The sequence below is a fragment of the Pseudomonas sp. SWRI22 genome (assembly GCF_014268395.2).
Lineage (GTDB): Bacteria > Pseudomonadota > Gammaproteobacteria > Pseudomonadales > Pseudomonadaceae > Aquipseudomonas > Aquipseudomonas paracarnis.
This window is the reverse complement of sequence record NZ_JABWQK020000001.1, coordinates 2,518,695-2,634,037: the sequence shown is the minus strand read 5'-3', so window position 1 is coordinate 2,634,037 and position 115,343 is coordinate 2,518,695. Positions and strand designations below refer to the sequence as shown.

100 protein-coding genes and 2 pseudogenes (2 of these 102 cut by a window edge) are annotated in these 115,343 nt (G+C 61.1%); 55 read left to right on the top strand and 47 right to left on the bottom strand.

The window, feature by feature from the left end; genetic code table 11:
* Nucleotides 1-387, bottom strand: the beginning of a protein-coding gene (gene mutY / locus HU730_RS11585) for an A/G-specific adenine glycosylase (RefSeq protein ID WP_034125531.1). It extends 681 nt beyond the left edge of the window; the window shows 387 of its 1,068 coding nt (coding positions 1-387); the start codon lies at nucleotides 385-387; its stop codon lies beyond the left edge, outside the window.
* Entirely contained in the window at nucleotides 384-2,600 is a 2,217-nt protein-coding gene (locus HU730_RS11580; protein ID WP_186526743.1) for an AsmA family protein, read from the bottom strand. Before HU730_RS11580 ends, mutY begins: the two co-directional genes overlap by 4 nt.
* 326 nt (nucleotides 2,601-2,926) lie before the next feature.
* Here HU730_RS11580 and HU730_RS11575 point away from each other — a divergent pair, with 326 nt between their 5' ends.
* The 7 genes from HU730_RS11575 to HU730_RS11545 all read left to right on the top strand — a co-directional run bounded on the left by HU730_RS11575 (nucleotide 2,927) and on the right by HU730_RS11545 (nucleotide 8,736).
* The gene (locus tag HU730_RS11575; RefSeq protein ID WP_019819976.1) at nucleotides 2,927-4,588 is read left to right on the top strand and encodes an OFA family MFS transporter; all 1,662 of its coding nucleotides are present in this window, start codon (nucleotides 2,927-2,929) and stop codon (nucleotides 4,586-4,588) included.
* A gap of 276 nt (nucleotides 4,589-4,864) precedes the next feature.
* Complete coding sequence (gene hisB / locus HU730_RS11570; protein ID WP_003187781.1) at nucleotides 4,865-5,461, top strand: imidazoleglycerol-phosphate dehydratase HisB; 597 nt, start codon at nucleotides 4,865-4,867, stop codon at nucleotides 5,459-5,461.
* The gene (gene hisH, locus HU730_RS11565; RefSeq protein WP_054897551.1) at nucleotides 5,461-6,099 is read left to right on the top strand and encodes an imidazole glycerol phosphate synthase subunit HisH; all 639 of its coding nucleotides are present in this window, start codon (nucleotides 5,461-5,463) and stop codon (nucleotides 6,097-6,099) included. Before hisB ends, hisH begins: the two co-directional genes overlap by 1 nt.
* On the top strand, nucleotides 6,100-6,357 hold the full coding sequence (locus HU730_RS11560; RefSeq protein ID WP_032894032.1) for a DUF2164 domain-containing protein: 258 nt from the start codon (nucleotides 6,100-6,102) through the stop codon (nucleotides 6,355-6,357). It begins immediately after the preceding gene.
* A gap of 39 nt (nucleotides 6,358-6,396) precedes the next feature.
* Nucleotides 6,397-7,134, top strand: a complete 738-nt coding sequence (gene hisA / locus HU730_RS11555) for a 1-(5-phosphoribosyl)-5-[(5-phosphoribosylamino)methylideneamino]imidazole-4-carboxamide isomerase (protein WP_032894030.1) — start codon at nucleotides 6,397-6,399, stop codon at nucleotides 7,132-7,134.
* A 9-nt stretch (nucleotides 7,135-7,143) separates the two neighbouring features.
* Nucleotides 7,144-7,914 (top strand): imidazole glycerol phosphate synthase subunit HisF, encoded by a 771-nt coding sequence (gene hisF / locus HU730_RS11550; protein ID WP_003187786.1) that lies wholly within the window; start codon nucleotides 7,144-7,146, stop codon nucleotides 7,912-7,914.
* Nucleotides 7,915-7,980: 66 nt separating this feature from the next.
* A complete protein-coding gene (locus HU730_RS11545; RefSeq protein ID WP_054897549.1) occupies nucleotides 7,981-8,736 on the top strand; it encodes an ABC transporter substrate-binding protein in 756 nt (251 codons plus the stop codon).
* 110 nt (nucleotides 8,737-8,846) lie between these two features.
* Here the strand turns inward: HU730_RS11545 and HU730_RS11540 are convergent, their stop codons facing one another.
* The 4 genes from HU730_RS11540 to gpmI all read right to left on the bottom strand — a co-directional run bounded on the left by HU730_RS11540 (nucleotide 8,847) and on the right by gpmI (nucleotide 14,047).
* Nucleotides 8,847-9,620 (bottom strand): divergent polysaccharide deacetylase family protein, encoded by a 774-nt coding sequence (locus tag HU730_RS11540; RefSeq protein ID WP_186526744.1) that lies wholly within the window; start codon nucleotides 9,618-9,620, stop codon nucleotides 8,847-8,849.
* 2 nt (nucleotides 9,621-9,622) lie between these two features.
* The gene (locus HU730_RS11535) at nucleotides 9,623-10,936 is read right to left on the bottom strand and encodes a S41 family peptidase (protein ID WP_034125537.1); all 1,314 of its coding nucleotides are present in this window, start codon (nucleotides 10,934-10,936) and stop codon (nucleotides 9,623-9,625) included.
* 30 nt (nucleotides 10,937-10,966) lie between these two features.
* A complete protein-coding gene (locus tag HU730_RS11530; protein WP_186526745.1) occupies nucleotides 10,967-12,262 on the bottom strand; it encodes a murein hydrolase activator EnvC in 1,296 nt (431 codons plus the stop codon).
* Between the two features lie 258 nt (nucleotides 12,263-12,520).
* A complete protein-coding gene (gene gpmI, locus HU730_RS11525) occupies nucleotides 12,521-14,047 on the bottom strand; it encodes a 2,3-bisphosphoglycerate-independent phosphoglycerate mutase (protein ID WP_186526746.1) in 1,527 nt (508 codons plus the stop codon).
* Between the two features lie 151 nt (nucleotides 14,048-14,198).
* Between gpmI and HU730_RS11520 the strand changes: the two genes are divergently transcribed.
* From HU730_RS11520 to secB, 3 genes are read left to right on the top strand one after another with little or no spacing between them, the layout of a single operon-like run.
* Nucleotides 14,199-14,612, top strand: a complete 414-nt coding sequence (locus HU730_RS11520; protein ID WP_032901811.1) for a rhodanese-like domain-containing protein — start codon at nucleotides 14,199-14,201, stop codon at nucleotides 14,610-14,612.
* A 1-nt stretch (nucleotide 14,613) separates the two neighbouring features.
* Entirely contained in the window at nucleotides 14,614-14,868 is a 255-nt protein-coding gene (gene grxC, locus HU730_RS11515) for a glutaredoxin 3 (protein WP_003171118.1), read from the top strand.
* A gap of 41 nt (nucleotides 14,869-14,909) precedes the next feature.
* Complete coding sequence (secB, locus tag HU730_RS11510) at nucleotides 14,910-15,389, top strand: protein-export chaperone SecB (RefSeq protein ID WP_032894017.1); 480 nt, start codon at nucleotides 14,910-14,912, stop codon at nucleotides 15,387-15,389.
* Nucleotides 15,390-15,548: 159 nt separating this feature from the next.
* Here the strand turns inward: secB and HU730_RS11505 are convergent, their stop codons facing one another.
* Nucleotides 15,549-16,004, bottom strand: a complete 456-nt coding sequence (locus HU730_RS11505) for a tRNA (cytidine(34)-2'-O)-methyltransferase (protein ID WP_003171120.1) — start codon at nucleotides 16,002-16,004, stop codon at nucleotides 15,549-15,551.
* On the opposite strand from HU730_RS11505, the gene HU730_RS11500 reads away from it, so the two are divergent.
* A complete protein-coding gene (locus HU730_RS11500; RefSeq protein WP_060764866.1) occupies nucleotides 16,003-16,443 on the top strand; it encodes a hypothetical protein in 441 nt (146 codons plus the stop codon). The genes HU730_RS11505 and HU730_RS11500 overlap by 2 nt on opposite strands.
* 445 nt (nucleotides 16,444-16,888) lie before the next feature.
* Here the strand turns inward: HU730_RS11500 and ntrC are convergent, their stop codons facing one another.
* The 4 genes from ntrC to glnA form a co-directional block, all read right to left on the bottom strand.
* Nucleotides 16,889-18,325: a nitrogen regulation protein NR(I) gene (gene ntrC / locus HU730_RS11495; protein WP_003187806.1), complete on the bottom strand. Its 1,437-nt coding sequence runs from the start codon at nucleotides 18,323-18,325 to the stop codon at nucleotides 16,889-16,891.
* Nucleotides 18,322-19,407 carry a nitrogen regulation protein NR(II) gene (gene glnL, locus HU730_RS11490; RefSeq protein WP_014716523.1) on the bottom strand — a complete coding sequence of 362 codons (1,086 nt, stop codon included), beginning with the start codon at nucleotides 19,405-19,407 and terminating at the stop codon, nucleotides 18,322-18,324. Before glnL ends, ntrC begins: the two co-directional genes overlap by 4 nt.
* A gap of 358 nt (nucleotides 19,408-19,765) precedes the next feature.
* Nucleotides 19,766-20,305, bottom strand: coding sequence for a chorismate mutase (locus HU730_RS11485; protein WP_186526747.1), 540 nt, complete (start codon nucleotides 20,303-20,305; stop codon nucleotides 19,766-19,768).
* Nucleotides 20,306-20,503: 198 nt separating this feature from the next.
* On the bottom strand, nucleotides 20,504-21,910 hold the full coding sequence (gene glnA, locus HU730_RS11480) for a type I glutamate--ammonia ligase (protein WP_003187811.1): 1,407 nt from the start codon (nucleotides 21,908-21,910) through the stop codon (nucleotides 20,504-20,506).
* A gap of 334 nt (nucleotides 21,911-22,244) precedes the next feature.
* Between glnA and thiI the strand changes: the two genes are divergently transcribed.
* Entirely contained in the window at nucleotides 22,245-23,699 is a 1,455-nt protein-coding gene (gene thiI / locus HU730_RS11475) for a tRNA uracil 4-sulfurtransferase ThiI (RefSeq protein ID WP_161904196.1), read from the top strand.
* A gap of 139 nt (nucleotides 23,700-23,838) precedes the next feature.
* Nucleotides 23,839-25,659 (top strand): translational GTPase TypA, encoded by a 1,821-nt coding sequence (gene typA, locus HU730_RS11470; protein ID WP_014716526.1) that lies wholly within the window; start codon nucleotides 23,839-23,841, stop codon nucleotides 25,657-25,659.
* Between the two features lie 115 nt (nucleotides 25,660-25,774).
* Here typA and HU730_RS11465 read toward each other — a convergent pair whose 3' ends face one another.
* Nucleotides 25,775-26,209 carry a YkgJ family cysteine cluster protein gene (locus tag HU730_RS11465; protein WP_003187815.1) on the bottom strand — a complete coding sequence of 145 codons (435 nt, stop codon included), beginning with the start codon at nucleotides 26,207-26,209 and terminating at the stop codon, nucleotides 25,775-25,777.
* Between the two features lie 237 nt (nucleotides 26,210-26,446).
* On the opposite strand from HU730_RS11465, the gene HU730_RS11460 reads away from it, so the two are divergent.
* The 4 genes from HU730_RS11460 (at nucleotide 26,447) to HU730_RS11445 (ending at nucleotide 31,168) form a co-directional block, all read left to right on the top strand.
* The gene (locus HU730_RS11460; protein WP_034125542.1) at nucleotides 26,447-28,897 is read left to right on the top strand and encodes a glycogen/starch/alpha-glucan phosphorylase; all 2,451 of its coding nucleotides are present in this window, start codon (nucleotides 26,447-26,449) and stop codon (nucleotides 28,895-28,897) included.
* Between the two features lie 229 nt (nucleotides 28,898-29,126).
* Nucleotides 29,127-30,137, top strand: coding sequence for a class 1 fructose-bisphosphatase (locus tag HU730_RS11455; RefSeq protein ID WP_003187818.1), 1,011 nt, complete (start codon nucleotides 29,127-29,129; stop codon nucleotides 30,135-30,137).
* Nucleotides 30,138-30,313: 176 nt separating this feature from the next.
* Nucleotides 30,314-30,568 carry a hypothetical protein gene (locus HU730_RS11450; protein WP_003187823.1) on the top strand — a complete coding sequence of 85 codons (255 nt, stop codon included), beginning with the start codon at nucleotides 30,314-30,316 and terminating at the stop codon, nucleotides 30,566-30,568.
* Between the two features lie 30 nt (nucleotides 30,569-30,598).
* Nucleotides 30,599-31,168, top strand: coding sequence for a lipocalin family protein (locus HU730_RS11445; protein ID WP_034117302.1), 570 nt, complete (start codon nucleotides 30,599-30,601; stop codon nucleotides 31,166-31,168).
* 125 nt (nucleotides 31,169-31,293) lie between these two features.
* On the opposite strand, the gene HU730_RS11440 is transcribed toward HU730_RS11445, so the two are convergent.
* Complete coding sequence (locus HU730_RS11440; RefSeq protein ID WP_186526748.1) at nucleotides 31,294-32,658, bottom strand: formimidoylglutamate deiminase; 1,365 nt, start codon at nucleotides 32,656-32,658, stop codon at nucleotides 31,294-31,296.
* Nucleotides 32,659-32,805: 147 nt separating this feature from the next.
* Here HU730_RS11440 and hutC point away from each other — a divergent pair, with 147 nt between their 5' ends.
* The 21 genes and pseudogenes from hutC to HU730_RS11340 all read left to right on the top strand — a co-directional run bounded on the left by hutC (nucleotide 32,806) and on the right by HU730_RS11340 (nucleotide 57,521).
* A complete protein-coding gene (gene hutC, locus HU730_RS11435; protein WP_230182974.1) occupies nucleotides 32,806-33,516 on the top strand; it encodes a histidine utilization repressor in 711 nt (236 codons plus the stop codon).
* Nucleotides 33,513-34,073, top strand: coding sequence for a HutD family protein (locus HU730_RS11430; RefSeq protein ID WP_057975381.1), 561 nt, complete (start codon nucleotides 33,513-33,515; stop codon nucleotides 34,071-34,073). The genes hutC and HU730_RS11430 overlap by 4 nt, the downstream gene beginning before the upstream one ends.
* A gap of 389 nt (nucleotides 34,074-34,462) precedes the next feature.
* Nucleotides 34,463-36,133 carry a urocanate hydratase gene (gene hutU, locus HU730_RS11425; protein WP_034125546.1) on the top strand — a complete coding sequence of 557 codons (1,671 nt, stop codon included), beginning with the start codon at nucleotides 34,463-34,465 and terminating at the stop codon, nucleotides 36,131-36,133.
* A 177-nt stretch (nucleotides 36,134-36,310) separates the two neighbouring features.
* The gene (locus tag HU730_RS11420; RefSeq protein ID WP_186526749.1) at nucleotides 36,311-37,756 is read left to right on the top strand and encodes a cytosine permease; all 1,446 of its coding nucleotides are present in this window, start codon (nucleotides 36,311-36,313) and stop codon (nucleotides 37,754-37,756) included.
* Nucleotides 37,757-37,825: 69 nt separating this feature from the next.
* Nucleotides 37,826-38,791, top strand: a complete 966-nt coding sequence (locus HU730_RS11415; protein ID WP_098949793.1) for an ABC transporter substrate-binding protein — start codon at nucleotides 37,826-37,828, stop codon at nucleotides 38,789-38,791.
* A gap of 71 nt (nucleotides 38,792-38,862) precedes the next feature.
* The gene (locus tag HU730_RS11410) at nucleotides 38,863-39,714 is read left to right on the top strand and encodes a proline/glycine betaine ABC transporter permease (RefSeq protein WP_003187838.1); all 852 of its coding nucleotides are present in this window, start codon (nucleotides 38,863-38,865) and stop codon (nucleotides 39,712-39,714) included.
* Nucleotides 39,711-40,535, top strand: a complete 825-nt coding sequence (locus HU730_RS11405; protein ID WP_186526750.1) for a glycine betaine/L-proline ABC transporter ATP-binding protein — start codon at nucleotides 39,711-39,713, stop codon at nucleotides 40,533-40,535. Before HU730_RS11410 ends, HU730_RS11405 begins: the two co-directional genes overlap by 4 nt.
* A 148-nt stretch (nucleotides 40,536-40,683) precedes the next feature.
* On the top strand, nucleotides 40,684-42,192 hold the full coding sequence (hutH, locus tag HU730_RS11400) for a histidine ammonia-lyase (RefSeq protein WP_186526751.1): 1,509 nt from the start codon (nucleotides 40,684-40,686) through the stop codon (nucleotides 42,190-42,192).
* A gap of 26 nt (nucleotides 42,193-42,218) precedes the next feature.
* Complete coding sequence (hutH, locus tag HU730_RS11395) at nucleotides 42,219-43,757, top strand: histidine ammonia-lyase (RefSeq protein WP_089042090.1); 1,539 nt, start codon at nucleotides 42,219-42,221, stop codon at nucleotides 43,755-43,757.
* Between the two features lie 164 nt (nucleotides 43,758-43,921).
* On the top strand, nucleotides 43,922-45,331 hold the full coding sequence (locus HU730_RS11390) for an amino acid permease (RefSeq protein WP_054919479.1): 1,410 nt from the start codon (nucleotides 43,922-43,924) through the stop codon (nucleotides 45,329-45,331).
* 15 nt (nucleotides 45,332-45,346) lie between these two features.
* Nucleotides 45,347-46,552 carry an imidazolonepropionase gene (gene hutI, locus HU730_RS11385; RefSeq protein ID WP_186526752.1) on the top strand — a complete coding sequence of 402 codons (1,206 nt, stop codon included), beginning with the start codon at nucleotides 45,347-45,349 and terminating at the stop codon, nucleotides 46,550-46,552.
* Nucleotides 46,553-46,564: 12 nt separating this feature from the next.
* On the top strand, nucleotides 46,565-47,365 hold the full coding sequence (gene hutG / locus HU730_RS11380) for an N-formylglutamate deformylase (protein WP_186526753.1): 801 nt from the start codon (nucleotides 46,565-46,567) through the stop codon (nucleotides 47,363-47,365).
* A 138-nt stretch (nucleotides 47,366-47,503) separates the two neighbouring features.
* Nucleotides 47,504-47,623 (top strand): annotated as a pseudogene (locus HU730_RS26685) (alpha/beta hydrolase); the annotation flags it as partial.
* 103 nt (nucleotides 47,624-47,726) lie between these two features.
* Nucleotides 47,727-48,698: a prolyl aminopeptidase gene (gene pip, locus HU730_RS11375; protein ID WP_034125552.1), complete on the top strand. Its 972-nt coding sequence runs from the start codon at nucleotides 47,727-47,729 to the stop codon at nucleotides 48,696-48,698.
* On the top strand, nucleotides 48,695-49,132 hold the full coding sequence (gene dtd, locus HU730_RS11370) for a D-aminoacyl-tRNA deacylase (protein ID WP_034125553.1): 438 nt from the start codon (nucleotides 48,695-48,697) through the stop codon (nucleotides 49,130-49,132). The genes pip and dtd overlap by 4 nt, the downstream gene beginning before the upstream one ends.
* A gap of 267 nt (nucleotides 49,133-49,399) precedes the next feature.
* Nucleotides 49,400-51,136: a glucan biosynthesis protein G gene (locus HU730_RS11365; RefSeq protein WP_034125862.1), complete on the top strand. Its 1,737-nt coding sequence runs from the start codon at nucleotides 49,400-49,402 to the stop codon at nucleotides 51,134-51,136.
* Nucleotides 51,129-53,707 (top strand): annotated as a pseudogene (gene mdoH, locus HU730_RS11360) (glucans biosynthesis glucosyltransferase MdoH); the annotation flags it as partial. The gene HU730_RS11365 and the pseudogene mdoH, both read left to right, overlap by 8 nt.
* A 179-nt stretch (nucleotides 53,708-53,886) precedes the next feature.
* On the top strand, nucleotides 53,887-54,687 hold the full coding sequence (locus HU730_RS11355) for a transporter substrate-binding domain-containing protein (protein ID WP_034125555.1): 801 nt from the start codon (nucleotides 53,887-53,889) through the stop codon (nucleotides 54,685-54,687).
* 219 nt (nucleotides 54,688-54,906) lie between these two features.
* Complete coding sequence (locus HU730_RS11350) at nucleotides 54,907-55,704, top strand: transporter substrate-binding domain-containing protein (RefSeq protein WP_032901820.1); 798 nt, start codon at nucleotides 54,907-54,909, stop codon at nucleotides 55,702-55,704.
* A gap of 130 nt (nucleotides 55,705-55,834) precedes the next feature.
* Nucleotides 55,835-56,794, top strand: coding sequence for an amino acid ABC transporter permease (locus HU730_RS11345; protein ID WP_032893984.1), 960 nt, complete (start codon nucleotides 55,835-55,837; stop codon nucleotides 56,792-56,794).
* Entirely contained in the window at nucleotides 56,787-57,521 is a 735-nt protein-coding gene (locus HU730_RS11340; RefSeq protein WP_034125863.1) for an amino acid ABC transporter ATP-binding protein, read from the top strand. Before HU730_RS11345 ends, HU730_RS11340 begins: the two co-directional genes overlap by 8 nt.
* Nucleotides 57,522-57,629: 108 nt before the next feature.
* On the opposite strand, the gene HU730_RS11335 is transcribed toward HU730_RS11340, so the two are convergent.
* The 11 genes from HU730_RS11335 to ubiE all read right to left on the bottom strand — a co-directional run bounded on the left by HU730_RS11335 (nucleotide 57,630) and on the right by ubiE (nucleotide 67,812).
* The gene (locus HU730_RS11335; RefSeq protein ID WP_186526754.1) at nucleotides 57,630-59,537 is read right to left on the bottom strand and encodes a methyl-accepting chemotaxis protein; all 1,908 of its coding nucleotides are present in this window, start codon (nucleotides 59,535-59,537) and stop codon (nucleotides 57,630-57,632) included.
* Between the two features lie 135 nt (nucleotides 59,538-59,672).
* Nucleotides 59,673-61,589: a methyl-accepting chemotaxis protein gene (locus HU730_RS11330; RefSeq protein WP_034125557.1), complete on the bottom strand. Its 1,917-nt coding sequence runs from the start codon at nucleotides 61,587-61,589 to the stop codon at nucleotides 59,673-59,675.
* Between the two features lie 244 nt (nucleotides 61,590-61,833).
* Entirely contained in the window at nucleotides 61,834-62,541 is a 708-nt protein-coding gene (locus HU730_RS11325) for a 16S rRNA (uracil(1498)-N(3))-methyltransferase (RefSeq protein WP_034125558.1), read from the bottom strand.
* Entirely contained in the window at nucleotides 62,538-63,329 is a 792-nt protein-coding gene (tatC, locus tag HU730_RS11320; RefSeq protein WP_034125559.1) for a twin-arginine translocase subunit TatC, read from the bottom strand. The genes HU730_RS11325 and tatC overlap by 4 nt, the downstream gene beginning before the upstream one ends.
* Nucleotides 63,326-63,733 (bottom strand): Sec-independent protein translocase protein TatB, encoded by a 408-nt coding sequence (gene tatB, locus HU730_RS11315; protein WP_034125560.1) that lies wholly within the window; start codon nucleotides 63,731-63,733, stop codon nucleotides 63,326-63,328. The genes tatC and tatB overlap by 4 nt, the downstream gene beginning before the upstream one ends.
* Before the next feature lie 10 nt (nucleotides 63,734-63,743).
* Nucleotides 63,744-64,022 carry a twin-arginine translocase TatA/TatE family subunit gene (locus tag HU730_RS11310; RefSeq protein WP_003187877.1) on the bottom strand — a complete coding sequence of 93 codons (279 nt, stop codon included), beginning with the start codon at nucleotides 64,020-64,022 and terminating at the stop codon, nucleotides 63,744-63,746.
* A gap of 26 nt (nucleotides 64,023-64,048) precedes the next feature.
* On the bottom strand, nucleotides 64,049-64,381 hold the full coding sequence (locus HU730_RS11305; RefSeq protein WP_003187881.1) for a phosphoribosyl-ATP diphosphatase: 333 nt from the start codon (nucleotides 64,379-64,381) through the stop codon (nucleotides 64,049-64,051).
* Nucleotides 64,382-64,383: 2 nt separating this feature from the next.
* The gene (gene hisI / locus HU730_RS11300; protein WP_003187884.1) at nucleotides 64,384-64,776 is read right to left on the bottom strand and encodes a phosphoribosyl-AMP cyclohydrolase; all 393 of its coding nucleotides are present in this window, start codon (nucleotides 64,774-64,776) and stop codon (nucleotides 64,384-64,386) included.
* Between the two features lie 41 nt (nucleotides 64,777-64,817).
* Nucleotides 64,818-66,422 (bottom strand): ubiquinone biosynthesis regulatory protein kinase UbiB, encoded by a 1,605-nt coding sequence (gene ubiB, locus HU730_RS11295; protein WP_019820016.1) that lies wholly within the window; start codon nucleotides 66,420-66,422, stop codon nucleotides 64,818-64,820.
* Entirely contained in the window at nucleotides 66,419-67,042 is a 624-nt protein-coding gene (locus HU730_RS11290; protein ID WP_034125561.1) for an SCP2 domain-containing protein, read from the bottom strand. Before HU730_RS11290 ends, ubiB begins: the two co-directional genes overlap by 4 nt.
* Nucleotides 67,042-67,812 (bottom strand): bifunctional demethylmenaquinone methyltransferase/2-methoxy-6-polyprenyl-1,4-benzoquinol methylase UbiE, encoded by a 771-nt coding sequence (gene ubiE, locus HU730_RS11285; RefSeq protein WP_003171186.1) that lies wholly within the window; start codon nucleotides 67,810-67,812, stop codon nucleotides 67,042-67,044. Before ubiE ends, HU730_RS11290 begins: the two co-directional genes overlap by 1 nt.
* Nucleotides 67,813-67,957: 145 nt before the next feature.
* On the opposite strand from ubiE, the gene HU730_RS11280 reads away from it, so the two are divergent.
* From HU730_RS11280 to HU730_RS11270, 3 genes are all read left to right on the top strand, one after another.
* Nucleotides 67,958-68,233, top strand: coding sequence for a polyhydroxyalkanoic acid system family protein (locus HU730_RS11280; protein ID WP_034125562.1), 276 nt, complete (start codon nucleotides 67,958-67,960; stop codon nucleotides 68,231-68,233).
* A 104-nt stretch (nucleotides 68,234-68,337) separates the two neighbouring features.
* Complete coding sequence (locus tag HU730_RS11275) at nucleotides 68,338-68,760, top strand: phasin family protein (protein WP_034125563.1); 423 nt, start codon at nucleotides 68,338-68,340, stop codon at nucleotides 68,758-68,760.
* 12 nt (nucleotides 68,761-68,772) lie between these two features.
* Entirely contained in the window at nucleotides 68,773-69,690 is a 918-nt protein-coding gene (locus tag HU730_RS11270) for a phasin family protein (RefSeq protein WP_034125564.1), read from the top strand.
* A 186-nt stretch (nucleotides 69,691-69,876) separates the two neighbouring features.
* Here HU730_RS11270 and HU730_RS11265 read toward each other — a convergent pair whose 3' ends face one another.
* From HU730_RS11265 to HU730_RS11220, 10 genes are all read right to left on the bottom strand, one after another.
* On the bottom strand, nucleotides 69,877-70,497 hold the full coding sequence (locus HU730_RS11265) for a TetR/AcrR family transcriptional regulator (RefSeq protein WP_034125565.1): 621 nt from the start codon (nucleotides 70,495-70,497) through the stop codon (nucleotides 69,877-69,879).
* 28 nt (nucleotides 70,498-70,525) lie between these two features.
* Nucleotides 70,526-72,208: a class II poly(R)-hydroxyalkanoic acid synthase gene (gene phaC, locus HU730_RS11260; RefSeq protein WP_034125566.1), complete on the bottom strand. Its 1,683-nt coding sequence runs from the start codon at nucleotides 72,206-72,208 to the stop codon at nucleotides 70,526-70,528.
* Between the two features lie 90 nt (nucleotides 72,209-72,298).
* Nucleotides 72,299-73,144 (bottom strand): poly(3-hydroxyalkanoate) depolymerase, encoded by an 846-nt coding sequence (gene phaZ, locus HU730_RS11255; protein WP_019820034.1) that lies wholly within the window; start codon nucleotides 73,142-73,144, stop codon nucleotides 72,299-72,301.
* A gap of 165 nt (nucleotides 73,145-73,309) precedes the next feature.
* Nucleotides 73,310-74,989 carry a class II poly(R)-hydroxyalkanoic acid synthase gene (gene phaC, locus HU730_RS11250; protein ID WP_054896198.1) on the bottom strand — a complete coding sequence of 560 codons (1,680 nt, stop codon included), beginning with the start codon at nucleotides 74,987-74,989 and terminating at the stop codon, nucleotides 73,310-73,312.
* Between the two features lie 249 nt (nucleotides 74,990-75,238).
* Nucleotides 75,239-75,616 carry a DUF971 domain-containing protein gene (locus HU730_RS11245; RefSeq protein WP_034125568.1) on the bottom strand — a complete coding sequence of 126 codons (378 nt, stop codon included), beginning with the start codon at nucleotides 75,614-75,616 and terminating at the stop codon, nucleotides 75,239-75,241.
* A gap of 160 nt (nucleotides 75,617-75,776) precedes the next feature.
* Nucleotides 75,777-77,114, bottom strand: a complete 1,338-nt coding sequence (gene hslU / locus HU730_RS11240; protein WP_034125569.1) for an ATP-dependent protease ATPase subunit HslU — start codon at nucleotides 77,112-77,114, stop codon at nucleotides 75,777-75,779.
* A gap of 37 nt (nucleotides 77,115-77,151) precedes the next feature.
* Nucleotides 77,152-77,682 carry an ATP-dependent protease subunit HslV gene (gene hslV, locus HU730_RS11235; protein ID WP_003171209.1) on the bottom strand — a complete coding sequence of 177 codons (531 nt, stop codon included), beginning with the start codon at nucleotides 77,680-77,682 and terminating at the stop codon, nucleotides 77,152-77,154.
* Between the two features lie 219 nt (nucleotides 77,683-77,901).
* A complete protein-coding gene (locus tag HU730_RS11230) occupies nucleotides 77,902-78,603 on the bottom strand; it encodes an SPOR domain-containing protein (protein ID WP_003187899.1) in 702 nt (233 codons plus the stop codon).
* A 1-nt stretch (nucleotide 78,604) separates the two neighbouring features.
* The gene (gene argS / locus HU730_RS11225) at nucleotides 78,605-80,341 is read right to left on the bottom strand and encodes an arginine--tRNA ligase (protein ID WP_186526755.1); all 1,737 of its coding nucleotides are present in this window, start codon (nucleotides 80,339-80,341) and stop codon (nucleotides 78,605-78,607) included.
* 203 nt (nucleotides 80,342-80,544) lie between these two features.
* On the bottom strand, nucleotides 80,545-82,764 hold the full coding sequence (locus HU730_RS11220; protein ID WP_127880492.1) for a primosomal protein N': 2,220 nt from the start codon (nucleotides 82,762-82,764) through the stop codon (nucleotides 80,545-80,547).
* A gap of 338 nt (nucleotides 82,765-83,102) precedes the next feature.
* Between HU730_RS11220 and rpmE the strand changes: the two genes are divergently transcribed.
* The 3 genes from rpmE to HU730_RS11205 all read left to right on the top strand — a co-directional run bounded on the left by rpmE (nucleotide 83,103) and on the right by HU730_RS11205 (nucleotide 85,668).
* Entirely contained in the window at nucleotides 83,103-83,336 is a 234-nt protein-coding gene (rpmE, locus tag HU730_RS11215) for a 50S ribosomal protein L31 (protein ID WP_005784030.1), read from the top strand.
* 14 nt (nucleotides 83,337-83,350) lie between these two features.
* Complete coding sequence (locus HU730_RS11210) at nucleotides 83,351-84,217, top strand: thermonuclease family protein (RefSeq protein ID WP_186526756.1); 867 nt, start codon at nucleotides 83,351-83,353, stop codon at nucleotides 84,215-84,217.
* A gap of 182 nt (nucleotides 84,218-84,399) precedes the next feature.
* The gene (locus HU730_RS11205) at nucleotides 84,400-85,668 is read left to right on the top strand and encodes a malic enzyme-like NAD(P)-binding protein (RefSeq protein ID WP_005784034.1); all 1,269 of its coding nucleotides are present in this window, start codon (nucleotides 84,400-84,402) and stop codon (nucleotides 85,666-85,668) included.
* A gap of 212 nt (nucleotides 85,669-85,880) precedes the next feature.
* On the opposite strand, the gene HU730_RS11200 is transcribed toward HU730_RS11205, so the two are convergent.
* The gene (locus HU730_RS11200; protein ID WP_034125573.1) at nucleotides 85,881-88,346 is read right to left on the bottom strand and encodes a penicillin-binding protein 1A; all 2,466 of its coding nucleotides are present in this window, start codon (nucleotides 88,344-88,346) and stop codon (nucleotides 85,881-85,883) included.
* A gap of 229 nt (nucleotides 88,347-88,575) precedes the next feature.
* Between HU730_RS11200 and pilM the strand changes: the two genes are divergently transcribed.
* From pilM to hemE, 10 genes are all read left to right on the top strand, one after another.
* The gene (gene pilM / locus HU730_RS11195) at nucleotides 88,576-89,232 is read left to right on the top strand and encodes a type IV pilus assembly protein PilM (RefSeq protein WP_034125864.1); all 657 of its coding nucleotides are present in this window, start codon (nucleotides 88,576-88,578) and stop codon (nucleotides 89,230-89,232) included.
* On the top strand, nucleotides 89,229-89,780 hold the full coding sequence (locus tag HU730_RS11190) for a PilN domain-containing protein (RefSeq protein ID WP_186526757.1): 552 nt from the start codon (nucleotides 89,229-89,231) through the stop codon (nucleotides 89,778-89,780). The genes pilM and HU730_RS11190 overlap by 4 nt, the downstream gene beginning before the upstream one ends.
* Complete coding sequence (locus HU730_RS11185; protein WP_186526758.1) at nucleotides 89,777-90,748, top strand: pilus assembly protein PilP; 972 nt, start codon at nucleotides 89,777-89,779, stop codon at nucleotides 90,746-90,748. Before HU730_RS11190 ends, HU730_RS11185 begins: the two co-directional genes overlap by 4 nt.
* A 69-nt stretch (nucleotides 90,749-90,817) precedes the next feature.
* Nucleotides 90,818-92,143: a type IV pilus secretin PilQ family protein gene (locus HU730_RS11180; RefSeq protein WP_060764880.1), complete on the top strand. Its 1,326-nt coding sequence runs from the start codon at nucleotides 90,818-90,820 to the stop codon at nucleotides 92,141-92,143.
* A 4-nt stretch (nucleotides 92,144-92,147) separates the two neighbouring features.
* A complete protein-coding gene (aroK, locus tag HU730_RS11175; protein WP_003187914.1) occupies nucleotides 92,148-92,666 on the top strand; it encodes a shikimate kinase AroK in 519 nt (172 codons plus the stop codon).
* A gap of 126 nt (nucleotides 92,667-92,792) precedes the next feature.
* Nucleotides 92,793-93,893, top strand: coding sequence for a 3-dehydroquinate synthase (aroB, locus tag HU730_RS11170; protein ID WP_072445815.1), 1,101 nt, complete (start codon nucleotides 92,793-92,795; stop codon nucleotides 93,891-93,893).
* Nucleotides 93,894-93,902: 9 nt separating this feature from the next.
* The gene (locus HU730_RS11165) at nucleotides 93,903-95,480 is read left to right on the top strand and encodes an AAA family ATPase (protein ID WP_186526759.1); all 1,578 of its coding nucleotides are present in this window, start codon (nucleotides 93,903-93,905) and stop codon (nucleotides 95,478-95,480) included.
* 351 nt (nucleotides 95,481-95,831) lie between these two features.
* The gene (gene gltB / locus HU730_RS11160; protein ID WP_186526760.1) at nucleotides 95,832-100,277 is read left to right on the top strand and encodes a glutamate synthase large subunit; all 4,446 of its coding nucleotides are present in this window, start codon (nucleotides 95,832-95,834) and stop codon (nucleotides 100,275-100,277) included.
* Nucleotides 100,278-100,309: 32 nt separating this feature from the next.
* Nucleotides 100,310-101,728, top strand: a complete 1,419-nt coding sequence (locus HU730_RS11155) for an FAD-dependent oxidoreductase (protein WP_046070563.1) — start codon at nucleotides 100,310-100,312, stop codon at nucleotides 101,726-101,728.
* A 196-nt stretch (nucleotides 101,729-101,924) separates the two neighbouring features.
* Nucleotides 101,925-102,992, top strand: coding sequence for a uroporphyrinogen decarboxylase (hemE, locus tag HU730_RS11150; protein WP_034125581.1), 1,068 nt, complete (start codon nucleotides 101,925-101,927; stop codon nucleotides 102,990-102,992).
* Nucleotides 102,993-103,107: 115 nt separating this feature from the next.
* On the opposite strand, the gene HU730_RS11145 is transcribed toward hemE, so the two are convergent.
* The gene (locus HU730_RS11145; protein ID WP_186526761.1) at nucleotides 103,108-104,382 is read right to left on the bottom strand and encodes an MFS transporter; all 1,275 of its coding nucleotides are present in this window, start codon (nucleotides 104,380-104,382) and stop codon (nucleotides 103,108-103,110) included.
* A 124-nt stretch (nucleotides 104,383-104,506) separates the two neighbouring features.
* Here HU730_RS11145 and HU730_RS11140 point away from each other — a divergent pair, with 124 nt between their 5' ends.
* Complete coding sequence (locus HU730_RS11140; protein ID WP_034125583.1) at nucleotides 104,507-105,400, top strand: LysR family transcriptional regulator; 894 nt, start codon at nucleotides 104,507-104,509, stop codon at nucleotides 105,398-105,400.
* Nucleotides 105,401-105,502: 102 nt separating this feature from the next.
* Here the strand turns inward: HU730_RS11140 and HU730_RS11135 are convergent, their stop codons facing one another.
* The 11 genes in view from HU730_RS11135 to HU730_RS11085 are tightly spaced (at most 33 nt apart) and all read right to left on the bottom strand, a layout consistent with a single transcriptional unit that may run on beyond the window.
* A complete protein-coding gene (locus tag HU730_RS11135) occupies nucleotides 105,503-105,922 on the bottom strand; it encodes a hypothetical protein (protein ID WP_003187927.1) in 420 nt (139 codons plus the stop codon).
* Between the two features lie 26 nt (nucleotides 105,923-105,948).
* Entirely contained in the window at nucleotides 105,949-107,175 is a 1,227-nt protein-coding gene (locus tag HU730_RS11130) for a beta-ketoacyl-ACP synthase (RefSeq protein WP_032893933.1), read from the bottom strand.
* Complete coding sequence (gene fabG / locus HU730_RS11125) at nucleotides 107,175-107,903, bottom strand: 3-oxoacyl-ACP reductase FabG (RefSeq protein WP_014716589.1); 729 nt, start codon at nucleotides 107,901-107,903, stop codon at nucleotides 107,175-107,177. Before fabG ends, HU730_RS11130 begins: the two co-directional genes overlap by 1 nt.
* Nucleotides 107,900-108,361, bottom strand: coding sequence for a hotdog family protein (locus tag HU730_RS11120; protein WP_034125584.1), 462 nt, complete (start codon nucleotides 108,359-108,361; stop codon nucleotides 107,900-107,902). Before HU730_RS11120 ends, fabG begins: the two co-directional genes overlap by 4 nt.
* Entirely contained in the window at nucleotides 108,358-109,524 is a 1,167-nt protein-coding gene (locus HU730_RS11115; RefSeq protein WP_186526762.1) for a beta-ketoacyl-[acyl-carrier-protein] synthase family protein, read from the bottom strand. The genes HU730_RS11120 and HU730_RS11115 overlap by 4 nt, the downstream gene beginning before the upstream one ends.
* Complete coding sequence (locus HU730_RS11110) at nucleotides 109,521-110,003, bottom strand: hypothetical protein (protein ID WP_186526763.1); 483 nt, start codon at nucleotides 110,001-110,003, stop codon at nucleotides 109,521-109,523. Before HU730_RS11110 ends, HU730_RS11115 begins: the two co-directional genes overlap by 4 nt.
* Nucleotides 110,000-110,749, bottom strand: coding sequence for a class I SAM-dependent methyltransferase (locus HU730_RS11105; RefSeq protein WP_186526764.1), 750 nt, complete (start codon nucleotides 110,747-110,749; stop codon nucleotides 110,000-110,002). Before HU730_RS11105 ends, HU730_RS11110 begins: the two co-directional genes overlap by 4 nt.
* Complete coding sequence (locus tag HU730_RS11100) at nucleotides 110,746-111,993, bottom strand: NAD(P)/FAD-dependent oxidoreductase (RefSeq protein WP_186526765.1); 1,248 nt, start codon at nucleotides 111,991-111,993, stop codon at nucleotides 110,746-110,748. The genes HU730_RS11105 and HU730_RS11100 overlap by 4 nt, the downstream gene beginning before the upstream one ends.
* 33 nt (nucleotides 111,994-112,026) lie before the next feature.
* On the bottom strand, nucleotides 112,027-114,357 hold the full coding sequence (locus HU730_RS11095) for an MMPL family transporter (RefSeq protein WP_186526766.1): 2,331 nt from the start codon (nucleotides 114,355-114,357) through the stop codon (nucleotides 112,027-112,029).
* Entirely contained in the window at nucleotides 114,329-115,012 is a 684-nt protein-coding gene (locus HU730_RS11090; protein WP_052199929.1) for an outer membrane lipoprotein carrier protein LolA, read from the bottom strand. The genes HU730_RS11095 and HU730_RS11090 overlap by 29 nt, the downstream gene beginning before the upstream one ends.
* Nucleotides 115,009-115,343: the 3' portion of an acyl-CoA thioesterase gene (locus HU730_RS11085; protein ID WP_034125591.1), read on the bottom strand. Its footprint extends 91 nt past the window's final position; the window shows 335 of its 426 coding nt (coding positions 92-426); its start codon lies beyond the right edge, outside the window; the stop codon is at nucleotides 115,009-115,011. The genes HU730_RS11090 and HU730_RS11085 overlap by 4 nt, the downstream gene beginning before the upstream one ends.

The window sequence follows — 115,343 nt, the reverse complement described above, 5'->3', positions numbered from 1 at the left end:
GCTCAGGCTGGCAATCGCACCCGCGGTGGACAGGCCGATGCCCGGCAGCTCGGTGAGCTTTTCCACGTCGCGGGGGAATTCGCCGCCGTGTTCGGCCACCACGATCCTGGCGGTCTTCTGCAGGTTGCGCGCCCGTGTGTAGTAGCCCAGACCCGTCCACAGGTGCAGCACTTCATCTTCCGGCGCGGCGGCCAGGGCTTCGACCGTCGGCAGGGACGCCATGAACCGGTCGAAGTAGTTGAGCACGGTGCTGACCTGGGTCTGTTGCAGCATGATCTCCGACACCCACACCCGGTAAGGGGTGATGTCCTGTTGCCAAGGCAGGTCGTGGCGGCCATGGCGGTCGTACCAGTCCAGCACCGCTTGTGAAAACTGCTCGTTTCTCATCGGTTGAACAGGCCTTTCAATGCGTCTTTGAGCTTGGGGTTAACCTTGTCGAGTTTCTCTTCCAGCTTCTCGTTGAGGCGGTTGCCGGCAGCCTTGAGGGCGACCTGGCCCAGGCCGTCCTTGTCCAGGCGGCAGGCCTTGGCGCCAAGCTCAAGCGGGCCTCGGCAGCGCAGTGGCACCTCAATGCCCTGGAAGTTGGCGCCGACCTGGCAGGCCGGGTCCGGCACGTCGCGCTTGTCGCCTTCGACGATGATGCCGACGCGGTAGTCCATGCCCAGCACGCGTAAATCCACATCACCGTTGCCGTTGAGCGTCAGGCCAGGAATGCGTACTTTCAGGTCGGGGTTGCTGGCCACGCCGTTACGGAACGTGAGGTTGCCGCGCAGTTCCTGGAAGGGCGTGTCCTTGCCGCCTGGTGTGGCGCTCAGGGTCTTGCGGTTGAGCAGGGCGATGCCGGTGCACAGTTGCTGCTCGATGTTGGCATTGAGCAGCACACCGTTGTTGATCACGATGCTGGTGGTGCCGTTGAGGCTGTCGATCAAGGCCTTCTGGCTATTGCCACGGCCGTTGAGGTTACTGTCGAGGGTGAGCTGGCCTTTGACCGGCGGGTTTTTCCCTTGGGCCTGCAGGATGCGCTCAACGGGCACCTGCTTGATGTGGCTTTGCAGGGCCAGCACTGGCGTGTCCTGGCGTACGTCGAGTGTGCCGTTGGCCTGGAACGTGCCGTTGTAGAGACCGCCGCTAAGGGTGTCGAGCTTGAGTTGCCCGTCAATGCCAGAGGCTTTGAGCACCGCGTTCTGAATGGGCAACTGGCTCAGGGTCAGTTCGCCAAAGGCCAGGTCTGCATTCACGTCCAGGCTGCGCAGGCGCGTCAGCGGTAGCAGTTTGTCGTTGCTCCAGGCACCTTTGGTCGGCGCCTCCGGCAATGGCGTGTTGCCGCCTGCGGCCATGGCGCCGGCTTCGCTGCTCTGTACTTCGGCCTGGCGTGCAGCGGTTGCACCTTTGGCCGCTTCGGATTTGGCCGGCAAGTAGTTGTCGGCATTGAAGGTATCGGCCTTGAGCTGTACCCGCAGTGACTGCTTGGCGAAGTCCTCGACAGCGACACGGCCGCTGAAGGTGCTTGCATCGAGTTTCAGGTTCAGGTTTTCCAGGGCCACACTGGTGGGCGTGCCCTTGAGGCGGCTGACCAGCTCGACCTTGCTCAGGCTGCCCGGGGCCATCGCAGGCAATGGGTGGCCGACGCTCTCAAGAAACTTGGCCAAGTCAAACTGGGCGACCGACAGCGCGCCGCTGATCTGCGGGGTTTTGTCCAGGTCATTGGCCTTCAGTTCGCCCAAGGCGCGCAACTGGTTGGCCGCCAGTTTCAGGTTGGTCCACTCGGCGACGTTGGCGGCGAGGTCCACCAGCAATTGGCCCTGGGTGGAGAAGCTCACCGTCTTGCCTTGCAACGGCTCGCCGGTGGCCTCGCCACTCAAGCGCATGTCTTCGAACTGATAACGCTTGAGCGCGCGCTGGATGCGCAAGTTGCCGTTCAGTTCGGTCTTGACCCGCATCAGCGGTTGGTTGCTGCCCAGGAATGCCGTGAGTTTCAGCGGGATGCTGGCGCCTTCGTGGATGGCACCGGCACTCAACTGGATACTTTCGGCACTCAATTGCTTGCCGGTCTGTTCATCGGTGTATTCGACGCGGGCGTTGTTGATGGTCAGGCTGTCGATGTCCAGGCGGATCGGCTGCGGCGGTTTTTCCGGCTTGGTTTCAGCCACCGGTTCGACCGGCGCGGGAGCGGGGGCACCGGCGGTTTCGTCGGGCAGGTTCTTTCCGATGTCTTCCCAGTTGCCGTGGCCTTGCTTATCGCGGTTCAGGCGCAGGTTCAGGCCCTCGACACGCACATCGCTCATCTGCACTTCGCGGCGCAGCAGCGGCAGTACGCGCACCGACAGGCCGAGCATCTGCAAGTCGGCAAACGGTTGAGTCGGTGCGGTCAGGGTTGCGACGCTGGCTTCATGAAGCTCCAGGCCCAGCCAGGGGAACAGGCTCCAGCCGATATCGCCATTGAGCGTCAGCTCGATGTGGGCCTTGTCGCGGGCTATCTGGCGAATTTCTTCTTTGTAGTCGTTGGGATCGAAAAGGTGGGTCAGGGCAAAGCCGAGCGCCACAATGATCAGCAACAGCCCGAGAAGTACCAGACCCAGGATTTTGCCGAACGCTTTCATGGGCGAGTCCTTGTATGTCGATTTCAAAATTTAGCCGCAGAGTATAACGCCCGAAGGCCGGCGTCAGTTCACGGATCGTTACATTGTATCCACCGGTGCGGAAATGGGATTTTGACGTCAAGAAAATACAGATAATCGAAAAAAGGTAGTGGCAGTTTGATTTTTCCGTCATCCACTGGTGCTAATCTCTGCACGTTCGTCCGCCTTCTGCGACTTAACGTCGCGCCTAAAAGGGAGCTTCACTCAACAAAACGGCCACGCTTTGCGTGCAAGGCCGAGGGAGAGAGCGCCTGACGGACGCATACCAATAACTGGGGGAAACACCAATGAGCACTAGCACTGTGGCCGGCAATGCCGCCGCACAGCCTGCGTTCCTGTCCAAGGAGCGCATCATCGCCAAGCCGGGCTTCAACCGCTGGCTGGTTCCACCGGCCGCACTGGCCATCCACTTGTGCATCGGCATGGCCTACGGCTTCTCGGTGTTCTGGCTGCCCTTGTCCAAGGCGCTGGGTATCACCGCGCCGGTGGCCTGCGCGCCGGACATGAGCTTTATCGCCCAAGTCTTTTCGTCCCAATGCGACTGGCCCATCTCCATGCTGGGCTGGATCTACACCCTGTTCTTCATCTTCCTGGGCTGCTCCGCAGCGATCTGGGGCGGTTGGCTGGAACACGCCGGGCCGCGTAAGGCTGGTGTTGTCTCGGCGCTGTGCTGGTGTGGTGGCCTGCTGATCTCGGCCTTGGGTATCTATACCCACCAGATCTGGCTGATGTGGATCGGCTCCGGGGTCATTGGCGGTATTGGCCTGGGCCTGGGCTATATCTCTCCCGTCTCGACCTTGATCAAGTGGTTCCCGGACAAGCGCGGCATGGCGACCGGCATGGCGATCATGGGCTTTGGCGGCGGCGCGATGGTGGGTGCACCTTTGGCCGCGGCGCTGATGGGCCATTTCTCTTCACCGACCAGCGTCGGTGTATGGCAGAGCTTTGTAGTCATGGCGGCGATTTACTTCGTGTTCATGATCGGTGGTGCACTGCTGTATCGCGTGCCGCCAACCGGCTGGAAGCCTGAGGGTTGGACTGCTCCGGCGAAAAAAGCCAGCAATGCGATGATCACTCACCGCCATGTGCATGTGAATGTCGCGTGGAAAACCCCGCAGTTCCGCCTGGTATGGCTGGTGCTGTGCCTGAACGTGTCGGCCGGTATCGGCATCCTGGGCATGGCTTCGCCACTGCTGCAGGAAGTGTTCGGCGGCAAGTTGCTGGGTGTTGATGTGCCATTTGGTCAATTGGATGCGGGCCAGTTGGCCTCCATTGCAGCCATTGCCGCTGGTTTTACCGGCCTGTTGAGCCTGTTCAACATCGGTGGCCGGTTCTTCTGGGCGTCGTTCTCCGACTACCTGGGGCGTAAAAACACCTATTTTGTGTTCTTCGCCCTGGGCTTTGCCCTGTACGCGCTGATCCCGAACCTGGGGCACCTGGGTAACGTGGCGCTGTTCGTGGCCGCGTTCTGCATCATTCTGTCGATGTACGGCGGTGGTTTTGCCACGGTTCCGGCCTACCTGGCGGACTTGTTCGGCACTCAGATGGTTGGCGCGATTCACGGTCGCCTGTTGACCGCCTGGGCCGCTGCGGGCGTATTGGGCCCGGTGCTGGTGAACTACCTGCGTGAATACCAGTTGAGCATCGGCGTTGAACGCGCCGCGGCCTACGACATCACCTTGTACATCCTCGCCGGCCTGCTGGTGCTGGGCTTCATCTGCAACCTGCTGGTGCGCCCGGTGGCCGACAAGTACTTCATGACTGATGCAGAACTTGCCGCCGAACAGGCGCTGGGCCATGACAAAGGTGCCGATGCCACCACCGTGCTGGAGTGGAAGGCCTCCGCCGCCAGCAAGCCGCTGGCGATTGCTGCGTGGCTGGTAGTGGGTATTCCGCTGGCGTGGGGTGTGTGGGTGACCCTGCAGAAGACGGCGGTACTGTTCCACTGACACCGCAATAAGGGTGGGCCCGGCTCCTGTGGGGCCGGGCTTGTGTGGGAGCTGGCTTGCCTGCGATAGCATCACTGCGGTGTAACTGATACCCCGAGGTGTCTGCATCGCAGGCAAGCCAGCTCCCACATAAGCCCATGCTCACATGTATGCACATGTCTATCCCCGACATTCCTCGCTCCAACTCGTCAGTCTTATCCCCTTCGTTGTTTCTGTTTAGCGCCTGCGCCCCTATAATGGCTGCCTTTTTCGCCCAATGATTTTGCGGAGCTGGTGATGGCCGAACGTAAGGCATCTGTCGAGCGCGACACTCTGGAAACCCAGATCAAAGCCTCGATCAACCTGGATGGCACCGGAAAGGCCCGATTTGATATCGGTGTACCTTTTCTTGAGCACATGCTGGACCAGATCGCCCGTCACGGGCTGATCGACCTGGATATCGTCGGCAAAGGCGACCTGCATATCGACGACCACCACATGGTGGAAGACGTGGGCATCACCCTCGGCCAGGCGTTTGCCAAGGCCATCGGCGACAAAAAAGGCATCCGTCGCTACGGCCATGCTTATGTCCCGTTGGATGAAGCGCTGTCCCGTGTGGTCATCGACTTCTCCGGTCGCCCGGGTTTGCAGATGCACGTGCCGTACACCCGCGCTAACGTGGGCCGTGGCTTTGACGTCGACCTGTTCCAGGAATTCTTCCAGGGCTTTGTCAACCACGCACTGGTCAGCCTGCACATCGACAACCTGCGCGGCACCAACACTCACCACCAGATCGAAACCGTGTTCAAGGCTTTCGGCCGCGCACTGCGCATGGCCGTGGAAGTCGATGAGCGCATGGGCGGGCAAATGCCGTCGACCAAGGGCGTCCTGTAATGCAGACGGTCGCGGTTATCGATTACGGCATGGGTAACCTGCACTCGGTGGCCAAGGCCCTTGAGCATGTAGGCGCTGGCAAGGTGCTGATCACCAGCGATGCCAACGTGATTCGCGAAGCCGACCGTGTGGTGTTCCCCGGCGTCGGCGCGATTCGCGATTGCATGGCCGAGATCCGTCGCCTGGGCTTTGATAGCCTGGTGCGCGAAGTCAGCCAGGACCGCCCCTTCCTCGGTATCTGCGTGGGCATGCAAGCCTTGCTCGACAGCAGTGAAGAGAACGGCGGTGTCGACTGCATTGGCCTGTTTCCAGGGCAGGTGAAGTTCTTCGGCAAAGACCTGCATGAAGATGGCGAGCACCTCAAAGTCCCGCACATGGGCTGGAACGAAGTGCGCCGCACCGTCGATCACCCGCTGTGGCACGACATCCCGGACATGGCGCGTTTCTACTTCGTGCACAGCTACTACATCGCCGCCGGTAACCCGCGCCAGGTGGTGGGTGGCGGGCATTACGGCGTCGATTTTGCCGCCGCACTGGCCGATGGTTCGCGCTTTGCCGTGCAGTTTCACCCGGAGAAAAGCCATACCCATGGCCTGCAATTGCTGCAGAACTTCGCCGCGTGGGATGGTCGCTGGTAAATGGCCAGGAAGCCGAAGCCGCCGATCTTGAACCTCGCGCCCGAGCAGGAGCGTGAGGCTACCGACAAGATCAAGCGGTTCATGGAAGACCGCTTCGAGCTCAAGCTGGGCTCGTTCGAGGTCGCCGAAATTCTGGAGCTGTTCACCACCGAAGTGGCTCCGCATTATTACAACAGGGCGATTTTCGACACGCAGACGCTCCTTAAAGAAAGGTTCGAAAGCATCGAAAGCGACTTGTGGTCGCTTGAGAAACCCTGATTTCCCAAGCATTGCTGAATATCGAATAAGGTTTGCCAGATGCTGATTATCCCCGCTATCGATCTCAAGGACGGCGCTTGTGTCCGCCTGCGCCAAGGCCGCATGGAAGATTCCACCGTGTTCTCCGATGACCCGGTGAGCATGGCTGCCAAATGGGTAGAAGGGGGCTGCCGTCGTCTGCATCTGGTGGACCTGAACGGCGCCTTCGAAGGCCAGCCGGTCAATGGCGAGGTGGTCACCGCCATCGCCAAGCGCTACCCGACCCTGCCGATCCAGATCGGCGGCGGTATCCGCTCCCTGGAGACCATCGAGCACTACGTGAAAGCGGGCGTGAGCTACGTGATCATCGGCACCAAGGCTGTGAAAGACCCAGCCTTCGTCGCCGAAGCCTGCCGCGCGTTCCCGGGCAAGGTGATCGTCGGCCTGGATGCCAAGGACGGCTTCGTCGCCACCGACGGCTGGGCTGAAATCAGCACCGTGCAAGTGATCGACCTGGCCAAGCAGTTCGAAGCCGACGGCGTGTCCGCCATCGTTTATACCGACATCGCCAAAGACGGCATGATGCAGGGCTGCAACGTACCTTTCACCGCAGCCCTGGCAGCGGCCACCAAGATTCCGGTGATCGCTTCCGGCGGCATCCACAACCTGGGCGACATCAAGTCGCTGCTGGACGCCAAGGCGCCTGGGATCATCGGCGCCATCACCGGCCGTGCGATCTATGAAGGCACTCTGGACGTCGCCGAAGCCCAGGCTTACTGCGACGCCTACAACGGCTGAGGACTGACCATGGCGCTGGCCAAACGCATCATCCCTTGCCTGGACGTCGACAACGGTCGCGTGGTCAAGGGCGTCAAGTTCGAGAACATCCGTGACGCCGGCGACCCGGTGGAAATTGCCCGTCGCTACGATGAGCAAGGTGCCGACGAGATTACCTTTCTCGACATCACCGCCAGCGTCGATGGCCGCGATACCACGCTGCATACCGTCGAGCGCATGGCCAGCCAGGTGTTTATCCCGCTGACCGTGGGTGGCGGCGTGCGCACAGTGCAAGACATCCGCAACCTGCTCAATGCCGGTGCGGACAAGGTCTCGATCAACACCGCCGCGGTGTTCAACCCCGAGTTTGTCGGCGAAGCCGCGCAGCACTTCGGTTCGCAATGCATCGTGGTGGCTATCGACGCCAAGAAGGTCTCCGGCCCGGGCGAAACCCCGCGCTGGGAGATCTTCACCCACGGCGGGCGCAAGCCTACCGGGCTGGACGCGGTGGAGTGGGCGATGAAGATGGAAGGCCTGGGCGCCGGTGAGATCCTGCTGACCAGCATGGACCAGGACGGCATGAAAAACGGTTTCGACCTGGGTGTCACCCGCGCCATCAGCGATGCACTGGGCATCCCGGTGATCGCGTCGGGCGGCGTCGGCAACCTGCAACACCTGGCCGATGGCGTGCTTGAAGGCCATGCCAGCGCGGTGCTGGCGGCGAGTATTTTCCACTTTGGCGAATACACCGTGCCCGAGGCCAAGGCCTACATGGCAGCGCGCGGTATCGTCGTGCGCTAAACGCTGCTGGACACCATGGCAGGCTCGCGGCACTCTCTGCGCTTGCCATGGATTCCGGTAGCCTTCATGTTCAAACACCTGCTGCTCGCCCTCGCCAGTTCCTCCATGTTCATGGTGGCTACGGCACACGCCGAACAACCGTCTGACGCCTCCCTGGTGTTGCTGACGGAAAATTTCCCGCCCTACAACATGGCGAAAAACGGCAAGAACTTCGCCAAGGACGAGAACATCGAAGGCATTGCCGTGGACATCGTGCGCGAAACCTTCAAGCGCGCTGGCATTTCCTACAACCTCACTCTGCGTTTTCCTTGGGAGCGAATCTACAAGCTCGCCCTGGAACAGCCAGGTTACGGCGTGTTTGTAATGGCGCGGTTGCCAGATCGTGAAGCCTTGTTCAAATGGGTCGGCCCTATCGGCCCGGACGATTGGGTGTTGCTGGCCAAGGCAGACAGCAAGATCGAGTTGGAAAATCTGGAGCAAGCGCGCCGCTACAAGATTGGCGCCTACAAAGGCGATGCCATTGCCGAAAGCCTGGACAAGCAGGGGCTCAAGCCGATAGTCGCCCTGCGTGACCAGGATAATGCGCAAAAGCTTATGGAAGGCCAGATCGACCTCTGGGCCACAGGCGACCCTGCTGGGCGTTACCTGGCGCGGCAGGTGGGAGTGAACGGGCTCAAGACGGTATTGCGCTTCAACAGTGCGCAGCTTTACCTGGCGTTGAACAAAGACGTGCCGGATGAGCTGGTGGCCAGGCTCCAGGCCGCATTGGATGAGTTACGCAACAGCGGCCGTATAGACGAAATCATGGCGCAATATCTGTAAGTGAGCTGTTGTGGCGAGGGAGCTTGCTCCCGCTGGGCTGCATAGCGGCCCTGAAATCGTGGGAGCGCTTCGCACTCCAGCGGGAGCAAGCTCCCTCGCCACAGTGATTGTCAGCGATAGATGCCGTTTTTGCCGTGGGCACTCATCGCCCGATTACTGCGCACGCTGATCATCAACTTGATATCGATCCACTCCACGCCCTGCGCCTTGAGCTTGGGCAACTCGCGCTCCAGCACCGCCAGCGTCTGTGGGTAAGGATGCCCGATCATGACTGCCGAACCCTGTTTATGCGCCAGTTTGATCGCGGTCTGCAGTTGCGTGGTAATCGCCGCCTCGATGCGTTCGTCATCGAGAAATACATCCCGCGACACATGGGCCAAACCGATCTTCTGCGCCTCGGCGGCGGCGACGGTTTGCGCACTGGTGCGGCTGTCGACGAAGAACTTGTGACGCCGTTGCAACTCACCCATCAGCCAGGCCATCGCTGCCGGTTGTGCGGTCATGCGGCTGCCCATGTGGTTGTTGATGCCGGCGGTGTAGGGCACGGCTTCAAATGCCGCGTCCAGGCGTTTGCCCAGTTCTTCGATGGACAGCTCCGGGTGCCAGGCGAATGGGCCGGTGGCCGGGTCCATGGGCATGTGCAGGATCACGATCTTGCCAGCCTTGTGGGCCTCACGGGCAAATTCGGCGGCGTGGGGCGTGTCCGGCATGATGGCGGCGGTCACCGGGCCGGGTAGCGCAAGCACGCGACGATCCCGAGGCAGGTTTTGCCCCAGGTCGTCGATGATAAGCGTCAGGTAGGCTTTGTGCGGTTCGCTGGCAGTGGCCGCTTGAGCGACCCCTGCCAGGCTGCACAGCACAGCGAAGATCAGGGCAAGACGCATGATCAACGGCTGCGGGTGATGCTCAAGCCCTTGAGCAGGCTGAGCGCCTGGGCCAGTTGGTAGTCATCGTCCTGCGGCATCGGCTTGGCCTTGGCGCGGCTGCCGGTTGGCTGGTCGGCACCGCCGTTGCCATTGCCCAGGTGGCCTTGCAGGTCGGCCTCTTTGTAGTATTCGCCATCGATCTCGTTGGTGATCTTGGCGCGGCGTACTTCGATGTCCGGCACGATGCCCTGGGCCTGGATCGAGCGGCCGTTCGGCGTGTAATACAGCGCCGTGGTGATCTTCAGTGCACGGTCGTTGTTCAGCGGCAATACGGTCTGCACCGAGCCTTTGCCGAAGCTGGTGGTGCCCATCAGCACGCCGCGCTTGAGGTCTTGCAGGGCGCCGGCGACGATTTCCGAGGCCGAGGCGCTGCCGCCGTTGATCAATACCGCCAGTGGCACGTTCTCGCTGAGGTCGTTGCCGGTGGCCGAGAAGCGCAACTCGGAGTTGGCGATACGGCCCTTGGTGTAGACGATCAGGCCCTTGGTGACGAAGTGGTCGACCACCTCGACCGCCGACTGCAACACGCCGCCTGGGTTGTTGCGCAGGTCAAGCACGATGCCGTTGAGCTTCTTGCCGTTGTCCTTGCGCAGCTTGGCCAGGGCCTTGGCCACTTCGTCGCCGGTCTTGACCTGGAACTGGGTGATACGGATGTAGCCGTAGCCCGACTCCAGCAACTGGCTTTTCACGCTCTTGACCGTGATGGTTGCACGGGCCAGGGTCACGTCAAACGGGTTGCCGCCGTCGCGTACCAGGGTCAGGGTGATCTTCTGGCCGAGCTTGCCGCGCATCTTGTCGACGGCTTCGGTCATGGTCTGGCCACGGGTCGGCTGGCCGTTGATCTTCACGATCAGGTCGCCGGCCTGGATGCCGGCCTTGGACGCCGGGGTGTCGTCGATAGGCGAGACCACTTTTATCTGGCCGTCTTCGGAGCCCACTTCGATGCCCAGGCCGCCGAACTCACCGCTGGTGCTTTCCTGCAGCTCGGCGAAATCTTCCGGGCCCAGGTAGGCGGAGTGCGGGTCGAGGTTGCTGAGCATGCCCTTGATGGCATTTTCCAGCAGGGCCTTGTCGTCTACGGGTTCGACATACGCTGCCTTGATCCGGTCCATGACCTCGGCAAAGGTGCGCAGCTCGTCCAGCGGCAATGGCGCCTTGGTCGTCGCAGCCATGGCAGGTGCAGCCGGTGCGGCCTGGTCGGCAAAAGCCAGAGGCGCGCCGATCACCAGGGCGATCGTCAGGGCCAGCGAAGTGAGGCGGGACAAATGCAGCATGTCGAACGAACTCCTAATGTAGATGCGACCCTATCCTTGGGACCGGCACCATTGTGCAGGGTCGCTCGGGCGGCCCTGCTGACGAATAGCGAAGTACAGCGCCGGGGTATCCTGGCCGCCACTGTTACCGACAGTGGAGATGGATTCACCGGCTTTTACAACATCACCTGCCGACTTGAGTAATGTCTGATTGTGGCCGTAAAGGCTCAAATAGCCATTACCGTGGTCAAGAATCACCAGCAAGCCGGCGCCCCGCAACCAATCGGCGAACACCACGCGCCCACCGTGCACCGCGTGGACCTGGCTGCCGGCAGAGGCGCTGATCATCACGCCATCCCACTTGGCGCGGGTGTCATCGCCACGGGTTTCCCCAAAGCGTGCCAGTAATCGACCATCAACCGGCCATGGAAGTTTGCCTCGTGCTGAAGCAAAAGGGCCACCGAACGACTCGCCGCTGCTGGAAACCAGCGGGCCAGGGGCTGCACGCGCCGGTTTGCGCGGCGCCGGAGCGTCGGTGGTGGCAGCCAGTTCGGCCTCACGCTGACGCTTTTTTTCGGCTTCCTGCTGGGCGATCAGCGCTTTTTGCCGCGCTTCTTCGGCCTCGCGTGCCTGGCGGGCCAGGGTTTCTTCAATGGTCTTGAGGACTTTGGCCAGGTCGGCCTGATCTTGCTCGCGGGCCTGCAACTTGGCGTCGCGGACTTTTACGTCGCTGTTGAGCTTGGCCAGGGCCTGCTGGCGTTCCTTGCGTACTTTATCGAGCTGGTCGCGCTGGGTGTCGAGGGCAGTTTTCTGGTCGAGAAGCTGCGATTGCTGGTCGGCGATTTCCTGTTCGACATTGGCCAATTGGCGCAGGGTTTCGTTAAACCCCTTCAATTGCGCCAGGCGCGCCTGGCTCAGGTAGTCGTAATAGGTGAGGGTACGGGCGAATTTTTCCGGGTTCTGCTGGTTGAGCAGCAGCTTGAGGTATTCCTGGCGGCCGCTCTGGTACGCGGCACGGGCCTGGATCGCGATCAGGCGTTGCTGTTCAACGCGTGCGCTCTGGAGTTTTTTTTTCTCAGCGTCGAGTCGCTCCAGTTCCGACTCGCTCTTCTTTAGTTCTTTTTGCAGCTCCTGGACCTGCTTCTCCAGCTTGCCCATTTCGGTTTCCGTGCCGCGCAGGTCTTTCTGCACCCCGGATTTTTCTTCCTGGAGCTTGCCGAGCAGCTTTTTCAGCTCGGTAATGTCCTGACGCGTAGCGTCCAACTGTTGTTGGGTTTGTGCGCGCTCATCGGCAAACGCCGGTTGGAGCAGGCAGACAAGAGCAAGGGTTATCAAGGCGCGAAGCATAGAGGCGGGCGACACCAGGGGAAAAGGACGGCCTAGTATGCCCGCCAAGCGCTGCAAAAAAAACGCCCAATTGGGGCTGGTGGGCAAGATAGGTGCCGAGTGGTGCTGGTATGGCAAAAAGATATCTCTCAAAGCGCCGCAAACCAATGTGGGAGCGGGCTTGCCCGCGATTGCGGTGGGTCAGCGACATAGATGTCGACTGATTAGCCGCTATCGCGGGCAAGCCCGCTCCCACACTGTTTTGTGGCGTACTTTGGATCAGACCAGGATCGGGGTCCCGGTCATCTCCTTCGGCTGCTCCAGCCCCATCAGCTTGAGCATGGTCGGCGCCACATCCGCCAGCACGCCACCTTCACGCACTTTCAGGTCACGTTTGCCGACATAGACGAACGGTACCGGTTCGGTGGTGTGCGCGGTGTGCGCCTGGCCGGTGGATTCGTCGGACATCTGTTCGCAGTTGCCGTGGTCGGCGGTGATCAGCGCTTCGCCGCCGACTTTTTCCAGCGCGTCGACGATGCGGCCAACACATTTATCCAGGCATTCCACGGCCTTGACCGCCGCTTCCAGGTTGCCGCTGTGGCCAACCATGTCGCCGTTGGCGTAGTTGACGACGATCACGTCATAACGCTGGTGATCAATGGCGTCGACGATCTTGTCGGTGACTTCCGGTGCGCTCATTTCCGGCTGCAAGTCGTAGGTAGCGACTTTTGGCGACGGGATCAGGATGCGCTCTTCGCCGGGGAACGGCTCCTCGCGGCCACCGGAGAAGAAGAACGTCACGTGGGCGTATTTCTCGGTTTCGGCGATGCGCAGTTGGGTCTTGCCGTTCTTGGCCAGGTAGTCGCCCAGCACGTTCTCCAGGCTGCCCGGGGCGAACGCCGACGGGGCCGGGATGTTGGCGGCGTATTGGGTGAGCATGACGAACTCGACCTTCGGCTGGCGCGCGCGTTCGAAGTCCTTGAAGCCTTCATCGACGAACACATGGCTCAGTTCACGGGCGCGGTCGGCGCGGAAGTTCATGAACACCACGGCGTCGCCGTCTTCGACTTTCACCGGCTCGCCGATGGTGGTGGCTTTGACGAATTCATCGCTTTCACCGCGGGCGTAGGCCGCTTCCAGACCTTCCTGGGCGGTGGCCGCGTTGAATTCGGCCTGGCCGTCGACGATCAGGTTGTAGGCCTGGGCGACACGGTCCCAGCGGTTGTCGCGGTCCATGGCGAAGTAACGGCCCACCAGGCTGGCGATACGGCCCTTGCCCAGGGCGGCGAAGGTGGTATCCAGCAGTTCGATGGAGGATTGCGCGCTTTTAGGTGGCGTGTCGCGGCCGTCGAGGAAGGCGTGCAGATAGATTTTGTCAGCGCCGCGCTTGAACGCCAGTTCGGCCATGGCGACCAAGTGATCCTGATGGCTGTGTACGCCGCCGTCCGACAACAGGCCCATGAAGTGCACGGCCTTGCCGGCGGCAACGGCTTTATCGACCGCCGCGCAGATGGTCGGGTTCTCGAAGAACTCGCCATCGCGGATCGCCTTGGTGACACGAGTGAAGTCCTGGTACACCACTCGTCCGGCACCTAGGTTCATGTGGCCGACTTCCGAGTTGCCCATCTGGCCGTCCGGCAGGCCCACGTCCATGCCGGAACCTGAGATCAGGCCGTTGGGCACGGTGGCGGTCAGGCGGTCCAGTACCGGCTTGTTGGCCGAGTACACCGCGTTGTCGTGGTGGCTTTCACTGTGTCCGAAGCCATCGAGAATTATCAGGACCAAAGGTTTAGGCGTGGTAGTCATAGATCCTCTCGCGGCGCTAATAAAGGAAGACAATTGAAAAGGGAGTGGCAGTTTAAAGCGAAGTTCCAACCACGTCACCGCTTTACGGGGGTTGGCCCCCCCTGGCGGCTGTGTATACTTACCGCCATTTTAACGCCCTGGAACCTCCTTGATGGTTGATCACCTGATTGCATTTGCCACTGCCCACTACCTGCTTGTGGGCGCCTTCGTCATCCTGCTGGCGCTGCTGATCGCTCACGAACTGAGCCGCGGTGGTCGCAGCCTGAGCACGTCGGAGCTGACCGCGCTGGTCAACAAGGATGAGGCCGTCGTCGTCGATATTCGCCCGGCCAAGGATTATGCCGCCGGCCATATCGTTGGCGCCCTGAACATTCCCCAGGACAAGCTGATTGCGCGTCTGGGCGAACTGGAAAAGCACAAGGCCAAGACCATCATCCTGGTCGATGCCCAGGGCCAGCACTCCGGCACCCACGCCCGTGAGATGCTCAAGTCCGGCTTCACCGCCGCCAAGCTGTCGGGTGGTATCAGCAGCTGGCGTGGCGATAACCTGCCGTTGGTGAAGTGATATGAGCCAGGTTGTCGTGTATTCCAGCGATTGGTGCCCTTACTGCATGCGGGCCAAGGCCTTGCTTGAGAAAAAGGGTGTTGCCTTTGAAGAGATCAAGGTCGATGGCAAGCCCCAGGTGCGCGCCGAAATGGCCCAGAAGGCTGGCCGCACGTCGGTCCCGCAGATCTGGATCGGCACCCGGCATATCGGTGGTTGCGACGACCTGTTCGCTCTGGAGCGCGCCGGTAAACTTGATGCGCTGCTGTCCGCCTGACGCCTAAACCCTCAAGAACCCAAGATAAAGAAGGATCTGCGATGACTGATCAACAGAACACCGAAGCAGCAGAAGCTCAAGGCCCACAGTTCTCGCTGCAGCGGATCTACGTGCGTGACCTGTCGTTCGAAGCGCCAAAAAGCCCGGCCATCTTCCGTCAGGAGTGGACCCCAAGCGTTGCGCTGGACCTGAACACCCGTCAGAAATCCCTGGAAGGTGACTTCCACGAAGTCGTGCTGACCCTGTCGGTCACCGTCAAGAATGGTGAAGAAGTCGCTTTTATCGCTGAAGTGCAACAGGCCGGTATCTTCCTGATCCAGGGCCTGGACGAAGCGTCCATGAGCCACACCCTGGGTGCGTTCTGCCCGAACATCCTGTTCCCGTATGCCCGTGAGACCCTGGACAGCCTGGTCACCCGTGGTTCGTTCCCGGCCCTGATGCTGGCCCCGGTGAACTTCGATGCCCTGTACGCCCAAGAGCTGCAGCGCATGCAACAGGAAGGCGCGCCAACCGTTCAGTAATTTGCTGAGCGATGCCGTTCTAAAATGTGGGAGCGGGCTTGTGTGGGAGCTGGCTTACCTGCGATAGCATCACTGCGGTGTGACTGACACACCGAGGTGCCTGCATCGCGGGCAAGCCCGGCTCCCACACAAGCCCGCTCCCACATTTGTTATGCGGTGTTATTTAAAGCCCAGTTGGCGCCAGCCTTCATAGACGGCAACGGCTACGGTGTTCGACAGGTTCAGGCTGCGGCAGCCTTCACGCATCGGCAAGCGCAGGCGATGGCCATCGGGCAATGCGTCAAGCACCTCGGCCGGCAGGCCTCGGCTCTCCGGGCCGAACAGGAACGCGTCGCCCTCGGCAAAGCTGGCATCATGAAACGGCCGCGAGCCCTTGGTGGTGAACGCGAACAGCCGAGGGTGGCCCAGGCTCTCCAGGCAACTGGCCAGGTCGGCATGGCGCTTGAGGGTGGCGTACTCGTGGTAGTCCAGCCCGGCACGGCGCAGGCGCTTGTCGTCCATGTCAAAGCCCAACGGCTCGATCAAATGCAGGTGGCAGCCACTGTTGGCGCACAGCCTGATAACGTTGCCGGTATTCGGCGGAATTTCTGGTTGAAAAAGGATGACGTGAAACATGCACGGCTCCGAAGGCAAAGATGCGCTGCATTCTACCCCCGAAGACGACCCGAGACCGAAGCTATTGCCGAGGGTGTTGGGCTCATTGGCGATTGTCGGCTTGATGATTGGCTTGATGATCGGTCGCTTGACCACCCCCGAGCCGCTTGAGCTGCAACAGGTAGAACCTGCGGCGGATGGTTTGGTGGTGTGGTTCAACGACGAACCCAAGCTGCACGGCGAGCATATCGACGGCACCGTGGCGTTGCTGTTTGACGCCCAGGGCAAGGCTGCCAGCGGGCAGCTCAAGGTCAACGGCAAGGACGTAAATTGGCGCATACGCAAGACCGACGCTGGCCTGCTGCTCAACCTGGTGGCGGCTCGGCCGTTGCGTGGGGAATGGAGCGGTGCAGAGGTCGATGGCCGCTGGCGGCTGGAGATCCATCTCCAAGAGCAATAAAAGAGGGAGTTCCCGGCCTGCCTGTACCAGGGCTCCCAAAACGGGGTGAAGCCTGAGGCTTCGGTGTTAAAGAGGGGATTCTCGGCCTGCCTGTACCAAGGTCCCCGAAACTGGGTAGTACTGGGGCTATTGCAGGGGGCGTGCCAAAACTTGCATTTGCCGTTGGAAAAAAATGCCAAAAAGCGCAAAGCCCCGGAATACGGGGCTTTGTCTATTTCTACTGCCAAGAAATTTGTAGCGAAAGCGATATGCGAGTTTTCTGGTCTGTGCTCAATGCCGGTTCATCGTGCATTGAAGCGGTGCACAGTCTGCAGGCATTGCACAAAACCAATGTGGGAGCTGGCTTGCCTGCGATGACGGCGTGTCAGCCCTATACAGGGTGGCTGACACACCGTCATCGCGGGCAAGCCCGGCTCCCACACTGGGCCTTCAGCGGTCTTGGGGTTCAGGCCTCATCACCTTCATCATCATCCCCACCATCCACCTTCATCCCCAATTCCTTGATCTTGCGCGTCAGGGTATTGCGCCCCCAGCCCAGCAGCACGGCCGCATCGCGACGACGGCCTGCAGTGTGCTTCAGGGCAGTCTCGATCATGATCCGCTCGAACGCCGGCACCGCGCTGTCCAGCAGGTTCGACTGGCCGCGTGCCAAGGCCTGGTCCGCCCATTGGCGCAGCGCCTGTTCCCAGTTGGTCACGGGAGCCGAGTCCTGCGGCAGGCTCAGCAGCTCCGGCGGCAGGTCGCTGATGTGCACTTCACGCCCGGACGCCATCACGGTGATCCAGCGGCAGGTGTTCTCCAGCTGGCGCACGTTGCCGGGCCACGGCAGGTTCTTTAGGTATTCCTCGGTCTCGCTTTTGAGCAGCTTGGGCTCCACCGCCAGCTCCAGGGCGGCGCGGCTGAGGAAGTGGCGGGCGAGGGTGGGGATATCTTCGCGACGGTCCGACATGCGCGGGATGTGGATGCGGATCACATTGAGGCGGTGGAACAAGTCCTCACGGAATTTACCCGCATGCACCAGGGTTTCCAGGTTCTGGTGGGTGGCCGCGATGATGCGCACATCCACCTTCACCGGCGTATGCCCGCCCACACGGTAGAACTCGCCGTCAGCCAGCACGCGCAGCAAGCGAGTCTGGGTATCGGCCGGCATGTCGCCGATTTCGTCGAGGAACAGCGTGCCGCCGTCCGCCTGTTCAAAGCGTCCGCGACGCAGGTTGGCCGCGCCCGTGAAGGCGCCTTTCTCATGGCCGAACAACTCGGACTCCATCAGGTCCTTGGGGATCGCCGCCATGTTCAGCGCGATAAACGGCGAGGCCGCCCGTGGGCTGTGGCGGTGCAGGGCGTGGGCCACCAGTTCTTTACCGGTCCCCGATTCGCCGTTGATCAGCACAGTGATGTTGGAGTGGCTCAAGCGCCCGATGGCGCGAAACACTTCCTGCATCGCCGGCGCTTCCCCGATGATTTCCGGGGTGCGGGTCAGGGTCGGCGGCGCTTCCTGGTTCTGTTGTTCCTGGGCGTGCTGGTTGGCGCGCTTGACCAGCGCCACCGCTTCATCCACATCGAATGGTTTGGGCAGGTATTCAAAGGCGCCGCCCTGATAGGACGCGACAGCGCTGTCCAGGTCCGAGTGGGCGGTCATGATGATCACCGGCAGGCGCGGGTGCTGCTCGCGAATGCGCGCCAGCAAGTCCAGGCCACTGGCGCCAGGCATGCGGATATCGGAAATGATCACGTCCGGCTGCTGACGTGCCAGGCGGCTCATCACCCCATCGGCGCTGTCGAAGCTCTGGGTGGTCATGCCTTCTTGTTGCAAGGCTTTCTCGAGGACCCAGCGGATAGAACGGTCGTCATCGACGATCCAGACAGTTTCACTACGGCTCATGTCGTGGGGGCTCCTTGTTCCAATGGCAGGAAGATCGAGAACGTGGTGTGGCCAGGGTGGCTCTCACATTCGATCAGGCCCTGGTGCTGGCTGATGATGTTCTGGGTGATGGCCAGGCCCAGCCCGGTACCGTCCGGGCGGCCGCTGACCATGGGAAAGAAGATGGTTTCCTGCAGCTCCGCAGGAATGCCGGGGCCGTTGTCGATGATCTCGACCTTGGTCACCAGGCGGTGGCGCACATGGCCGATGGTGAACTGGCGCAGGGCGCGGGTGCGCAGGCTGATGCGGCCCAGGCGTAGCTCATTCTGGCTGCTGATGGCCTGCATGGCGTTGCGCACGATGTTGAGCACCGCCTGGATCATCTGTTCGCGGTCGATCAACACGTCGGGAATACTTGGGTCGTAGTCGCGCACCAAGGTGATGCAGCCTTGGCTTTCGGCCTCGACCAATTGGCAGACCCGCTCCAGCACCTCATGCACGTTGGTCATCGCCAGGGACGGCAGCTTGTTGGAGCCGAGCATGCGGTCTACCAGGTTACGCAGACGGTCGGCTTCTTCGATGATGACGTTGGTGTAGTCCTTGAGGTGCTCGTCCGGCAGCTCACGGGACAACAACTGTGCCGCGCCGCGAATGCCGCCCAACGGGTTCTTGATCTCGTGGGCGAGGCCACGCACCAGCATCTTGCTGGTTTCCTGCTTGGACAGCTGTGCTTCCTCCTTGGTGATGCGCAGCAGGCGGTCGCGAGGGTGGACTTCGAGTAGCAGCAGGGTCGCGCCATTGCTCAGGATCGGGGTCACGGCGTAGTCGACGGTCAACGTTTGTCCGGTGAGCGCGGTGAGCATCGCTTCGCGCTTGGTGAACGGATGTGCCTGCTCCACGGCCTGGCGCAACGAACTCAAGGCTTCGGCCGACTCAGTGAACAATTCGCTGATGAACTGCCCATGGCTGCGCTGGCCGCTGATCGCCAGGAGCATCTCCGCCGCCGGGTTCATGTACTCAAGGCGCAGGTCGGCATTGAGCAGGATGGTCGCGGTGGTCAGGTTGTCGAGTAACAAACGGTGCAGTGCATCGCTGATGGTCATCGGGACCTCTTTTGGAGCAAGGCGTGGGCTTGAGGCACACGCTGATACAAGGAAAATGCAAAAACCAAACCAAGGCTCCGAAAAGAAGCGCTAATGCCCTGAAATAAGGGTTTCAGGCGCGAAACTGTGGCGTTCTGCCAGCCTCAACGGGAAGTTTCGAACCAAAATGGGCTGGGCAATTGAGAAGGGTGCAGGCTATCGCACCAATATAGTGCGGTTTTGTGAAGGTTGTTCAGCAACTGAAGATTTAAGGCGAATCGCAGTCAGTGTGGGAGCTGGCTTGCCTGCGATAGCGGTGGTGCATTCAACAACGCTATCGCAGGCAAGCCAGCTCCCACATGTTTGAATGGGGTTGCAGTCACTCGCCTTTGTAGATGCACAGCTCGGCGGTGGCGCGGATCATCGCCAGTTGGCGCAGCGGATCATTCAGCGGTTCGTGCACGGCCTCGGCCAGCCATTGGGGGCATTTGGGGTCTGTGCGCAGGGGGGTGAAGTCGGCCAACTGCTGCAGCAGCCTTTTTTGCAGATCGTCCAGTTGCGGGCGGATCTGCTGGACCAGGTCCGGGCGCGGGTCGTCGGGCGCTTTGCCCTGGAACTGCCAATCGGACAGATGGGTGTATTGCACCAGTTTGTTGGCTTCGATCTGGGCGGCGAAGAACTGCTCGGCAGCGGCCGGGTCCAGCTTGTAGCGCGGCGCCTGGGCAGTGACGCTGGCGATCACCTCTTGCTCGCGCTTCTTGTCCTCCACGGGTTTGTGGCTGTCCCATTTGCTCAGTGCTACCTGGTCGGCAATCTCCAGGCGTTCGGCGATGCTGTTGAGCAGGGGTTCCAGCGTAGGCGGCGCTGCGCTCGCACTGGCACTGATGAACAGCAGGGCAAATACAAGTCGATATTTCAAGGGCGATCCTCTGTAGGAGCGAGCTTGCTCGCGAAGGTCGCTAACGATAACGCGCCAATGTTGAAAAAATGCGGTGTCTTTGCGTTTTTCGCGAGCAAGCTCGCTCCTACAGGAGGGGGACGTAAATAATCTCAGGCAAAAAAAAGACCTCCCGAAGGAGGTCTTTCTCATCACGCTACCTCAAGCAGCGCTACCGGATTAGCAGCTGTAGTACAGCTCGTATTCCAGTGGGTGTACGAAGGTGCGTACTTTGATTTCTTCTTCGCTTTTCAGGGCGATGTAAGCGTCGATGAAGTCGTCGCTGAAAACGCCGCCCTTGGTCAGGAACGCACGGCCCTTGTCCAGCTCTTCCAGGGCTTCTTTCAGGCTGCCGCACACTTGTGGGATCTCTTTGGCCTCTTCAGGCGGCAGGTCGTACAAGTTTTTGTCGGCGGCGTCGCCAGGGTGGATCTTGTTCTGGATACCGTCCAGGCCGGCCATCATCAGGGCGGCGAAGGCCAGGTAAGGGTTGGCAGCCGGGTCTGGGAAGCGCGCTTCGATACGACGGCCTTTAGGGCTGTTGACGTAAGGAATACGGATCGAAGCGGAGCGGTTGCGTGCCGAGTAGGCCAGCATCACCGGCGCTTCAAAACCTGGGACCAGACGCTTGTAGGAGTTGGTCGACGGGTTGGTGAAGCCGTTCAGGGCCTTGCCGTGCTTGATGATGCCGCCGATGAAGTACAGAGCGGTGTCGGACAGGCCGGCATAGCCTTCGCCGGCGAAGGTGTTCTTGCCGTCTTTGGAAATCGATACGTGAACGTGCATGCCCGAGCCGTTATCGCCGTACAGCGGCTTAGGCATGAAGGTAGCGGTGCGGCCATAGGCATCGGCAACGTTGTGCACGCAGTATTTCAGGGTTTGAACTTCGTCAGCCTTCTTCACCAGCGTGTTGAATTTCACGCCGATTTCGTTCTGGCCGGCAGTCGCCACTTCGTGGTGGTGAACTTCAACGGTCTGGCCCATTTCTTCCAGTGCGTTGCACATGGAAGTACGGATTTCATGGTCGAAGTCGAACGGTGGTACTGGGAAGTAGCCGCCTTTCACGCCTGGACGGTGGCCTTTGTTGCCGCCTTCCACGTCCTGGTCGGACATCCACGAGCCTTGCTCGGAGAAAATCTTGAACATGGAGCCGGAGATGTCGGATTTGAACTTCACCGAGTCGAAGATGAAGAACTCTGGCTCAGGGCCGAAGAATGCGGTGTCGCCGATACCGGTGGACTTCAGGTATTCCTCGGCACGGTGGGCGATGGCGCGTGGGTCGCGGTCATAGCCTTGCATGGTCGAAGGTTCGATGATGTCGCACACCAGGATCAGGGTCGGCTCTTCGGTGAATGGGTCGAGTACGGCGGTGCTGTCGTCTGGCAGCAGGATCATGTCGGAGGCTTCGATGCCTTTCCAGCCGGCGATGGAGGAACCGTCGAACATCTTGCCGACTTCGAAGAAGTCATCTTCCAGCGCATCGCGAGCCGGCATGGTCACGTGGTGCTGAGTGCCTTTTGTGTCCGTGAAGCGCAGATCAATCCATTTAACGTCATGATCTTTGATGAGTTGAACCGACTTCGACATGGTGTCCTCCGGGTGGCTTCGGGCTTGGGTAGTGGAGTTAGCCCTTAGAATTTGGGTGATGCCGGCGCGGATACTCCGCCAAGGCAACCTGCCTCACAAGAGAGCAAATTGCATGCCAGTGCGCCAACATGGCCGTTTTGCCTCAAAATGGCCCCTATAACGGTGCAATCGGCAAAAACGGCATAAATCGCGCACTGCAATGTAGCGTTTATTTGTGTAAATGACCCGTTTTGGTGCATTGCGTATGCAATGCATATTAACTGGTTAAACCTTGAGCGATTTCCGCTATAATCCGCGCCCCCCTTTTTCAGCAGGCCCGGCGCGCGCTGTTTCCATGAAATTAATCGTTAAAGTCTTCCCCGAGATCACCATCAAAAGCCGACCGGTACGGACGCGTTTCATCCGTCAGTTGGCCAAGAACATCCGTGCCGTGCTCCGTGACCTGGACCCGGCTGTGGTGGTGAACGGCGTGTGGGACAACCTCGAGCTGGAAACCCGCATTACCGACGCCAAAGCCTTGAAGGACATGACCGAGCGCCTGAGTTGCATGCCGGGCATCGCGCATTTCCTGCAGGTGGATGAGTACCCGCTGGGCGACTTCGACGACATCACCGAAAAGTGCAAGCAGCACTACGGTAGTGCGCTTGAAGGCAAGATTTTTTCGGTGCGCTGCAAGCGTGCCGGCAAGCATCCGTTCAGCTCCATGGACGTCGAGAAATACGTCGGCAGCAAGCTGCGTCGTGAGTGCGGCGCCGCTGGAATTTCCCTCAAAGCGCCACAAATTGAAGTGCGCATGGAAATTCGCGACCAACGGTTGTTTGTGATCCACAGCCAGCACAACAGCATCGGCGGCTACCCGCTGGGTGCCCTGGAACAAACCCTGGTATTGATGTCCGGCGGTTTCGATTCCACGGTGGCGGCCTACCAGATCATGCGTCGCGGCCTGATGAGCCACTTCTGCTTCTTCAACCTGGGCGGGCGTGCACATGAATTGGGCGTGATGGAAGTCGCGCACTTTATCTGGAAGAAATACGGCAGCTCCCAGCGCGTGCTATTTGTAAGCGTACCGTTCGAGGAAGTGCTGGGCGAAATTCTCGGCAAAGTCGATAACAGTCATATGGGCGTAGTATTGAAGCGTATGATGTTGCGCGCTGCGTCCCGAATCGCCGATCAATTGCAGATCGACGCTCTGGTGACCGGCGAAGCGATTTCCCAGGTTTCCAGCCAGACGCTGCCTAACCTGTCGATCATTGACTGCGTGACCGAGAAGCTGGTGCTACGCCCGCTGATCGCCAGCCACAAGCAGGACATCATCGACCTGGCAGAGCAAATCGGCACCGCCGACTTTGCCAAGCATATGCCTGAATACTGCGGGGTCATTTCGGTGAACCCCAAGACCCACGCCAAGCGTCACCGCGTGGAGCATGAAGAAAAAGAATTCGACATGGCGATTCTGGAGCGTGCGCTCGAGAACGCCAAGCTGGTGCCAATCGATCGAGTGATCGACGAATTGGGCCAGGATGTGCAAATCGAAGAAGTCAGCGAAGCCCTGGCCGGCCAGATCGTCATCGACATCCGTCATCCGGATGCCGCCGAGGATGAGCCGCTGGAAATCGCTGGCATCGACGTGCAAACGCTGCCGTTCTACGCATTGAACGCGCGTTTCAAGGAACTGGATAACAGCCGTCAGTACCTGTTGTATTGCGACAAAGGCGTGATGAGTCGCCTGCATGCCCACCATTTGCTCAGTGAGGGGCATGCCAATGTGCGCGTTTATCGACCGAGCTAAGAGCCCGGGGCTGTTTGCCTGTGGCCTGCGTCACCGGCCCCCCGACTCTGCCGTCAAGCTGTAACGGCAAGGCCTGACTCTACTGTTAATCGCTGCCACGACCTGTCAGCACACCGAATCCTCTGATCGAGATACACAAGTGATCGAAAATCTACGTAACATCGCCATCATTGCTCACGTTGACCATGGTAAAACCACCCTGGTAGACAAACTCCTGCGTCAATCTGGCACCCTGGAGCGCAACGAGCTCAACGACGAGCGCGTGATGGACTCCAACGACCAGGAAAAAGAGCGCGGTATTACCATCCTGGCAAAAAACACCGCTATCAACTGGAACGGCTACCACATCAACATCGTGGATACCCCGGGCCACGCCGACTTCGGCGGCGAAGTAGAACGCGTAATGTCGATGGTTGACTCCGTTCTGCTGCTGGTTGACGCTCAAGACGGCCCTATGCCGCAAACCCGTTTCGTGACCAAGAAGGCTTTCGAAGCCGGCCTGCGTCCGATCGTGTGCATCAACAAGGTTGACCGTCCAGGCGCGCGTCCGGACTGGGTTCTGGACCAGATCTTCGATCTGTTCGACAACCTGGGTGCCACCGAAGAACAGCTGGACTTCCAAGTCATCTACGCTTCGGCCCTGAACGGTATTGCTGGTCTTGACCACACCGACATGGCTGAAGACATGACTCCGCTGTACCAGTCGATCGTCGACAACGTACCAGCACCGAAAGTCGACCGTGAAGGCCCGTTCCAGATGCAAATCTCGGCACTGGACTACAACAGCTTCCTGGGTGTTATCGGCGTTGGCCGTATCGCTCGTGGTAGCGTCAAGCCGAACACCCCGGTTGTCGCTATCGGCGCCGACGGCAAGAAGCGTAACGGTCGTATCCTGAAGCTGATGGGTCACCACGGCCTGCACCGCATCGACGTTGAAGAAGCTTTCGCTGGCGACATCGTATGCGTGAGCGGTATGGACTCGCTGTTCATCTCCGACACCCTGTGCCAGCCGGACAACGTCGAGGCGATGAAGCCTCTGACCGTTGACGAGCCAACCGTTTCCATGACCTTCCAGGTAAACGACTCGCCTTTCTGCGGTAAAGAAGGCAAGTTCGTGACCTCCCGTAACATCAAGGAGCGTCTGGACAAGGAGCTGCTGTATAACGTTGCTCTGCGCGTTGAAGAAGGCGACTCGGCTGACAAGTTCAAGGTCTCCGGCCGTGGTGAGCTGCACCTCTCGGTACTGATCGAAACCATGCGTCGCGAAGGCTTCGAAATGGGTGTTGGTCGTCCGGAAGTGATCATCCGTCAAGTTGACGGCGTGAAGCAGGAACCGTTCGAAAACGTCACCATCGACACCCCGGAAGAGTCCCAGGGCAAGGTCATGGAAGAGATGGGCCTGCGTAAGGGCGACCTGACCAACATGGTGCCGGATGGCAAAGGCCGTGTGCGTCTGGAATACAACATCCCTGCTCGTGGTCTGATCGGTTTCCGTAACCAGTTCCTGACCCTGACCAACGGTGCTGGCATCCTGACCTCGATCTTCGATCGCTACGACACCATGAAGTCCGGCGACATGTCCGGCCGTCAGAACGGTGTTCTGGTATCGGTAGAAACCGGCAAGGCGCTGACCTACTCCCTGGAAACCCTCCAGGCGCGTGGCAAGCTGTTCGTTGAACACGGTCAAGAGATCTACAACGGCCAGATCGTTGGTCTGAACAGCCGCGACAACGACATGGGCGTGAACCCAACCAAAGGCAAGAAGCTCGACAACATGCGTGCTTCGGGCAAAGACGAAACCATCGCTCTGGTTCCACCTGTTCGCTTCACCCTGGAACAGGCCCTGGAATTCATCCAGGACGACGAGCTGTGCGAAGTCACGCCTAAGTCGATCCGCCTGCGTAAGAAGATCCTGGACGAAGGCGAGCGTACCCGCGCTGCCAAGAAAGCCAAGAACTGAGTTAACTCAGGCTGAATGAAAAACGCCCCCGGTCGAAAGGCCGGGGGCGTTTTTTTATGCCTGCAGTTTGTGTGTTGTGATCGTTCCCACGCAGAGCGTGGGAACGATCAAAAACTTAGAACTTGTCGAGGGTCTTGAAGTTGGTCTCGCGCACCACTTCCTTGGGCTTATACGCGCAATACCCCGGCCGCGGCCCGATTTTCGGGTGGTTGCGGCACGTATCCGGGCGCTTGTCATAAATAGTGCAAAAGCGCGTCTTACGATCCAGGTACAGGCAGTCGTTGTTGCTCATGCGCTGCAGGGTAAAAATTTCGGACTTGTTGTTGTACCGCTCGACGATGCCTTCTTTCTGCAAACGCTTGGCGATGTTCTTCGGCGGATCGCCGCGCTCGAACTCATCGACGATGCCAATGCGGATCAGGTCCTTGATCTTCACCTCCACCGGCAGCGTGCAGCAGCTGGACACGCAGCCGCCGCACATATGGGCGGAATATTTCTGCCAGGTCTCTAGACGGTCGAGTTCCGCGGCGGCGATCAGTTGAGGCTTCATCAAGGTTCCAAGGTGGGGCGTTATCCGGGCGCGCGATCATACCGGGATTGGTGGTTTTTTGAACAATATTTTGCAGGTTTCAGCTCAAAGGTTTAGCCACGGTCTGATCGGGCACGACCCCTGCATCAAATTCAGCCCATGGCGAATGAGTTAAAAAACTGCCGAACCAGCACGTCTACCGTCTGTCAGACCGACTAGGCTCTAGCAACTCCTTCAATCTCGCCCGAGGTCGCACCGATGTCTCAGGAACCGCTTGCACGAGAAGCAGAGGTAGCCGCATTCCGCGATGCTGTCTTGACCAAACTCACCTACGCGGTGGGCAAGGACCCGGATCACGCCTTCGACCATGATTGGTTCGAAGCCATTGCGCTGGCCGCCCGCGACCAGATGGTCGATCACTGGATGGACCACACGCGACGTATTTATCGCAAAGGCCAGAAGCGCGTTTATTACCTGTCCCTGGAATTTCTCATTGGCCGGTTGCTCTACGACAGCCTGAGCAACCTGGGTGTGCTGGAGATCGCTCGTGAAGCGCTGTCGGAGCTGGGCGTGGATCTGGAACGCATCCGCCTGCTGGAGCCCGACGCGGCGCTCGGCAACGGTGGCCTGGGCCGGCTGGCGGCGTGCTTTATGGAAAGCATGTCGACCCTCGGCATTGCTGGCCACGGCTATGGCATTCGTTATGAACACGGCCTGTTCCGCCAGGCCATTGTCGACGGTTGGCAGCAGGAACAGACCGAACGCTGGCTGGATTTCGGTAACCCTTGGGAATTCGAGCGCGCCGAAGTGATTTACCCGATTGGCTTTGGCGGCAGCGTCGAAACCGTTGCGGACGCCTCCGGCAAGATGATCCAGGTATGGTCGCCCAACGAAACCGTACGTGCTGTTGCCTATGACACGCCGGTCGTCGGTTGGCGCGGCGCCAGCGTCAACACCCTGCGCCTATGGCGTGCGCGGGCTGTAGAAGACCTGCATCTGGAGCGCTTCAACGCCGGTGACCACTTGGGCGCCGTCGCCGAGGTGGCCCGTGCCGAAAGCATCTCCCGAGTGCTTTACCCGGCCGACAGCACCGAAGCAGGGCAGGAGCTGCGCCTGCGCCAGGAATATTTCTTCGTCTCCGCGTCCCTGCAGGATTTGCTGCGCCGCCACAAGAACATGCACGGTTCGGTGCTCAGCCTGGGCGAGCACGCCGCCATCCAGCTCAACGACACCCACCCGTCCATCGCCGTGGCCGAGTTGATGCGCCAACTGGTCGACCTGCACGATGTACCGTGGGAAGCCGCGTGGGATGTCACCGTCGAGACCCTTTCGTACACCAACCACACCTTGCTGCCCGAGGCCCTGGAAACCTGGCCTGTCGGTTTGATGGAGCGCATGCTGCCGCGGCACATGCAGATCATCTACCTGATCAACGCCCAGCACATCGACTCGCTGCGTGCCAAAGGCATCCACGACTTTGATGTCTTGCGCGCTGTGTCGCTGATCGAAGAAGACAACGGCCGCCGCGTGCGCATGGGCAACCTGGCATTCCTGGGCTCCCATAGCGTCAACGGCGTGTCCGGTTTGCATACCCAGCTAATGCGCAGCACGGTGTTCTCCGAACTGCACAAGCTCTACCCCGAGCGCATCAACAACAAAACCAACGGCATTACCTTCCGTCGCTGGTTGTACCAGGCCAACCCCAAGTTGACCGATATGCTGGTGGAAGCCCTGGGCCCGGATATTCTGGACCAGCCCGAGCAGCGTCTTATCGAGTTGGAACCCTTTGCCGAGAAACCGGCCTTCCGCAAAGCGTTCGCTGAACAGCGCCTGCACAGCAAGCGCGCACTGGCGCAGATCATCCATGAGCGCCTGGGCATTGCGATCAACCCGGCGGCGATGTTCGACGTGCAGGTCAAGCGCATCCACGAATACAAGCGCCAACTGCTCAACCTGCTGCACACCGTGGCGCTGTACCAGGCGATCCGTGCCGAGCCGGGCATCGATTGGGTGCCGCGGGTGAAAATCTTCGCGGGTAAGGCAGCGGCCAGTTATCACCAGGCCAAGCTGATCATCAAGCTGACCAACGACATCGCCCGCACCGTCAACAACGACCCGACCGTACGCGGCCTGCTCAAGGTGGTGTTCCTGCCCAACTACAACGTCAGCCTGGCGGAAAGCATCATTCCGGCAGCGGATTTGTCGGAGCAGATTTCCACGGCCGGCTTCGAAGCGTCCGGCACCAGCAACATGAAGTTCGGCCTCAACGGCGCGCTGACCATTGGCACCATGGACGGCGCCAATGTGGAGATGCACGAGCGGGTCGGCGCCGAGCACATGTTTATCTTTGGCCTCAGCGCCCAGCAGGTAGAAGCCCGCAAGCACGCCGGCGAGTTCAGCGCCGGGCCGGACATCGCCGCGTCCCATCGCTTGAACGACGTGCTGCAAGCGATCCGTGGTGGGGTATTTTCGCCGGATGACCCGGGCCGCTATGTGGGCCTGATCGATGGGCTGATCGACTACGATCGCTTCCTGGTGTGTGCCGACTTTGACGCCTACTGGGACGCCCAGGCGCGGGTCGAAGCGCATTGGCACGACTCCAAGGCCTGGTGGCGCTCGGCGGTGCTCAACACGGCGCGCATGGGCTGGTTCAGCTCTGACCGCACCATCCGCGAGTACGCCACCGAGATCTGGAAAGCCCTCGACTAACTGATACCCCTGTAGGAGCGAGCTTGCTCGCGAAGAGCTCCAACGATAACGCGTGCTTGCTGAATGAACGCGGCGCGTGTGAGTTTTTCGCGAGCAAGCTCGCTCCTACAGAGGGCTATTGCATTGGGTCGTGAACTCTATTGGCGTTAAATCCTCTGATTAGAGGAAATCAGCCCCGACTCGCGCTAAACTGCGCGGGTTTTTAGCCCCCCATTCTCCGGAGCCTTCCATGTCCCGCGTTACCTTGAGTCGCTATTTGATCGAGCAGACCCGCAGCAACAACACGCCTGCCGATCTGCGCTTCCTTATCGAAGTGGTGGCGCGTGCTTGCAAGGAAATCAGCCACGCCGTTTCCAAAGGCGCACTGGGCGGTGTCCTGGGCAGCATGGGCACTGAAAACGTGCAGGGCGAAGTGCAGAAGAAACTGGACGTTCTGTCCAACGAAATCCTGCTCGAAGCCAACGAATGGGGCGGCCACCTGGCCGGCATGGCGTCCGAAGAAATGGACAATGCCTACCAGATCCCAGGCAAATACCCGAAGGGCGCATACCTGCTGGTGTTCGACCCACTGGACGGTTCGTCCAACATCGACATCAACGCACCGGTCGGCACCATCTTCTCGGTACTGCGTTGCCCCAACGAATACCTGAGCCAGAACGAAGCCCTGAACGAAAAGGCTTTCCTGCAGCCAGGCACCGAGCAGGTTGCTGCCGGCTACGCGATCTACGGCCCACAGACCATGCTGGTGCTGACCCTGGGCGACGGCGTCAAGGGCTTCACCCTGGACCGTGAAATGGGCAGCTTCGTGCTGACCCACGAAGACATTTCGATTCCTGCCTCTACCCAGGAATTTGCCATCAACATGTCCAACCAGCGCCACTGGGAAGAACCGGTGAAGCGCTACGTCAACGAGCTGATGGAAGGCGAAGAAGGCCCGCTGAAGAAGAACTTCAACATGCGCTGGGTGGCCGCGATGGTTGCCGACGTACACCGCATCCTGACCCGTGGTGGGCTGTTCATGTACCCACGCGACAGCCGCGAGCCGTCCAAGCCAGGCAAGCTGCGCCTGATGTACGAAGCCAACCCGATGTCGTTTTTGGTTGAACAGGCAGGCGGTGCGTCCACCGACGGCCACCAGCGCATCCTCGACATTCAGCCTGAAGGCCTGCACCAGCGTGTGGCGGTATTCCTGGGTTCGAAGGAAGAAGTTGAGCGCGTGACGGCCTATCACAAGAAGTAAGCCGTAACGAGCGGTGAGCCGCTGTATTGTGAGATGGATCACCGTTAAAGAAGCCCCGAAACGTTTCAGCGTTTTCGGGGCTTTTTTGTTTTCGCTCGTCGGGAACCAGACACCCCTTTTCCCTTCTAAGCTTCTGGCAGATACCCCAGCTGCTTTGTCTCTCCAGGAGCTTTTCCATGTCTATACGCCGTCTCGCCCTGCTGGCTTTTTGCGTGCTCTTAGCCGCTTGCAGCAAGGTCACCCAAGAAAACTACCAAAAGCTCTCGGCCGGCATGGCCAAGGCCGAGGTGGAGTCGTTGCTGGGTAAGCCAACCGATTGTTCCGGCGCACTGGGCATGTCCAGCTGCACCTGGGGCGATAAAAACAGCTTTATCAGCGTGCAGTACGCCGGTGACAAAGTTCTGATGTTTTCCGGGCAAGGCCTGAAGTAAACCGGGGCGCGAGCCTGCGGGAGAAGAAGAATGATGCGTTTTGTTTTGTTCCTTTGCGCCAGCCTGTTTTTGGCGGGCTGCGCCAGCCATTCTGGCGATGATCTGCAACCCAAGACTGCGAGCAACGTCAACCTCAAGCGTTACCAGGGCACCTGGTATGAGTTGGCCCGGTTGCCGATGTACTTCCAGCGCAACTGTGCGCAATCGGAAGCCCGCTACACCTTGCTGCCTGATGGTGACATGTCGGTTTTCAACCGCTGCCTGACGCCTGAGTGGAAGTGGCAAGAGGCCAAAGGCACGGCAACGCCGCAGGTGCCAGGCAAGACCGACAAACTGTGGGTGGAATTCAATAACTGGTTTACATCGCTGTTGCCGGGCGTTGCCAAGGGCGACTACTGGGTGCTGTATGTCAGCGATGACTACAAGACCGCCATCGTCGGCAGCCCGAGCCGTCGCTATATGTGGATCCTGTCGCGCACGCCGACGGTGAGTGCCGATACCCGCGAAGACCTGCTGAGCAGGGCGCGACAGCAAGGCTATGACACCACGCGGTTGATCTGGCGCACGTCGGATAAGCAGATGGCGAAGACGTCTCAGTAATTTGCGGCCCCTCAATCAAATGTGGGAGCTGGCTTGCCTGCGATAGCATCAACCCGGTGTAACTGAAGCGCCGAGGTGTCTGTATCGCAGGCAAGCCAGCTCCCACAGTTGTTATGGGTTGGTCGTCAGTTCAGCAAGTCCTTCAGGACCTGGGTGAATGCCCGACTGCTGTCTTCTTCGCCAGCATGATGCCCATCTCGCACCACCCATTTGCCATTGACCAGTACATCGCGCACTTGCCGATCACCACCGGCAAAAAGCCAGCGGTTGAGAATTCCATCCTCACTGGCCGTCGCCAAGTACGGGTCGCTACCGTCCAGCACTATCCAGTCCGCACGCTTGCCCACTTGCAGTCGACCAATCGGCTGGCCCAGCGCTTGTGCGCCACCGTCCAGCGCAGCATCGAACAGCGGGCGACCCACCATCGGCTGATCGCTGCGATACAGGCGGTTGCGCCGTTGATCGCGCAGGCGCTGGCCGTATTCCAGCCAACGCAGTTCTTCCACCACGCTCAGTGACACATGGCTGTCGGAACCGATGCCTATGCGGCCGCCCTGAGCGAGGAAGTCCACCGCCGGAAAAATCCCATCGCCCAGGTTGGCTTCGGTGGTCAGGCACAAACCGGCAATCGCTCGGCTGTTGGCCATGCGCGTGACTTCGTCGGCATCGGCATGGGTGGCATGCACCAGGCACCAGCGATCATCCACCTCGACATTGTCATACAGCCACTGCAACGGGCGCTTGCCGCTCCAGGCCAGGCAGTCGTCGACTTCTTTTTGCTGTTCGGCGATGTGGATATGCACGGGGCAGTTTTTGTCACTGGCGCCCAGCACGGTATGGATTTGTTCGGGGGTTACGGCGCGCAGGGAGTGGAAGCACAGGCCCAGTTGCTGCGCCGGTTGTGCCGCCAGAATGGGCTGCAGGCGTGCTTGCAGGTCCAGGTAGTGTTCCGTGCTGTTGATAAACCGTCGCTGGCCTTCATTCGGCGCTTGGCCACCAAAACCCGCGTGGGTGTAGAGCACCGGCAGCAAGGTCAGGCCGATCCCGCTGCTGGCGGCCGCCTGGCTGATCTGGCGGGACAGCTCCGTACGGTCGGCATAGGGCTGGCCGCTGACATCGTGGTGCACGTAATGAAACTCGGCCACCGAGGTGTAGCCGGCCTTGAGCATTTCGATATACAGCTGACGGGCGATGACCTGTAACTGCTCGGGGTTGATCTTGCCGACCATGCGGTACATCAAGTCGCGCCAGGTCCAGAAACTGTCGTTGGGGTTGCCGGCCACTTCGGCCAAGCCCGCCATGGCGCGTTGGAAGGCATGGGAGTGCAGGTTCGGCATGCCCGCCAACACCGGGCCCCTGAGCCGTTCCGCGCCTTCTGCACTGGCATTGGGCTCAACCTTTGTCAGCAGGCCATCGGCGCCGACTTCAAGACGTACATCATTGGCCCATCCATTAGGCAGCAGTGCGCGTTCGGCAAAGAAAGCGGACATGATCAAGGCACCCCGGTCGTGTGTTTATTTGTATATACATATACAGACGTTTGCCTGCTCGGTAAACTCCGGCAATCTATGCATCTTTTTCCCCTGCAAGGATTCCCTGTGCCGACTCCGCCCGCCAACTCTTCGCTGGCTGCCCACATGGACGAAAGTCCGGCGCCCTTGTATGCCCGCGTCAAACAGATGATCAGCCAGCAGATCCTCAACGGCAACTGGCCGCCCCATTACCGCGTGCCGTCGGAAAGCGAGCTGGTCAGCGAGTTGGGCTTCAGCCGCATGACCATCAACCGTGCCCTGCGCGAGCTGACCGCCGAAGGCTTGTTGGTGCGTATGCAGGGTGTGGGTACGTTTGTTGCCGAGCCGAAAAGCCAGTCGGCCCTGTTTGAAGTGCACAACATCGCCGATGAAATCGCCTCCCGCGGGCATCGGCACACTTGCCAGGTCATCACCCTGGGCGAAGAAGCTGCTGGTTCCGAGCGCGCCGTCGCCTTGGAAATGCGCGAAGGCGGGCGGGTGTTCCACTCGTTGATCGTGCATTACGAGAACGACATTCCTGTGCAAATCGAAGACCGTTTCGTCAACGCTCTGGTCGCGCCGGAATACCTGCAGCAGGACTTCACCCAGCAAACCCCGTATGCCTATTTGAACCAGGTCGCGCCGTTGACTGAGGGTGAGCATGTGGTTGAGGCGATTCTCGCCGATGCCGCCGAGTGCAAGTTGTTGCAGATCGAGCCGAGCGAGCCGTGCCTGTTGATTCGCCGACGCACCTGGTCGGGTCGCCAGCCGGTGACTGCGGCGCGGTTGATCCACCCCGGTTCCCGTCACAGCCTCGAAGGACGCTTCAGTAAATGAGTGAGATCAACGTCTGGCGCGCCGCCGACTACGTACGCATGCCGTGGAAGAACGGCGGCGGCAGTACCGAAGAAGTCAGTCGCGACGCCGGCACCGGCCTGGATGGATTTGGCTGGCGTTTGTCGATTGCCGATATCGCCGAGTCGGGTGGGTTCTCCACCTTCGCCGGTTACCAGCGCGTGATTACGGTGATCAAAGGCGCCGGCATGGTGCTGACCGTAGACGGTGAGGAGCAGCGCGGGTTATTACCGTTGCAGCCGTTCGCGTTCAAGGGCGAAAGCCAGGTGTCATGCCGTTTGATCACCGGGCCAATCCGCGACTTCAATCTTATCTATTCGCCCGAGCGTTACCATGCACGCTTGCAGTGGATGGATGGCGTGCAGCAGTTTTTCAGTACTGCGCAGACGGTGCTGGTTTTCAGCGTGGCGGACGAAGTGAAGGTGCTGGGCGAGAAGCTCGGCCACCACGATTGCCTGCAAGTGGACGGTAACACTGAACTGCTGGAAATATCGGTCACAGGCCGCTGCTGCATCATCGAACTGACCGCACGCGGTTAAAAACTGTGGGAGCTGGCTTGCCTGCGATAGCGGTGTATCAGCCTAGGATGTGCTGACTGACACACCGCTATCGCAGGCAAGCCAGCTCCCACATTTGTTTGTGCGCTGTTCCCAAGACCGCGCACCAATTTGTTACCGAACGCCCCAGCGTGACGCAAAGCCACGCTGTCGTGACAAGTCCTCATTCCTGTAAAACGCCTCCGTAAGAAATTTCATCAAACCTCCAAGCCTTGATTATCAAGGCTTGCGCGCGCCTTCGGAAAAAATCTGCAAGGCTCATTTCAAAAGTTGGCCGCTCGATTGCATATGCTTGTACATACAAGTAAAGATGTGTGCGTAAGACTTCGCACCATCCATGTTCGCGCATCGATCGCCGAGGAGTCCTAGCTGTGACCAAGCCTACAAAATACCGTGACGTCGAAATCCGCGCCGCCCGCGGTAACAAGCTCACCGCCAAAAGCTGGCTGACCGAAGCGCCGCTGCGCATGCTGATGAACAACCTCGACCCGCAAGTGGCCGAGAATCCCAAAGAATTGGTGGTGTACGGCGGTATCGGCCGTGCGGCGCGCAACTGGGAGTGCTACGACCAGATCGTCGAGAGCCTCACCAATCTGAACGACGACGAAACCCTGCTGGTGCAATCCGGTAAGCCAGTCGGCGTGTTCAAGACCCACAGCAACGCCCCGCGCGTGCTGATTGCCAACTCCAACCTGGTACCGCACTGGGCCAGTTGGGAGCATTTCAACGAACTGGATGCCAAGGGCCTGGCCATGTACGGCCAGATGACCGCCGGCAGCTGGATCTACATCGGCAGCCAGGGCATCGTTCAAGGCACCTACGAAACCTTCGTGGAAGCCGGCCGCCAGCATTACAACAGCGACCTGACCGGCCGTTGGGTGCTCACCGCCGGCCTCGGCGGCATGGGCGGCGCGCAGCCACTGGCCGCGACCCTGGCCGGCGCCTGCTCGCTGAACATCGAGTGCCAGCAAGTCAGCATCGACTTCCGCCTGAACAGCCGCTACGTCGACGAGCAGGCCACCGACCTCGACGACGCCCTGGCCCGTATCGCCAAGTACACCAAGGAAGGCAAGGCCATCTCCATCGCCCTGCTGGGCAACGCCGCAGAGATCCTGCCGGAACTGGTCAAGCGCGGCGTGCGCCCGGACATGGTCACCGACCAGACCAGCGCCCACGACCCACTCAACGGCTACCTGCCGGCGGGCTGGACCTGGGACGAATACCGCGCTCGCGCCAAGACCGAGCCGGCCGCCGTGATCAAGGCCGCCAAGCAGTCGATGGCCGTCCACGTCAAAGCCATGCTGGAATTCCAGAAGCAAGGCATCCCGACCTTCGACTACGGCAACAACATCCGCCAGATGGCCCAGGAAGAGGGCGTGGAAAACGCGTTCGACTTCCCAGGTTTCGTACCGGCTTACATCCGCCCACTGTTCTGCCGTGGCATCGGCCCGTTCCGTTGGGCGGCGCTGTCCGGCGACCCGCAAGACATCTACAAGACCGACGCCAAAGTCAAAGAACTGATCCCGGACGATGCCCACCTGCACAACTGGCTGGACATGGCCCGCGAGCGCATCAGCTTCCAGGGCCTGCCGGCACGTATCTGCTGGGTCGGCCTGGGCCAGCGTGCCAAGTTGGGCCTGGCGTTCAACGAAATGGTGCGCAGCGGCGAGCTGTCCGCGCCGGTCGTGATCGGCCGTGATCACCTGGACTCCGGCTCGGTCGCCAGCCCGAACCGCGAAACCGAAGCCATGCAGGACGGCTCCGACGCTGTGTCCGACTGGCCACTGCTCAACGCCTTGCTCAACACCGCGAGCGGCGCCACCTGGGTCTCGCTGCACCACGGTGGCGGCGTGGGCATGGGCTTCTCCCAGCACTCGGGGATGGTGATTGTGTGCGACGGTACTGACGAAGCGGCCGAGCGGATTGCCCGCGTGCTGCACAACGACCCGGCGACCGGGGTGATGCGTCATGCGGATGCGGGTTACCAGATCGCTGTCGACTGCGCCAAGGAACAAGGCCTGAACCTGCCGATGATCAAGTAACTCAATGTGGGGTGGGCTTGTGTGGCGAGCAAGCTTGCTTGCGCTGGGGTGCGAAGCAGCCCCAAAAAGCCGGCTCCAGCTTCGCTGTCGAACGGGAGCAAGCTCCCTCGCCACAGCAAGCCAGCGCCCACAGAAGAGCAAGATGCATACAAAACAATCCATCAGAGGTTGAACAACATGGCTGCAAACGACACCACCCCGTTGATCGAGAAACGTTCGATCGACTACATCCCGGAAGCGGAAAGACATGGTCGTCTATTCAGTCAATTCACCCTGTGGATGGGTGCCAACCTGCAGATCACTGCGATTGTCACCGGGGCGTTGGCCGTGGTGCTGGGCGGTGATGTGTTCTGGTCGTTGATCGGCTTGCTCATCGGTCAATTGATCGGCGGTTGCGTCATGGCGCTGCATGCGGCGCAAGGCCCCAAGCTTGGCCTGCCGCAGATGATTTCCAGCCGGGTGCAGTTCGGCGTGTATGGGGCGGCCATTCCGATTGTGCTGGTGTGCTTGATGTACCTGGGTTTCACCGCCACCGGTACCGTGCTGTCGGGCCAGGCGCTGGGCCAGTTGTTCGGGGTCAGCGACAGCGTCGGCATCCTGATCTTCGCCAGTGTCATCGTGCTGGTCACGGTGCTGGGTTACCGAGTGATCCACTTCATCGGCCGGGTCGCCAGCCTGATTGGCGTGGTTGCCTTTGTGTACCTGTTCAGCCGCCTGATGAGCCAGACCGACGTTGGCGCGCTCCTGCAGATCCGCCACTTCAGCTGGAGCAGTTTCCTGCTGGCCGTGTCGCTGGCGGCCTCTTGGCAGATTGCGTTCGGCCCTTACGTGGCGGATTACTCGCGTTACCTGCCGAGCCACACCTCATCGGTCAAAACCTTTCTCGCTGCTGGCGCAGGTTCGGTCATCGGGGCCCAAGTGGCGATGGTCCTCGGCGTGTTTGCCGCGGCCATGTCCAACGGGCAGTTTGCCGGTCACGAGGTGGCGTACATCGTTGGCTTGAGCGGCACGGGGGCCACCGCTGCGTTGCTGTATTTCAGCATCGCGTTCGGCAAGGTCACCATCTCGACGCTCAATTCCTACGGCAGCTTCATGTGCATCGCCACTATCATCAGCGGCTTTCGTGGGCGTCTGGAGGTCACGCGTCTGCAGCGTCTGGTATTCGTGTTGATGATCGTCGGCACGGCCACGCTGATCGCGTTGCTCGGCCAGCATTCGTTCCTCGGTGCATTCAAGTCGTTCATCCTGTTCCTGTTGGCGTTCTTTACGCCTTGGAGCGCGATCAACCTGGTGGATTACTACTGCATCACCCGCGAGCGTTATGACGTGCCGGCGCTGGCCGATCCGAACGGTCGCTACGGCCGCTGGAACCTGCTGGGCATCAGCGTCTATGTGTTCGGCGTACTGGTGCAGCTGCCGTTCATCTCCACCAAGTTCTACACCGGTCCCCTGGTGGCCGCGCTGGGTGATGTGGATATCTCCTGGATCATCGGCCTGGTACTGCCGGCGGCCCTGTATTACGTGTGTGCGAAAAAATGGCACGGCACGGTACCCGATCACCTGATCCTGCCAAAAGAGCAGGGCGCTTCACCCATAACAAACGAGCTGGCTGCACAAGCCTGATGGGACGTGGACAGGGCAGGACGCCTACTGACTGCCGTAATCCATTTCAAGATTGGGAGCGTCACAACAATGACTATGAATAAGACCTTGCTGGCTACTTTGTTCGCGGCCGGCGTGCTGGCAAGTGCCGGCGCCCAGGCGGCCGGTTGGTGCGAGTCGGGTAAACCGGTGAAATTCGCCGGACTGAATTGGGAAAGCGGCATGTTGCTCACCGACATCCTGCAAACCGTGCTCGAAAAAGGCTACGACTGCAAAACCGACAGCTTGCCGGGCAATTCCATCACCATGGAAAACGCCCTGGGCAGCAACGATATCCAAGTGTTCGCCGAGGAGTGGGTAGGCCGCAGCGAGGTCTGGAACAAAGCCGAGAAGGCCGGCAAAGTCGTTGGCGTCGGTGCCCCGGTGGTGGGCGCGGTCGAAGGCTGGTACGTGCCGCGCTATGTGATCGAAGGTGACGCCAAGCGCAAGCTGGAAGCCAAGGCGCCGGACCTGAAAAACATCGCCGACCTGGCCAAGTACGCCTCGGTGTTCAAGGACCAGGAAGAGCCGTCCAAGGGCCGTTTCTACAACTGCCCGGCCGGCTGGACCTGCGAGCTGGACAACAGCGAAATGCTCAAGAGCTACGGCCTGGAAAGCACCTATACCAACTTCCGCCCGGGCACCGGCCCGGCGCTGGATGCGGCGGTACTGTCGAGCTACAAGCGCGGCGAGCCGATCCTGTTCTACTACTGGTCACCGACACCGCTGATGGGCCAGGTCGATCTGGTCAAGTTGGAAGAGAAGCCCGGCGTGGACAAAACCGTGAGCATCAAGGTCGGCCTCTCCAAGACTTTCCACGAGCAAGCCCCGGAACTGGTGGCCGTGCTGGAAAAGGTCAACCTGCCCATCGACCTGCTGAACCAGAACCTGGGCCGCATGGCCAAGGAGCGGATCGAGTCGCCGAAACTGGCGAAAATATTCCTCAAGGAACATCCTGAAGTCTGGCACGCCTGGGTGAGCGAAGACGCAGCCAAGAAAATCGACGCGGCCTTGTAGGTCAAGTGTGCACGGCTACCCTCAAGGGTGGCCGGGCGGCTGGCCACAACCCACTGGATCGAGAGCACGATATGTTTCCTGAGAGCTTTACCTTTTCCATCGCCGACTGGGTCAACGGTTGGGTGGACGCACTGGTCACCAACTACGGCGATGTGTTCCGGCACATCTCCGATACGCTGCTGTGGGCCATCGTCAACCTGGAAGGCCTGCTGCGCGCAGCGCCCTGGTGGCTGATGCTGGCCATCGTCGGGGGCATCGCCTGGCACGCCACACGCAAGGTGGTGACCACGGCGGTGATCGTCGGTTTGCTGTTCCTGGTGGGCGCCGTTGGCCTGTGGGACAAGCTGATGCAAACCCTGGCATTGATGATGGTGGCCACGGTGATTTCGGTGTTGATCGGCATCCCCCTGGGTATCTTGTCGGCGCGCAGTAATCGCCTGCGTTCGGTGCTGATGCCGCTGCTGGACATCATGCAAACCATGCCCAGCTTCGTGTACCTGATCCCGGTGCTGATGCTGTTCGGCCTGGGCAAGGTCCCGGCGATTTTCGCTACGGTGATCTACGCCGCGCCGCCGCTGATTCGCCTGACAGACCTGGGTATTCGCCAGGTCGATGGCGAAGTCATGGAAGCCATCAACGCCTTCGGCGCCAACCGCTGGCAGCAACTGTTCGGCGTGCAATTGCCGCTGGCGCTGCCAAGCATCATGGCCGGGATCAACCAGACCACCATGATGGCGCTGTCGATGGTGGTGATCGCCTCGATGATCGGTGCCCGTGGCTTGGGTGAAGACGTGCTCGTCGGCATCCAGACCCTCAACGTCGGCCGCGGCCTTGAAGCCGGGCTGGCGATCGTGATTCTCGCAGTGGTCATCGACCGCATTACCCAGGCTTATGGCCGCCCACGGCATGAGGCGAGCAAATGACGACTGTCAGCAAAATCGAAGTCAAAAACGTCTTCAAAATTTTCGGCGCACGCGCCAAGGATGCGCTGGCCATGGTCGGCCAGGGCAAGACCAAGGACCAGGTACTGGCCGAGACCGGTTGCGTGGTCGGCGTCAATGACTTGTCCCTGAACATCGGCACCGGTGAGATCTTTGTGATCATGGGCTTGTCGGGTTCGGGCAAATCCACCCTGGTGCGCCACTTCAACCGCCTGATCGACCCCACCAGCGGCGCGATCCTGGTGGATGGCGAAGACATCCTGCAACTGGACATGGAAGCCCTGCGCCAATTCCGTCGGCACAAGATCAGCATGGTGTTCCAGAGCTTCGGCCTGCTGCCGCACAAGAGCGTGCTCGACAACGTTGCCTACGGCCTGAAAGTGCGTGGCGAAACCAAGCAAGTCTGCGCCGAACGTGCGTTGCACTGGATCGAAACCGTGGGCCTCAAAGGCTACGAAAACAAATACCCGCACCAGCTGTCCGGCGGCATGCGCCAGCGCGTGGGCCTGGCCCGCGCCTTGGCGGCCGACACCGACATCATCCTGATGGACGAAGCCTTCAGCGCCCTCGACCCGTTGATCCGCGCCGAGATGCAGGATCAGTTGCTCGAGCTGCAAAAGACCCTGCACAAGACCATCGTGTTTATCACCCACGATCTCGACGAGGCCGTGCGCATCGGCAACCGCATTGCGATCCTCAAGGACGGCAAGCTGATCCAGGTCGGCACGCCGCGAGAGATTCTGCACTCGCCGGCGGATGAGTATGTGGACCGCTTTGTTCAGCGGCGGGCGGCGGTGGTCTGATCCGGGCTTGATCGTTCTCACGCTCCGCGTGGGAACGCATTTCGTGACGCTCCGCGTCACTTGGGGGGACGCAGAGCGTCCCAGGCGGCGTACCCACGCAGAGCGTGGGAACGATCAATGCTGCCTAAGAATTGAAGAAGGTATGAAGATGTCCCAGGCAACCAAAATCATCATCGCCGACACCCCCATGCGCTGGCAGGACGTCACCGCCGTCGCCCGCCACGGCGCCATGCTCGAACTGTCGGGCCACGCCTGGGCGCGTATCGACAATGCCCAGGCCATCGTGCAGCGCATCGTCACCAGCGGCGAGCGTGCCTATGGTGTCAACACCGGCCTGGGCGCGTTGTGCAACGTCTCGCTCAAGACCGAGCAACTGAGCCAACTGTCGCGCAATACGCTGTTGAGCCACGCCTGCGGCGTCGGCCCGGTGCTCAGCGATGAGCAAACCCGTGCGATCATCTGCGCGGCGATCATCAACTACAGCCACGGCAAATCCGGCCTGCATCCGCAGGTGGTGCACGCGCTGCTGGCGCTGCTCAACCACGGCATCACCCCGCAAGTACCGTCCCAAGGCTCGGTGGGGTATCTGACCCACATGGCCCATATCGGCGTGGCCCTGCTGGGCGTTGGTAATGTGAGTTATCGCGGCCAGATCGTCACGGCGCAACACGCGTTGCAGGCTGAAGGCTTGCAGCCGGTGGTGCTCGGCGCCAAAGACGGCCTGTGCCTGGTCAATGGCACGCCGTGCATGACCGGCCTGAGCTGCCTGGCCCTGGCCGACGCGCATCACTTGCTGCAGTGGGCCGACGTGATCGGTGCCATGAGCTTCGAAGCCCAGCGCGGCCAGATTGACGCCTTTGACGAAGCCATCATCGCCCTCAAGCCGCACCCGGGCATGCAGCACGTAGGTATCAACCTGCGTGCCCTGCTCGACGGCAGTGAGGTGATTGCCAGCAGCAAAGGTATTCGCACCCAGGACGCCTTGAGCATTCGCTCGATTCCGCAGATTCACGGCGCGGCCCGCGACCAGGTAGAACACGCCACGCGCCAGATCGAGACCGAACTCAACAGCGCCACCGACAACCCGCTGGTGCTGGGCACGCCGGATAATTACCGCGTGGTGTCCCAGGCCAACCCTCACGGGCAGTCCGTCGCGTTGGCGGCCGACATGCTCGCCATCGCCATGGCCGAGATCGGTTCGGTGGCCGAGCGTCGCCTGGATCGCCTGGTCAACCCGCATGTCAGCGGCCTGCCAGCCTTCCTGGTGAGCAACCCGGGCGTCAACTCCGGAATGATGATCGTGCAGTACGTCGCCGCGTCCTTGTGCGGGCAGAACCGCCAGTTGGCGCAACCGGCGGTGCTCGACAATTTCGTCACCTCAGGCCTGCAGGAAGACCACTTGAGCATGGGCACCAACGCCGCGCTCAAGTTGCACCAGGTGCTGGCCAACGTCACCCAGATTCTTGCCATCGAGTACCTGCTGGCGGCCCAGGCTTTCGAGTTTCTCAAGGACCAGCGCTTCGGCGCCGGTACCGACCGCGCCTGGCGTTTGCTGCGCGAAGTGGTCCCTGCTTATGAACAGGACCGCTGGCTGGCGCCGGATATTGCCGCCGCTGCCCAATTGCTTAAAGACACTGCTTTACCGAATTTGCACTGAACACCTAAGAACAATTCACAAGGAGTATGAATGTGACTGCGCTAAACCTGATTCCAGGCCAACTGAGCCTCGCCCAACTGCGTGCCATCTACCAGCAGCCAGTAACCCTCAGCCTGGATGACAGCGCCTCGGCCCAGATCGAAGCCAGCGTTGCCTGCGTGGAGCAGATTCTCGCCGAGAACCGCACCGCCTACGGCATCAACACCGGTTTTGGCCTGTTGGCATCGACCCGCATCGCCAGCGAAGATCTGGAAAACCTCCAGCGTTCGCTGGTGCTGTCCCACGCCGCCGGCGTCGGTGAGCCGATCAGCGATGCACTGGTGCGACTGGTCATGGTGCTCAAGGTCAACAGCCTGAGCCGTGGCTTCTCCGGGATTCGTCGCCAGGTGATCGACGCGCTGATCGCGCTGATCAACGCCGAGGTGTACCCGCACATTCCGCTCAAGGGGTCAGTGGGTGCTTCCGGTGACCTGGCGCCGCTGGCGCACATGTCCCTGGTACTGCTTGGCGAAGGCAAGGCGCGTTACAAGGGCGAATGGCTGGAAGCCACCGAGGCACTGAAAATCGCCGGCCTCACGCCGCTGACCCTGGCCGCCAAAGAAGGCCTGGCGCTGCTCAACGGCACCCAGGTGTCCACGGCCTATGCCCTGCGTGGCCTGTTCGAAGGCGAAGACCTGTTCGCCGCTGCCCTCGCTTGCGGCGGCCTCACTGTGGAAGCGGTACTGGGTTCGCGTTCGCCGTTCGATGCACGTATTCATGCGGCGCGTGGCCAGCGCGGCCAGATCGACTCGGCAGCGGCCTATCGTGACCTGCTCGGTGAGAGCAGCCAGGTGTCCCAATCGCACCAGAACTGCGACAAGGTTCAAGACCCGTATTCCCTGCGTTGCCAGCCACAGGTCATGGGCGCGTGCCTGACTCAATTGCGCCAGGCCGCCGAGGTGCTGGTGGTAGAAGCCAACGCAGTGTCGGATAACCCGCTGGTCTTTGCCGCCGAGGGTGACGTGATTTCCGGTGGCAACTTCCACGCCGAACCCGTGGCCATGGCCGCCGATAACATGGCGCTGGCCATTGCCGAAATCGGCTCCCTGAGCGAGCGTCGGATCTCGTTGATGATGGACAAGCACATGTCGCAACTGCCGCCGTTTCTGGTGGGCAATGGCGGGGTGAACTCCGGTTTCATGATCGCCCAGGTGACCGCTGCCGCGCTCGCCAGCGAGAACAAGGCGCTGGCCCATCCCCATAGCGTCGACAGCTTGCCGACTTCGGCCAACCAGGAAGACCACGTGTCCATGGCCCCGGCTGCGGGCAAGCGTTTGTGGGAAATGGCCGAGAACACCCGGGGCATCCTCGCGGTGGAATGGCTCGCGGCGTGCCAGGGCCTGGACCTGCGCGACGGCCTGAAGACCTCGCCCAAGCTGGAAAAAGCCCGTGGCATCCTGCGCGACAAAGTGGCGTTCTATGACAAGGACCGCTTCTTCGCCCCGGACATCAACGCCGCCAGCGAGCTGCTCGCCAGCCGCTGCCTGAATGAGCTGGTGCCGGCCAAGTTGCTGCCAAGCCTCTGACCGGGACTCGGTCTGTGCCTGATCATTCCCACGCTCCGCGTGGGAATGCATCCTGTGACGCTCTGCGTCACCGCTCTAAAAGCGGACGCGGAGCGTCCAGGTCGGAGTTCCCACGCCGAGCGTGGGAACGATCTTCTCCTCATAAGAATAATTAGGGACGAGAAATGCACCAGCCAGAAAAAGGTTTGAAACGCGGGCTCAACGCCCGACATATTCGATTCATGGCCCTCGGTTCCGCGATCGGCACCGGGCTGTTCTATGGCTCTGCCTCCGCCATCCAAATGGCCGGTCCTGCCGTGCTGCTGGCCTACCTGATCGGCGGCGCTGCTGTATTCATGGTGATGCGCGCCCTCGGTGAGATGGCCGTGCACAACCCGGTGTCTGGCTCCTTCGGCCACTACGCCAGCACCTACCTGGGGCCCATGGCCGGGTTTATCCTCGGCTGGACCTACGCCTTTGAAATGATCATCGTCTGCCTCGCCGACGTCACCGCGTTCGGCATCTACATGGGCTTCTGGTTTCCCGAAGTGGCCCGTTGGGTCTGGGTGCTGGGCATCGTGTTTTTGATCGGCGGCCTGAACCTGTGCAACGTCAAAGTCTTTGGCGAGATGGAGTTCTGGCTGTCGTTGCTCAAGGTCGGTGCCATTGTGGCGATGATCCTCGGCGGCTTTGGCATCATGTTGTTCGGCATTCACTCGGCGGGCGAAACCCAGGCCAGCGGCCTGAGCAACCTGTGGGCCCACGGCGGCTTCATGCCCAACGGCATTGGTGGGCTGATCGCCTCGTTTGCGGTGGTGATGTTTGCCTTTGGTGGCATCGAAATCATCGGCATCACCGCCGGTGAAGCCAAGGACCCACAGCGGGTGATCCCCAAGGCGATCAACGCGGTGCCGCTGCGTATCCTGCTGTTCTACGTGCTCACCCTGTTCGTGTTGATGGCCATCTACCCGTGGCCGCAGATCGGCAGCCAGGGCAGCCCGTTCGTGCAGATCTTCAGCAACCTGGGGATTGGCTCGGCGGCGACCATTCTCAACATCGTGGTGATCTCGGCGGCGGTGTCGGCGATCAACAGCGACATTTTCGGCGCCGGGCGCATGATGTACGGCCTGGCTCAACAAGGGCAGGCGCCCAAGGGCTTCGCGCAATTGTCCAAACAAGGCGTGCCATGGATGACCGTGGTGGTCATGGGCGCCGCCTTGCTCGGCGGTGTGGTGCTCAACTACCTGATCCCGGAAAGCGTGTTCTTGCTGATCGCCTCGATTGCCACCTTCGCCACCGTGTGGGTATGGCTGATGATCCTGTTTACCCAGGTCGCCATGCGCCGCTCGATGACCAAGGCGCAGATCGCCGAACTGAAATTCCCGGTGCCGTTCTGGCCTTATGCGCCGGCGGCGGCCATTGTGTTCATGCTGTTTGTGTTTGGTGTACTCGGTTACTTCCCGGATACCCAGGCGGCGTTAATGGTAGGCGCCGTGTGGATCGTGCTGCTGATCATCGCCTACTGGCTGTGGGTCAAGCCTGCCGCCGGGCAAACGGCCAAGGTCGATTACGACCCGGTTTTGTCTCATCGATAACTTAGGGAGGCGTTGATGAAAACGCTTTGGCAACACTGCCACCTCGTAACCATGGCCAACGGCAAATACTCGATCATCGAGGATGCCGCCATGGTGACTGCCGGCTCGCTCATCGAGTGGGTCGGCCCCCGCAGCCAGGCGCCAACCACGGATTACGCCCAGGTGCATGACCTGCAAGGCGCGTGGGTCACTCCCGGGCTGATCGATTGCCACACCCATACGGTGTTCGGTGGCAATCGCAGCGGCGAATTCGAGCAGCGCCTCGAAGGTGTCAGCTACGCCGAGATCGCGGCCAAGGGCGGCGGCATTGCCAGCACTGTGCGCGCAACCCGTGCGGCGAGCGAAGATGAGCTGTTCTTGTGCGCTGAAAAGCGCCTGCGCAGTTTGCTGCGTGACGGCGTGACCACGGTGGAGATCAAGTCCGGCTACGGCCTGGACCTGGCCAACGAACGCAAGATGCTGCGCGTGGCTCGGCGCCTGGGTGAAGCGCTGCCGGTCAGCGTGCGCGCCACGTGCCTGGCCGCCCACGCGTTGCCGCCGGAGTACAAGGACCGCGCCGACGATTACATCGAGCACATCTGCAGCCAGATGCTGCCGGCCCTGGCCGCCGAGGGGTTGGTGGATGCGGTCGATGCCTTCTGTGAATACCTGGCATTTTCCCCCGAGCAGGTTGAGCGGGTATTCAAGGTCGCCCAGCAACTTGGCTTGCCGGTGAAGCTGCACGCCGAGCAACTCTCGTCGTTGCATGGCTCAAGCCTGGCGGCGCGCTACCACGCGTTGTCGGCCGACCACCTGGAATTCATGACTGAAGAAGACGCCATCGCCATGGCTGCGGCCGGTACCGTCGCCGTGCTATTGCCGGGCGCGTTCTACTTCCTGCGTGAAACCCAGTTGCCGCCCATGGACGCCCTGCGCAAACACGGCGTGAAGATCGCCATCGCCAGCGACCTCAACCCCGGCACTTCACCGGCGCTGTCGGTGCGGCTGATGCTGAACATGGCCTGCACCCTGTTCCGCATGACCCCGGAAGAAGCCCTGGCCGGCGCCACGCAACACGCGGCCACCGCGTTGGGCCTGGGCGATACCCATGGTTCCCTGGAAGTGGGCAAGGTCGCGGATTTTGTCGCCTGGCAGATCGATCGCCCCGCCGACCTGGCCTACTGGTTGGGTGGCGAACTGGATAAACGCGTCGTGCGCCACGGCGTCGACGTCACTGTTTGAGAGGATGCAGTTGTGGATAAGGTTCTGACATTCAAACAAGGCCGCGTGCCGCTGCTGATCAGCATGCCCCACGCCGGCCTGCGGCTCACCCCAGCGGTGGAGGCCGGGTTGATACCCGAGGCGCAAAGCCTGCCGGATACCGATTGGCATATCCCGCTGTTGTATGACTTTGCCGAAGAGCTGGGCGCCAGCACCCTGGCGGCGGAGTACTCGCGGTTTGTCATCGACCTCAACCGGCCCTCCGACAACACGCCGCTGTATGCCGGTGCTACTACCGGCCTGTACCCAGAGACGCTGTTCGATGGCGTGCCGTTGTTCCGTGAAGGGCAAACGCCCTCCGAGGAGGAGCGGGCCAGTTACCTGCAAAAAATCTGGGGTCCGTACCACCGTCAACTGCAGGAAGAACTGGCACGCCTCAAGGCCGAGTTCGGCTACGCGCTGCTGTTCGACGCGCACTCGATCCGCTCGGTGATCCCGCACCTGTTTGACGGCAAATTGCCGGACTTCAATTTGGGTACCTTCAACGGCGCTGCGTGCGACCCGCAGCTGGCCAGCCAGCTGGAAGCCATCTGCGCTCAGCATCCGCAATATACCCATGTGCTGAACGGGCGCTTCAAGGGCGGCCATATCACCCGTCACTACGGCAACCCGGCGCAGGATATTCATGCGGTGCAGCTGGAGTTGTGCCAGAGCACCTATATGGAGGAGTTCGAGCCGTTCCGTTATCGCCATGATTTGGCCGAGCCGACGCAGGTGGTGTTGAGGCAGTTGCTGGAAGGGCTGTTGGCTTGGGGGCAGAAGCACTACCGGTAATTGTTGGTGCTGCTGCAATAGCTTTCGCGAGCAAGCCCGCTTGACCGCGCTCTATCATGAGAATGCGCTCGAAATGTGGGAGCTGGCTTGCCTGCGATAACGGGGGTTCAGCAACACTTTTATCAACTGACACACCGCCATCCCGGCAAAGGGCTGGCCCACGGTTGTTTGCGGGCACGCGGCCAGGTGCCGGAGGTGGATCGGCTGTATGACTATCTGCTTGGTTACCTGAGGCGCGAACTGCTGACACAGGTCTAAGTGCTCAAGGACATGCTCATTGCACAATTCGGGTTTATGATGCCAGACGGCAAAATAATAGACGTCCCCCCAGGGATGAACCCGACACCCTACGGAGCACGCAATGCAGACTTGGTACCCGCAGATCAAACCCTACGCCCGGCACGATCTGGCTGTCGATGACACCCACACCCTGTACGTCGATGAAAGTGGCTCCCCCGAAGGCTTGCCTGTCGTGTTCATCCATGGAGGCCCCGGCTCCGGTTGCGACGCCCAGAGCCGCTGCTATTTCGACCCGAACCTCTACCATATTGTCACCTTCGACCAGCGTGGCTGCGGCCGCTCTACGCCAAGGGCCAGTCTCGAGAACAACACCACCTGGGATCTGGTCGCCGACCTTGAGCGCATCCGCGAGCACCTGGGCATCGACAAATGGGTGCTGTTCGGCGGCTCCTGGGGTTCGACCCTGGCCCTGGCCTACGCGCAAACCCACCCCGAGCGCGTGCATGGCCTGATCGTGCGCGGCATCTTCCTCGCCCGCCCGCAGGATATTCGCTGGTTCTACCAGGAGGGCGCGAGCCGCCTGTTCCCGGACTACTGGCAGGACTATGTGGCACCCATCCCGGTGGAAGAGCGCCACGATATGATTGCCGCTTACCACAAGCGCCTGACCGGCAACGACCAGATCGCCCAGATGCATGCGGCCAAAGCCTGGTCGGGCTGGGAAGGCCGTATGTTGGGCCTGTGCCCGAGCCCGCAGCATGTGGAACGGTTTTCCGAGCCGCAGCGCGCCTTGTCCATCGCACGTATCGAATGCCATTACTTCACCAACAACTCCTTCCTGGAACCCAACCAGCTGATTCGCGATATGCACAAGATCGCCCATCTGCCTGGCGTCATCATCCATGGCCGCTACGATATGATCTGCACGCTGGATAACGCTTGGGAGCTGCATCAGGCCTGGCCCAACAGCGAGTTGCAGGTGATTCGCGAAGCAGGGCACGCGGCGTCCGAGCCGGGCATCACCGACGCACTGGTGCGTGCGACCGGCGAAATGGCCCGGCGCCTGCTCGACCTGCCGCCTGAAGAAGCATGAAGGGCTTGTTGCAGCGGGTGCGTGGCGCCCGGGTTGAGGTCGCAGGGGAGGTGATAGGCTCGATTGACCAGGGTTTGCTGGTGCTGGTGGCCGTCGAGCCTTCAGATACGCCCGAAAGCGCCGACAAACTGCTGCACAAGCTGCTTAACTATCGGGTGTTCAGTGACGAGGAGGGCAAGATGAACCTGTCCCTCAAGGACATCGGCGGCGGTTTGCTGCTGGTGTCGCAGTTCACCCTGGCGGCGGATACCAAAAGCGGGCTACGGCCCAGCTTCTCCACAGCGGCTCCTCCGGCCCTGGGAGCGGCGCTTTTTGAGCACTTGTTGTTACAAGCGCAACAATTGCATGGCAAGGTGGCGTCGGGGCGTTTTGGCGCGGATATGCAGGTGCACTTGGTCAATGATGGCCCTGTGACCTTCCTCTTACAGACATGAATGTATGAAAAACGACGTTAATGCCTAAAAACGCAGGGTTTCGCTACAAATACTTCACTGTCCCTGATGCGTTGTCTCGCGGGCTACTAGATAATCGCGCGCTACGGGGATCAGCGTTGTTTGGTCCATTTTTGACTTAGGTAGAGCCTTGTCCGACAACCGCATGGGGAATCATTTCGCCCCAGAGGAGTCGGAACATTGCTCGCCAACCTGGCATATAGATAGCTGGCCGTTGGTTTTTTGATCTGTTTTCGGCGAGGGTTGCTCGTGATTGTTAGTCCCTGTAATGCACCAAAATTGTCTGCCAAACGGTTACGAAACGCACTGGTGACGGGCTCTGCCCTGTTTTGCCTGTTCGGCGCGGGTCAACTGTGGGCGTTCAGTCTGGATGATGTGTCGGCCAAGGCAAAAGAGCTGGCTGGGCAGAAATACGAAGCTCCGCGCAGCAATTTGCCGAACGAATTCCGCGAAATGAAATTCGCTGACTACCAGAAGATTCGTTTCCGTAATGAAAAAGCCGAGTGGGCCGATCAGAACACCCCGTTCAAGCTGTCCTTCTATCACCAGGGGATGCATTTCGACACCCCGGTGAAAATCAACGAAGTCACCGCCGACAGCGTGCATGAAATCAAGTACGACCCGACGCGTTTCGATTTCGGCGACGTGAAATTTGATCCTAAAGCCACCGAACAGCTGGGTTACGCCGGTTTCCGTGTGCTTTTCCCGATCAACAAGGCCGACAAGCAAGACGAAATCATGACCATGCTCGGCGCCAGCTATTTCCGCGTCGTGGGCAAGGATCAGGTGTATGGCTTGTCTGCCCGTGGCATGGCGATCGACACCGCGTTGCCGTCTGGCGAAGAATTCCCGCGTTTCACCGAGTTCTGGATCGAGCGTCCAAAGCCGGGTGACAAGCACCTGGTGATTTTCGCGCTGCTGGATTCGCCACGCGCCACTGGCGCTTATCGCCTGATCCTGCGTCCTGGCACCGACACCGTAGTGGACGTCAAATCCCAGATGTTCCTGCGTGACAAGGTCAGCAAGCTGGGCGTTGCGCCGTTGACCTCGATGTTCCTGTTCGGCGCCAACCAGCCGTCCAAGGTCCTCAACTACCGCCGCGAGCTCCACGATTCCAGCGGCCTGTCGATTCACGCCGGCAATGGCGAGTGGATCTGGCGTCCGCTGAACAACCCTAAACACCTGTCGGTCAGCAACTTCAGCGTCGAGAACCCGCGTGGGTTCGGCCTGCTGCAACGTGGCCGCAACTTCAGCCACTACGAAGACCTGGACGACAACTACGACAAGCGCCCAAGCGCCTGGATCGAGCCTGAAGGTGACTGGGGCAAAGGCTCTGTCGACCTGGTCGAGATCCCGACCGCCGATGAAACCAACGACAACATCGTGGCGTTCTGGAGCCCGGCCGAACTGCCGGAAGTCGGCAAGCCGCTGGACGTGGCCTACCGCCTGCACTGGACACTGGACGACGCGGCCTTCCATTCGCCGGACAGTGCCTGGGTCAAGCAGACCCTGCGCTCCACGGGTGATGTGAAGCAATCGAACCTGATCCGTCAGCCGGATGGCAGCGTGGCCTACCTGGTGGACTTCGAGGGCCCGTCCCTGAAGAAACTGCTGCCGGACGCCCCGGTGCGTAGCCAGGTGAGTGTGGGTGATAACGCTGAACTGGTTGAAAACAGCGTGCGCTACAACGAACACACCAAAGGCTGGCGCCTGACCCTGCGTATGAAGATCAAGGACGCAAGCAAGCCGACCGAAATGCGCGCGGCACTGGTGCAGGATATCGTGCAGCCTGAGGCTGAGTCGGTTTCCAACCATGTGCTCAAGGCCGATAAAGTCTTGGCCAAGCAGCATGAGAAACAGGCCAAGAAAGACGCCAAGGACAAGGAAGCCAAACAGCCTGAGGCTGCCCCAGCCACGCCGGAGCCGATCAAGACCGAGCAAGTCCTGACCGAAACCTGGAGCTATCAGTTGCCTGCCGATGAGTAATTCTCAAGTCAAGCCAGAGACTCTGTCCGAGTATCTGGCGCATCTACCCATGACGGCTGAGCAGCGCGCCGAGCTGGCGGGCTGCAAGTCCTTCAGCGAGCTGCACGAACGTCTGTCGTCCAAGACCTTCGACGCACCGACCGACGCTGCCCAAGCGTCGGTTGGCCGCCGCTTGACCCTCAACAGCGCCGAAGAGCTGCAAGACGCCGAGATGCTGGCGCTCGATGCCAGCGGTCGTGTGTGCCTAAAGGCCACGCCGCCGATCCGTCGGACCAAAGTGGTGCCCGAGCCTTGGCGCACCAACATCCTGGTGCGCGGTTGGCGCCGGATGACCGGGCGCACCAACCCGCCCAAGCCACCGAAAGACGAGCGGGTACTGCCGGCTGCGCGCTGGCGTACCGTGGGCTCGATCCGTCGTTACATCCTGTTGGTGCTGATGCTGGGCCAGACCATCGTGGCCGGCTGGTACATGAAAGGCATCATGCCGTACCAAGGCTGGTCGCTGGTCGACTTCGACGAGATCCGCAACCAGACCCTGCTGCAAACCGCTACCCAGGTACTGCCTTACGCGCTGCAAACCAGCATCCTGATCATGTTCGGGATTCTGTTCTGCTGGGTGTCGGCCGGTTTCTGGACTGCGCTCATGGGCTTCCTGGAGCTGCTGACCGGTCACGATAAATACCGTATCTCCGGTAAAAGCGCCGGTGACGAGCCGATTCCAAAGGATGCGCGCACCGCCCTGGTGATGCCGATCTGTAACGAAGACGTGCCGCGTGTATTCGCCGGTTTGCGTGCGACGTTCGAATCGGTGGCCGCAACCGGTGACCTGGACCGCTTCGATTTCTTCGTGCTCAGCGACAGTAACGACGCCGACATCTGCATCGCCGAACAGCAAGCCTGGCTCGACGTATGCCGCGAAGCGGGTGGTTTCGGCAAGATCTTCTATCGCCGTCGTCGCCGTCGCGTAAAGCGCAAGAGCGGCAACCTCGACGACTTCTGCCGTCGTTGGGGCGGTGACTACAAGTACATGGTCGTTCTTGACGCTGACTCTGTGATGAGCGGCGAGTGCCTGACCAGCCTGGTGCGCCTGATGGAAGCCACGCCGGATGCCGGGATTATCCAGACTGCGCCGCGTGCGTCGGGCATGGACACCCTGTATGCGCGCATGCAGCAGTTCGCCACTCGCGTCTATGGCCCGTTGTTTACCGCCGGCCTGCACTTCTGGCAGTTGGGTGAATCCCACTACTGGGGCCACAACGCCATTATCCGTATGAAGCCGTTTATCGAGCACTGCGCCCTGGCGCCGCTGCCCGGTAAAGGCGCGTTTGCCGGTGCGATCCTCTCCCACGACTTCGTTGAAGCCGCGCTGATGCGCCGTGCCGGCTGGGGCGTGTGGATTGCCTACGACCTGCCGGGCAGCTACGAAGAACTGCCGCCGAACCTGCTGGACGAACTCAAGCGTGACCGTCGCTGGTGCCACGGTAACCTGATGAACTTCCGCCTGTTCCTGGTCAAAGGCATGCACCCGGTGCACCGTGCGGTGTTCCTCACCGGCGTGATGTCCTACCTGTCGGCGCCGTTGTGGTTCTTCTTCCTGGTGTTGTCCACGGCCTTGCTGGCGGTGAACACCCTGATGGAACCGCAATACTTCATGGCGCCGCGCCAGTTGTACCCGCTGTGGCCACAATGGCACCCGGACAAGGCGGTAGCGCTGTTCTCCACCACCATCGTGCTGTTGTTCCTGCCTAAACTGCTCAGCATCATCTTGATCTGGGCCAAGGGCGCCAAAGAGTTCGGTGGCAAGTTCAAGGTGACCCTGTCGATGCTGCTGGAGATGTTGTTCTCCATGCTGCTGGCGCCGGTGCGGATGATCTTCCACACCCGTTTCGTCCTCGCCGCCTTCCTCGGCTGGGCCGCAACCTGGAACTCGCCGCAACGTGACGATGACTCCACACCATGGAGCGAAGCGGTCAAGCGTCATGGTCCGCAAACCCTGCTGGGCTTCCTGTGGGCCCTGCTGGTGGTGTGGCTGAACCCGAGCTTCCTGTGGTGGTTGGTGCCGATCGTCGGTTCGCTGATGCTGTCGATCCCGGTGTCGGTGATTTCCAGCCGGGTCAAGCTGGGCCTCAAGTCCCGCGACGAGAGCCTGTTCCTGATCCCTGAGGAATACAATCCGCCGCAAGCCTTGCTCTCGACCGAGAAGTACACCCACGAAAACCGTTGGCACGCCCTCAACGACGGCTTTGTGCGTTCGGTGGTAGACCCGCAGCAGAACGCCCTGGCCTGCGCCTTGGCGACCTCGCGGCACCGTGAGGCCGAGCCCATCGAGTACCTGCGCATGGAACGGGTTCGCCACGCGTTGAAAGTCGGCCCGGCCGGCCTCAACAACAGCGAACGCCTGGCCTTGCTCAGCGACCCGGTGGCCCTGGCTCGCCTGCATGAGCAGGTGTGGAGCGAAGGCCACGCCGAGTGGCTAGGCGCTTGGCGTGCCTCGATCAAGGCCGATCCGCACGCGCCGTTGCTGCCCCTGCAACCACAGTCGTCCCAGGCCCAACCGGCCTGATTCAGGCACCCCCGAAGGCTCACTTCGGGGGTGTTTCAAACGTTGGTCCTACAGCGTTTTTCGCTTCTTCCTTTTTATCGCTAACTCCTTGTTATTTCGAAACAAAAGACCTTTGATCGAGGCGTATTGCCGTGCCCGCGGCTGGGTTAGGATCGCCCCCCAAATTGGACTCGCCACGGGGGCATTCATGATCAAAAGGTATTGTTTGGCATTGCTGATGGGCTTTTTCCTGGGGGGGCACGCAGGCTTGCTTTACGCGGGCGCACTGGACAACGCTGTGCGCCGTGGGGTGCTTAAGGTCGGCACAACCCCCAATAACGTCCCTTTCGAAATGCTCGATAAGCAGGGGCGCATCGTCGGCTTTGAAATTGACTTGCTCCATACCATGAGCCGCGCACTTGGCGTAGAGCTTGAATTGGTGGCAGTGCCTTACACGGATCTGTTGCCGGGGCTGACGACGAACAAGTTTGATCTGATTGGCAGCGGCATGACGGTCACTCAAGAGCGCAACCTCAAACTCAACTTCAGTGATTCATTTGTCGTGGTGGGCCAGACGGTGCTGCTGCACCCACGCATGGCGGGGAAGGTTTCCAGTATTGAAGAACTGGACGACGCCAGTTACCGCGTGGTTACCACCCAAGGCACCACCGGTGAAGCCGCAGCACAGCGCTTTCTTGTATCTGCGCGGCTCAGCAGTGTGCCCAACCCGGAAGAAGGCGTGCGGCAGGTCGTTGAAGGCAAGGCCGATGCTTTTATCCATGATGCGCCCTACAACCTGATCGCGATGAGTCGGCCACAGAACAGTACATTGTTGGCACTTGAGCAACCCTTCACCTTTGAGCCCTTGGCGTTCGGCCTGAAAAAAGGGGATTACGACAGCCTCAATTGGATCAACCATTTTCTCAACCAGATCGCCCAGGACGGCACCTACGATCGCCTGCATGACAAGTGGTTCAGGGATACGGCCTGGATAGCCGAGATCGACTGATCGTCATAACTGCTTACACATCAATCCCTGATCGAGAGGCCGCGCTGAAGCGTCTGCGCCTGTGTTTGGCCGGGTCGCTGTCAGGGTTTTCCGACACACGCCGATAACATTTACCGGTGAAACCTTTGTGGCGGACAACGAGTGGGTTAGGATCGCACCCCGAAATGGCGCAGCCCTCTTGTGCGCCAACCTTATAAGAATCGTTCAGGGGTCTTGATGATGAAAAAGTATCTTTCGATGCTGATGCTCGGCGTCACTGCGCTGGTCGCTGCCACTGCGGCCCAGGCCGGCGCCATTGATGAGGCTGTCAAGCGCGGCACGTTGAAAGTTGGCATGGACCCCACCTACATGCCGTTCGAAATGACCGACAAGCGCGGTGAAATCATCGGTTTCGAAGTCGACATCCTCAAGGCTATGGCCAAGTCCATGGGCGTCAAGCTGGAGCTGGTGTCCACCGGTTACGACGGCATCATCCCGGCCTTCCTGACCGGCAAGTTCGATATGATCGGCAGCGGCATGACCCTGACCCAGGAACGCAACCTGCGCCTGAATTTCAGCGAACCCTTCATCGTGGTCGGCCAGACGTTGCTGATCCGCAAGGAACTGGAAGGCACCATCAAGTCCTACAAAGACCTGAACGACGAGAAATACCGCCTGACCTCCAAGCTCGGCACCACCGGTGAGATGGTCGCCAAGAAGCTGATCTCCAAAGCCAAGTACCACGGCTACGACAACGAGCAGGAAGGCGTGCTCGACGTGGTCAACGGCAAGGCTGACGCGTTCGTCTACGACGCACCGTACAACGTGGTGGCCGAGAAGAAAGTCGGTAACGGCAAACTGGTGTTCCTGGAAGAACCCTTCACCTTTGAGCCCCTGGCGTTCGGTTTGAAGAAAGGCGATTACGACAGCATCAACTTCATCAACAACTTCCTGCACCAGATCCGTAACGACGGCACCTACGATCGCATCCATGACAAGTGGTTCAAGAGCTCCGAGTGGCTCAAGGACATGGAATAAGGCCTGACACCGAGTTGCCTGTATCGCAGGCAAGCCAGCTCCCACATTTGACTGTATTCACACATCAACCTGTGGGAGTGGGCTTGCCCGCGATGGCGGCCTATCAGGCGACACCTATGCGGAAAGTGAAATGAAACAGAAAAAAGCCCAATGGCCCTGGCACCTGCTGACGGTGGTCGTGCTGGTCGGCCTGGCGGGTGCCTTGTACTACGCCACGTCGTTGATGTCTTACGAATGGCGCTGGAATCGCGTCCCCCAATACTTCGCCTATCAAGCCGAGACCTCCCAGCGCGCCGCGGATATTTCCACCGTGGTCGAGTTGGTGCGCAAAGGCGATACGGCCGAAGTCACCCTGCGCAACGACGCCGGAGTCGAGCAAAAGCTCACAGTCGCCGATAACAGCCTGCAAGTGGCGCGCGGCGACGATGTGGCTGAAGGCGATGTGGTCGGCGTGACCCGGCAATGGGCATTGGGACCATTGATGTGGGGCTTGTGGACCACGCTGTGGCTGTCGGTGGTGTCCGGCATCCTGGGTTTGGCGATTGGCTTGGCGACCGGGCTGTGCAGGCTGTCGAAAAATCCCACCTTGCGCGATCTGTCGACAATCTATGTCGAGCTGGTGCGGGGCACGCCGCTGCTGGTGCAGATCTTCATTTTCTATTTCTTTATCGGCACGGTGCTCAACCTGTCCCGGGAGTTTGCCGGGATTGCCGCACTGTCGTTGTTCACGGGTGCCTACGTGGCAGAAATCGTGCGCGCCGGCGTGCAGTCCATCACCCGTGGCCAGGACGAAGCGGCGCGCTCACTGGGCTTGAGTGCCAGCCAGTCGATGCGCCACGTGGTACTGCCGCAGGCCTTCAAGCGTGTGCTGCCGCCCCTGGCCGGGCAATTTATCAGCCTGGTCAAGGATACGTCTCTGGTGTCGGTGATCGCGATTACCGAGTTGCTCAAGAGCGGCCGCGAAGTGATCACCACCTCCTTCTCGCCGTTTGAAATCCTGTTTTGTGTGGCGGGCTTGTACCTGCTGATCAACCTGCCGCTGTCGAAGATGGCCAGCCGGCTTGAGCGGAGGCTTGCCCAAAGTGATTGAAGTACGCGATCTGGTAAAAGTCTTCGATACCCGTGGGCAGCTGGTGCGCGCGGTGGATCACGTCACCACCCAAGTGGCCAAGGGCGAGGTGCTGGTGGTGATCGGTCCTTCGGGTTCCGGCAAGTCCACCTTCTTGCGCTGCCTGAATGGGTTGGAGGCGTTCGATTCGGGTTCGGTGAGCATCGACGGCCTGCAACTGGCCGACCCTAAGACCGACGTGAATGCCTACCGCCGTGAAGTCGGCATGGTGTTCCAGCACTTCAACCTGTTCCCCCACATGACCGTGCTGGAAAACCTGTGCCTGGCGCAAAAGGTCGTGCGCAAGCGCGGAAAGCAAGAGCGGGAGGCCAAGGCCCTGGCGCTGTTGGAAAAGGTCGGTATTGCGCAGAAGGCCCACGAGTTTCCATCGCGCCTGTCTGGCGGCCAGCAGCAGCGAGTCGCCATTGCCCGAGCCCTGGCCATGGAGCCCAAGGTGATGCTGTTTGACGAGCCCACCTCGGCCCTCGACCCGGAAATGGTCGGTGAAGTGCTCGACGTGATGAAGACCCTGGCCCTGGAAGGCATGACCATGGTGTGCGTCACCCACGAGATGGGCTTTGCCCGGGAAGTGGCAGACCGGGTGTTGTTTTTCGATCACGGCAAACTGCTGGAAGACGCCGCCCCGGCCGAGTTCTTCAATGCGCCAAAAGACCCGCGTGCCCAGGCCTTCCTGCGCCAAGTCCTGTAGAAATATTTGCCTCTGTGGCGAGCGAGCTTGCTCGCGCTGGAGTGCGAAGCGCTCCCAAGATTTTGGGCCGCTGCGCAGCCCAGCGGGAGCAAGCTCCCTCGCCACAGGTCAGAGCTTGAATTTGTCGACCAGCGTCTGCAAGTCCAGGCTCAACCTTGTCAACTGAACACTCGCGGCCGCCGTTTCCTCGCTGGCGGTGGCGGTTTGTTCCGACACGTCCCGCACCTTCAACACACTGCGGTTGATCTCCTCGGCCACAGCGCTTTGCTGTTCCGCTGCGGCGGCGATCTGCGGGTTCATTTCCTGGATGATCGACACCGTGCGGGCAATGGCGCTCAGGGCGTCGCCGGCGTCGCGGGTCAGGGCGACGCTGTTGTCGGTCAGGTTGCGGCTGCTGTCCATGATGTCTGCCACCTGCTGAGTACCATTGTGCAGGCCGAGGATAAGCCCTTCGATCTCCTCGGCCGATTCCTGAGTGCGTTGGGCCAGGCTGCGCACTTCGTCGGCGACCACCGCAAAGCCTTGGCCGGCAGTGCCCGCACGTGCCGCTTCAATGGCGGCGTTCAGGGCCAGCAGGTTGGTCTGCTGAGAAACAGACTTGATCACGTCCAGCACACTGGCGATCTTCTGGCTCTCCTGTTGCAGCGCGAGCATCGCACGGCCTGACAGCGCCATTTCACTGGCCAGGTTGCCAATCTGCTCCACGGCCTGGGTGACCACCTGCTCACCGGCGCCGGCCTGATGGTCGGCTTCTTGGGCCGCCACCGAGGCGCGTTCGGCGTGGCGCGCCACTTCCTGGGCAGTGGCGAGCATTTCATTCATTGCCGTCGCCACCTGGTCGGTTTCATCTTTCTGCTCGTTGAGCCCGCTGCGGGTCTGCTCGGTGACGGTGGATAACTGCGTGGCCGCTCCGGCGATCTGCCGGGCACTGTCACCGATACTACTGATCAGGCTACGCAGGCTGCGGGTCATTTGCCCGATGCTTTGCTGCAACTGGCCGAGTTCGTCGCGACGGTCGACCGCCATGTCATGGCTGAGGTCGCCCTCGGCAACACGGTGGGCGGCGCCGAGAATTTCTCGCAGTGGCGCCGCAATCTGCCGGGCGATCCACCAGGCGGCCAGCGTGCCCAGTGCCAGGGCGGCCACTGTCACGCTGATCAGCAACGCACGGGTTTGGTCCGCCTCGTTGTTGCGCCTGGCATTCTGGCTCTGGCTCAGCAGATTGCTCTTGTCCCGCAGCTCGTTGAGTTGCTGTTCGAAGCTGTTTTGCACGGTTTCGGTATCGAGCTGGGCTTGCTCGAGCTTTAGCAGTTGTTCACGGTAGTTGGCCAAATCGGTCTTGAGCAGCGTCGAGTCCACCGGGAGCGCGGTGACGGAAGCCAGCGCGGCCTGCAGTTCATCAAGCGACTGGTCGAACGCATCGGCGTAGGCCTTTAAGGTAACGGCCGCCCAGGCGGGGCTCTGCGCTCGATCTTCGGCTTGCTCCATGGCCTGGCGCAGGTTCTCGATGGCGTCGAGGGCCTTCTCGTCATTTTGATCGGGCAAGTCACTGGCCAGTTGAGCGAGGGTGTCGCTGGCCTGCAGGGCGGACTTCTTGAGCGCCGGACGGATCTGCTCGCGCGCGGCCAGCAACGGTGGCAACTGTACGAGCGCGGCTTTCGAGCCCGACACCAACAGAGCCGCTTCTTCCAGCCATTGTCGGTCGGTGGCGGCTCGCAAGCGGCTCGAAAGGCCGGTCAGATACTGGTCGATCTGTTCAATCCTTTGGTTCATCTTGTCCAGGCTGTTGCTGTCCATCAGCGTGCGGTACACGATGCGGTCGGCGCGCATGGCCTCGGCTTCGACAGCCAGATGGCCCAGGACCGTCAGGCTGTCGGATCGGTAAAGCACGGCGCTCAAGGCTTGCCAGCCGGTGGCTGCGATCAGGAAACTGAGGATCAGCACTTGGCCAAAACCCAGGGCTAGCTTGAGGCGGACGCTGGCATTGACCAGCACGCGGGTCAGCCGAAGAAACATGGTGAACCTCCGAATGAGAGAAAGCGTTTCGCGACACATGAAACGCTAATTCGATTCGGGACCGTGGAGGGCTGATAACTGTGTAGGAGATTTCACAAGTTGCGGCGGCTTTGGTAAGCCGCCGTGTAGGGTAATTCAGACTCGGAAGCGCCCGACGAGGGTCTGCAGGTAGATCCCCAGGCGCGCCAGTTCGGCACTGGAGGACGCAGTTTCTTCGCTGGCCGACGAGGTTTGCTCGGAGATGTCGCGCACATTCAGCACGCTGCGGTTGATCTCTTCAGCCACGGCGCTTTGCTGCTCGGCGGCGGTGGCGATCTGTGAGTTCATGGCCTGGATGGTCGAGACGGTACGGGTGATATTGCCCAGCGCGTGGCCGGCCCGGCGCGTCAGCTCAACACTGCTCTCGGTCAGCCCGCGGCTGTTGTCCATGATGGTTGCCACCTGCTGGGTACCACTTTGCAGGCCGACGATCAGCTCTTCGATCTCTTCAGTGGACTTCTGCGTGCGCTGGGCCAGGCTGCGCACCTCGTCGGCCACCACGGCAAAGCCGCGCCCGGCCTCACCGGCACGCGCCGCCTCAATGGCGGCGTTAAGGGCCAGCAGGTTGGTTTGCTGGGCCACGGATTTGATCACGTCGAGCACACTGCCGATCTTGTCGCTTTCGCGCTTGAGTTCACCCATGGCCACCGTGGAATTACCCACTTCGGTGGCCAAGCGCTCGATCTGGGCGATGGCTTCACCCACCACCTGGTCGCCTTCACGGGCTTGCTGGTCGGCAGCCACGGCGGCTTCCGAGGCCTCTTCGGCATTGCGCGCCACTTCCTGCACGGTGGCCGCCATCTCGTTCATGGCGGTGGCCACCTGGTCGGTCTCGACCTTCTGGCTGTTGACCCCGGCGCTGGTTTGTTCGGTCACGGCCGACAACTGCTCAGCGGCGCTGGCGATCTGGGTGACCCCGTCGCTGATCCCGCCGATCAATTCGCGCAGGCCCACGGTCATGCTTTGCATGGCACGCTGCAATTGACCCAGTTCGTCCTGGCGGCCCGATTCCAGGTTGTGGCTCAGATCGCCGGAGGCCACACGCTCGGCGACTTCGAGGGTCTGGTTCAGCGGGATGACGATCTGGCGGGTGATGGCCCAGGCCGCGAAGACGCCGACGATCAGCGCCAGTACGGTGGCAAGCAGCAACAGGTATTTGGCCTGCGCGGCATCTGCGTCACGCACGGCGGTCTGGGAGACGGTGAGTTTTTCACTGTGGCCCAGCAGGATGTCGCCTTGGGCGATCATGGTTTTCAGCGCTGCTGCGCTGGCGACCTGGGAATCGCGATACTGGCTGACGGCAGCGCGGTAGGCTTGCAGTGAAGCCCCGGCTTCTTGCAGGTTGGCCTGGTATTGCGCAGGCAACTGGCCTTGCAGTTCGGTGATTTTTTTCAGGGCGTTGTCGATGGCATCCAGGGCCGGTTGCTCGGCTTCGACCTTGCCGCTGTAGGTGTAGCCGCGTACCTGGAAGCGCGATTGCTGGATCAGCTTGCTCTGCTCGACCACGCTGTTGAACTGGGCGACGCTGTCACCTTGCAGCAGGGCTTTTTCGATTTCGTTGATCTTGGCGACGGCATTGTCGGCGGTGTCTCCGAGCTTGCTGCGGGCGCCCTCACGTTTGAGGCCCGCCTGGACCATGGCGGCGAAGGCCTTTTTGTATTGGTTCAAGGCTTCCTGCTGTTGCTCGACCAGGGCTTTGTCGTCAGGTTGCTCGATCAGCTCGGCGGCGGTCTTCAGGCCGCTGTCGAGGTGGGCGAGCAGGCCGTCGACCTTGTCCGTGCCTTGCTCGCCACGGCGCATATCGAAGTCCAGGCGCGCCAGGCGCAGGTCTTTGGTCAGGCCATTGAGGCTGGAAATGAAGCCCAGCTTGTCGCCGCGACTGATCACATCGCCCAGTCCGGTCCAGCCGGTAAAGGTGATCAACAGCGTCAGGAGCAACACCAGGCCAAAGCCCACGCTCAGCTTGCGGTTGACGCTTACATTCCCCAACTTCTCGGCTAACCAACGATACATGCTGCGAACTCCCCTGGAACAAGGCTTGGACTTATTCAAAGGCTATCGGCAACGCACGGGGATACTTGATCGTTCCCACGCTCTGGCGATCATTCCCACGCTCTGGTGATCGTTCCCACGCTCTGGTGATCGTTCCCACGCTCTGCGTGGGAATGAATGGCGTGACGCTCTGCGTCACAAGGGCGGACGCAGAGCGTCCTGAGCGGCATTCCCACGCAGAGCATGGGAACGATCAGTCGGGGGGTTAGAACAGGCGGGCGAGCAGGGCCGTTACGGCGGTTTCGACGCGTAAAATACGTGCACCCAGTTGCACCGGCTGTAAACCGGCCTTGGTCAGCAGGTCCACTTCATAGGGAATCCAGCCGCCTTCCGGGCCGATCGCGAGGGTCACCGGTTCATCGAGGGCTCGGGGGCAGGACGGGTAATCGCCCGGATGGCCGATCAGGCCCAAGGTGCCAGCCGCCATGGCCGGCAGACGATCTTCCACAAACGGCTTGAAGCGTTTCTCGATAACGATCTCGGGCAGCACCGTGTCCCGCGCTTGTTCCAGGCCGAGAATCAGTTGCTCGCGCACCGCTTCCGGCTCCAGGAACGGGGTTTGCCAGAAGCTTTTTTCCACGCGGTAGCTGTTGACCAGTACCACCTTGGGCACGCCCATGGCCGCCACGGTTTGCAGCACCCGGCGCAGCATCTTCGGGCGGGGCAGGGCCAGCAGCAAGGTCAGGGGTAGTTTGCTCGGTGGCGGTTGGTCGAAGCTCACTTGCAGTTCGGCTTCAGTGGCTTCCAGGCGCAGCAGTTGGGCATTGCCCATCAGCCCGCCAATGCGGCCCACACGCAGGGTGTCACCGACGGCGGCGCGGTGAACCTCCTGCATATGCACCAGGCGACGATCACGCAGCACTACGCGGTCGGCCGCGATAAAGTCGGCCTCTTCGAGCAGCAGCAGGTTCACGGCTGGGTCGCTGGCGGTTGGTCGTCGTCGGCAGGTGCGTCATCCGGGTGTTCGCCACGCTTGCTGATCAGGCCGCTGAACAGGATGCCCACCTCGAACAGCATCCACATCGGCACGGCCAGCAAGGTCTGGGAGAAGATGTCCGGTGGCGTGAGAATCATGCCGACCACGAAGCAGCCGATGATCACGTACGGGCGGATCTTTTTCAGGTACTTGACGTCGACCACGCCGATCCACACCAGCAACACTACCGCTACCGGAATTTCGAATGCCACGCCAAAGGCGAAGAACAGCGTCATCACGAAATCGAGGTAGCTGGTGATATCGGTCATCATTTCCACGCCGGCCGGGGTGGCGGCGGCGAAGAACTTGAAGATCAGCGGGAACACCAGGAAGTAGGCGAAGGCCATGCCGGTGTAGAACAGCAGGATGCTCGATACCAGCAATGGCACAGCGATGCGCTTCTCGTGCTTGTACAGGCCCGGCGCGATAAAGCCCCAGATCTGATGCAGGATCACCGGGATCGCCAGGAACAGCGAGACCATCATGGTCAGCTTCAAGGGGGTCAGGAACGGCGACGATACATCGGTGGCGATCATCGTCGCGCCGGCCGGCAGGTACTGGCGCAGAGGCGTCGAGACGAAGGTGTAGATCTGCTGGGTAAAGGCGAACAGCCCGGCAAAGATGATGAAGATCGCCGCCACGCAACGCAGCAGGCGGGTTCGCAACTCGGTGAGGTGCGAGACCAGCGGCATGTGCTGGTCGTTTTCCGGTTTATCAGCGCTCATGGGGCTCGCGGCGGCAATGTAGGGTCATGGGGCGCGGGCGACGCGACGGGCGTCGGCGCAGGCGTCGGTGGGGCGGGCGCTGCCGGTGTGGCGTCGGCCACAGGGGCTGGCGCGATGCTGTGCTCGGCCACCGGCGTTAGCGGCTTGGCCGGCTCTTGCACCGGGGAAAGAATCTTGCGGGCTTCCTGCTCCAACGAGAGGATGTGCTCGTTGTGCAATTGCCGACGGATTTCGTCGGCACCGATTTCCCGTTCAACTTCCTGTTTGATCGCGTTGAAACTGCGCTTGAGGCGCCCGATCCACAAGCCGGCGGTGCGTGCGGCACCGGGCAGGCGTTCCGGCCCCAGTACCAGCAGGGCCACCAGGCCGACGAGCAGCAGTTCAGAGAAGCTGATACCAAACATTAGTCAGTGCTCACGAGTCTTTGCGGGTCGGCTCTTGGACCTTTTCAGCCTGCACGTCGAAGGTACGGCGCTCGGTGATCGGCTGGGTGGCCTGCGGGTGAACAGGCTGGGCCGGTGGCACCGGGTTGGCGCTTGGCTCGGCCGGCTTTTCATCATCGTTCATGGCTTTGCGAAAGCCCTTGATCGACTCGCCCACATCGGTGCCCAGGTTCTTGAGCTTCTTGGTGCCGAACACCAATACCACCACCACCAGAATGACGATCCAGTGTTTCCAGTCAAAAATGCCCATGCTTCAAATCCTCAAGTCTCAGTTATTCAGGCGGACGGGCGCGAGGCCTTCTCGGCGTGCCCGGACAAGCCGAAGCGACGGTCCAGTTCATCCAGCACGGCCTGTGGGTGCTGCCCCAGTTGGGCGAGCATCACCAGGCTATGGAACCACAAGTCTGCGGTCTCATAGATTACATCGCTGTAATCACCGCTGATTTGCGCGTCCTTGGCCGCAATGATGGTCTCGACGGATTCTTCGCCGAGTTTTTCCAGAATCTTGTTCAGGCCCTTGTGGTACAGGCTGGCGACGTAGGAGCTGTCAGCATCCGCGCCTTTGCGGTCTTCCAGCACCTGGGCCACACGGTTCAGGGTATCGCTCATGTTCAGTGTCCTGCTGGGTAGATGGCGTGCGGGTCTTTGAGCACCGGCTCCACAACCTTCCATTCGCCATTCTCGAACACGCGATAGAAGCAACTGTGGCGGCCAGTGTGGCAGGCAATGCCGCCGATCTGCTCGACCTTGAGGATTACCACGTCGGCATCGCAGTCCAGGCGCAGCTCGTGCAGGGTTTGCACGTGCCCGGACTCTTCGCCCTTGCGCCACAGTTTGCCACGCGAACGTGACCAGTAGATGGCGCGCTGCTCGGCGGCGGTGAGGCTCAGGGCCTCGCGGTTCATCCAGGCCATCATCAGCACGCGCCCGGTCTTGTAGTCCTGGGCAATGGCCGGCACCAGGCCGTCACTGTCCCACTTGATCTCATCCAGCCAGTCTTTCATGTTCGGCTCCGGCAATTTGCGACAGTGTATAACCGGATGGGCTATCGACGCACGATCAGATAAACGCCCACGGCGACCATGATGCCCGCTGGCCAGTGGCCTAGTTGGTTCAATGGCCCACCAATCGCCAGCATCACGCCGCCCACCAGGTGCGCGGCGCCGAGCAGGCGCAGGAACCAGTCGTCCTTGCGCTTGCGCCACGGTGGCTCAGGGTCCTTGGCATGGGGCTGGGACATGCGCTCCAGCAGGTCGCGGGTCATGTTGGCCAGGTGCGGCAGTTGCTCGAACTGGCTGTGCAGGTTGCCCAGCATGGTTTTCGGGCTCATGCGCTCGCGCATCCAGCGTTCCAGGAAGGGTTGCGCAGTGTTCCACAAGTCGAGGTCCGGGTAGAGCTGGCGGCCCAGGCCTTCGATGTTCAGCAGGGTCTTCTGCAACAGCACCAGTTGCGGCTGCACTTCCATATTGAAGCGCCGCGCGGTCTGGAACAGGCGCATCAGCACTTGGCCGAACGAAATATCCTTTAACGGTTTTTCGAAGATCGGCTCGCACACGGTGCGGATCGCCGCTTCGAACTCGTTGAGTTTGGTTTCCGCTGGCACCCAACCCGAATCAATGTGCAACTGCGCCACACGGCGATAGTCGCGCTTGAAGAAGGCAAACAGGTTGCGCGCCAGGTAATCCTGGTCTTCCGGGGTGAGGCTGCCGACGATACCGCAGTCGATGGCGATGTACTGCGGGCTCCACGGGTTGACGGTGCTGACGAAGATGTTGCCCGGGTGCATGTCGGCGTGGAAGAAACTGTCGCGGAACACTTGGGTGAAGAAAATCTCCACACCGCGTTCTGCCAACATCTTCATGTCGGTGCGCTGGTCGGCCAGGGTCGCGAGGTCGGTGACCTGCACGCCGTAGATGCGCTCCATCACCAGCACTTTTGGCCGGCACCAGTCCCAATACACCTGCGGCACATACAGCAGTTGCGAGCCTTCGAAGTTGCGTCGCAATTGGCTGGCATTGGCCGCTTCGCGCAGCAGGTCGAGTTCGTCGTAGATGGTTTTTTCGTAGTCGGCGACCACGTCCACCGGGTGCAGCAGGCGCGCATCGGCGGAGAAGCGTTCGGCGGCGCGGGCGAGGATAAACAGCCATGCCAGGTCCTGGCCGATGATCGGCTTGAGGCCTGGGCGAATGACTTTCACCACCACTTCTTCGCCGGTCTTGAGCTGCGCGGCGTGCACTTGCGCCACTGACGCCGAGGCCAGGGGCTCGACGTCGAAGCGGCTGAACACCTCGCTGATCTTCTGGCCCAGCTGTTCTTCGATCAGCGCCATCGACTGCTGCGAATCGAACGGCGGCACGCGGTCCTGCAGCAGCATCAGCTCGTCGGCGATGTCTTCGGGCAACAGGTCGCGGCGGGTGGAGAGGATCTGCCCGAACTTGATGAAGATAGGCCCCAAATCCTGCAACGCCAAGCGCAGGCTGGCGCCACGGCTCAACGGCGACGGCTTGCGGGGCAACCAGCGCCACGGCAGCACATAACGCACCGCTAGCAGGAACCACGGCAAGGGCAGGGCAAACAGCAGGTCATCAAGACGGTAGCGGATTACGACGCGCTGGATACGAAACAAACGGCGGACGGCGAGCAGCTTCATGCGTTATCGCTTGGATCAAGGGAACGGCTCAAGCGCTCGAAGCGGGCCTCGAGGCGTTCCAGGTCGATTTTGGCCTTGTCGAGCTCGCGAAAGCGCGCTTGCGCTTCCCGTTGCCCGACCAGGGTGCGCGATTCTTCGCTCAGGTATTCGGCAAGGTTCTGGTTGAGGCTGGCGAACCCTTGCTGGTACCAGCGCGAGCGGCTGCGCAGGTGCCCGCTGATCAACTGGGTGGCGACGGGGCCGATCCAGCGCGACAGTTCGTATTCCCAGTCCAGCTCCAGGTCTTGCAGTACGGCGGCCAGGTCCATCAGCACGGCGCTGTCGCCTTCCAGCTCCACCTCGGGGCTGTGGAGGATGGCAGTCTTGTTGCGGCTCAGCGCCAGGTGCAACAGGCTTGAGGCTGGTGCACGCAGGGTGCAGTCGGCTTCAGCGGCCCATTGGGTGGCGAGCAGCAGGCCTTCATCGCTGGGCAGGATAAACAGCTGTACGGCGGGGCTGCGGCAATCAACGGCAATGACTTTGCCGGTCAGGTGCGCGAGCCGCGCCAGGGCGGTGCTGTCCAGGCGCAGTACACGGTTGAGACCGTGCTCAACGCTGGCGAGAAGACCTTGCAGCAGCATCAGGGCTTGATGCCGCGGTGCAGGGCGACGATGCCGGACGTCATGTTGTGGTAGGTCACGCGGTCGAAACCGGCCTCCACCATCATCGACTTCAGGGTTTCCTGGTCCGGGTGCATGCGGATCGACTCGGCCAGGTAGCGGTAGCTCTCGGCGTCGTTGGTGATCAGCTTGCCCATCAGTGGCATGAAGGCGAACGAATAGGTGTCGTAGACCTTAGACATCAGCGCGTTGGTCGGCTTGGAGAATTCCAGCACCAGCAGGCGGCCACCCGGCTTGAGTACGCGCAGCATCGAGCGGATCGCGTCTTCCTTGTGAGTCACGTTACGCAGGCCGAACGCGATGGTCACGCAGTCGAAATGGTTGTCGGGGAACGGCAGCTTCTCGGCATCGGCCTGGACGAACTCGATATTGCCGGCCACGCCTTTGTCGAGCAGGCGGTCGCGGCCAACCTTGAGCATCGAGCCGTTGATATCGGCCAATACCACCTGGCCGGTCGGGCCAACCAGCTTGGAGAACTTGGCCGCCAGGTCGCCTGTGCCACCGGCGATGTCCAGCACCCGGTTGCCGGTGCGTACGCCCGACAACTCGATGGTGAAGCGCTTCCACAGGCGGTGCATGCCGCCGGAGAGCACGTCGTTCATCAGGTCGTACTTGGCTGCCACGGAGTGGAACACCTCAGCGACTTTTTCCGCCTTTTGGCTTTCCGGGACGTTCTTGAAGCCGAAGTGAGTGGTGGGTTCGGCATCGCTGCCTTTGCGCTGATCAGTCATATCGCTGTCACCAAAAGAGAATGCGGGACATGATAATCCCCAAGGCCTGCTTTGTCTTGGCAAGGCTGCAGGTAAGATAGACGCTCATCGAGACCTTTTGCCGCATGGCGGGTGTTCTGAGTCGTTATAAAGAGGAGTCATTGCAATGGCCCGTATTACCGTTGAGCGTGAACATACCCTGGGAAAAGAACAGGCGCGGGCCAAGGCGGAGCAATTGGCGCGCAAACTCGAGGATAAATATGGGGTGGAGTCTTCGTGGGCTGGCGACACCCTGAAGCTCAAGCGCTCCGGGGTTAAAGGCACGGTATTGGTGGCCGATGATTCGCTGCGCATTGATGTGGAACTTGGCCTGCTGATGTCGGCCATGAGTGGCACGATCAAGTCCGAAATCGAAAAGGCCCTGGATAAGGCCCTGGCTTGATACGGCTGTGCTTAGGGTGCCGATTCTAATTTTAAACCTTACTTTGTGCCCAAGCCCTCAACTCTTGCGGGCCGTCCGCCACCCAATTCTGTGTGAGGTGCACCATGGCCAAAGTTATTTTGAAGAAAAAAATCGACGTTCAGACCACCCCCCTGAGTGAGGTTAAAAGCTACGCCCGCAAGATCTGGCTGGCGGGTCTTGGCGCCTATGCCAAGGTCGGCAGCGAAGGCGGCGAGTACTTCAAAGAACTCGTTAGAAGCGGTCAACGTGTTGAAAGTAAAGGTAAAAAAGTTGTAGTTGAACAACTTGATGCCGCCAACAGTCAGATTGACCAAGTAAAGAGTAACGTCTCCGGCGTCAAAGGCCTGGTCGAAGTTCAACTGGATAAAGTTGAAAAAGCTTTTGATACTCGTGTCGGCAGTGCCTTGAATCGGATCGGCATTGCGTCTAAACATGACGTGGAGACACTCTCTGCTAAGCTCGAAGAGCTGACGGCATTGCTCGAACGTGTCGCGCGTAAACACTAAGGAGACATCGGGATGGCTGTTAAAAAGACTACTCAGAAAGAAGGCAGCTCGTGGGTCGGGAAAGTTGAAGAATATTCCCGCAAAATCTGGCTCGCTGGTTTAGGCGTGTACTCGAAGATCGACAGTGACGGCAGCAAACTCTTCGAGACCTTGGTCAAAGACGGCGAGAAGGCCGAGAAGTTGACCAAGAGCACGGTCGGTAAAAAAGTCGACGCTGCCAAGGCGAGTGCGGGTTCCGCCAAATCGAGTATTTCGGATACCTGGGGCAAGTTGGAAGAAACGTTCGACAAGCGCCTCAACAGTGCTATTTCGCGACTGGGCGTACCGAGCAAGGCTGAGTTGAAGGCGCTGCATAGCAAGGTTGATACCTTGACCAAGCAAATCGAAAAGCTCACCGGCGCCAAAGCGGCTCCCGCCAAGACCGCCGCGGCCAAGCCTGCAGCAAAACCGGCGGCCAAACCTGCGGCTAAAACCGCCGCTGCAAAACCCACCGCCAAAACTGCCGCCAAGCCTCTGGTTAAAGCCGCCGCCAAGCCAGCTGCCAAACCCGCTGCCAAAGCGCCGGCCAAAGCCGCGGCGAAACCTGCGGCCAAGCCAGCGGCTAAAACTGCTGCCGCCAAACCGGCTACCAAGCCTGCCGCTAAGCCAGTGGCCGCTAAAGCCGCCGCGAAACCTGCGGCTAAACCGGCTGCCAAACCTGCGGCTAAAACCGCTGCCGCTAAACCTGCTGCCAAGCCCGCCGCTGCGAAACCAGCTGCCAAGCCTGCAGCGGCCAAAAAGCCTGCGGTAGCGAAAAAACCGGCAGCCGCAAAGCCAGCCACGGCACCAGCACCGGCCGCTTCTACCGCCAATTCGGTGTCCGCGCCGACGCATGCGGCTGCTACCCCGACTGCAACGCCGGTTACCCCGACGCCATCCAGTCAGTCCTGATTTTTACGGGACACATAAAACGCCCGGTCTGCGAAGATTGGGCGTTTTTTATGCAAGCCTCAAAAACGCCGCATTCCCCATTTTGTAGGAGCGAGCTTGCTCGCGAAAAACTCAAAGACGCCGCGTTTATTCAGGAGGCACTCGTTATCGTTGACGTTTTTCGCGAGCAAGCTCGCTCCTACATGTTTAATCGGTGTCATCCAGGTACTTCAAGGCGAACCGCTCGGTCGCCTGCCGCGCCGTTGGCAGCAGATGCGGCGCCACCAGCATCATGATCTGGTACACCACCACCCGTACCTCACCTTCACGGTCCAGAATCCGTTGGTAATCCAACGAAAACAGCAATGTCAGGGTGATCTGCTCCACCAGTTGCCCCAACGCCTGGGTATCACTGACCAGTTGCCCCGCCGCCTTCAAGCGCGCGAGCAATGACGCCAGTGTGCGCTTGAGCGCCGTGAGCAAGTGGCGGATCCCCTTGGCCAGCTTCGGTAGGCGCCCCGCCAGGTTCGACAAGTCCTGGAACAGGAACCGGTAGTGGGCCATGCGCTCGACAATCAGGTGCAAAAACAGCCAGTAGTCCTCAGCTCCCAGTTGCGCATCCGCAGGAGGGTCCAGCAGTGGCGCCAGCTCACACTGAAAGCGCTCGAACAGCCCCAGCACCAACGGCTCCTTGCCATGGAAGTGATAGTAGAGGTTGCCGGGGCTGATCCCCATTTCATTGGCCACCTCCATGGTCGATACGTTCGGTTCGCCCTTGTGGTTGAACAACTGCAGGGCGCATTCAAGGATACGGTCGCGGGTCTTCATCCAGTCTTCTTAAAGTTGATTGCTGAGCTCAGCGCACACGCACGTAAGTACCCGGCGCCGCTTCCATCGGTGGGTAATTCTGGTTGCCCAGGGCGGTGAGGGTTTCGCGTTGTACGCCGGAGCGTTTTTGTACCCACTCCAGCCATTGTGGCCACCAACTGCCTTCGACGTGCTGGGCGTCGTAATACCAGGCCCGTGGGTCGCTGCTCAGCTTGAGGTTCTCGACATAGTTGGCCTTGGGGTTGCCCGGTGGGTTGAGGATGCTCTGGATATGCCCGCTGTTGGAGAGCACAAAGCGTCGCTCGCCGCCCAGCAGTTGCGTGGAGCGGTACACCGCGTCCCACGGCGTAATGTGGTCATTGATGCCGGCCACGCTGAAGCTGTCCACCGAGACCTTGCGCAAGTCGATGGGCGTGCCGCATACCTCCAGGCCACCGGGATGGCTCAGGGGGTTGTGCTTGAAGAAGTCCAGCAGGTCGCCGTGCAGGGCGGCGGGCAGACGCGTGTTGTCGTTGTTCCAGTACAGGATGTCGAACGCCGGCGGTTCCTTGCCCAGCAGGTAATTATTGATCCAGTAATTCCAGATCAGGTCGTTGGGGCGCATCCAGGCAAATATCTTGGCCATGTCGCGGCCATCCAGCACGCCTTGCTGGTAGGAGCGGCGCTTGGCGGCTTCCAGGGTTTGTTCATCAGCGAACAATGTTGCGGGGCTGTCGATTTGGCTGTCCAGCAGGCTTACCAGGTAACTGGCGCTGGAGATGCGCCGCAACTGGCGCTTGGCTTGCAGGTGGCCTTGCAGCGCGGCGATGGTCAGGCCGCCGGCGCAGGCGCCCATCAGGTTGACCTCGCGGGCGCCAGTGATGGCCCGGCATACGTTGAGCGCTTCTTCCAGCGCCGCGACGTAGGTGGACAGGCCCCATTCGCGATGCCGCACGTCCGGGTTGCGCCAGCTGACCATAAAGGCCTGCAGGCCGTTTTTCAGTGCGTATTGCACAAAGCTGTTGGCCGGGCTCAGGTCGAAGATGTAGTACTTGTTGATCTGCGGCGGCACCACCAGCAGCGGCTTGGCGTACTGTTTTTCGCTCATGGGCTTGTACTGGATCAGCTCCAGCAGCTCGTTGCGAAACACCACCGAGCCGGGCGTGGTCGCCACGGTCTTGCCCACTTCAAAGGCGTGCTTGCTGACCTGGCGCGGCAAACCGTTGTTGTGCAGCAGATCTTCGAACAGGTTACTCACGCCGCGTACCACGCTGTTGCCGCCGGAGTTGAGCAACTCCTTGATCGCCAGCGGGTTGAGCAGCGTGTTGGAAGGGGACACGGCATCGTTGAGCAGGGCGAAGGCGAACTGCGCGCGGGCGCGATCATCGTCACTGAGGTTGCTGTCATCGATCCAGTGGCGCGTCTGTTTCTGCCAGCTCAGATACGCTTGCAAGCTGCGCCGGTACAGCGGGTTGAGCTTCCAGGTGGGGTCGCTGAAGCGATGGTCCCTGGGGTTGGGTTCGTGCACGGTCTCACCCAGCAGCACGCGGCCCAGCTGGCCGCCCAGGGCCAGGGCGTGGCGGGCGGTGTGCACCGGGTTGCGCAGGCCGTGCGCGGCGACGGTACGCAGGGTCGACAGCAAGTCCCGGCCGCGCAGGCCGGTGATCGCATTTTGCGCGTTGATGAACGCAGCGGGGGTGGGCGCCGGGTTCGTCACGGGTCTTTCTCGCATGAGCCAACACTCCTTCGTCAAGTCATCAAGCAGGCACGCCAATCCAGAACCATAGTAGGTTCCTGGCAAGTTGCGCGGTGGTGTGTTCCTTCACACCGCCGGTCGCGGATGTATCACGGCGCGCAGGCGCTCCTCCTCCAGAAACTTCATGATGATCGGCGCCACGGCTTCGGCCCGGGTGATCAGGAACAGGTGGCCGTCATCGATGATGTGCAACTGTGCATTGGGGATGCGCCAGGCGAGCATGCGCATGTTGACCAGCGGGATCAGCGGGTCATCGTCCCCGGCCAGCACCAGGGTGGGCTGGCGGATCTTGTGCAGCCAATGAATGCTGGTCCAGCCCAGCCCGGCAAACAGTTGCCAGTAGTAGCCCAGCTTGCCGGCCGAGCGCACTTTGCTGGCGTGCTCGGCGGCCAGTTTGGAATCACGGCGGAACGAACCGCCATAAATCATCGGTGCAATGCGCACCACGTGGGACGGCTGGATATAACGCCTGGGGCTTGCCATCAGCCACAAGACCTTCGGTTTGCCCGGCACCATGAAGGCCCCGGCCGCGGTGGCCGCGAGGATCAATTTCTTGCAGCGCTCGGGGTAGTCATACGCAAATTGCTGGGCCAGCGCTCCGCCCCAGGACACGCCCACGGCGTTCACTTGGCCATAGTCGAGGTAATCGAGCATACGCGCGGTGAGTTTGGCCAGACCGGGGAAGCGATAGGGTCGGTTCGGCGTCGAGGAGCCGCCCACGCCGGGCACGTCGAAGGCGATCACTTCCAGGTCCGGGTCCAGGGCCTGGACGAACGGAAACACCAGCTCAAGGTTGGCGCCGATGCCGTTGAAGATCAGCAGCGGGGTCAAGTGCGGCTTGCCCGGGCGTACCGCCGTGCGGATGGTCTGGCCATCCAGGTCGATGGTGCGGAAGATGAACGGTTGCGCCATGCTCAAGCCCTGTGAAGTGGTGCTATTGGTCTGTAGGAACTCGGTCAGTGTGGGAGCTGGCTTGCCTGCGATGGCATTCTTTCAGGCCGCGATTAGTGAGCAGGCCCATCGCTATCGCAGGCAAGCCAGCTCCCACATCTGATCTCATTTCAATCACAAGAATGCCTAGCGTTCATGTACATAGGTACCCGGCGCCGCTTCAGCGGCTGCATAGGTTTTATTGCCTAATGTCGTCGGGGCTTTTTTCAGTTTTCCCGCCCGCTCCGCCTGCCACACCTGCCAGTGCAGCCACCACGAATCGGTGTGCTTGGTCGCATTCTCCTGCCACTCCAACGCACTGCCGGCCAGGCCCTCACTGGTCTGGTAGCGTGCCTTGGGGTTGCCCGGCGGGTTGAGGATGCTCTGGATATGCCCACTGCTGGACAGTACAAACTCGACCTTGCCGCCGAACAACTGCGCTGACTTGTAGCAGGACTGCCACGGCGTGATGTGGTCGTTGGTGCCGGCCAGGGAGTAGATATCGGCGGTGACCTGCTTGAGGTCGATGGGCGTGCCGCACACTTCCAGGGCGTTGGCGCGTACCAGTGGGTTGTTCTTGAACAGTTCGATCAGGTCGCCATGGAACGCGGCCGGCAAGCGTGTGGTGTCGTTGTTCCAGAACAGGATGTCGAACACCGGTGGCTCGTTGCCCAGCAGGTAGTTGTTGACCCAATAGTTCCAGATCAGATCGTTGGGGCGCATCCAGGCGAATACCTTGGCCATGTCGCGGCCTTCCAGCACGCCGGCCTGGTAAGAATGGCGCTTGGCCGCTTCCAGGGTCTGTTCATCCACAAACAGCGCCACCTGGGTGTCCAGGGTGGTATCCAGCACGCTCACTAGCAGCGTCAGGGCGTTGACCTTCTTCTCGCCCAGCGCCGCGTAGTGGCCCAACAGTGCGGTGCAGGTGATGCCGCCGGAGCAGGCACCGAGCATATTCACATCCTTGCTACCCGTAATCGCCGTGACCACATCCACTGCTTCCTTGAGCGCCTCGATATAAGTCGACAGGCCCCATTCGCGTTGGGCCTTGGTGGGGTTGCGCCAACTGACGATAAAGGTCTGCTGGCCATTGCGCAGGCAGAAGCGCGCCAGGCTCTTATCCGGGCACAGGTCGAAGACATAGAATTTGTTGATCTGCGGCGGTACCACCAGCAGCGGGCGTTCGTGTACCTGTTCGGTGATGGGCTTGTATTGGATCAGCTCCAGTACATCGTTGCGAAACACCACCGCGCCTTCGCTGGTGCCCAGGGTCTTGCCGACTTCAAAGGCGCCCATGTTGACCTGGCTGGGCATACCGCCGTTGTGCACCATGTCCTTGGCCAGGTGGGAAAGGCCGTCGAGCAGGCTTTTGCCGCCGGTTTCAAAGAAGCGTTTGACCGCCGCCGGGTTGGCCGCGCTGTTGGTGGGGGCCATGGCTTCGGTCATCAGGTTGATCACGAAGTGGCCGCGGCTGATGTCTTGTGCCGACAGGTTGCTGTCGTCGATCCAGTCGTGAAGCTCCTTGCGCCACGCCAGGTAAGTCTGCAAATAACGTTTGTAGAGCGGGTTCTGGCTCCAGGCTGGGTCGTTGAAGCGACGGTCGTCGCCCTCGGGCACCAGCGCGGATTTGCCGAACATCACATTCTTCAATTCAACGCCAAAGTGGGCGACGTGCTTGACGCTGTGCAACGGTTGCTTGATGGCTTGGGTCAGCACCATCTTGGCCGAGGCCAATAAATCCTTTTTGCGTAACGCGATGATCGGGTTCAACCCCAGGGTGTTTTCCGAGGCTTGGCGTTTCAAGTCATCGTTATTCTTGTTACTCATCTACGACGCTCCATTGTCCGAAAGACGAGTACCGGCGATTGCTGCGCACCCAATTTCGATACACGACACCAGCCTGGTACTGCGACTCGGGTGACCGTTGATACCGCATCGTCAAATGCAGGGAACTTGCCAGCTCCATTGGTTACCCGAGTTTATTTTTTTTCGCAAGCGGGCCAATCGTTGGCCACGCGACAGGGCATTCAAGCAGATGAAATTAGAAAATGCGCTCTAAACAGCAAGACCCCTGTGCTAGAGCATCAGCCGCACGACCGACTCACTCGGATCGCGGGTTTTTCCAGCGGCTTTGAGCTCGGCCAGGTAGTCGGCCCATAGAGCGTCCTGACGTACGGCCAGCTGATAGAGATAGTCCCAGGTGAACAGTCCGCTGTCATGACCGTCGTCGAAGGTCAATTTCAGTGCGTACTGGCCGGCGGGTTCCAGCTTGATCAACCGGACGTTGAGCTTGCCGAATTGCAGGATGGGTTTGCCGTGGCCCTGGACCTCGGCAGAAGGGGAGTGCACCCGCAGGAATTCGGCGGGCAACTGGTAGGTTTCGTCTGGCCCGTAGGTCAGGCCGAGGGTATTGGAGGTTTTATGCAGGTTTACAGCAGTAGGAAATTTCGACATTGGAGAAAACCCTGTAGGAACCGGCTCAAAATGTGGGAGGGACCAATGTGGGAGCCGGGCTTGCCCGCGATGCAGGCACCTCGGTGTTTCAGGAACACTGAAGTGATGCTATCGCAGGCAAGCCAGCTCCCACACAAGCCACTCCCACATTGAGTGAGGCTTACAGGATATAACGAGACAAGTCTTCGTTCTGCGCCAATTCGCCCAGGTGACCGTTCACATACTCGGCATCGATCTTGATCGCTTCGCCATTCTGCGCACCGGCCATGTCGCCGGCGCTGAAAGACACTTCCTCAAGCAGGCGCTCAAGCAAGGTATGCAGGCGACGGGCACCGATGTTCTCGGTCTTCTCGTTGACCTGCCAGGCGATCTCCGCCAGGCGCTTGATACCGTCAGCCTGGAATTCGATACCCAGCCCTTCGGTTTTCAGCAGCTCGCGGTACTGCTCGGTGAGCGAGGCATGCGGTTCGCTGAGGATGCGCTCGAAGTCGCCCGGCGTCAGTGCCTTGAGCTCCACCCGAATCGGCAGGCGGCCTTGCAGCTCGGGCACCAGGTCGCTGGGCTTGCTCAGGTGGAAGGCACCGGAGGCGATAAACAGGATGTGGTCAGTCTTGACCATGCCCAGCTTGGTGTTGACCGTGCACCCTTCGATCAGCGGCAGCAGATCGCGCTGCACGCCTTCGCGGGAGACATCCACGCCGCCGGAGTTGCCACGCTTGGCCACCTTGTCGATCTCATCGATAAACACAATGCCATGTTGCTCGACCGCTTCCAGGGCCTTGGCCTTGAGTTCTTCCTCATTGACCAGGCGCCCGGCTTCTTCGTCGCGCACCAGCTTGAGCGCATCCTTGACCTTGAGCTTGCGGCTTTTCTTCTTGCCCTTGCCCATGTTGGCGAACAGGTTTTGCAACTGGCTGGTCATTTCTTCCATGCCAGGCGGGGCAGAGATATCCACGCCGGACACTTCGGCCACTTCGATCTCGATTTCCTTGTCATCCAACTGGCCTTCACGCAGGCGCTTGCGGAACAGCTGACGGGTGTTGGAATCCGACGAAGGTGCGGCGTCTTCGTTGAAACCCATGCGTGCCGGTGGCAGCAGGGCGTCGAGGATGCGCTCTTCAGCGGCGTCTTCCGCGCGATGGCTGACCTTGGTCACTTCCTGTTCGCGCAGCATCTTCAGGGCGGCGTCAGCCAGGTCGCGAATGATCGACTCGACATCGCGGCCCACATAACCGACTTCGGTGAATTTGGTCGCTTCGACCTTGATGAACGGTGCATTGGCCAATTTGGCCAGGCGTCGGGCGATCTCGGTTTTGCCGACGCCGGTAGGGCCGATCATCAGGATGTTCTTGGGCGTTACTTCAACGCGCAGTTCTTCCGGCAGTTGCATCCGGCGCCAGCGGTTACGCAGCGCAATGGCAACGGCGCGCTTGGCATCGTCCTGGCCGATGATATGGCGGTTGAGTTCATGGACGATTTCGCGGGGAGTCATGGACATAGTGTTTGGCGGCCTCAAGCCTGAATAAGCCCAGGGCTTATTCGGCGAGGTCCTGCTCCTCAATGGTCTGATTGTGGTTGGTGAACACGCAGATATCGCCAGCGATACCCAGGGCGGTCTCGACGATTTCACGGGCCGACAGGTCGGTTTTCTTCAGCAGCGCGCTGGCCGCAGCCTGGGCGTAGCCGCCACCTGAACCCATGGCGATCAGGCCATGCTCGGGTTCAACCACATCGCCGTTGCCGGTGATGATCAGGGAAGCGTCTTTGTTCGCAACCGCGAGCATGGCCTCCAGGCGGCTGAGGGAGCGGTCGGTGCGCCATTCTTTGGCAAGTTCCACAGCGGCGCGCACTAGGTGGCCCTGGTGTTTCTCAAGCTGGCCTTCGAAACGCTCGAACAGGGTAAAGGCGTCGGCGGTTGCGCCTGCGAAGCCGGCAAGTACCTGGCCGTGGTACAGGCGGCGCACTTTCTTGGCGTTGCCTTTCATCACGGTGTTGCCCAGGGAAACCTGGCCGTCGCCGCCCATGACAACTTTGCCGTGGCGACGTACTGAAACGATGGTGGTCAAGGGGAGAGTCTCCACGCAGCGGGGCGAAAATGCCCTGATGGAAACTCATATGGGGGTGGCGAGGGGGATTTCAACCGTAGGAAGGCAGGGCAGACGAGTGGTGATCGTTCCCACGCTCCGCGTGGTAATGCCGCCTTGACGCTCTGCGCCTGCTCTGTGACGCAGAGCGTCAAGGGACACGTTCCCACGCGGAGCGTGGGAACGATCAGTGAGTATGAGTCAGCGGCTCTGGCGTTGTTGTAACAACAGGTTGCTAAACCCGGCGCCGGCCAATTGCTTTTGCGCCACGGTCAGCTGTTCGCGGTTGCTGAACGGCCCCACCAATACGCGATACCAGGTCGCGTCCTTCACCGTGCCGGACTCAACCGATACCGATTGGCCCAACAGAATGATCTGTGCGCGTACACGGTCCGCATCCGCCTGTTTCGGGAACGAGCCCGCTTGCAGGAAGAACTTGGTCACCGGCGCAGCCTTGGTGGCTGCCACTGGCGGTGCTGGCGGCGGCGTGATACCGGCCAGCGCGGCCTGGGCGCGCGCCGTGTCGATTTTTGCCGCTTCCGCTGGGGTTACCGGCGTGGTCGGCACTTGTGGCGTCGGCAGGGTTTTTTCCGGCACGGCGTCAGGCGGCACGATCACTTCCGATTCCGGCAGCAGCGTGTAGAAGTCGTACTTGGGCTTTACCGGTGCGGTCGGGCTTGGCGCGGTCTTGTTGGCTTCGGCGATTTTCGTGGCCTTTTGCTGCTCCTGTTTGACGCGCTTGACGTCATCGCCCTGGCCGGGCTCCAGCTTCATCAGAAACACGATAAATGCGCCGACCGTAAGGCCGATGGCCATCCACAGCCAACCCGGAATCGGTTGCTTCGCCGGGGCCTGGTAGCGGCTGGCGCCGCGCTTGGGTGCAGGTTTTTTCTTGGCAGCCAACTTACATACGCTCCAGAGTTTCCAGGCCCAAGAGTTCCAGGCCTTGCTTGAGGGTGCGTCCAGCCAATGCGGCAAGGCGCAGGCGACTTTGTTTCTGGGCTTCGTCGTCGGCGGTCAGGATCGGGCAGTTCTCGTAGAAACTGGAGAACAGGCCGGCCACTTCGTACAAATAGGTGCACAGGATGTGCGGCGTGCCTTTTTCGCCAACGCTGTTGAGCACCTCGCCAAATTGCGCGAGCTTGGCCGCCAGTTCCTGTTCATGGACGGCGTCCAGCGCGATCTGGCCTTCGACTTCGCTGAAGTCCTTGCCCAGCTTGCGGAATACCCCGGCCACGCGAGTGTAGGCGTACAGCAGGTACGGCGCGGTGTTGCCTTCGAAGTTGAGCATCAGGTCGAAGTTGAAGCTGTAGTCGCTGGTGCGGTGCTTGGACAGATCGGCGTATTTCACCGCGCCAATGCCCACCACGCGGGCGATGTTGCGCAGGTCGGCCTCGGCCAGCTCCGGGTTCTTTTCCTTCACCAGGTTGTAGGCACGTTCCTGGGCTTCGGTCAGCAGGTCGATCAGCTTCACGGTGCCGCCGTCGCGGGTCTTGAAGGGGCGGCCATCGGCGCCGTTCATGGTGCCAAAGCCCATGTGCTCCATGTGCATCGGGTGGGTGACGAAACCGGCGCGACGCGCCACTTCGAACACCTGCTGGAAGTGCAGGGCCTGGCGCTGGTCGACGAAGTACAGCGCACGGTCAGCCTTGAGCACGCCACTGCGGTAACGCACGGCGGCCAGGTCAGTGGTGGCGTAGAGGTAGCCGCCATCGGCCTTGACGATGATCACCGGCAGCGGCTCGCCGTCGGCGGTCTTGAATTCTTCGAGGAACACGCACTGGGCGCCGTTGCTTTCGACCAGCAGGCCCTTGGCCTTGAGGTCGTTGACCACGTTGATCAGGTCGTCGTTGTAGGCGCTTTCGCCCATCACGTCGGCCATGGTCAGTTTCACATTGAGCAGCTCGTAGATTTCCTGGCAATGAGACAGGGAAATTTCACGGAAGCGGTTCCACAGCGCCAGGCATTCTTCGTCGCCGGCTTGCAGCTTGACCACCAGGCCGCGGGCGCGGTCAGCGAACTCTTCGGATTCATCGAAACGCTTTTTGGCAGCACGGTAGAAATTTTCCAGGTCGGCCAGCTCGTTGCTGGTGATCGGGTTTTCCTGCAGATAGGCCATCAGCATGCCGAACTGGGTACCCCAGTCGCCCACGTGGTTCTGGCGGATCACGGTGTCGCCGAGGAATTCCAGCACGCGTGCCACGCCATCGCCAATGATAGTGGAGCGCAGGTGGCCCACGTGCATTTCCTTGGCCAGGTTCGGTGCCGACAGGTCGATGACCACGCGCTGGCTGTCGCCGGCCTTGCGTGCACCGATGCGCGCATCGGCCAGGGCGGCATCCAGGCGTGACGCCAGGGCCTGGGTGTTCTGGAAGAAGTTGATAAAGCCTGGGCCGGCGATTTCGGCCTTGGTGACATTGGCGTCAGCCGGCAGGGCTGCGATGATTTTTTCTGCCAGGTCACGCGGCTTCATGCCGGCCGGCTTGGACAGCATCATCGCGATGTTGCTGGCGAAGTCGCCATGGGTCTTGTCGCGGGTGTTCTCCACCTGGATCGCCGGCGACAGGCCTTCAGGCAACACACCTTCGTGGACGAGTTGGGTGAGGGCTTGTTGGATCAGCTGGCGAATGGTGTCTTTCATGGTGTTCTCTTTCGACCGCAAGCGGCGGCGCGCGATGCGCAGGTGGAAAAACTGGGCATTATCCGTGGCGAGGGCGGGCTTGCCAACCGTTCAGACTATATGGCGGACCTGCGGCCTCTTCGCGGGCAAGCCCGCTCCCACATTTAAAGGTATTCACATTTCATAATGTGCGAGCTGGCTTGCCTGCGATGACGTAATTACCCTCAATACAAATCTACCGGGTCTACATCCAACGACCATCGCACCTGCCGACCGCTGGGCAGTTGCTCCAGCTCAAGCATCCAGCGACTTAATAGCCGATGCAGCGGGGCGCGGGAGGTTGCCTGCAAGAGTAGCTGAGCGCGATAACGTCCGGCGCGCCGCTCCATGGGCGCTGGCACCGGGCCGAGTAGTTCGATGCCACTGAGGGTCAGTTCGCCCAATAAACGTTCGGCGGCGCTGCAGGCCTCATCAAGAAAGCCTTCGGCCTGCCCGGGTTTGTGGGCTTCGGCACGCAGCAGCGCCAGGTGCGCAAAGGGCGGGAGGCCGGCGGCGCGGCGTTCGCTCAAGGCCTGTTCGGCGAAGGCAAAGTAGCCTTGTTCCGTCAGTTGAATCAGCAGCGGGTGGTCGGCCAGGTGCGTCTGGATAATCACCCTGCCTGGCTCTTCGGCTCGCCCGGCGCGTCCTGCCACCTGCACGATCAACTGCGCCATGCGTTCGCTGGCGCGAAAATCCCCGGAGAACAGCCCGCCATCGGCATCCAGGATCGACACCAGGGTCACCCGTGGGAAGTGATGCCCCTTGGCAAGCATCTGCGTGCCCACCAGGATGCACGGTTGGCCTTTGTGGATGGTGGCGAACAGTTGGTTCATGGCGTCTTTGCGCGACGTGCTGTCGCGGTCCACCCGTAGCACCGGGTAGTCCGGGAACAGAATGCCGAGGCGTTCTTCGGCGCGCTCGGTGCCGGCGCCCACGGGCCGCAGGTCCACCTTGCCGCACTGCGGGCAATGGCGCGGTACCCGTTCCACATGGCCGCAGTGATGGCAGCGTAACTCGCCGTGGCGCTGATGCACCGTCATGCGCGCATCGCAGCGCTCGCACCCGGACATCCAGCCGCAGTCATGGCACAGCAACGTCGGGGCAAAGCCGCGGCGGTTGAGAAATACCAATACTTGCTGGCCGGCGGCCAGGGTCTGGCCAATGGCCTGTTGCATCGGGCCGGAAATACCGCTGTCCAGCGGGCGGCTTTTCACGTCCAGGCGCAGGAAGCGCGGTTGTTTGGCGCCGCCAGCACGCTCGTTCAGGCGCAGCAGCCCGTAACGGCCGGTGTAGGCGTTGTGCAGGCTTTCCAGGGACGGCGTGGCCGAGCCCAGCACAATCGGGATGTCTTCCTGGCGGGCGCGTACCAGCGCGAGGTCGCGGGCGTGGTAGCGCAAACCTTCCTGCTGTTTATAGGAGCCATCGTGCTCCTCGTCGACGATGATCAGCCCGGGGTTTTTCATCGGCGTGAACAGTGCTGAGCGCGTGCCGATAATAATGTCGGCCTCGCCATCCCGCGCCGCCAGCCACGACTCCAGGCGTTCACGGTCATTGACTGCCGAGTGCACCAAGGCGATCCGGGCATTGAAGCGTTGCTCGAAACGCGCCACGGTCTGCGGGCCCAGGTTGATCTCGGGGATCAGCACCAGTGCCTGCTTGCCCGCCTGCAGGGTTTCGCGGATCAGCTGCAAATAGACTTCGGTCTTGCCGCTGCCGGTGACGCCGGCCAGCAGGAATGCATGGAAACTGTCGAAACCGGCGCGAATCGCCTCATACGCGGCGCGTTGCTCGGGGTTCAGCGGCAACTCCGGCTGGGCCAGCCAGTGTTCGTGGCGCGGGTCCGGGGCGTGCTTGCGGATTTCCACCTGCACCAGGCCCTTGGCCAGCAGCAGGTCGAGGCTGTCTTTGCTCAGCATCAGTTTGCTTAATAGCTGATGGGCCACGCCGTGTGGGTGCTGTGCCAAGGTGGCCAGGGCCTCACGCTGGCGCGGGGCGCGGGCGATGCGCGGGTCGTCGAGGCGTGCGCCCGGCACCATCGACCAGAAACGCTCCTGGCGCGCTTCGGCCAGTTCGCCCTGGCGCAGCAGCACCGGCAGCGCCCAGCTCAAGGTATCGCCCAGGCTGTGTTGGTAATACTGCGCGGTCCACAGGCACAGCTTGAACAGCGCGGGCGGCAGCGGTGGTGTGGCGTCGAGCAGGGCAATTGCCGGCTTGAGCTTTTCGGCAGGCACTTCGCTGTGGTCGGTGACTTCCACCAGAATGCCGATCATTTCCCGGCGTCCGAACGGCACGCGCACGCGCATGCCCGGTTGCAACTGCGCACGCGACACGCCGGGCGGGGCCCGGTAATCGAACAGGCGGCGCAGGGGTGAGGGCAGGGCTAGGCGCAAAATGGCGTCGGGCACGCGAGGAGTCTCATCAATAAAGGCAAGCGGTGGCGCAGGGGCGCGAGCCTAGCAGACCGGGGGTGTCCCGTCTTCAGTACTGGAATCGGATCTTGCGGGAGCTGGCTTGCCTGCGAAAGCGCTAGTGCAGTAACAGATGCAGTGACTGACACACCGCCTTCGCGGGCAAGCCCGGCTCCCACATTGACGGCGGTGTGTGAGGAATATCTGATGAAAGGAAGTTTTCGACCACTACCGCCGCTTGCGTGATTAAAAAGGTCTGGTAGAATCCGCGGCCTAATTACGTGCGGTATTCGACAATAGTGTCGAGTGGCGGCACGCTAGCCCGAGGAAGTGCCATGAAAGCCGATATCCATCCAGCGTACGAAACCATCGAAGTCACCTGCAGCTGCGGCAACAAGTTCGAAACTCGTTCGAACCTGTGCAAGCCACTGGGTACTGACGTATGCAACGAGTGCCACCCGTTCTACACCGGTAAGCAGAAAACTCTGGACACCGGCGGCCGCGTACAGCGCTTCGCAGATCGCTTTGGTGCTTTCGGCAAGAAGCCTGCTGCTACTCCAGCAGAGTAAGGTTCAAGAGCCTTATGGGCTTTTACCTGCTGTTGAAAAAGGCGTCCCTTGTGGGCGCCTTTTTTGTGCCTGGAATTTGGCTGGCAACCGCTCAGGCCGATGCATTCTGCCCCGCGCCGGCAGCCGTCGTCCGCGTCGATGTGCAGCGCGTGGTGGATGGCGACACGGTGCGCCTCAAGGACGGTCGCAGCGTGCGCATGATCGGCCTCAACGCGCCGGAAACCGGCAAGAAGGGCCGCCCTGACGAGCCATTCGCTGTCGCCGCCCGCCAGCGCCTGCAGGCGTTGGTCAAGGCCAGCGATGGGCGTGTCGGCCTGGTGGCGGGGCGCGAAGCCAAAGACCATTACGGGCGCACCCTGGCTCACCTCTACGGAGCCAATGGCGAGAACCTGGAGGCGCAACTGCTGGCCGAGGGCCTGGGGTACCAAGTGGGCGTGGCGCCGAATGTGGACCTGGTTCCCTGCCAGCAGGCGGCCGAAAACAGCGCCCGCCAGGCACGGCTCGGCCTGTGGCGCCAATCGCCAGTGCAAAGCGTGGCGAATCTCAAGCGCTCCGGGTTTGCCCTGGTGGCCGGTCGGGTCAGCAAGATCGAGCGCAATCGCGGTGGAATTTGGATTGAACTGCAGGGTTCACTGGTATTGCGTATTGCGCCCGAGCTGATCAGCCAGTTCGATACGGCCATGCTCGATGGTCTGCTATTGCGTATTGCGCCCGAGCTGATCAGCCAGTTCGATACGGCCATGCTCGATGGTCTGCAAGGCCGCACCATTGAGGCGCGCGGTTGGGTGCAGGATCGAGCCCGCCGTGGCGGCCTGAAAAAAGGCCAAGCGCGCTGGCTGTTGCCAATAACCGACCCCGGCATGCTGAAATCGGCGCTTTGAATAAAAAATTGTAGACATTTTTTATTTCGATTGTGAACAGTTGAGCCCTTGTATCCCGTGGCTCTTGGCCAAAAGTCGTAGCGCAGGGCCCTTGACACCTGTGACTGCCCAGTCTTGTAGGGACTTTACGACACGCGTATCCTCGGCGGTCCGTCGACCAACAGTAAAAGCGGAATGCCGATATGTCTGATTTGAAAACTGCCGCTCTCGAATACCATGCCCATCCTCGTCCAGGAAAGCTGAGTGTAGAGCTCACCAAAGCCACTGCCACTGCCCGCGACCTGTCGCTGGCCTACAGCCCTGGTGTTGCCGAACCCGTACGTGAAATCGCCCGTGACCCAGAGCTGGCGTACAAGTACACCGGCAAAGGCAACCTGGTTGCAGTGATTTCCGATGGCACCGCGATTCTGGGCCTGGGTAACCTCGGCCCATTGGCTTCCAAGCCAGTCATGGAAGGCAAGGGCGTGCTGTTCAAGCGCTTTGCCGGCATCGACGTCTTCGACATCGAAGTCGATTCCGAAAGCCCGCAGGCGTTCATCGACACCGTCAAGCGCATTTCCATCACGTTCGGTGGCATCAACCTGGAAGACATCAAGGCACCTGAGTGCTTCGAGATCGAAAAGGCCCTGATCGAGCAGTGCGACATTCCGGTATTCCACGATGACCAACACGGCACCGCGATCGTTACCGCAGCCGGCATGATCAACGCCCTGGAAATTGCTGGCAAAACCCTGGGCGAGGCGAAAATTGTCTGCCTGGGCGCCGGTGCCGCGGCCATTTCCTGCATGAAGCTGATCATCAGCATGGGCGCCAAGCTGGAAAACATCTACATGGTGGACAGCAAGGGCGTGATTCAGTCCGAGCGCACCGACCTGAACCAGTACAAGGCGATGTTCGCCCATCCGTCCTCCAAGCGCACCCTGGCTGACGCCCTCGACGGTGCCGACGTGTTCGTTGGCCTGTCCGGCCCGAACCTGCTGAGCGCGGAAGGCCTCAAATCCATGGCGCCGAACCCTATCGTGTTCGCCTGCTCCAACCCGGATCCGGAAATCTCTCCAGAACTGGCCCACGCCACTCGCAGCGACGTGATCATGGCCACCGGCCGTTCGGACTACCCGAACCAGGTCAACAACGTATTGGGCTTCCCGTTCATCTTCCGTGGTGCCCTGGACGTTCGCGCCAAGCGCATCAACGAAGAAATGAAAGTGGCCGCTGCCAACGCCCTGCGTGAACTGGCCAAACTGCCGGTACCTCAGGACGTGTGCGACGCCTACGGTGGTGCCAAGCTGGAATTCGGTCGTGAGTACATCATTCCGAAACCAATGGACAAGCGCCTGATCACCCTGATCTCCGATGCCGTGGCCAAGGCCGCTATCGAGACTGGTGTGGCTACCCTGCCGTATCCAAAGAACTACCCGCTGCAAAGCGTGGATGATGTGTTCAACGGCTAAGCCGTTGTAGACACACCCGCAAAAAAAGCCCCGCCTGAGTGATCAGTCGGGGCTTTTTTGTGGCTGATGTCCCGTGGCTGATCTTTCCCACGCTCTGCGTGGGAATGCCCACCTGGACGCTCCGCGTCTGCTTTTAAGATCGTGACGCAGAGCGTCACAGGATGCATTCCCACGCGGAGCGTGGGAATGATCGGCCGATCAGCGTGATCAGGTCAGAACAAATCGATCGGCGCGCCTTCATCCGCCGGCAGTGGGCTGCCCGGCACTGCGCCGTTGCCCAGTTCGTTGACCGATGGCGGTGTGTCTTCGCTCTTGAACAGCTCGAAGTACGCATTCGGCGTGCTCGGTGAAGCTGCGCGGCCACTGATCGGGTCGATGCGCAGGCTGAGGATGCCTTCTGGCTCTGGCTGGGTGTGCAGCGGCTTGTCCTTGAGCGCTGCGCCCATGTAGCTCATCCAGATCGGCAGGGCGACGGTGCCACCAAACTCGCGGCGGCCCAGGCTTTCAGGCTGGTCATAGCCGGTCCACACGGTGGTCACGTAGTCGCCGTTGTAGCCGGAGAACCACGCGTCCTTGGACTCGTTGGTGGTACCGGTCTTGCCAGCGATATCCGCACGGCCCAGAGCCAGTGCGCGGCGGCCGGTGCCCTTCTTGATCACGTCTTGCAGGATGCTGTTGAGGATGTAGGTAGTGCGGCCGTCCACGATGCGCTCGGCAACCGCTGGCGCTTGCGGTTCGGCCGGTGCGCCGGCGTTTGCGGCCGGCGGTGTGCCTGGCGTCGCCTCGATGGTGATACCGCCGTTGCTCGGTACCGCAAGCCCGTCGGTCGCGGCCACACCATTGACCACGTCGCCGGGTACCCGTGGCGGGTTGGCGGTGAACAGGGTGTCGCCATTGCGGCTTTCGATCTTGTCGATCAGGTACGGCGCGATCTTGTAGCCGCCGTTGGCAAAGGTGCTCCAGCCGGTGGCGATTTCCATCGGCGTGAGGGTCGCGGTACCCAGGGCCAGGGACAGGTTTGGCGGCAGGTCCGACTTGGCGAAGCCAAAGCGCGTCATGTAGTCGATGGTCTTGCCTACGCCCATCGCCTGCAACAGGCGGATCGACACCAGGTTGCGTGACTTGTACAGCGCCTCGCGGATACGGATCGGGCCGAGGAACGTGTTGGTGTCATTCTTGGGGCGCCAGACCTTGTCCAGATATTCATCGACAAACACGATTGGCGCGTCGTTGACCAGGCTGGCGGCGGTGTAGCCGTTGTCCAGCGCGGCACTGTAGACAAACGGCTTGAAACTGGAGCCCGGCTGGCGCTTGGCCTGGGTAGCGCGGTTGTAGTTGCTCTGCTCGAAGGCAAAGCCGCCGACCAGTGCGCGGATCGCACCGTTCTGCGGGTCCAGGGACACCAGGGCGCCCTGGGCGAGCGGCACCTGGCTGAATTTGAGGCTGTCATCCTTTTGGCGTTGCACGCGGATCAAATCACCCACCTGGGCCACGTCGGATGGCTGCTTGGGCATCGGGCCCATGCTGTTGGTGTTCAGGAACGGGCGTGCCCACTTCATGCTGTCCCAGGCTACATGGGCTTCGCCAGAGCGGGTCAGCACTTGGATGCCGTCCTTGGTTACCTGGGTGACGATGGCCGGGTCCAGGCCGCTGATCGAACGCTGTTTGCCCAATTCGGTGGTCCAGGCACTCAGGGTCTTGCCCGGCAGGCGCGACTCGGGGCCACGGTAGCCGTGACGCTGGTCATAAGTGATCAGACCTTCATGTACCGAGTGGTTGGCGATTTCCTGCAAGTTGCTCGGCACCGTCGTGGTGACGCGGAAACCTTCGGTGTAGGCCTCGCTGCCATAACGGCCAACCATCTCGGCGCGGGCCATTTCGGCGATATAGGGTGCATTCACTTCTGGGGTCGGCACGTGATAGCTGGCGTTCAGCGGCTCGGCTACGGCACTTTCATAAGCGGCCTGGTCGATCTTGCCCAGTTTGTACATGCGGCCCAGGATCCAGTCACGGCGTTCTTTACTGCGCGCCGGGTTGGCCAGCGGGTTGAAGCGCGACGGTGCCTTGGGCAGGCCGGCGATCATCGCCATTTGCGCCAGGCTGGCGTCACGAATCGACTTGCCGTAGTAGACCTGGGACGCGGCCTCGATGCCGTAGGCGCGGTTGCCCAAGTAGATCTTGTTGACGTACAGCTCGAGGATTTCATCCTTGGTCAACTGGCGTTCGATCTGCAGCGCCAGCAGGATTTCGGTGGCCTTGCGGGAAAAGCTGCGTTCGCTGGTGAGGAAGAAGTTCTTCGCCACCTGCATGGTGATGGTGCTGCCACCCGATTGAATGTGTCCACTTTTTACCAATTGCGTGGCTGCACGCACCAGGCTGCTGGGGTCTACGCCGTAGTGGTTGGCGAAATTATCGTCTTCGGCAGACAGCAAAGCGCTGATGAAATTGGGTGGAATGTCGGCGAAACGGATCGGTGTGCGGCGCATTTCGCCGAACTCCGCGATCAGTTTTTCATCGCTGCTGTAGACCCGCAAAGGAATCTGCAACTGGATACTTCTGAGGGCCTCTACGGAGGGCAAACCCGGACTAAGGTAGAGGTAGGCCCCGCTGAGTACGAGCAGCAGCCCGCAAACGATGGCGACAATGGAGTACCCGAAAAACTTCAGCAGACGAATCAAGGCTTTTGGATTTCCAGAGAAAAGAATGAGTTACGCGTCGGGGATGCATGGCAAACGATGGATCGACCCGGGCAGCAGATAAAAAGCGGGAAAAAACGCTGGGCATTAAAGCATTTTTCAGCTTGGGGCGTCATTCGCGAGCCTTGAACAAGCCGACCGAATGCAAGGTGCCTGGCAGCAATCAGGCGAGATGACAGCCGGTATGACAGGGAAAGTTTTGGGGAGTTTTATGGGAAAGGGATTTTTCAGGCGAAAAGTCGACACGGTGTTGGGGGTCGATATCAATGACAGCGGCATCAAGCTGATCGAACTGGGCCGTTCATCAGGCGGTTTCAGCGTCCAGGGCTACGTTATGCAAATGCTGCCGCCCCAGGCGGTGGTGGACGGCACCTTGCTGGACCTTGAGGGAGTGGGCCGTATGCTGCAACAGGCACTGTCGCGCCTGGGTACCTCGGCCCGGTACGCCGCCGTGGCGGTTGCGGGCCCGTCGGTAATTACCCGGCTGATTGACATGGACGCCGGCCTCAGTGATGAGGAAATGGCCTGGAAGATCCAGATGGAAGCCGACCAGTTCATCCCCTATCCATTGGACGAGGTGGCCATCGACTTTCAGGTTCAAGGGCCATCGGCTCAAGGCCCGCAGTGGGTAGAGGTGATGCTGGCGGCGTGCCTGCGTGAGCAGGTCGAAGCGCGCGAGGCGGTTTTGGCCTTGGCGGGGCTGGTGCCGCGGGTGGTCGATGTAGAAGGGTTTGCATTGGAGCGCGCTTGCCTTCAGGATTTTGCCAGCTTCACGCCGGGTCATAGAGTCGATGGTGCACAATGGGCCTTGGATGCCCAAGGGATGGGAGTGGCTTGCGGGCTGGCCCTTAGGAGTTTCGCTGGATGACACGAATCAATCTTTTGCCTTGGCGCCAGGCCCTCGCGGAGCGCAGGCGCAAATACCTGTTGGTGCTATTGCTGGCGTTTGCCTGCGTGGCGCTCGCGGCACTGTGGTTGGCTGATCAAGTGATCGACCAGGCGATAGACCGGCAGGTAAGCCGCAACAGCCGCCTGGAAGAGCACATCGCTACCCAGGACTCGCGGATCAGGACTATCGACGACTTGCAGGCGCGAAGCCAGCAACTGGCCGAACGCATGAAGGTGGTTCAGGACCTGCACGATGCCCGCTCTTCCGGTGCCCGATTGTTCGAGCAATTGGCTCGCTCGGTGCCTGAAGGTGTCCATCTGCATGAGGTGGTTGCGAACGGCGACACCATCAGCATTCGCGGCACGGCAGAAAGCAACCAGGATATCGCCCGTTTGATGCAGCAACTCAAGCCAATCCACGGCTCCAGTTCGACCCGTCTGCAGCGCGTGCAAGCCGAAGGTGCACGCGGCGAAAGTGAATTCCAGCTGATGGTGCGCCAGGGAGAGTCCAGCGAGGGGCAACCATGAGCCTGCCCAGGCTCGATTTTTCCACGCTCTCTTACAACGCTGCCAAATGGTCCCTGCCGGGCAAGGTGCTGCTTGGCTGTGCGCTGGCCGGCATGGTGTTAGTGCTAGGCGAGGTTTCGCATGGGGGGCCGCAGCGGGAGCGATTGCACGGGCTTGAGGCGCGGGAGCAGGCGCTGCAGCAGCAACTCACAGAAAAGACCGGCCTGGCCGCGAGCCTTGAGCTGCGCACCCGGCAAGTCCGGAGCATGGAAGACAATCTTGCCAGCCTTCTAGGGCAATTGCCCGGCGAGTCCGAGGTGCCTGCCGTGCTGGAAGACATCGCCCGGCTGGCGTCTGCCCATGGGGTGTGGGTCGAAGGCATCACCGTGCTGGATGAAGCGCCTCGGCAGCTTTATATCGAACAACCCATGCAGATAAGCGCGTCCGGGGTTTACCACGACCTGGCGACGTTTGTCAGTGCCTTGGGTGGGTTGCCACGGGTCGTTACCGTGCAGGATATTGCGCTCGGGCATCAGGGCGCCTTGTTGCGTCTGAACATGCTCGCCAAGACCTATCGCAGCACCCTGCAAAACGGCAAGGCCCGTCAGGTGCTCGACCCAGGGCCGCAATTTGTCTACGAACCCTCGTCCTTGCGCGACCCGTTCACGCCGCCCGCCTTGCAGGCACCGCACGTTCCGGGCCGCCCGGCCTTTGCCCCGGATTTCACCCGGTCACGGGGACTGTTGGAGGGTATGCGCCTCGATCAGTTCGAAATGGTCGGTACGTTGTCCCGTGGTGCGCAGGCCTTTGCCTTGTTGCGGGCTGGGGCCAGGGTGTATCGGCTGGCGGTGGGTGATTACCTGGGGCCGGACCATGGCCAGGTCACGGCCATTCAAGACGCTGCTGTCGAGCTGGTGGAGCTGTTTCCCGATGGACAGGGCGCCTGGCTGGAACGCCCGCGAACCCTTGTGCTGAACGTCAACTCATAACGGAATCAAACAATGAAAAGGACCTTCTCGTCCTTCGGTGTGGCGCTATGGATAGCGTTTACGGCACCGATGGCTGCTGCTGTGCCCAATCGCCTGGACCTTATCCAACTGCCGCCGCCCGACAGTGCCCAGCCGGTCAGCTATACAGGCGCCAAGCTGACCCTGAATTTCCAGGACATCGACCTGCGCGCGGTCTTGCAGCAAATTGCCGATGTCGCCGGGCTCAACCTGGTGACCAGCGATGAGGTGCAGGGCTCGATCACCCTGCGGCTCAAGGATGTGCCCTGGGACCAGGCTCTGGACCTGGTACTGCAAACCAAGGGCTTGGACAAGCGAGTCAAGGCGGGCGTGTTGCTGGTGGCGCCCGCCGATGAATTGGCTGCTCGCGAGCTGTTGATGCTGGAGTCGCGCAAGCAGATGGCCGAGCTGGCGCCCTTGCGTCGGGAGCTGCTGCAGGTCAATTACGCCAAGGCCGCCGACCTGGCCAAGCTGTTTCAGTCGGTGACCGGCTTTGAGGGCGCCACCGATGAGCGCGGTTCGGTGGCGGTGGATGACCGCACCAACAACATCATCGCCTACCAGACTGGCGAGCGGCTCGAAGAGCTGCGGCGCATCGTGGCGCAACTGGATATCCCGGTACGCCAGGTCATGATCGAGGCGCGGATTGTGGAGGCCAATGTCGACTACGACAAAAGCCTGGGTGTGCGCTGGGGTGGGCGGCTCACCCGCGGCAACAGCGGCGTTGGCGGTATTGGCAAGCCGCTGGCGGAGGGTGCCGAGCCGCCGCAAAACCCACCCAGTTCACCCTTTGTCGACTTGGGGTCGCTGGCCGGAACCTCGGGCCTGGGGATCGCCTATATCACCGACAACCTGTTGCTGGACCTTGAGCTGACCGCCATGGAAAAAACCGGCAACGGTGAGATCGTCTCGCAGCCCAAGGTCGTCACCTCCGACAAAGAGACTGCACGCATCCTCAAAGGCACCGAGATTCCTTATCAGGAATCCACCTCCCAGGGTGCCACCTCGGTGTCGTTCAAAGAGGCCTCGCTGTCGCTTGAAGTCACGCCGCAAATCACTCCCGACGACCATGTGATCATGGCGGTCAAGGTCACCAAGGATGAGCCCGACTACCTGAACCGACTCAATGACGTGCCGCCGATCAAGAAAAACGAGGTCAACGCCAAGGTTCTGGTCAGGGATGGCGAGACCATCGTCATTGGCGGGGTTTTCTCCAACACCCAAAGCAAAGTGGTAGATAAAGTGCCATTTTTGGGCGATGTGCCGTATCTTGGCCGCCTTTTCCGGCGCGATGTGCTGGCGGAGAAAAAATCCGAGCTGCTGGTATTCCTGACTCCGCGTATCATGAATAACCAGGCGATTGCTGTGAGTCGTTGATTCTGTGCGAAATTTGATTCTTGTAGGGCCGATGGGGGCTGGAAAAAGCACCATCGGCCGTTTGCTGGCCAAAGAGCTGCGCCTGCCGTTCAAAGATTCCGACAAGGAAATTGAATTGCGCACGGGTGCCAATATCCCATGGATCTTCGATAAAGAAGGCGAGCTGGGCTTTCGTGACCGCGAGCAGGCGATGATTGCCGAGCTGTGCGGCTGCGATGGCGTGGTATTGGCGACCGGCGGTGGCGCCGTCATGCGCGATGAAAACCGTCGGGCGCTGCATGCCGGTGGTCGGGTGGTGTATTTGCACGCGTCGGTCGAACAGCAGGTGGGCCGTACCGCCCGTGATCGCAATCGCCCGTTGCTGCGCACCGCCGACCCGGCGAAAACCCTGCGGGACCTGCTGGCGCTGCGCGATCCGCTGTATCGGGAAATCGCCGATCTGGTGGTGGAAACCGATGAGCGGCCACCTCGGATGGTCGTACTTGACATCCTTGAGCGCCTGCAACGGTTGCCACCCCGTTAAAGCCTGGCCCGAAATGCGCTATTCTCGGGGGCGCGCCATGACCTTATAAGGTATGGCGTAGAGCCACCAGGCGGTGTCGAGATGTCGACAGTGCCGGTCGTTAATACATCTTCAACGCGGGGACACATGCAGACACTTAAGGTCGATCTAGGCGAGCGCAGCTACCCGATCCACATTGGCGCAGGTCTGTTGGACCAGCCCGAACTGCTTGCGCCGCATATTGCCGGCCGACAGGTGGCAATCATCTCCAACGAAACGGTCGCGCCGCTGTACCTTGAGCGTCTGAGCCGCAGCCTGGCGGCGTACTCGGTGATCTCCGTGGTGTTGCCTGACGGCGAAGCCCACAAAAACTGGGAAACCCTGCAACTGATCTTTGATGGCCTGCTGACTGCGCGCCATGACCGTCGAACCACTGTGGTCGCCCTGGGCGGCGGTGTGATTGGCGACATGGCCGGGTTTGCCGCGGCCTGCTACCAGCGCGGCGTGGATTTTATCCAGGTGCCGACCACCTTGCTGTCCCAGGTCGATTCGTCGGTGGGGGGCAAGACCGGTATCAACCACCCGCTGGGCAAGAACATGGTCGGCGCGTTCTACCAGCCTCAGGCTGTGCTGATCGACACCGCTACCCTCAACACCTTGCCGCCGCGCGAGCTGTCGGCGGGCCTGGCGGAAGTCATCAAGTACGGGCTGATCTGCGATGAGCCGTTCCTGACCTGGCTGGAAGAACACATGGACGCCTTGCGCGGCCTCGATCAGGTAGCCCTGACCGAAGCGATCTCCCGCTCTTGCGCGGCCAAGGCGCTGGTGGTCAATGCCGACGAGCGCGAGTCCGGCGTGCGGGCCACGCTGAACCTGGGCCACACCTTCGGCCATGCGATCGAAACTCACATGGGCTATGGTGTGTGGTTGCATGGGGAGGCCGTGGCGGCTGGTACGGTGATGGCATTGGATATGTCGCAGCGCCTGGGCTGGATCAGCGCCCAAGAGCGTGATCGCGGTATCCGCCTGTTCCAGCGTGCCGGTTTGCCGGTCGTTCCGCCCACGGAGATGACCGAGGCGGATTTCCTTGAACATATGGCGATAGACAAGAAAGTGATCGACGGTCGACTTCGACTGGTACTGCTGCGCCACATCGGCGAAGCCGTGGTGACCGACGATTATCCAAAAGAGATTCTACAGGCCACGCTGGGAGCGGATTACCGCGCCCTGGCCCAGCTCAAAGGTTAATAAGACCCGATGACTAGTTTGCATGCCGACGAGGCGTTCCTCGGCCATTATCACTTGAGCCACGACCCCTTCGCACCACGGGTGCCGGGTTTCAAGTTCTTCCCCGCCCAGCGCAAGCCGGTACTTGGGCAGTTGCATCACCTTGCGCGCTACAGCCAGTTGCTGCTGGTGGTGACCGGCCCTCTGGGCAGCGGCAAGACCTTGCTGCGCCAGGCGCTGGTGGCCAGCACCAACAAACAATCGGTGCAGAGCGTGGTGGTGTCTGCCCGCGGTGCCGGTGATGCGGCTGGCGTACTGCGCGAGGTGGCGCAAGCGTTGAACGTCTCCAACGCCGAGCCGAACGCGATTCTCAAGCAGGTGGTGCAATTGGGCCTGACCGGCCAGGAAGTCTACCTGCTGGTAGACGATGCCGAGCAGCTCGACGAATCGGCCCTGGAAGCCTTGCTGGCCCTGGCAGCGGGTACGCCGGAAGGTCGCCCGCATGTGTTCCTGTTCGGTGAGTCGTCGTTGATCGCCGATCTGGAGCAGATCAGCGGTGAGCAGGAGCTGTTTCACGTCATCGAGTTGCAGCCGTACGAAGAGGAAGAAACCCGCGAATACCTTGCACAACGTCTTGAAGGCGCAGGGGCGGGTATCGAACTTTTCACCGCTGCGCAGATCTCTGATATTCACGAAAGCTCCGATGGCTGGCCTGGAAACATCAACCAGGTTGCCCGCGATGCCATGATCGAAGCCATGATTGCCAGCCGCTCTGCGGTCAAGCGTCCAAAGATGGGGTTCACTATGCCTAAGAAGCACGTATTGGCTATTTCCGCCGTTGTCGTGGTCGCTGTTGCCGCCGCCTGGTTGATCCCGGGCCGCAACAAAGCACCGACAACCACTGGCGCGCCAACCGAACAGGCGCAGTTGCCACTGGGCAAGCCCACGCCAAACGTCGAATTTGCCAACTCCGGCCAACCGACCAACCTGCCGATGGTCGGCCAACCTGTGATGCGCGGCCCTCTTGCCGAAGAAGCCGGTGGCATCTCCGAAGGTGACGACGGTGTGCCGGTGGAAGGCTCCAGCGCCACGCCGCCGACCGTGACCACCACCGCGCCACCTGCAGGCGTACCGGCCGGTGTGCCAGCGACGCCGGTTGCTCCGGTCGCCAAGCCGACTCCGACGCCGGCGCCCACCGTTGCTACCGCCAAGCCTGCTCCGGTGACCAAGCCTGTCGCACCAGCGCCAGCCGCCAAACCAGCCCCTGCCGCCAAGCCAGCGGAAAAACCAGCCGCCACCGTTGCCAAAGCCGACGCTGCTGGCAGCAGCTGGTACAGCAGCCAGCCTACCGGTAACTTTGTGGTGCAGATCCTCGGCACCAGCTCCGAAGCCAATGCCCAGGCATTCGTCAAAGAGCAGGGCGGCCAGTACCGTTATTTCAAGAAAGTGCTCAACGGCAAGCCTCTCTATGTGATCACCTACGGCAGCTTCCCAAGCCGCGCCGCAGCCGATTCTGCCATCAAGGCCTTGCCAGCGAAGGTTCAGGCTGGTAAACCTTGGCCTCGCACTGTTGCCAGCGTTCAACAAGAACTGGCAGCAACTCGCTGAAGATCCGGCGGCCTTACCCAGGCCGCCCTCCCGGCACCTCAAAAAATCCGCAAGTGCGTGCAGTCTCCCGAGACCGCGCGCTTTGTGGTGTCTGCGTCACAGTGGCTTTTGAGTCGTAGCGGTCAGAATTAAAAAAGTTTTGACTAGCACAGCATATCGCTTTAAACCTTTCATAAATGCGACATAGATTTGCGACATTTCGTCGCTAAATTTGTGAGCGTCTGTGTCGGTGTGTACAATGACCTCCCTTTTGCCCCCGCTAAGCCGGCGTACGTTCGGCGTGGAAGGTAACCGGTTGAATTGAAAAGAAATTTGCCTCGGTAAAAGAGGCAGCCTGGTGAGAAAGTGTCTATGAAAGCAGGTCTGTACCAACCCGATGAATTCAAGGATAACTGCGGTTTCGGCCTGATAGCCCACATGCAGGGCGAACCCAGTCATACCCTTTTGCAAACGGCCATCGAGGCCCTGACCTGCATGACCCACCGCGGTGGGATCAACGCCGACGGCAAGACCGGTGACGGCTGTGGCTTGCTGATTCAAAAGCCCGACCAGTTCCTGCGCGCTGTCGCCAAAGAGCAATTCGCGGTCGAACTGCCCAAGCAGTACGCCGTGGGCATGGTGTTTTTCAACCAGGACCCGGTAAAAGCCGAAGCCGCTCGCGAGAACATGAACCGCGAGATCGCCGCCGCCGGCCTGCAAATTGTCGGATGGCGCAAAGTGCCCATCGACACCAGCGTACTCGGCCGCCTGGCCCTGGAGCGCCTGCCGCAGATCGAACAAGTGTTCATCGCCGGCGATGGCCTGAGCGACCAGGACATGGCGATCAAGCTGTTCACGTCCCGTCGTCGTTCGTCGGTGCTCAACGCCGCCGACACCGACCATTACATCTGCAGCTTTTCCCACAAGACCATCATTTATAAAGGCCTGATGATGCCGGCGGACCTCACCGCCTTCTATCCAGACCTGAGCGATGAGCGCCTGCAAACCGCAATCTGCGTGTTCCACCAGCGCTTTTCCACCAATACCCTGCCGAAATGGCCGCTGGCCCAGCCATTCCGCTTCCTCGCCCACAACGGCGAGATCAATACCATCACTGGCAACCGCAACTGGGCCCAGGCCCGTCGCACCAAGTTCGCCAACGATTTGATGGACCTCGAAGAGCTCGGCCCGCTAGTCAATCGCGTGGGTTCCGACTCCTCCAGCATGGACAACATGCTCGAACTGATGGTCACCGGCGGCATCGACCTGTTCCGTGGCGTGCGCATGATCATTCCGCCAGCGTGGCAGAACGTCGAGACGATGGACCCGGACCTGCGTGCGTTCTACGAGTACAACTCGATGCACATGGAACCGTGGGACGGCCCGGCCGGCGTGGTCATGACCGACGGCCGCTATGCGGTGTGCCTGCTCGACCGTAACGGCCTGCGCCCGGCGCGTTGGGTGACCACCACCAACGGTTTCATCACCCTCGCCTCGGAAATCGGCGTGTGGGACTACAAGCCTGAAGACGTGATCGCCAAAGGCCGTGTGGGCCCTGGCCAGATCCTGGCCGTGGACACCGAGACCGGGCAGATCCTCGATACCGACGCCATCGACAACCGCTTGAAGTCCCGTCACCCGTACAAGCAATGGCTGCGCAAGAACGCCCTGCGCATCCAGGCGACCATGGAAGACAACGACCACGGTTCGGCTTTCTATGACGTGGACCAGCTCAAGCAGTACATGAAGATGTACCAGGTCACGTTCGAAGAGCGCGACCAGGTGCTGCGTCCGCTCGGTGAGCAAGGCTACGAGGCCGTCGGCTCCATGGGCGATGACACGCCAATGGCCGTGCTGTCCCAGCGCGTACGCACGCCGTACGACTACTTCCGCCAGCAGTTCGCCCAGGTGACCAACCCGCCGATCGACCCGCTGCGTGAAGCCATCGTGATGTCCCTGGAAGTGTGCCTCGGCGCCGAGCGCAACATCTTCCAGGAATCGCCTGAGCATGCCTCCCGTGTGATCCTCAGCTCGCCGGTCATTTCCCCGGCCAAATGGCGCTCGCTGATGACCCTTGAGCGTCCGGGCTTCGATCGTCAGATCATCGACCTGAACTACGACGAGAGCCTGGGCCTTGAAGCCGCAGTGCGTAACGTTGCTGACCAGGCTGAAGAAGCCGTGCGTGCCGGTCGTACCCAGATCGTACTGACCGACCGCCATATCGCGCCTGGCAAGTTGCCGATCCACGCGTCCCTGGCGACCGGTGCGGTGCACCACCGCCTGACCGAAAAAGGCCTGCGCTGCGACTCCAACATCCTCGTGGAAACCGCCACTGCCCGCGACCCGCATCACTTTGCGGTGCTGATCGGTTTCGGCGCTTCGGCGGTGTACCCGTTCCTCGCGTACGAAGTGCTGGGTGACCTGATCCGTACCGGTGAAGTGCTGGGCGACCTCTATGAGGTGTTCAAGAACTACCGCAAGGGCATCACCAAGGGCCTGCTGAAGATCCTGTCGAAGATGGGTATCTCCACCGTCACCTCCTACCGTGGCGCGCAGTTGTTCGAAGCCATCGGTCTGTCCGAAGAAGTCTGCGAGCTGAGTTTCCGTGGCGTACCGAGCCGCATCAAGGGTGCGCGTTTCGTCGACATCGAAGCCGAGCAGAAAGCCCTGGCCGCCGAAGCCTGGAGCGCGCGTAAGCCGATCCAGCAAGGTGGCCTGCTCAAGTTCGTGCACGGTGGCGAATACCATGCCTACAACCCGGACGTGGTCAACACCCTGCAAGCCGCTGTGCAGCAGGGCGACTACGCCAAGTTCAAGGAATACACGAGCCTGGTGGATAACCGCCCGGTGTCGATGATCCGCGACCTGTTCAAGGTGAAGACCCTGGACACGCCGATGGACATCGCCGAAGTCGAGCCGCTGGAATCGATCCTCAAGCGCTTCGACTCCGCCGGTATTTCCCTGGGCGCCTTGTCGCCCGAGGCTCACGAAGCCCTGGCCGAAGCCATGAACCGCCTGGGTGCGCGTTCCAACTCCGGCGAAGGCGGTGAAGACCCGGCGCGCTACGGCACGCTCAAAAGCTCGAAGATCAAGCAGGTGGCCACCGGCCGTTTCGGGGTGACCCCGGAGTACCTGGTGAATGCCGAGGTGCTGCAGATCAAGGTGGCCCAAGGCGCCAAGCCGGGTGAGGGTGGTCAATTGCCAGGCGGTAAGGTCAACGGTCTGATCGCCAAGCTGCGTTACGCCGTACCGGGCGTGACCTTGATTTCGCCACCGCCGCACCACGACATCTACTCGATTGAAGACTTGTCGCAGTTGATCTTCGACCTCAAACAAGTCAACCCCCAGGCCCTGGTCTCGGTGAAACTGGTGGCAGAAGCCGGCGTCGGCACCATCGCAGCCGGTGTGGCCAAGGCCTATGCCGACCTGATCACCATCTCCGGCTACGACGGCGGCACCGGCGCTTCGCCGCTGACCTCGATCAAGTACGCCGGTGCACCGTGGGAACTCGGCCTGGCCGAAACCCACCAGACCCTGCGCGGCAACGACCTGCGCGGCAAGGTGCGAGTACAGACCGACGGCGGCCTGAAAACCGGCCTCGATGTGATCAAGGCCGCGATCCTCGGAGCCGAAAGTTTCGGCTTCGGCACTGCGCCCATGATCGCCCTGGGCTGCAAATACCTGCGCATCTGCCACCTGAACAACTGCGCCACCGGCGTGGCGACTCAGAACGAAAAACTGCGCAAGGATCACTACATCGGCACCGTCGACATGGTGGTGAATTTCTTCACCTACGTCGCCGAAGAAACCCGTGAGTGGCTGGCCAAATTGGGCGTGCGTTCGCTGGAAGAGCTGATCGGTCGCACCGACCTGTTGGACATCCTCGAAGGCCAGACCGCCAAGCAACAACATCTGGACCTCACGCCGCTGTTGGGCAGCGATCACATCCCGGCAGACAAGCCACAATTCTGCCAGGTGGACCGCAACCCACCGTTCGACAAAGGCCTGCTGGCCGAGAAAATGGTCGAAATGGCCGGCTCCTCGATCAACGACGCCAGCGGTGGCGAATTCGCCCTGGATATTTGCAACTGCGACCGTTCCATCGGCGCACGCATCTCCGGCGAAATCGCACGCAAGCACGGCAACCAGGGCATGGCGAAAGCGCCGATCACCTTCCGCTTCAAGGGCACTGCGGGCCAGAGCTTCGGCGTGTGGAACGCCGGCGGCCTGCACATGTACCTGGAAGGCGACGCCAACGACTACGTGGGCAAGGGCATGACTGGCGGCAAACTGGTCATCGTTCCGCCGGCTGGCAGCGTGTACAAGACCCAGGACAGTGCCATCATCGGCAACACCTGCCTGTACGGCGCCACCGGTGGCAAGCTGTTTGCCGCAGGTACTGCCGGTGAGCGTTTCGCCGTGCGTAACTCCGGTGCCCACACCGTGGTGGAAGGCACTGGCGATCACTGCTGCGAGTACATGACCGGAGGCTTTGTCGCGGTACTGGGCAAGACCGGTTACAACTTCGGTTCGGGCATGACCGGCGGTTTCGCCTACGTGCTCGACCAGGACAACACCTTCGTCGACAAGGTCAACCACGAGTTGGTCGAGATCCAGCGTATCAGCGGCGAAGCCATGGAATCCTACCGGAACCACTTGCAGCACGTGCTGGACGAGTACGTCGAGGAAACCGGCAGCGAATGGGGTCGTAACCTCGCCGAAAACCTCGATGATTACCTGCGTCGTTTCTGGCTGGTCAAGCCCAAGGCTGCCAACCTGAAATCGTTGCTTTCCAGCATCCGTGCCAACCCGCAGTGATATGCGCCTGAACAGTTTGATGAGGTTTTAACATGGCTGAACGTCTGAATAACGACTTCCAGTTCATCGATGTCGGGCGCAAAGATCCGAAGAAGAAACTGTTGCGTCAACGCAAGAAAGAGTTCGTGGAAATCTACGAACCCTTCAAACCCCAGCACTCGGCCGACCAGGCCCACCGCTGCCTGGGGTGCGGTAACCCGTATTGCGAATGGAAGTGCCCGGTGCACAATTTCATTCCCAACTGGCTCAAACTGGTGGCCGAGGGCAACATCCTCGCCGCCGCCGAGCTGTCGCACCAGACCAACACCCTGCCGGAAGTCTGCGGCCGGGTGTGCCCGCAAGACCGTCTGTGTGAAGGTGCCTGCACCCTCAACGACGGCTTCGGCGCGGTGACCATCGGTTCGGTGGAGAAGTACATCACCGATACGGCGTTCGCCATGGGCTGGCGCCCGGACATGTCCAAGGTCAAGCCAACAGGCAAGCGCGTCGCGATCATCGGCGCGGGCCCTGCTGGCCTGGGGTGTGCCGACGTGCTGGTGCGTGGCGGCGTGACTCCGGTGGTGTTCGACAAGAACCCAGAAATCGGTGGCCTGCTGACCTTCGGTATCCCTGAGTTCAAGCTGGAAAAAACCGTACTCAGCCACCGTCGTGAAGTGTTCACTGGCATGGGTATCGAGTTCCGCCTCAATACCGAAATCGGCAAAGACATCACCATGGAGCAACTGCTCGCCGAATACGATGCGGTGTTCATGGGCATGGGCACCTACACCTACATGAAGGGCGGCTTTGCCGGTGAGGACTTGCCCGGCGTGTATGACGCGCTCGACTTCCTGATCGCCAACGTCAACCGCAACCTGGGCTTTGAAAAGTCGCCGGAAGATTTCGTCGACATGAAGGGCAAGAAGGTCGTGGTGCTGGGCGGTGGCGACACCGCGATGGATTGCAACCGCACCTCGATCCGCCAGGGCGCCAAGTCGGTGACCTGCGCTTATCGCCGTGACGAAGCCAACATGCCCGGCTCGCGCAAAGAGGTGAAGAACGCCAAGGAAGAAGGCGTGAAATTCCTCTACAACCGCCAGCCGATCGCCATCGTCGGTGAAGACCGTGTGGAAGGTGTGAAGGTGGTCGAGACCCGTCTCGGCGAACCGGACGCCCGTGGCCGTCGCAGCCCCGAGCCGATCCCGGGTTCCGAAGAAATCATCCCGGCTGACGCCGTGGTCATCGCCTTCGGTTTCCGCCCAAGCCCGGCGTCGTGGTTCGAGCAGTTCGAAATCCAGACCGACAGCCAGGGCCGCGTCGTGGCCCCGGAACAAGGCCAGTACAAGCACCAGACCAGCAACCCGAAGATCTTCGCCGGTGGCGACATGGTGCGCGGGTCGGACCTGGTGGTCACCGCGATCTTCGAAGGCCGTAACGCCGCCGAAGGCATCCTGGACTACCTGCAAGTCTGATGATCGTTCCCACGCTCTGCGTGGGAATGCCGCCAGGGACGCTCCGCGTCCCGAACAGCATGACGCGGAGCGTGGGAGCGATCCTGCGGCGGCATTGCCGCGACAAATTGACCCGATAGACAAAAGGCACGGTGCATTCCGTGCCTTTTGCGTCGCGCTCTGAGAAAATGCCCGCACTTTTTTTGCGGATGCCGACATGACTGCCCTCAAGAACGACCGTTTCCTTCGTGCCCTGCTCAAGCAACCCGTAGACGTCACCCCGGTGTGGATGATGCGTCAAGCCGGTCGCTATCTGCCGGAATACCGCGCCAGTCGCGCCAACGCCGGTGATTTCATGAGCCTGTGCATGAACCCGGAGTTCGCCTGCGAAGTCACGATGCAGCCGCTGGACCGCTACCCACAACTGGATGCGGCCATCCTCTTCTCCGATATCCTCACCATCCCGGACGCCATGGGCCAAGGCCTGTACTTCGAAACCGGTGAAGGCCCGCGCTTCAAGAAAGTCGTCAGCACCCTGGCCGATATCGAAGCCCTGCCGATCCCTGACCCACACAAAGACCTGGGCTACGTGATGGATGCTGTGAGCACCATCCGCCGCGAGCTCAACGGCCGCGTGCCGCTGATCGGTTTCTCCGGCAGCCCCTGGACCCTGGCCACCTACATGGTTGAAGGCGGCTCGTCGAAAGACTTCCGCAAGACCAAAGCCATGCTCTACGACAACCCGCAAGCCATGCACCTGTTGCTGGACAAGCTGGCGCAGTCGGTCACGTCCTACCTCAACGGCCAGATCATGGCAGGCGCCCAAGCGGTACAGATTTTCGACACCTGGGGTGGCAACCTGTCGTCGGCGGCGTACCAGGAGTTCTCCCTGGCCTACATGCGCAAGATCGTCAGCGGCCTGATCCGTGAACACGAAGGCCGCAAGGTTCCGGTGATCATGTTCACCAAAGGCGGCGGCCTGTGGCTGGAAAGCATCGCTGACGCGGGCGCCGATGCATTGGGCCTGGACTGGACCTGCGACCTCGGCGAAGCGCGCCGTCGCGTCGGCAACCAGGTTGCCCTGCAAGGCAACATGGACCCGACCGTGCTGTACGCCAAGCCAGAAGCGATCCGCGCCGAAGTCGGACGCATCCTGGCCAGCTATGGCAAGGGCAGTGGCCACGTGTTCAACCTTGGCCACGGCATCACACCGGAAGTGAACCCGGAGCACGCGGGTGCGTTCTTGCGCGCAGTGCACGAACTGTCGGCGCAATACCACGAGTAAAACGCAAAACAAAATGTGGGAGCTGGCTTGTCGGGTCGCCGCATCGCTGCGATGGCGGCGGCGAATTCAACACCGCTATCGCAGGCAAGCCAGCTCCCACATAAAGCCAGTCGCCTCAGGCTTTCACATGGCCCAGTGGCGGCAACTTCGCCAGCTTCAACGCCACCAGCAACGCGCCAATCAGCAGCGCGACGATAAACCCGCCAATCCCGTTCCACCCGGCAAAGTGCCAGAAAAACCCACCCGCAGTCCCGGCAATGCTCGACCCCACGTAATAGCAGAACAGGTACAGCGACGACGCCTGCCCCTTGGCTTTCACTGCGCGGCGGCCGATCCAGCTGCTGGCGACCGAGTGGGCGCCGAAGAAGCCGAAGGTGAACACCAGCATGCCTGGCACCACCAACCACAGCGGGGTGAACAGCGTCAGGGCCATGCCGGCGAGCATCAGCACGATGGTGCCCCATAGCACGCGGCGGCGGCCGAGGCGGTCGGCCAGTGAGCCGATCTTGGCCGAGCTGTAGATGCCCGAGAGGTACACCACTGACAGCAAACCGACCACCGCCTGGCTCAGATCGTAGGGGGAGGCCAGCAGGCGATAGCCGATGTAGTTGAACATTGTCACGAAGGCGCCCATCAGCAGGAAGGCTTCGAGAAACAGCCACGGCAGGCCGGCGTCCTTGAAGTGCATGACAAAGCCGTCCACCAGGCTGCGTGGCTTGAGGCTGGTGGCGCGGAAGTTGCGCGATTCGGGGAGGATCTTCCAGAACACCGTGGCAGCGATCAACGCCAGGGCGCCGATGATCAGCATTGCAGTGTGCCAACTGACGAAGTCGATCAACACGCCGATGATCAGGCGCCCGCTCATGCCCCCAATCGCGTTGCCGCCGATGTACAGGCCCATGGCCAGGCCGATGTGCTGCGGGTGGATCTCTTCGCTGAGGTAGGTCATGGCCACGGCGGCCAGGCCGCTCAAGGACAAGCCCACCAGTGCACGCATCAACAGGATGCCCTCCCAGCTCGGCATCAAGCCGCTGGCGATGGTGGCCAGCGCCGCACAGAACAACGCAGCGACCATCACCGGCTTGCGCCCCAGCCTGTCGGATATCGGCCCGGTGATCAGCAGGCCGCAGGCGAGCATGGCGGTCGCGACGGACAAAATCAGGCTGCTTTGCGCCGCATTGATGGAAAACTCGTGGGACAGCGCCGGCATCATCGGCTGCACGCAATACAACAGCGCAAAGGTGGCGAAGCCGCCGGAGAACAGTGCCAGCACGGTGCGCATGAACATCGGCGTGCCTTTTTCGATGTACGCGTCGTTGAGCTGCGCCACCACGTCATCAAGGGCTGAGGGCGGGGTGTGTTGGGCAAGTGGAGCAACAGCAGGATTCACGAGGGACCTCGGGGAGGAAAGTCTGCCAGGACTGACAATACGAAAAAGCATATAGCTGGCTAATGATTCTTTCCAATATATTGTTCGACCTGTTTGATAGCTTTTACGACCTAATGAGGCTTGCATGGAATTTCGCCATTTGCGCTACTTCATCGCCGTTGCCGAAGAACTGCACTTCGGCCGCGCCGCGCAGGTGCTGGGCATCTCGCAGCCGCCCCTGAGCCAGCAGATCCAGGCGCTGGAACACGAGCTGGGCGCACGCTTGTTCGAGCGTACCAATCGTCGGGTCGAGCTGAGCGAGGCCGGGCGCTTGTTCTTGCAAGAGGCACGGCTGGTGCTGGCCCAGGTCGACAAGGCGGCAGATGTGGCGCGGCGTGCGCAGTTGGGGGAACTGGGTGAATTGAAGATCGGCTTCACCTCGTCTGCGCCGTTCAACGCCAGCATTCCCCAGGCGATCTTTGCCTTCCGCCAGGCATTCCCGGCGGTGCATCTGAACCTGCAAGAAATGAGCAGCACCCAAGTAGCCGAGTCGCTGGTGGACGAGTCGATTCAGGTTGGGTTGATGCGGCCTTTGCCCTTGCCCGACTCACTGAACGTGATCGAGTTGATGCGCGAACCCTTGGTCGCGGTATTGAGCGCCGGCCACCCGTTGGCGCAAGGCAGTGAGCGCGGCTTGCATCTGGAGCAATTGGCCGAGGAGCCTTTCGTGTTCTTCCCGCGCAGTTACGGCAGCGGCTTGTACGCGCAGTTGCTCAACCTCGCTCGCGACGCCGGGTTCAGCCCGCACTTTGCTCAGGAAGCAGGGGAAGCAATGACCATCATCGGCCTTGTGGCGGCGGGGTTGGGGGTGTCGGTGCTGCCGGCGTCTTACCAGCGCATCCGCATTGATGGCGTGGTCTATCGCACCTTGCTCGACCCGCAGGCAGTGACGGCGGTGTGGCTGGTGCAGCGCAAGGGCGCGCAAACGCCAATGGCGAAAGGGTTTGTGGAGTTGTTGACGCGTAAGGCCGCTCAATAACCTGTGGCGAGGGGAGCTTGCTCCCGCTGGGTCGCGTAGCGGCCCTAAAAAATGGGCCTGCTGCGCAGTCCAGCGGGAGCAAGCTCCCTCGCCACAAGGGGGTCAGTTTTGGGGCGAAGTATTTGCTTCATTCACGCTGTAAGTACGCAACCCCGCCAGAATATCCCGATCCAGCATGCTCACCCAACGGTTGTAGTTGCGATGGATCTTACCGTCCTTGTAGCCCAGGTCGCGGCTGTCGCGGTAGGTGATGGCGTAGCTGTTGCGGGTGTAGCGGATGTCGATTGCGGCGTAGAACTGGCCGCGCACGGTGATCTCGGCCTGCACCAGTTGCGGGCTCAGGCGTTGTACCGTCCACTCGCGTTTTTGCAGGGCGGCGACGATCACCTGTTTCATTTTTTCTTCGCTGACCTGGCTCGTGGCCGGCAACTCGTGCTGGGTGTTGAGCACCGGTTTGCTGGTGCAGCCAGCCGTGGTCAGCAGGGCCAGCGTGATCAGGGTAGCGCGTAGCAGGGAAGACATTCCGTTTTCTCCAGTCGATTAAAAAGTCAGCTCCAGCGGCGGAAGATCAACGAGGTGTTGACGCCGCCGAAGGCAAAGTTGTTGTTCATCACGTAGTCGTTGTGCATCTGGCGAAAGCCACCTTGCAGGTAGTCCAGCTCGCCGCATTGCGGGTCGACCGCGTCCAGGTTGAAGGTGTGCACGTACTGGTCGCGGTTCATCATCTCGATGCTGAACCACGATTCCAGCGCGCCGCAGGCACCCAGGGTGTGGCCGAGGAAACTCTTCTGTGAACTGATCGGCATGCGGCTGCCAAACAGGCTGCTGGTGGCCAGGGTTTCGGCGATGTCGCCCTGATCGGTAGCCGTGCCATGGCCGTTCACGTAGCCGATGGCGGACGGTTCAAGACCTGCGTCTTCCAGGGCCAGCTCCATGGCGCGGCGCATGGTTTTCTGTTCCGGGCGGGTGGTGTGCTGGCCGTCGGCGTTGCTGCCGAAGCCAACCAGTTCAGCGTGAATATGCGCGCCTCGCGCCAACGCGTGCTCCAACTCTTCGAGCACCAACATTCCGCCACCTTCACCGATCACCAGGCCATCGCGGCCGCTGTCGTAGGGGCGCGGGCTGGTTTGCGGCGCATCGTTTTTCAGGCTGGTGGCGTACAACGCATCGAAGACCATAGCTTCGGTGGGGCACAGTTCTTCTGCGCCGCCCGCGAGCATCAACGGCAGGCGCCCGAACTTGATTGCCTCATAGGCGTAGCCGATGCCCTGGCTGCCGCTGGTGCAGGCGCTGGAGGTAGGAATCAGCCGGCCCGTGAGACCAAAGAAGATGCTGATATTTGCCGCCGTGGTGTGGGGCATCATGCGCACATAGGAGTTGGCATTGAGCCCCTCGGCCACCGAGTTGAGCAGCATATTGCCAAACGCCTTGATCTCATCGGTGCTGCCGGTGGACGAGCCACAGGCCACGCCCATGCGTCCGTCCTTGATCGACTCGTCACCGAGCAGGCCGGCGTCTTGCAAGGCCTGCTCCGCCGCCCACACGGCCAGGCGCGAGACGCGGCCCATGCTGCGCAGTTGTTTGCGCGTCCAGTGAGCAGGCACGACGAAATCGTCGATAGGGCCGGCCAGGCGCGTGTTCAGTTCGGTGAAACGGTCCCACTCATCCATGCGCCGAATGCCGCTGCGGTTGGCGCGAAAGTTGGCGGCGATGGTGTCCCAGTCGCTGCCCAGGGAGGTCACGCCGGCCATGCCGGTGACGACAACGCGCTTCATCAGCACAGGCCCCCGTTCACGGCCAGCACCTGGCGCGTGATATAGCCGGCTTCGGCCGACATCAGGAAGTTCACGGCGCCGGCGACTTCTTCCGGCGTGCCCATGCGTTGGGCCGGGATCATTTTCATCAGTTCTTCTACCGGCACGTTTTCATCCAGCATCGCGGTGTCGATCAGGCCCGGCGCCACGCAGTTGACGGTGATCTTGCGCTTGCCCAGCTCGATGGCCAGCGCCTTGGCCGCGCCGATCAAGCCGGCTTTGGAGGCGCTGTAGTTGACCTGGCCGCGGTTGCCGATCAGCCCGGACACCGAGGTGATGCACACGATACGCCCGGCGGCGCGGCGCCGAATCATCGGCATCATCACCGGGTGCAGCACGTTGTAGAAACCATCCAGGTTGGTGCGCATCACCACATCCCAATCGTCTTCCGACAGAGCAGGAAAGGCGCCGTCGCGGGTCAGGCCGGCATTGAGCACCACGCCGTAATAGGCGCCATGCTGCTCCACATCGGCCTCAAGGATCTCTTTGCACGCAGCGCGATCCGCCACGTCGAACTGCAGCACGCGTGCCTCGCGCCCCAGGGCTTGGACCTCGAGCTGTACCGCGTCGGCTTCGGCACGACCGCTGCGGCAATGCAGCACAATGTCATGGCCGGCCTGGGCCAGGCGCAGGGCAATGGCGCGGCCGATACCACGGCTGGAGCCGGTGACCAGTACGGATTCAGTCATGGCGTTTCGTCCTTCGATTCATCTAAATAGTTGGCCGCCTGGGGCGGTCGAAATACGTTCAAGCGCGCGCTGGCCTGGATACCGTCGCCGGTGAGGTGGCATTCGAACACGCCCATGCCGTTGTCGTCTTCCAGGGAGCGCAGGCCGTGGATATGCAGCTCGGCACCGACCGGAAAGTGCTCCACGTTGCACTCGAACTTACGTGTGCCCAACAGGAAACCGAGTTCCACGGCCTTGCCTTGCTGGCGTGCATGGCAACCGGCATACGCGGCGACGCTTTGCGCCATCAGCTCGATGCCGACCCAGGCTGGCAGGCTGCCGTCAGCACGGTTGAACAGGCCGCCGGGCTTGACGGTGACGCGGGTGTGGATCTGCTCTTCATCGAACGACAGCACCTGGTCGATCAGGATCATGTCGCCCGCATGGGGCAGCAGTTCGGCGAGTGGCCAATCGATCATGGGGCCTCTGCGATTATCAGGCTGACATTGTTACCGCCGAAGGCAAACGAGTTGCTCATCAGGCAGGGTTTTTTCAAGCTGTCGCCGCTGCGCACCCATTGCAAGGCGGGCAGCGCCGGGTCGGGATGGCCGTCCCATACGTGGGGTGGCAGCAGGCGATGGGTCAGGCTCAGCCAGCAGAACGCGGCTTCCAGTGCCCCGGCAGCGCCGAGGGTGTGGCCGGTCATGGGCTTGGTCGATGAGCAGGCGACGCCGCCTGGAAAGAGGCTGGCGACCGCCAGGCTTTCCATGGCGTCGTTGTGTTGGGTCGCGGTGCCGTGCAGGTTCAGGTAGCCGATCTGCTCGGGCGAAAGCTTCGCGCAGGCTAAGGCCTTGCGCATGGCCAGCAACGCGCCCTTGCCGCTGGGCTCGGGCGCGGAGATATGGTGCGCGTCGCAACTGGCGCCGCTGCCCAGCAAGGCGATGGGGGCCGGCTCGCGGCTCATCAGGAACAGCACCGCCGCTTCACCGATATTGATGCCGTTGCGGTTCACCGAGAACGGATTACAGCGCTCGGCAGACACTGCTTCCAGCGCGGTAAACCCGTTCAGCGTCAGCTTGCACAGGCTGTCCACGCCGCCGCAGATCACCGCATCGCACACCCCCAGGTCCAACAGGCGCTGGGCGCTCATCAATGCTCGGGCGCTGGAGGTGCAGGCGGTGGAAATCACATAGGCCGGGCCGCTCACGTTCAACCAGTCGGCGAGGAAGTTGGCCGGGGCGCTGAGTTCCTGTTGCTGGTAATCGTAGTCAGCGGGGAACTGCGTGTTCTGCAGGTAATGGGCAATGCCACGGCTGGCTTCGTCAATGCCCGAGGTGCTGGTGCCCAGCACAACCCCGACCCGGTCAGCGCCGTAGGTTTGGATGGCCTGACGAATCTGATCTTCGATCTGCAGCGCCGCTTCCAACAGCAACTGGTTATTGCGACTGCTTTGCTGGGCCAGTTCCGGGGGCAGGCTCGCCAGTTCGCCGTGTACGGCGGCCACCGGCACGACGCGCTCCGGCACCCAGCCGCTTTCGGCACGCATGCCCGAGCAGTCGCCGGCAAACAGCTTGCGGCTGACTTGCGCCTGGCCACGGCCAAGGGCGCAGATCACGCCAAGGGCGTTGAGGTAGGCGGTCATCGGCTCACACCCAGCGGGCTGATGCGGTAACTCAGCGGCGGGTCGGCCATGTTCACGCTGAACACCTCGGAAGACTGATAGACGATCTGCCAGTGGCCCGGCAGCGTGCGCGTCAGGTCCATCGCCTGGGCAGTGGGATACAACGCCGGTACGTCACCGGGCGCGGTCAGGGCAAACAGCAGCGCGGCAAATAGCGTGCGCGCCTGGGGGTTGGGCGGCAGCAAGCCGTCTGCCTGCCACTGCCCATCAAGCAGTTTTTGCCGGGCCAGGGGAATGCCCAGCGGGTCCATCATCGACCAGCGAATCGCGCGGCCTTCGCGCTGGATCACCAGCAGCCAGTCCTGGCTCTGGCTGTCCGCCAGGCGCTGCACATGCAATTGCATCGGCAAGGCCAGGGCCGGTATTTTTTCCGGCAGCGGCGCCTGGCTGGCACAGGCGCTGAGCAGCAACAGGCAACTTATCAACAGCAGGCGCATCATGGGGCCGTATTCTCCACAGGTTTACGGGCCACGCAGTTGACCAGGGTTTCCTCGCGCTGGCCCACCGGCGGTGCCTTGCGCAGGCCCCAACGTTCCAGCAGGCCGAAGTCACTGGAACGGCTCCACCACAAGTAAGGGTACGAAATGTTCTGAGCAGCGAACTCAAAGCCCTGCTCGCGCAGCATCTCCAGGTACTCTTCGGCGCTTTTCTGCACATGCATCGGGTGGCGGAACAGCCAGCGAATCACCCAGGTGTCGATGTAGGCTTCGGTGGATTCGGCAAACAGCAGATAGCCGCCCGGCTTGAGCACCCGATAGAACTCCTTGAGTGCGCGATGTTGTTCCACCAGATGATGGAAGGTCTGGTGGCAGAACAGGATATCGACGCTGGCATCCGCTAGGTTGAGGGTCGCGCAGTCGCTGCCGATCAGCTCGACGTCCAGGCCCAGCCGCGCGGCTTCTTCACGGCTCAGTGCCAGGCTGTGAGGGTCGGCATCCAGGCCGATCAGGCGCGAAGGCGCGAACACCTGATGCAGCAACTGGAAGGATTTGCCCTGGCCGCAACCGGCATCCAGCAACACCGGCGCCACCGGCAGCGGCTCGCTGAACAGGCTGCGCAGGTCATTGATCGCCACGCGCAATACGTGATGCTGCCAGGTATGGCTGCGCAGGAACCAGAAGCCGAACTTGGTTTCTTCGACGTAGTTTTGACTCAGGTAGTTTTTTTCAACGCCAGGGCTGCTCATACCGCTTCACTCGCACAAATATCCGACAACATCCGCAAGCGCCGTTTCGGCTCGCTGACAAACGGGTTGCGTTCATCCCAGGCGTAACCGGCCAGGATAGAGCTGATCATGCGGCGAATCTCCGGTGAACTGCCAGGATGGAAAATCACGTCCTGGAACGTGCCCGCGTACCAGCCCTCGACGTAGCAACGGAAGGTATCGACACCGCGCTTGAGCGGTTCGGCGAACTCGGTTTGCCAGTCCACCGTTTCTCCGCTCAATTGGCGGTGCAGCACTCCTGCGGCCATGCTGGCCGAACGCATGGCAATGGTCACGCCGGAAGAGAACACCGGGTCGAGGAATTCCGCCGCATTGCCCAGTAGCGCAAAGCCTGGACCGTGCAGGGTTTTGACGTTGGCCGAGTAGCCGCCGATGGTGCGCGCCGGGGTATCCCAGACGGCATTTTGCAGCACGGCGGACAGGCTTGGGGTTTGCTCGATAAAGCCGCGCAGGCAGGCGTCGAGGTCGCTGTCGGCACCCTCGAAATGCTCTTTGGCTGCGACCACGCCTACCGAGCAACGGCCGTTACTGAACGGGATGGTCCAGAACCAGATATCGCGCTTGGTCGGGTGAGTGGTCACCAGGATTTTGCTGCGGTCAAAGCCTGGGTGTTCGATACGGTCTTCGACGTGGGTGAATACGGCCTGGCGCTGCGGGAAATTCGACGGTGCTTCCAGGTCCAGCAGGCGTGGCAACACACGGCCGTAGCCGCTGGCATCGAGCACGAACCTGGCCTTGAGGTGGTACTCGCTGCCATTCTGGCGGCGCACATGCAAATACCGGCTCTCGGCAGAAAAATCCACGCCGACAATGGTTTGGCCGTAGCGGATTTCCACGCCTTGCAACGCCGCCTGGTCGGCCAGCAATTTGTCGAACTCGCCGCGCTGCACCTGGAAGGTGGTGGGCTTGCCGTTGCTGAAGGTGTCGCTGAAATCAAAGGCACTGTAGCGCTCGCCCCAGGCGAAGGCCGCGCCGGTTTTTACCTGGGAGCCTGCAGCTTGCACAGCGTCGAGCATGCCGGCTTCTTCGATGAAGTCGATGCAGTGCGACAGCAGGCTTTCGCCAATCGAGAAACGCGGGAAATGCTCGCGCTCGATGATCAATACATCATGCCCTTTGCGCTTTAACAGCGCGGCCGCGATGGCACCTGAAGGCCCGGCACCGATCACCACCACCTGGCGACGTTCCATTTCAACTGTGGGCACGAGGGCTCCTTGCCGCATGGGCGCTAATCACATTCATAAGGCGTGTTTCTGGCGGCTGGCCCAGGGTGCCAGCATAAAGCTGAACGCCAGGCCCAGGCTGACAGACAAGCCGAAATTGCTCACGGCCGGTGTACTGGAGACCGCCAGCAGGCCGAACGACAACCAGGTCGTCAGTGCCGCCAGCAGTGTTCCCAACAGGCTGACGGCAGGGCCGCCGATCTGCTCGCGCATCAAAATCGCATAGTCGACGCTGATGGCCGTGACCAGCAGCAGGCCAAACAGGCTGAACAAAGTCAGCGGCTGGCCCAGCCAACCGAGGCTGGCCAGGCTGCACAACGCAGCCAGCAGCGGCAAGGCAACGATACGTAAGGCGCCGCCAAAGCCGAAGGGCGCAATCAGCAATAGCACGATCAGCACGCAAGACAGCAACTTCAATTCGGCAGCGCTGATCTGCGTGTCGGCAAACACCCGGTTCAAGTCACCCAAGCGGTCCACCAACTGCACGCCTGGCAAGTCCAGTGCCTGCACCCGCAGCAGCGCCGGGTTGTTCAAGCCTTGCAGGCTGACCATGGCCGCCACGCCGCCATCCACCGGGCCCAGCCACAGCGTGCGCCACGGCTCGGCCAGCGGGCCTTGCAGTGCGGCGTCGATGTCTGCGGTAGGCAGCGCCTGCAATTGCGCCACTTCGGCTTGCAGGGCACTGAGGGGCACGCCGAGGTCCAGCAGCGGTTGCCAGTGTGGCGCCAGGTTGTTCAGCGCCTCGCGCAACTGTTGTTGTTCGGCGGGGAGGTTGACCAGTTGATTGAGCGCCAGGTAGCCCTGGAGCTTGTCCATCTGCACCAACTGGTCCAAGCGTTTGCCCAGGGCGGCCTGGCGCTCCAGCAACTGCTGCTGATTGTCCGCTCGCACCAGGAAAAACTGGCTGGTGGGCTGGAACCCGGTGATGCGCGCCACGGCCTGGGCTCCCTGCAGCAACTGCGGCGGCGCACCGATCCATTGGCGGATATCGTTTTTAGTGTTCAGTTGCCACAGGCCCGCCGCGCAGAACAGCAGCACCCACACCAGCAGAACCGAACTGGGTACGCGTTTGAGCAGTGCCGTGCGCAGCTGCCATAGCCTTTGGGCGACACGCAGCGGCCATTGCGCCGGGCGCAGTTCCACGCCCTTGAGCAGCGCGGGCAACAGGCACACGGCACACAAATAGGCACCGACCAAACCGGCAGCCGAAAACACCGCAATCTGGGTCAGCGCCGGGAACGGCGTCCAGGCCAGCGCCAGGTAGCCGATAGCGCTGGTGGCCAGGCTCAGGCTCAGCCCTGGCAGGGTCAGGCGCAACGCCGGCCAACTGCGCCAGGGTTGCAGGCTCCAGCTTTTGGACAGGTAGTGCAGTGGGTAATCCACCGCCACGCCGATCAGGCTGGAACCCAGCACCAGGGTCATCACATGCATATGCCCAAACAGCGCCACACATGCCACCGCGCCAAACAGCATGCCTACCAGTACCGGCACGAATGCCAGCAACACCCGCCAGCGTCGGAACGCCAGCAGCAGTAATAACAGGATGCCCAGGGTGGCGCCGCCGCCGACCCAGGTCATTTCCCGAGTGGCCTGCTGTTGCCCGTTGGCCGCATAGAGCAAACCGCTGGCGGCGAGCAGTTGCGCGTCGTGTGCGCTGGCTTGCTCGCGGCTGGCCTTCAGCAAGTCCGCCACTTGCAGCGGCAGCTTCATGTCGAAGGCGTTGCCGGTAGTGCGGGCCCGCAGCAGCACCCAGCTTTTGCCGTCGGCATCGGCGATCAAGGCGCCGCTGCCGATGTCCATTTGCACCACACCGTGTTGCGGTTGGCTGTTCTGGATGCGCCCGGTGAGGCCAAGCCAATCGTCCTGGCTTGGCACCAGGCTGAAACCGGTGAAGGGGTCGAACAGCGATTGCACGCGTTGCTGGATGAACGCCTCAGGCTGCTGGATCAGTTGTTCGCGGTCCTTGGACGAGAGCATCGACAAACGCCCACGCAGCAGTTGCTCGCGCAACGCTGGCAAGTCGGCTTGCAGGTTCCACTGCACTTTTTCAAACAGGCCGCTGGCCTGCCAACGCTCACCCAGTTGCTGCGCCACGGCCACCGCTTGCTGGCGGTCGGCATGCCCCACCAGTACCAGCATTTCGCGGTTGAGCGGCTCTTGCATGCGCTGTTCGGCTTGCAGTTCCAAGGCGTCCGGCGTGCTGCCGGGCACCAGTTCCATCAGGTTGGCCGACAACGGCGCGCCGTCACGCCACTGCCAGCCTGCCAGGGCCAGCACGGCCACCAGCAAGGTCAGGAACAGGCGCGGCAGCAGGCGCTCACTGGGCAAAGTCGTGTTGCTCCGCATTGCTCAACGGCTGGTCGGCGGTACTGTCCTGCATGCGCAACAGCGTGCTGTCGCCTTGGGTTTCCAGCAGTTCAATGGTGCGCACCAGTGCGCCACCGTCGATATTGATCTGGGTGAACACTTGCTTGAGCAGCAGCGAACGCGGGGTCAGCGTGAGCTTCCATTGTTGGGCCTCGCCTTGCAGTTGCAGGTCGAAGTCGCGCTGCAGGCCACTGCTGTCGCCCTGCAGTACCGCCAGGAACAAACGATTCTGTTCGGCGCCGGCACTCTTGTTTGGCAGTAGTTGCCAGCCATTGGCGTCACGGCGGGCAATGCCTTGGGAGGTGATGCGGTAGTCCTGTTGCAGCGGAGTTTTCAACAGCCACAGCAGGCCGTGGTCCTTGGCGAGCACGAAGGTGCCTTTGCTCACCAATGGCTGGGGCAGGGCGCGCAGGTGTTTTTCCTGGGTGAAGTTGCCGTGGATCACGGAGGGTTTGGCAAGCTGATCGCTCAACTGCTGCAAGTCAAAAGCCTGGGCGCTGAAGCTCAGCAACAACGCAGCCACCGTAGGAGCGAGCTTGCTCGCGAAAAACCTGAGGGCCCCACGGGGTGTCAGGCGCCCCGCGTTATCGTTGGCGATCTTCGCGAGCAAGCTCGCTCCTACAGGGGGTCTCATTCCAGGGCTCTCTCTACGGCGTCGGTAAAGACTTTGGGCGAGGCAAGCTGCATTTCGCGACTGGCGATTTGCACCGCCACTTGCACGGTGCTGGCGCGGGTCAAACGCTCGCCGCTGGCCAGGTCGGTGATCAAATAATTGACCTTCAAACGATTCTCCCACTCCACCAGGCTGGCGCGCACATTGATGGTCTGGCCGAAGGTCGCGCCACGCACATAGCGTAGCTGCATGTCGATCACTGGCCAGGCGTAGCCGGCTTCGAGCATCGCCGTGTAGTTATGGCCGATCTTGTCCAGCAATGCACAGCGCGCCACTTCCAGGTACTTCACGT

Bases quoted from the DNA above. Each gene is read 5' to 3' on its own strand.
- HU730_RS11580 (WP_186526743.1), bottom strand. From the start codon at position 2,600: ATGAAAGCGTTCGGCAAAATCCTGGGTCTGGTACTTCTCGGGCTGTTG.
- HU730_RS11575 (WP_019819976.1), top strand. From the start codon at position 2,927: ATGAGCACTAGCACTGTGGCCGGCAATGCCGCCGCACAGCCTGCGTTC.
- hisB (WP_003187781.1), top strand. From the start codon at position 4,865: ATGGCCGAACGTAAGGCATCTGTCGAGCGCGACACTCTGGAAACCCAG.
- hisH (WP_054897551.1), top strand. From the start codon at position 5,461: ATGCAGACGGTCGCGGTTATCGATTACGGCATGGGTAACCTGCACTCG.
- HU730_RS11560 (WP_032894032.1), top strand. From the start codon at position 6,100: ATGGCCAGGAAGCCGAAGCCGCCGATCTTGAACCTCGCGCCCGAGCAG.
- hisA (WP_032894030.1), top strand. From the start codon at position 6,397: ATGCTGATTATCCCCGCTATCGATCTCAAGGACGGCGCTTGTGTCCGC.
- hisF (WP_003187786.1), top strand. From the start codon at position 7,144: ATGGCGCTGGCCAAACGCATCATCCCTTGCCTGGACGTCGACAACGGT.
- HU730_RS11545 (WP_054897549.1), top strand. From the start codon at position 7,981: ATGTTCAAACACCTGCTGCTCGCCCTCGCCAGTTCCTCCATGTTCATG.
- HU730_RS11540 (WP_186526744.1), bottom strand. From the start codon at position 9,620: ATGCGTCTTGCCCTGATCTTCGCTGTGCTGTGCAGCCTGGCAGGGGTC.
- HU730_RS11535 (WP_034125537.1), bottom strand. From the start codon at position 10,936: ATGCTGCATTTGTCCCGCCTCACTTCGCTGGCCCTGACGATCGCCCTG.
- HU730_RS11530 (WP_186526745.1), bottom strand. From the start codon at position 12,262: ATGCTTCGCGCCTTGATAACCCTTGCTCTTGTCTGCCTGCTCCAACCG.
- gpmI (WP_186526746.1), bottom strand. From the start codon at position 14,047: ATGACTACCACGCCTAAACCTTTGGTCCTGATAATTCTCGATGGCTTC.
- HU730_RS11520 (WP_032901811.1), top strand. From the start codon at position 14,199: ATGGTTGATCACCTGATTGCATTTGCCACTGCCCACTACCTGCTTGTG.
- grxC (WP_003171118.1), top strand. From the start codon at position 14,614: ATGAGCCAGGTTGTCGTGTATTCCAGCGATTGGTGCCCTTACTGCATG.
- secB (WP_032894017.1), top strand. From the start codon at position 14,910: ATGACTGATCAACAGAACACCGAAGCAGCAGAAGCTCAAGGCCCACAG.
- HU730_RS11500 (WP_060764866.1), top strand. From the start codon at position 16,003: ATGCACGGCTCCGAAGGCAAAGATGCGCTGCATTCTACCCCCGAAGAC.
- HU730_RS11505 (WP_003171120.1), bottom strand. From the start codon at position 16,004: ATGTTTCACGTCATCCTTTTTCAACCAGAAATTCCGCCGAATACCGGC.
- ntrC (WP_003187806.1), bottom strand. From the start codon at position 18,325: ATGAGCCGTAGTGAAACTGTCTGGATCGTCGATGACGACCGTTCTATC.
- glnL (WP_014716523.1), bottom strand. From the start codon at position 19,407: ATGACCATCAGCGATGCACTGCACCGTTTGTTACTCGACAACCTGACC.
- glnA (WP_003187811.1), bottom strand. From the start codon at position 21,910: ATGTCGAAGTCGGTTCAACTCATCAAAGATCATGACGTTAAATGGATT.
- thiI (WP_161904196.1), top strand. From the start codon at position 22,245: ATGAAATTAATCGTTAAAGTCTTCCCCGAGATCACCATCAAAAGCCGA.
- HU730_RS11465 (WP_003187815.1), bottom strand. From the start codon at position 26,209: ATGAAGCCTCAACTGATCGCCGCCGCGGAACTCGACCGTCTAGAGACC.
- HU730_RS11460 (WP_034125542.1), top strand. From the start codon at position 26,447: ATGTCTCAGGAACCGCTTGCACGAGAAGCAGAGGTAGCCGCATTCCGC.
- HU730_RS11455 (WP_003187818.1), top strand. From the start codon at position 29,127: ATGTCCCGCGTTACCTTGAGTCGCTATTTGATCGAGCAGACCCGCAGC.
- HU730_RS11450 (WP_003187823.1), top strand. From the start codon at position 30,314: ATGTCTATACGCCGTCTCGCCCTGCTGGCTTTTTGCGTGCTCTTAGCC.
- HU730_RS11445 (WP_034117302.1), top strand. From the start codon at position 30,599: ATGATGCGTTTTGTTTTGTTCCTTTGCGCCAGCCTGTTTTTGGCGGGC.
- HU730_RS11440 (WP_186526748.1), bottom strand. From the start codon at position 32,658: ATGTCCGCTTTCTTTGCCGAACGCGCACTGCTGCCTAATGGATGGGCC.
- hutC (WP_230182974.1), top strand. From the start codon at position 32,806: ATGGACGAAAGTCCGGCGCCCTTGTATGCCCGCGTCAAACAGATGATC.
- HU730_RS11430 (WP_057975381.1), top strand. From the start codon at position 33,513: ATGAGTGAGATCAACGTCTGGCGCGCCGCCGACTACGTACGCATGCCG.
- HU730_RS11420 (WP_186526749.1), top strand. From the start codon at position 36,311: ATGGCTGCAAACGACACCACCCCGTTGATCGAGAAACGTTCGATCGAC.
- HU730_RS11415 (WP_098949793.1), top strand. From the start codon at position 37,826: ATGACTATGAATAAGACCTTGCTGGCTACTTTGTTCGCGGCCGGCGTG.
- HU730_RS11410 (WP_003187838.1), top strand. From the start codon at position 38,863: ATGTTTCCTGAGAGCTTTACCTTTTCCATCGCCGACTGGGTCAACGGT.
- HU730_RS11405 (WP_186526750.1), top strand. From the start codon at position 39,711: ATGACGACTGTCAGCAAAATCGAAGTCAAAAACGTCTTCAAAATTTTC.
- hutH (WP_186526751.1), top strand. From the start codon at position 40,684: ATGTCCCAGGCAACCAAAATCATCATCGCCGACACCCCCATGCGCTGG.
- hutH (WP_089042090.1), top strand. From the start codon at position 42,219: ATGAATGTGACTGCGCTAAACCTGATTCCAGGCCAACTGAGCCTCGCC.
- HU730_RS11390 (WP_054919479.1), top strand. From the start codon at position 43,922: ATGCACCAGCCAGAAAAAGGTTTGAAACGCGGGCTCAACGCCCGACAT.
- hutI (WP_186526752.1), top strand. From the start codon at position 45,347: ATGAAAACGCTTTGGCAACACTGCCACCTCGTAACCATGGCCAACGGC.
- pip (WP_034125552.1), top strand. From the start codon at position 47,727: ATGCAGACTTGGTACCCGCAGATCAAACCCTACGCCCGGCACGATCTG.
- dtd (WP_034125553.1), top strand. From the start codon at position 48,695: ATGAAGGGCTTGTTGCAGCGGGTGCGTGGCGCCCGGGTTGAGGTCGCA.
- HU730_RS11355 (WP_034125555.1), top strand. From the start codon at position 53,887: ATGATCAAAAGGTATTGTTTGGCATTGCTGATGGGCTTTTTCCTGGGG.
- HU730_RS11350 (WP_032901820.1), top strand. From the start codon at position 54,907: ATGAAAAAGTATCTTTCGATGCTGATGCTCGGCGTCACTGCGCTGGTC.
- HU730_RS11345 (WP_032893984.1), top strand. From the start codon at position 55,835: ATGAAACAGAAAAAAGCCCAATGGCCCTGGCACCTGCTGACGGTGGTC.
- HU730_RS11335 (WP_186526754.1), bottom strand. From the start codon at position 59,537: ATGTTTCTTCGGCTGACCCGCGTGCTGGTCAATGCCAGCGTCCGCCTC.
- HU730_RS11330 (WP_034125557.1), bottom strand. From the start codon at position 61,589: ATGTATCGTTGGTTAGCCGAGAAGTTGGGGAATGTAAGCGTCAACCGC.
- tatC (WP_034125559.1), bottom strand. From the start codon at position 63,329: ATGAGCGCTGATAAACCGGAAAACGACCAGCACATGCCGCTGGTCTCG.
- tatB (WP_034125560.1), bottom strand. From the start codon at position 63,733: ATGTTTGGTATCAGCTTCTCTGAACTGCTGCTCGTCGGCCTGGTGGCC.
- HU730_RS11310 (WP_003187877.1), bottom strand. From the start codon at position 64,022: ATGGGCATTTTTGACTGGAAACACTGGATCGTCATTCTGGTGGTGGTG.
- HU730_RS11305 (WP_003187881.1), bottom strand. From the start codon at position 64,381: ATGAGCGATACCCTGAACCGTGTGGCCCAGGTGCTGGAAGACCGCAAA.
- hisI (WP_003187884.1), bottom strand. From the start codon at position 64,776: ATGAAAGACTGGCTGGATGAGATCAAGTGGGACAGTGACGGCCTGGTG.
- ubiB (WP_019820016.1), bottom strand. From the start codon at position 66,422: ATGAAGCTGCTCGCCGTCCGCCGTTTGTTTCGTATCCAGCGCGTCGTA.
- HU730_RS11290 (WP_034125561.1), bottom strand. From the start codon at position 67,042: ATGCTGCTGCAAGGTCTTCTCGCCAGCGTTGAGCACGGTCTCAACCGT.
- ubiE (WP_003171186.1), bottom strand. From the start codon at position 67,812: ATGACTGATCAGCGCAAAGGCAGCGATGCCGAACCCACCACTCACTTC.
- HU730_RS11280 (WP_034125562.1), top strand. From the start codon at position 67,958: ATGGCCCGTATTACCGTTGAGCGTGAACATACCCTGGGAAAAGAACAG.
- HU730_RS11275 (WP_034125563.1), top strand. From the start codon at position 68,338: ATGGCCAAAGTTATTTTGAAGAAAAAAATCGACGTTCAGACCACCCCC.
- HU730_RS11270 (WP_034125564.1), top strand. From the start codon at position 68,773: ATGGCTGTTAAAAAGACTACTCAGAAAGAAGGCAGCTCGTGGGTCGGG.
- HU730_RS11265 (WP_034125565.1), bottom strand. From the start codon at position 70,497: ATGAAGACCCGCGACCGTATCCTTGAATGCGCCCTGCAGTTGTTCAAC.
- phaC (WP_034125566.1), bottom strand. From the start codon at position 72,208: ATGCGAGAAAGACCCGTGACGAACCCGGCGCCCACCCCCGCTGCGTTC.
- phaZ (WP_019820034.1), bottom strand. From the start codon at position 73,144: ATGGCGCAACCGTTCATCTTCCGCACCATCGACCTGGATGGCCAGACC.
- phaC (WP_054896198.1), bottom strand. From the start codon at position 74,989: ATGAGTAACAAGAATAACGATGACTTGAAACGCCAAGCCTCGGAAAAC.
- HU730_RS11245 (WP_034125568.1), bottom strand. From the start codon at position 75,616: ATGTCGAAATTTCCTACTGCTGTAAACCTGCATAAAACCTCCAATACC.
- hslU (WP_034125569.1), bottom strand. From the start codon at position 77,114: ATGTCCATGACTCCCCGCGAAATCGTCCATGAACTCAACCGCCATATC.
- argS (WP_186526755.1), bottom strand. From the start codon at position 80,341: ATGAAAGACACCATTCGCCAGCTGATCCAACAAGCCCTCACCCAACTC.
- rpmE (WP_005784030.1), top strand. From the start codon at position 83,103: ATGAAAGCCGATATCCATCCAGCGTACGAAACCATCGAAGTCACCTGC.
- HU730_RS11210 (WP_186526756.1), top strand. From the start codon at position 83,351: ATGGGCTTTTACCTGCTGTTGAAAAAGGCGTCCCTTGTGGGCGCCTTT.
- HU730_RS11205 (WP_005784034.1), top strand. From the start codon at position 84,400: ATGTCTGATTTGAAAACTGCCGCTCTCGAATACCATGCCCATCCTCGT.
- pilM (WP_034125864.1), top strand. From the start codon at position 88,576: ATGGGAAAGGGATTTTTCAGGCGAAAAGTCGACACGGTGTTGGGGGTC.
- HU730_RS11190 (WP_186526757.1), top strand. From the start codon at position 89,229: ATGACACGAATCAATCTTTTGCCTTGGCGCCAGGCCCTCGCGGAGCGC.
- HU730_RS11185 (WP_186526758.1), top strand. From the start codon at position 89,777: ATGAGCCTGCCCAGGCTCGATTTTTCCACGCTCTCTTACAACGCTGCC.
- HU730_RS11180 (WP_060764880.1), top strand. From the start codon at position 90,818: ATGGCTGCTGCTGTGCCCAATCGCCTGGACCTTATCCAACTGCCGCCG.
- aroB (WP_072445815.1), top strand. From the start codon at position 92,793: ATGCAGACACTTAAGGTCGATCTAGGCGAGCGCAGCTACCCGATCCAC.
- HU730_RS11165 (WP_186526759.1), top strand. From the start codon at position 93,903: ATGACTAGTTTGCATGCCGACGAGGCGTTCCTCGGCCATTATCACTTG.
- gltB (WP_186526760.1), top strand. From the start codon at position 95,832: ATGAAAGCAGGTCTGTACCAACCCGATGAATTCAAGGATAACTGCGGT.
- HU730_RS11155 (WP_046070563.1), top strand. From the start codon at position 100,310: ATGGCTGAACGTCTGAATAACGACTTCCAGTTCATCGATGTCGGGCGC.
- hemE (WP_034125581.1), top strand. From the start codon at position 101,925: ATGACTGCCCTCAAGAACGACCGTTTCCTTCGTGCCCTGCTCAAGCAA.
- HU730_RS11140 (WP_034125583.1), top strand. From the start codon at position 104,507: ATGGAATTTCGCCATTTGCGCTACTTCATCGCCGTTGCCGAAGAACTG.
- HU730_RS11135 (WP_003187927.1), bottom strand. From the start codon at position 105,922: ATGTCTTCCCTGCTACGCGCTACCCTGATCACGCTGGCCCTGCTGACC.
- HU730_RS11130 (WP_032893933.1), bottom strand. From the start codon at position 107,175: ATGAAGCGCGTTGTCGTCACCGGCATGGCCGGCGTGACCTCCCTGGGC.
- fabG (WP_014716589.1), bottom strand. From the start codon at position 107,903: ATGACTGAATCCGTACTGGTCACCGGCTCCAGCCGTGGTATCGGCCGC.
- HU730_RS11120 (WP_034125584.1), bottom strand. From the start codon at position 108,361: ATGATCGATTGGCCACTCGCCGAACTGCTGCCCCATGCGGGCGACATG.
- HU730_RS11115 (WP_186526762.1), bottom strand. From the start codon at position 109,524: ATGACCGCCTACCTCAACGCCCTTGGCGTGATCTGCGCCCTTGGCCGT.
- HU730_RS11110 (WP_186526763.1), bottom strand. From the start codon at position 110,003: ATGATGCGCCTGCTGTTGATAAGTTGCCTGTTGCTGCTCAGCGCCTGT.
- HU730_RS11105 (WP_186526764.1), bottom strand. From the start codon at position 110,749: ATGAGCAGCCCTGGCGTTGAAAAAAACTACCTGAGTCAAAACTACGTC.
- HU730_RS11095 (WP_186526766.1), bottom strand. From the start codon at position 114,357: ATGCGGAGCAACACGACTTTGCCCAGTGAGCGCCTGCTGCCGCGCCTG.
- HU730_RS11090 (WP_052199929.1), bottom strand. From the start codon at position 115,012: ATGAGACCCCCTGTAGGAGCGAGCTTGCTCGCGAAGATCGCCAACGAT.